Consider the following 115343-nt stretch of genomic DNA (forward strand, 5'->3'; position numbering starts at 1 on the left):
AGGTGTCCCATAAGGGCGAAATTCTACTTAGAGAAGCGATCGGAAACAAGGTCGTCCACCCAATACCTGCCCCGATGCAGCTGGATACCGTATTTGATCTTGCATCACTCACGAAAGTAATCGCCACTTTGCCTGCTGTACTGAAACTGATTGACTCTGGCGACCTTCGACTTGACGACCCTGTGGGATATTTTCTGCCTGCATTTTCCCGAAATGATAAGGATGAAATCACAGTTCGGCATCTGCTGACACATACGTCTGGACTAACCGGCCATCGCCAATTTTATCAACAAGGCGCTACGACAGATCAGGTGCTCGAGAACATTTACACAGAGTCGTCTGTCTATGAATTGGGCACACATGTGATGTACAGCGACCTCGGCTTTATTACGTTATATAAGATAGTGGAAGTCCTCACAGGAACATCCTTTGACGACTTCATCACCCGGGAAATTCTTACCCCGCTTGACATGCATGAAACGGTCTTTAATCCTACGTTTGATACAGAGCGGTATGCAGCGACTGAATACAGTGAGGCATTGGGTGATTATAAAAGCGGGATTGTCCATGATGAAAATACTGAAGCCATGGGCGGGATCAGCGGGCATGCAGGGCTGTTCTCGACTGTGGCTGATTTGAATAACTTTGTTTCGATGATTGAAAATGGCGGGACCTATAAGGGGAAACGCATTTTGTCAGAGAGCGTGCTGAACGTGGCACGACAGAACTACACGCCATTTGCCACTGAGTACCGCGGACTTGGCTGGATATTGAAAAGTCCCGCCCATGCTTCGTGTGGTGATTTGTTTTCAGAAAGTTCTTATGGCCATACAGGGTTTACCGGCACAAGCATCTGGTTTGATCCTGAGATCGACCTGAATGTGATTTTGCTGACCAATCGCGTTCATTTTGGCAGACAGCCGCATATGATCCGGCTGCGTCCAAGGTTGCATAATTTAATCAGATCGTATTTTAACTGAACATATAATCTGGACCGGCTTCCTTGGAAAGGAACCGGTCCTTTCAAGTTGTCGGCTGTATGGACTTTTTTCGACAATCCCATTAAAATGGAGTTAGACTTCTGCATAGTAAATCCTCATTCCCCGCTACTGTTAGACATTTCTTCAATACTACCCCACCATCAAAGGAAGTGGATACCAATGGAGCCGAATCAATTCAGACGGGTGAAAGAAGCGAGTTACCTGACAGCTGACAAAGTATGGAGTTATCGGACAATCTTGCGCTATTTTTACCTACAGCATGAGCGTATGCGGGAATTTCTTTTGCCTGAAGAAATTTATGCGCATTTAAAAGAACAGCCAGGATTCGATTTGTATACAGAAGAAGATTTGCATCAGGACTTGGCCCAGCTGGTCAATTGGAACAACTTAAATGCCAGACAGGAAACAGGTCGCTCACGGTCCATTGAGGAATTTAAGAAAAAGCGATTCAGATATCAATCAACCCCCTATACGATTGAGTTTGAACGGATGCTCGAACATATGGAAAAAGGTGGCGAGGCGTTCGGTGGTTCACTTGAGAAAAAGGAATTTGAGCGGCTCTATTCGGCGCTTGCGACGATTGAGACAATGCTTGAGCGCTCCGAATTTCCGCCGGCAGATGAGTGTTATCAATTGTGGAATGACGTGTTTACATATTTTCGATCAATAGGGAAGAACACCTCCGATTATATGGCCCACCTCAACAGCGAAGAAGCCGAAGAAAGAATGCAGACAGAAGCGTTTCTCGTGTTTAAAAATCAATTTACAACTTATTTGCGCGACTTCATCGTCGGTTTGCAGCAAACAGCTTCTAAAATTCAGGACTTGCTTGCAACGATTGATACGGCTGATTTAAACCCCTTGATCCAGCAAGTGATGATCCATCAAAAACAAGTCCCGCGGTTCGAAGACGTTGGACTGGATGAAGAGGCGCTGATTCATGAGCAAATCGAAAAATGGCATGGCATGTGCACATGGTTTCTCGGCAATGTTCACGGAGAAAGTGAGCTTGAGATGTTGCAGGAGCGGACCAATGAACAAATCCGTCGTATTACACGGGTGGTACAGCGACTCGGGGAGCGACACCATTATTTTCGCAGCCGCAAAAAAGACTACCTGCACTTGGCGCGCTGGTTTGAAGCGGTGCCTGACGTTCACAGTGCGCACGAATTATCCTCGGTTGTTTTTGGCGTCTTCCACACCCGGCATTTGCTTAGTGATCATATTCCGACAGACGACATTTATACAGATGTATGGGATGAAGCCCCAATCGATCATGAAACGAAACCACACGTGCGAACGTATCGGGAGAAAACGCGCCCTGGTGCGATCGTGGATAAAACGAAGGAGAAGGAAGATGTATTGGCAGCTCATTTAAAACAGAAAAAACTGGAACAAGAGACATTGGAAGCTTATATGTCAGGCGACGAGATCAAATTAAAAGACCTGCCGCAAATCGAAGCGCACGTTCGGAAAATGCTGCTCGCTTGGATCGGCAAGGCCATGACGGCGAAAGACCACACATTCAAGACCGAACACGGGCGGGAAGTTCAGGTCGTTGTTGACGAAACAGAACAGATTAAGCTCAAAGCAGAGGACGGAGATATGCTGATGCCAGCTGTCACATTTCGTTTCCTCGATCAAAAAGTTTCGGAAAAGAGTTGATGCATGGTGGAAACAACCCAATTTGACGAAAAAGCCCAAACAGCGTTACGTATGCTGTTTGAAAAGTTCTGGATCCTGCGAAAGAAAGAACCGGATTTATATCAGCTTGTCCGCGAACGGGAGAAAGTGCTGAAACGGTATATCGACGACAAATTTGGCTTTGATCTGATCGTCCACCAACATTTCATCAAGTTGGAAAAAATACCGGTCGAAACAAAAAGCTGGATGGGCATTCAATCGTTTCAGACCCAGCAGGATTACGCCATATTTTGCTGTGCTTTGGCTTTTACAGAAAGCCGCAGTGTGGATGAACAATTTCTGCTGTCAGATATTTGCGAGGAGATCAAGGAATTGTATCCGGGTGAGGTTCCATTGGACTGGACGAATTACAATCACAGACGCGCTCTTGTTCGGGTCATCAAACAACTTGAGAAGTTAACCCTTCTTGCTGTGGTGGAAGGGGAGGTTGACCAGTTTGCCATGAACGAAGACCAGGAAGTGCTGTATGAAACAACCTTGTATGCACGCTACTTTATGCGCTCATACCCGAAAGACCTGACAGACTATGAATCTGCTCAAGATATTTTAATAAGTGAATGGGATAGAAACGCTGAAGACATAAGAAGGAAACGGGTATATCGAAAGCTGCTGACTTCCCCTGTCGTCCACAGGGAAAGTGAAGATGATCCTGATTTTGCGTATATCCGCAATTACCGAAACCGACTTCGGGATGATTTGGAAGCACACACAATGTTTCGGCTTGAAATGTTTAAAAACGCAGCCATGCTCGTTGCAGATGAAAACAAACAAGAGCTCACGCTATTCCCGGATCAAAAAGCATTGATGGATGTGGCGCTCCATGTGGCAGCTTACGTGCGTGATCATCGGGAGGTATATGCCCCGGATGAATTTGGGAGAATTCATGTGAGTCAGCTGACCTTGGAGCAGATCGTTGCCAACACCCAGAACGAATACGGGAAAGGCTGGAGTAAGCTGTACCGAGAAGGCACCCCTGTCAGCGTGACACAAGATTTGATTGAGCTTCTGAGAGATTGGGAGATGCTGGAGGAAACGAAGGAAATGGATATCTATATCATTAAACCGCTTTTTGGCCGGGTTGCCGGACATTATCCTGCTGACTTTTTGCGGAAGGAGGAGATGCATCATGAATAAGACGGCAAAATGGAAAATGAATCGTGCCGGATTGCTTAATTTCTGGTACTATGACAATGAGATTTTTGACTTTGCGGACGGTAAACTGCTGCTCAGAGGCAGCAATGGTTCCGGAAAATCGGTCACAATGCAAAGTCTGTTGCCCGTGCTTCTTGACGGACGCAAATCACCGGACAGACTGGACCCATTTGGATCAAAAGCACGTCGGATGGAAGATTATCTGCTCGGTGAAAAAGACATTGTTGACAGGGACGAGCGTACTGGATATTTGTTTTTGGAATACAAACTCGCTGAAACAGGGCAATACATCACAACCGGTATTGGCATGCAGGCGCGCCGGCATAAGCCGATGAACGCCTGGTATTTCGTTATAACAGATAACCGTCGCGTCGGGTATAGCATTGACCTGCATGAAACGGAACGGCACGCTGGAGAGAGTCAGGATGTGCCATTGTCCCGCACCCAGTTGGAAAACCGGATCGGGGACGGCGGCAAAGTTGTCCGGACAGCTGGTGAATATAAGAAGCTCGTAAACAAATATATCTTTGGATTTGAAAACATTGAAGCGTACGATGATTTGATCAAGCTGCTGATTCAGCTGCGGAGCCCTAAGCTTTCCAAGGAATTCAGACCGACAGCCATTTATGACATATTGGAAGCAGCGCTCCCGCCGATTACCGACGATGACCTCAGACATTTATCAGATACAATTGAACATATGGATCAGACGAAACAGCAGATCGAACAGCTCGAGCGGGAACAAACCGCAGTGGAAAAATTGATTCATCGCTACCATGCTTATAATGAATACCGGTTGGCAGAAAGTGCCCAACACTTAAAGCGTGCTGAAAGTCAATATCATAAAGAAGGGCAGACCTTGAAGGAGAAACGCCAAGGAATCACTGAACTTCAAACTGACGTTCAGACGATGACCGATCGTGCGACTCAACTTGATCAGCAAAAAGATGTGCTTGAACAAAAGCGGGAGCGCCTGCAGCATCATAAAGTATGGCGTATGGAAAAGGAATTGTATGATGAACGGGCTGTGCTTGAAACGGTTCAGAAAGACCTGGAAAAACGGGATCAGGCTCTTACAAGTAAGAAACGTCAGGAACTTGATGTCAAGGAGATGAAAGAGGATCTCGAGATGTCAGTGGAAGCGGGCAGCGCCAATTTGTCCGATAGGCTTGTAGACATGCAGGCTGATGCCGAAGATGCTTCTTTTGATGGGCATGATGTCAATGAAGCTGATTTTAATCGTCATAAAGAGACGGCGCATGATTTTTCTGTTTGGCTAAAAGAAACGGATGCCCATTTTCAAAAGCTTGATGCCATCAGTGAAGAACTTCAAGTGTATGAACAGCTTAAAAGCGAGTTGACCAAATTGGACAAACAGGTCGCTGAAACACGGCAAGAGCTGGATCAAACCAAGCAGGAAGAACAGGACTGGCTTGCCATTTTTGAGAAAGACAAGCAAGCTCAGCTGCACAGCATTTATCAATGGACAGAAGATCATGCATTTTTGAGTATCCCTGAAGATGTGCTGCAGCAAACTTCCCGAAATATGTACAGCCTGTATGAACCGGTGAGCTATGAACAGGTCCGGACGCCGTTTGTAAAAGTCAGCAACGCCTATCAAATGAAAATCAATGAATCTATTGCAACCAAAAACAGCCGCATAAAATTACTCGAGGAGACGATTGAGGAAAAAGAAGCTGAACACGCCGAATGGGTGGCGAAAAAGGACCCGGAACCACCATTTCAACAAGCGACGACCAAGCATGCACGGGCTGAGTTGAAGGCAAACGGTCAACGGTTTGTGCCATTGTATGAAGCTGTTGAGTTTCAGGATCACGTCACAGCTGATGTACGGCGACATATAGAATCAGCGCTGATCGACACAGGCTTACTTGATGCGCTTATTGCTGATGAAAAGCTTACGATTACGCATGACCGTATCATCCAGCCTGCACCGCACATCATGGCACACACCCTTGCAGACTATCTTGTTCCTGATGAGGGCATTGATACAATCATACCTGCAGAGAAAGTGGATGATATTCTCCGCAGCATTCTCGTCGATCCAGATGGAACCGAAACGACAGCCATTAATGTTGATGGCACGTATCAGATTGGTTTAACAACTGGCCATGCCGTCTCGGTGGAAGAGGTTCGGTTTATCGGCAAAAAAGCACGTGAACGGTATCGTCAAACGCAAATCGAAGCCATTCGCACGGAAATCGCTGCACTCAAACAAGAACAGGAAACGATCAATCATGCGATTAAGACATTAGAAACGGATATTGCCAATGCTGAGAAAGCGCTGGAAAGCTTTCCAGATGACGAGGATTTGCATGTCGCATTTTCACATGTGCAAGAGAAACGGTTTCATATCAACCAGCTCGATAAGCGTTTGCAAGGGCTGAATAACGACCTTCATCAGGCACACCAGACATTTCAGGAAACCAAGAGCAAGCTTGGTCGTTCGACAAGAGACCTGAACATCGAATTTTCCCGTCATGCCTACCTGCAGGCTAAAGAAATCATGCGTCGTTATGAAAAAGACCTGCAGCAGCTGATCACCGTTTATACAACCTATCAGCATCATCAGGCGAATCTGGCGAAAACGAACGGCCGACTTGAGGAACTTGCCAGCGAAGTGATCGAGCTCCAAGGTGATCTAAATGATTTGCACGACAGAAAAGCACGCACTGAGCAGAACATTCGTGAGATTGAACACCAGCTTGACATGGCCGATGCGGACACAATCAGAGAAGAAATCAGAACCGTTCAACAGCAGCTGAGTGCTACAGTTGCCGAACAGGATGAGATTAAGACAAAACTGCCGCAGAAAAAAGTTGATCAAACCAGGCTGGAAGAAGAAGCTGCAGATAAAGAACAGGCACAGACCTTTTGGGGTCACATGATTGAAGCGTGGTCCAATACGTTTCACCGTGAAGTCGACTTCGGTTTTATCCCTGTACCTGATGAACTGGAAACACGTGGTGAGCAGCTGAACTGGATTTTGACCACGTACGAATCGGTTCTAAACGATAAGGACATGGCCAAAATTGAAGAACAGCTGACAAAGGTTTTCTATGAACAGCAATCAAATCTCATGGAATACCGCATGATTGATACAACCGACGCTGTTCGTTTTTCTGAATTTGAGTGGTTGACAGATGAATGGACAGAAGCCCAAACGATTCAGCTTGAGCATTGGAAGCAAAAAGCAACCCGTCGTTTGATTCAGCTTGACTTCCAAGGGAGACGTGTCAATCCATATTATATGGGAGACAAATTGGAAAGGGACCGCCTTCAACAGCAAACCATGCTGGATGATCAGGACCGTCAGTTATACGAGGATATTTTATTTGATTCGGTTGGCCGCAAACTGCGCAGTCGGATCAATCGAGCGGAAAAGTGGACCAAGGACATGGACAAATTGATGCAGAACACAGATTCATCCTCAGGTCTCACATTCAGCATTAAATGGAAGCCAAGAACCGCTGAAACGGAAACAGAACTTGATACAAAAGAATTGGTCGATTTGCTCAGACGCAATCCCCGTCTGTTAAAAGAAGCAGATATTGAGCGGGTAAGCGACCATTTCCGTTCCAAAATTGACCGAGCAAAAGAACTTGTCGACCTGGAAGGGGAAGGGAATACGCTTCTTCAAGTGCTGAAAGAAGTTCTTGACTATCGCAATTGGTTCTCGTTTGTGCTGTCCTATGAACGTATCGGTGAAAACAAGCGCGAGCTGACCAACCATGCTTTTTATCAATTCAGTGGCGGGGAAAAAGCAATGGCGATGTATATCCCACTGTTTACCGCTTGTTATTCCAGATACAGGGAAGCTGACGAGACGGCACCATATATTATTTCCCTTGATGAGGCCTTTGCGGGTGTCGATGAAAACAATATCCGGGAAATGTTTGAGATCGTGGAGCAGCTCGGTTTTGATTACATTATGAATTCCCAGGTATTGTGGGGGATTATGATACGATTTCTCACTTGGCCATTTGTGAGCTTGTGCGACCGAGAAATGCCGCATTCGTCACAGTCGTCCGTTATTATTGGGACGGTCAAAACCAACATTTGGTCCTCCCTGAAAGCAACCAAGAAAAGGGAACTGAAACCGTAACAACCGATATATAAAGGAGCCCAATATCGTGAATGAAATCAATGAAGCCGCTGCTTTTTTTAAGAGTGAACCGGCTTACAGCACCTTGTTTAAACAGTTCCGCAAAAAGTACGAATCACTCGGACGGATTGGCGGCACCGTTCCAACCAGCGTGCTCACAGCAGAGGAACTTGAAGAGATCGCCAGTTTTTTCGGTGTGCCTGCAGAACGACTGAAACGTAAAAAGGGGATTTCCATGCTGGCGTTTGCGGAACAGCTTGAACAGACGAGATTTGCGGGAACGGATTTCAAAGCATTGCTTGATGCCTATTTCGATGAGACGATTATCTCGAAAAGAGCAGAACGTGAGCAGAAAGCCCAAGCGACACAACAATTTTTCGTGGAATTAAAAGCTGCCTATCCGGCTCTTGGTTTTTGGTTGGATCAGCTTTTAAATGGTAAGGGCCCAGGTCGGTGGATCGTGCAATTGGGACAGAAGCAACCTGAATATGCGGCTTCACTTATTGACCAGCTTCACGCAGCTTGGACAAACATGCCCGCGACAGCAGAACGTTTGCCGATTTTTAGTGAACGGATTACCGGAGATCCTCATGCGTTTGACTTGCATACCGACCTTGGAAAAATGTTTTTGCATTTATTAACTGCAGCTGAGTCAATCGCCTTTAAAAAAATAGAGGCAGAAGAATTCGCCGCCACACCAACCAGCACGGAACGAATCAACGAATTATTGCAGACTTATCATATTTACCGTGATGATTTATTAAATTTTGTGACTTCTTCAGGATTGCTTGCAGAGACCGACGCTGGTATTCATCCTGTCTGGCAGGCAGCCGTACAGCAGAACACAGTGCAAATTGTACCGCTCAGAGAACTAACCGGACTGAAACGCATTTATCCTGCCAAGGGTGAGAAGCATGTTTGGGTTGTTGAAAATTCGGGGGTATGCGCAACCTTACTCGATCATGTTTCACATTCTCCAATCGTCTGTACAAATGGTCAATTTACATTGGCAGCCCTAATTTTAATGGATCGCCTTGTCGATGAAGGATGCACATTGTTCTACGCTGGTGATCTTGATCCCGAAGGCTTAGGTATGGCAGAGCGTTTGCTGGAACGCTATCCTGAAGGAGCAATCAGTCTGTGGTATATGGATCAGGAAGCATACAGATTCAGTAATCCGGTTAAACCGTTATCCGCAGAACGGTTGGAAAAGCTAAATAGTATCACACATCAAACGTTGAAGCCTATCGCTAAAGACATGAGCGATCTTGGCAAAGCAGGTTATCAGGAATCCCTTGTGCATCTCATGACAGCGGATATGAAACAAAGGGGGAAAAAGACATGACATCATCAACACATAAGCCAGAACCGCCTCGAGTCCCTGAGACCCTGCCGGAACTGGAATTAACATCTTTACTTAAAGATGAGGAACATATCACCACCGGGATGGTTGAAGACGCTGAAATTGCTTACGAAACGGTTGATAAATTGTCGTTGGACACCATCATTTTCAAGAACACATCATTCATTGACGTCTCCTTTTCAAATGTTGAACTCACTGATGTGGTATTTGAAAAGTGTGACCTCTCGAATGCCGATTTCAGTGATGGCATTTTTCACCGGGTTGAATTCCGCCAGTCCAAACTGATGGGCGCGAATTTGTCGGGATCATTCATGCGAAATGTTTTGTTTAAAGGATGTATGGCAGATATGGCTATGTTCGGTTTTACAGACAATAAGTATGTGCGGTTTCAAGACACAACTTTGAATCAAGCGGACTTCTATGAATGTGTTCTTAAAAAAACAGTTTACGAAAAGTGCCGTATGGATGGTGCTAACTTTGGAGGTACCAGTTTAGAGGGCGTTGATTTAAGTCGTTCTACTTTTGAAGAATTGACCATATCGCCGGAAAAAATCCCAGGGTGTATTGTGACACCAGAACAGGCTGTGGGGCTTTCCAAAGCACTGGGCCTAATCATTTCAGAAGAGTAATAAGCTCTGATACCTCACCGACCCATGTACACATATAAAGGAAAAGAGATCTCCCTTCCCGGGGATCTCTTTTCGTATTACATTATATTTTAAATTGCTTAACCATCTCATGTAATTCTTCAGCGAGTTTAGCGAGTTCGCTGGAGCTTGCGGTGACTTCTTCCATGGATGCGCTTGTTTGTTCTGATGAGGCAGACGTTTCTTCGATGCCGGCAGCGGATTCTTCAGAAATGGCAGCAATGTCTTCAATTGAGCTGTTCATTTGCTGACTGCCGCCTGCTATGGAAGAAAGATTGTCTGTGACAGCGTTAATGCGTTCGGCCATATTGGTAATGGCCTCGTTAATTCCATGGAATTTCTCATCCGTTGCATTGATTTGTTTGGTGCCTTCCTCAACTTCTTTATACCCGTCTTCCAAGCGTGCAGTCACACTTCCAGATTCAGATTGTATATGATCCACGATTCGAGTGATATCGGTAACAGATTCTGAGACTTGTTCAGCCAGCTTCCGGACTTCATCAGCCACTACAGCAAAACCTTTGCCATGTTCACCAGCTCTGGCCGCTTCAATGGCTGCATTCAGCGCAAGCAAATTAGTCTGTTCTGCGACGTCCTGAATAACCGCAACCAGTTTGGAAATATCTTTAGTTTGGTTATCAAGCCCTTTTACCTTATCCACGGCGTCTTTAACAATGATGTCAATTTGATTCATTTGTGTTTTTGAGGCATCCATCAGTTCTGTCCCATCTTTTGTTAAAATGAGGACGTTCTCAGATTCGCTTTGGATCTGTTCACCATTTTCATTTGCTTCTTCGACGTATTTGGTAAATCGTTGTATACCCGATGCCAAGTCACTTGCACTTGTCGCTTGTGTTTCAGCTCCTGTTGCCAATTCACTCATTGTGGCAGCGACCTGGTCAGAACCAGCTTTTACCTCACTGGCTGATTGAGTAAGTTCTTCACTTTGACTCGAAAGCTGTTCAGATGCCTGTGACACCCCTGAAATCATATTCTTTAATTGATCCTGCATATGATTGAGAGCTTCCGCAAGCTGACCGGTTTCATCCTTTGCCTTTAGTAAAATGGGTTCATTGGTCAAGTCCCCGTCAGCCAGTTCATTCATTCTGACAGTGACTTTTTTAATCGGCTTAGTGATGCGATTTGCATAGAGCCAGATCAGGATCGATCCGAGTAAAAGAGCGACACCTGTTACAATGAAGATCACATTGAATATTTGTTCGGCTGGTTTGTTAAAATCCATCATATATGTACCGGCGACGACCGTCCATCCCCAGTTTGGATCTTCTTTAGAAAAAGCTACTTTTGGTTCTATTTGATCCTCGTTATTCGGCATCGGCCAAGAAAAATAAGTGAAGCCACCACCAGATTGCGCTTTTTTAATAAGCTGTTGTGTAGACTTAATCCCATCCGGATCGACTGTGTCCCAGCTGTTTTCACCTTCCAGGAAGGGATGCGCCATTTGTATGCCGTTTTCGTCTAAGATGAACATATACCCGTGGTCACCCAAGTCAATTTGCGGGTTGATTGGACGTGTACCATCATTATCCATTTCACCGAGAATCGTTTTCTTCACTTCTTCTTGCGCATTTTCCAGTGATAAAGAGCCGTTTTCAACTTCTCGGTTCAGAGAGTCAATCATCTCAACTGTCATTTCCACACTGTTCTTTAAATTGGTTTTCCCAAGTTCATTTAAACTCTGTTCACTTTTTTGATAGCTGAAAACCCCTAAAATAATTAAAGGAATCGTAAGTATTACAATAGAAACGAGAATAAGTTTTGATTTGATAGAATTGAATTTCATATAAAACATCCTTTATATCTTGGTGTGTAAAACTTTTTAATCTAGCATTAAATAAACGGACAGATCACCGGCTTGCTCAAATGCGGTTGTAACTTTGATCGCCAGTTTGTATCCTGAAATGACAGTATTGCCCTGCAGCAATGTTGGAGCGGTGATATTAATATGGACCTCGTTTGCTGATATAAACGTCGAAAGACCACCTGCAATCATATTGCCAAGCTCTCCGCTGAACGAAGGCAGCATATCGTCTTCAAGTGGCATTCCAAACATGGCTTTTCCAATTGCACGAAATGTATTGGAATGGCCGGAAAGGACAAGCTTACCTCCAACATCACCAGTAATCCCAATTAATACGCCGTATTCCATTGAAAAAGTATTTCCTTGCATTTCTGCCTTTCCGGTATTGTGCTGCAAAGGAATGATGTTTTTCATTGAAGCATTCGTGCCGTTTAGTAATAAAGTTATCGCTTTGCTGTGCTGTTTCTCAGCGGTACTGCTCGCCATGTAGTAACCTCCTGCTGTTATTTTGAGCCTATCTACATTATCGGCGAAATTCGACAAGTCTTTATGCCTTTTTACAGCCACATTACTTTTTTAACGAAATTGTAACATCTGAAAAAAATTCTCTTCAGAAACCATCATCCGTTACGATTGAAAAAACCAACAAAATCAAACATAATTAAACACATGATGCGAACCTAGACATAGAAAAGACTGGAAATGACTGCTTCTGGCAACCGCTCGGGGAAAACACTCCGCGTCCAGTGGGCGCTGATGAGCCTCCTCGCGCTGCGCGCTGCGGGGTCTCATCTAGGCTTTTGCTCCCACGGGAGTCTCCGTGTTTTCCCCGAGCTCGATTATAGCGTATAAATGTCCCAGATGAATATGTGTGCAGAGCTGTCCAACCCACTGATTAACATAGAGTGATTGAAGCGAAGGGAAGTCGCTCCCTGAGGGGGATAGCACGAGTCCGAAGTCCCCACAGTGTTATATTAAGGAGGGTCGACTAAAAACCGCCATTTGCGGGCAACGTCGACATACCCCTTGGCGGGGCAAGGAGGCCGTGCCCGCGGCAAAGAAGACACTGTGAAAATGGTTTTCTTGAATGGTGTCAGTGTGCGTAATAGTCATCTATATGAAGTCAGATATAAAAAGGAGTTTTAACGTATGAAAAAGCTATTATTAACAGGTTTTGAACCGTTTTTGGATAACCCGATTAACCCAACGATGGCCATTGTGAAGGCGTTGGACCAGACTGAATTGAACGGATACCAGATTATTGGCGGGATTTTGCCGGTGGATTTTTCCAAAACTGGAGAAGAGATGCTTAAACTTATTGAAGCTCATGACCCTGATGCTGTGATCTCACTAGGACTGGCAGCGGGAAGGACACAGCTGACACCTGAACGCATTGCCATCAACTGTAACGACGGTCCGGTAGATAATACAGGCCATAAACCAGATGGTGAAAAAATAATCGCAGACGGCCCAGATGGCTATTTTTCTACACTACCCATTAAAGACATCGTTTCAGCGTGCAGGGAAAATGGGCTTCCCGCGAAGATTTCGAATACGGCAGGTGCCTACTTATGCAATCATGTCATGTATCAGGCACTGCATTTCTTCGCTCAGAACAACCTGGATCGTCCGAGCGGGTTTATTCATCTCCCGGCATCACATGAACTTGCCCTGGAAAAGTCGCAAGCAAGCTGGGCTTCCAGTGACCTTAAAGAAGGTGTCATAACGGCGATTACATGCCTGCCCTGATTCTGCCCATTGCCAATCCTGCAAAAAAGGATTACAATAATCTAATGTTAAATTAGAAAAGTGAGATGATGAGCATGCCGCGCTACATATGGCTGCTGGTGATTGGCACAACGATTAACGTTACGGGTGCATCGCTTCTTTGGCCGTTAAACACCATTTATATGCATAATGAACTGGGGAAGACACTTGCTTTTGCAGGGTTTATCTTAATGTTGAACCAAGGGGCTTCGATTATGGGCAACTTGCTTGGTGGCGTTCTGTTTGATAAAGTCAGTGCCTTCAAAACCATTATTTTGGGCACAGGCACCGCTTTTCTGGCAGCGGTGATGCTGTCCTTTTACCATACGATTGTGCCATATTCCATATTGCTCGTCATTATTGGCTTTGGTTCCGGCATTACCATTCCTGTCATGTTTGCTATGGCTGGGTCTGTCTGGCCTGAGGGCGGGCGAAAAACTTTTAATGCTATTTACGTCGCACAGAATCTCGGTGTGGCGATCGGAGCCTCTGTGGGCGGATTTGTAGCAAGCGTGTCTTTTAATTATATTTTCATGGCTAACGCTTTTATGTTCGGTTTATTTCTTCTACTTGTACTGACAACTTATAAGGGGATGGACCAGGAGAAAGACCGTCTCATGAGTACTACCATTATTGATCAGAGTGCATCTATTAAAGATAAGACGGCTTTTAAAAGGCTGCTCATTCTTTCAATCGGATTTTTGGTAGCCTGGATTGCCTATAGTCAGTGGCAATCAACCATCGCCTCTCATACCCAGGATCTCGGTATTCCTTTGGAGCAGTATAGTGCCTTATGGGCGATCAACGGTTTTTTGATCGTCATTGGTCAGCCACTGGTGAGTTGGGTGACCAAACGCATTACGTCTGTCAAACAGCATATTTACATAGGGACAGTTATTATGATGATCTCGTTCTTTGTAGCAAGCTTTGCGGAGATCTTTACAATGTTTGCAGCGGCAATGGTCATTTTAACACTTGGTGAAATGCTTGTCTGGCCTGCAATTCCGTCACTAGCCAACGATTTAGCTCCAAGAGGGCGGGCAGGATTTTATCAAGGCTTTATCAACAGTGTTTCAGCAGCGGGCCGGATGACTGGACCGTTTCTGGGTGGTTTGTTTGTCGATGTGTATAACATTAACTTATTGTTTATCATTCTGTTTGGTCTTTTAATCATCCCGTTTGTCACGACGCATTATTACGACCGTGGTTTAAAAGCGAGTCAATGACCAAATGGAAATCAAATCATGTATAATGGACATACACGCACATAATAAAACAGGTGATTTCATATACTATTAATATGCTAGGAGAGAAAATATGTCTGATATTAAATTGATTGCGCTTGATATGGATGGGACCCTATTGAACACAGCTGAAGAGATTTCCGCTTACACCAAAGAGGTGATCGGCGAAGCACTAGACTTGGGTGTTCACGTTGTATTGTCAACAGGGCGAGCGTTACCGACATGTTATCCATACGCGGAAACACTCGGTCTCAAGTCTTACCTTGTAACGGTGAATGGCGGCGAGATATGGACCATGGAGAAGCAACTTGTCGAACGGCATTTGCTTGAACCGGATCTTGTTGAAAACATCTATAGACTGGCCTTGCGAAAAGAGCTTAAAACCTGGATGATTACGACTGAAAAGGTATATTTTAATGAGCGTCCAGAAGATTTCCACGCACATGAGTGGCTGAAGCTGGGTGGTCACACGCTTGACGAAGCATCTCTTGAATCTTTTATTAAAGAAGTTTCCCATTATGAAGGACTTGAATTGACGAACTCTTTGCCCATAAACGTTGAAATTAATCCAAAGGGTGTCAGTAAAGCAAGTGCTTTAAAACGTGTTTGCCGGGAGCTCGGATTTACAATGGATGAGGTCATGGCAGTTGGAGACAGTCTCAATGATATGAAAATGATTCAGGAAGCGGGTCTCGGTGTTGCGATGAAGAACGGGCAGGAAGCGATCAAGAAAGCTGCCGATTATATGACAGACACCAATAATCAAGATGGGGTTGCCAAAGCCATTGAAACGTTTGTCCTAAAAAGATAAACGGGTAAATTTTCTTGTCAGCTTTCTTTCCGCGCGTAAAAGGAGTATAATGAAGAGAGTAACAGGAAAGGGGTTGCACGCATGTCTTTTTCCAGAAGGCCAAAAGAGCCGGTTCCTGAAGTGGAGACAAACGTTTGGGCATGTATCAGTGACGATTGCCAAGGGTGGATGAGGGAGTCCTTCAGTTTTGAAGAAACACCAAAATGTCCTCTTTGTAAATCAGAAATGAAACAGGAAGTCCGTACACTGCCTGAATTGCAATAAAGAAAGAAAAGATAATCTTAAAGCAAGAATTGGATACAAGGCGCCCTTATATGGGGCGTCTTTCTTGTTTCATTAATCAAGATACCGGCAAGCTCCAGCGGATATCTTAGCAAAGAGCACCACTACGCGTTCTTGCTTATGATTTTCAAGGAGGACCAAGGCGGCTTCCGCTTATGGGTATAATTCACCTTCTGCATGACTATACATATAATTAAATGACTAACATCAATGTAAAAGGGTGTGTCACTTTGAATAATCATTTGTATTATTACGTCACAGGTCATACAGCACATGGATATGTGAATTATATAGAAGAAAATGTCAGTGAACTTGAACAGGTTATTATTCTAAATCACAGCTCTCACAAGTTGAAAACGGCCGTATTGGAGCAGTTTGTTAAGGTGATGGAACAAGATGAAGCGCTGGAAATCCTGCAAAGCCCTCTCGGACATGGGGATTTAGATGGTGTCATTGCTCGCGGCCGATCAATGGCGGTTGTCGCTGATACAGTGATCGACCAGCAACTGGCGAATCGTCTAAAGGGTGTGATTGAGATCAACCTGGCTTTCTTTATGGGTGAAACGAACGATATTAAGGATCACCACATTTGGACCCAATATGAGGCATTAACCACTGAGGCCCATGACTGGTTCAAAAAAGGACTTGATATCCATGATGATCTTGAAGCAGTTTATATCAACGAAATGGACTTTTCCAAGGCGGATGATTGTGCAGAAGCATTTAATAAACGGGTATTGCAAGGTAACCAGCCTATAGACCGTGATCCGGTGATATATCCCAGGATGTTTGGAACGAATACATCAGAAGGCGCGGTCAATGTCATACCAGAACTCATTGCCCCTTTAAAGCGATGCTACTATTTAAAAGGGCGTGCCGGCACAGGGAAGTCCTCTTTTATGAAAGAGGTGATAGAAGCTTGTGCTTCCCACGGATTGGATATGGAGATTTATTATTGCAGCTTTGATTCTCATAGTGTGGATATGGTGCTTGTAAGAGAACTTGAGTTTTGTATATTTGACAGTACTGATCCGCATGAATTTTTCCCGGAAGACAGTGGAGATGAAGTCATTGATTTATATGAAATAGCTGTAGCTCAGGGGACAGATGAAAAATATGCAGATACAATTCATGATTTAACAACCCGATATAAAACCTGCATGAAACGCGGGATCACCAAACTGAAAGATGCAAGAGAGTGGCTGGATGAACAAATGCAGCCTCAGTACAATCAAAGCAGGGCTGCTGAGGACGTTATGACTTTTATTCGCTCAAATGTTCTTTAATGTGATTGAAAAAAACAAGGATAAGGTGTATGATTAATTAACAGAAAAGTCATACACCTTATTCGTTCTTGGAGGTGCAAATAATGGTAAAGGTGAAAATGCTGAAGCCGTATTATATAAAGATCCACACCAAGACACTAAGAATTGTGCTGGCATATCAATACTTCTCAGTTTTTATTAACGAGCATACCTATCAATTTATTCCAATTGAATCCAGTGAAATTCGAGTCAACTTGCAGACAAAGAAAATCGAAAATACGGATGCACGTTTTGCTTTTCAAAAAGGGAAAAGCATTATGTATATGACCATGACAGAACTAAGCCGTCTGCCGGACTTTCTTGAGCAGCTACACGGCATTTGTGAACCTTATTATGAAAGCGATAACAATAAATGTGACGCTTCTCAAAAAGAGGAAGTTTTGGATTTGATTACAGAGCTGGAGAATCTAAATAGACACCGTCTGATTGATAAGGCGCTTGACGAAGGGGACTACGAAGCGTTTCAAAAACTGACACAACATTTTTAGTTTTTTCATCCATCAGCATGTTTTACTACCTTAAGCTTCGGGTATATCCCTTATAACAACCCAAAAGGGCTCGTTATTGGAGGTTATCGTATGGTCAGTGTCAGAGTGTTGAAGCCTTATTATTTAAAGGTAGACCGTGATTATATACGAGTAATTTTGGCTTATCAGTATTTTACGATAGCCATAAATGGTGAAATCTATCAATTTGTTCCTAAAAAAGATAGAGAGATTATTATTGATCGTAAAACACAAAAAATCGTCAATACGGATGCTGTCCTCACGTTTCAAAAGGGTGTAGAAGTTAAGTATGTTCCGATGGTTGATTTAATTTCCGTCCCGGATTTCCTTATACAGCTCTATGCAATCACGAAAACGTATTATAAGGAATCGGACCGTCTGCAGGAAAAGTCCGTAGATGAGGCATATACTGAACTTATTATTTCTGAATTGGAAAACATGAACGTGAAGCGCGAGATCGATAAAGCGCTCGATAATCGAGATGAACAAGCGTTCCGCGATCTCGTGGAACAGTTATAGAGAAACAGTGCTTAAGCATTTGTTGCAAAACCAGGCTTTCATATAGTGAAAGCCTGGTTTTTAGTGTGGTATAATATTCTGAAGAAAACAAGGGGAGGAATGACAATGCATCTGGACAGCCTATATCATCCGTATCCATCACAAAGAATGACCACGTACAGTCGTAAAGGCATGGTGGCAACATCCCAGCCGATCGCAGCTCAAATTGGTGTGGATATCCTGAAGCAAGGCGGAAATGCGGTTGACGCAGCTATTGCAACAGCTGCTGCTCTAACTGTGGTGGAACCGACAACAACAGGGGTTGGCGGTGATGCTTTTGCAATCGTGTGGATGAATGAAAAAATGTATGGTATTAACGGAAGTGGACCTGCACCTGAGTCCATCTCCATTGATGCAGTAAAAGAACTGGGATATGAAGCAATGCCTAAATACGGATTTATCCCGGTTACAGTACCTGGAGCCCCAGCAACATGGGCAGCGTTATCAGAACGTTTTGGGAACTTATCACTAAGAGAAACCCTTCAGCCTGCCATTAATTACGCAAGAGAGGGTTTCGCATTAACACCTGTGCTGGGAAAGTATTGGGAGCGGGCGTATCATATATTTAAGGAACACACCAGCGGAGAAGCCTTCACACACTGGTTTGAGACATTTGCCAAAAATGGGCCTCCGAAAATTGGGGATATGTGGGCTTCCGAAGACCTCGCCCGTACATTGGAACGCATTGGCGACACAGGTGCTGAAGCATTCTATCGTGGGGAATTGGCTGACCAAATCGATGCTTTCTCGAAAAAACATGGCGGCTTTTTATCACGTGATGACTTAGCCAAATACCGAGCAGAGTGGGTCGATCCGATCTCTGTCAATTATCGGGGGTATGATGTATGGGAGCTGCCTCCGAACAGTCAGGGTCTTGTCGCACTGATGGCCTTGAACATCCTGGAAGGGTTTGAATTTGGAGAGAAAGAGACGGTTGCTACATATCATAAACAGATGGAAGCGATGAAACTTGCTTTTGCGGATGGGTTTAAGCATATTACAGAAGAACATCGAATGATGTACACGCCAGAGGAATTGATGAATCTGGATTATATTGCGCGTCGGCGTGCTTTGATCGGCGAGAGAGCATTGATGCCTGAAGCAGGAGAGCCGCGTCAGGGTGGTACCGTCTACTTGGCGGCAGCGGATGGTGACGGAAATATGGTCTCTTTTATTCAAAGCAATTATATGGGTTTTGGTTCAGGTTTGGTTGTTCCGGGTACAGGTATTTCGCTGCAAAACAGAGGCTATGACTTTTCTCTTGATCCTTCACATATCAATGCGCTTAAAGGTGGTAAAAAAACGTTCCATACCATCATACCCGGATTTATGACAGAAGGAGACCAAGCAGTCGGTCCATTTGGGGTGATGGGTGGATTTATGATGCCACATGGCCATGTTCAACTTGTAATGAACACAATCGATTTTCATTTAAACCCTCAGGCAGCACTTGATGCGCCACGTTGGCAATGGATGAAGAACAAGTTGATTAAGGTCGAGCCTGGTTTTCCATTGCATATTGCACAGGCACTCGGCCGTAAAGGTCACCAGATTGAATATGCCGGAGACCATGGCGGGTTTGGGCGCGGTCAAATTATCTGGCGCAATTCTGAAACAGGCGTTTTGATGGGAGGCACGGAAAGCCGTACAGACGGGAGTATTGCAGTGTGGTAAGGTGATTTGATTTAACCAAATTTGAAAAAATAACCATCCGGAGCAAGTTGAAGAACTTGTCTCGGACGGTTGTTTTTATTTTGGAAGCTGACCAGTGGCGAATATGCGGTCAGCCTGATTCTTATTTAACTTCGCCAATGAGTTCACCGACTTTTTCAGCAGTATAGGCACTTCCGCCTTTGTCTTCGGTGTGTTCAATCATCATTGCGATCAATAGATCTTTTTGGTCTGCTGTATACCCGACAAACCAGCCATTCTCTTGACCATCTTTATCTTCTGAGCTCAGTTTCAACTCAGCAGTACCGGTTTTTCCGGCAATGGCCACATTGTCTCGTTGTGCTGCATTTGCGGTTCCTTCTGCTACAACTTTGCGCAAATCTTCCTGCATTTGTTTGGCAACATCCTTAGACACGACATCTTCTTTCCAAATCTGTTCTTTATCTTCATCTGACAGTAAAACAGGTTTCAACATATCGCCTTCATTTAAGAATGGAGTGTATGAGAGAGCAAGATGCAAGGCGCTTATTTGCAATTGCCCTTGACCATATCCAGTGTTTGCGAGCATCACTTCATCTTTGATTTTCCCGTCACTTGAGATGGTAGATGTTTGGATGGGATAGCTGAAAGGCACATCTTCACCAAATCCAAATGATTCAAATCCCGAAACGAGTGCTTCACTTCCCATATCCACCGCTTGCATAGCAAAGTAAATATTATCTGAGCGGACAAGGGCATTTGTCAGGTCAACAGGTTCATTGGATTCAGACACACGTTTAACTTTGTAGTCGCCCCACCCTTCACCGTTGCTCCAGGTTAATCCATTTATTTTGATGCCTTCATTCCGATCGAGGGTGCCATTCTTTATGCCAATCGCTGCGGTGAGCGGCTTAATCGTTGACCCGGGAGAGTATGTTGCATTAAATTTGTTTATGAGCGGTAACTTTGGATCGTTCTCCATCTCCTGAACCATGCTGTAAGGCAGTCCAGCTGCCATATCATTCGGATTAAAAGCTGGGCTGCTGACCAGTGCTAAAGCTTCCCCTGTTTTTGGGTGAATCGCTGCAGCTGTTCCGGATTCATTGTCGAAGGATTCATATATTTTCTTTTGCAAACTGCCATCGATCGTCAGAACGACATTTTCTCCGTCTTTGACTGGCTTTTCTGCCAGCATAACGTCTTCATCAGATTCCTTTATAATCTGTAGCTGGATCCCTGCTTCTCCACGGAGTTTTTCTTCAAAAAGCTGTTCAATACCACGTTTTCCAATAATGTCATTTGGGTTGTATTGTCTGTCTTTATGATTCTCTATTTCTTCTGCGGTGACTTGCCCCACATACCCAATTAAATGAGCAGCCGCTTCATCCAGCGGATAGACTCGTCCGAGTGCGTTATCAAATTGGATGCCGCCGATGGATAGAAGCGCGTCTTTATTGCTGTCTGTTTTCATAATATTTTTTAATGGAACAAAGTAATCTGGCTGCACCCAGTCTTGGTTGAGTTTATTCTTGATTTTATCTGCATCCATTGTTAGTAAATCGGCGACTTTTTTAATGGTTGCGTCATTATTGTCAAATTTGCCGGGCACAATTCCGACCTCATATACTTCATCATTGAGAGCCAGTGGAATTTGGTTGCGGTCAACGATATCACCACGCTCCGGGTTGGTTGTATTGATGGCGATTTCTCCGCCGTCTTTCAAATCTGGGAAAATAAAACCTGGATTCCATTGCACAAACCAATTCTTCTCATCTTCTTCACCCTCTTGAACGAGCGTTGCGGTGTACTCAAAATCGATCCCACCTGCAACAGTGTTCATCTTTACAGAAAAGGGGTAAACAGCTTCTCCGTCGTCTATCGCTTTCTCGAGTTTCTCTTCTTTTAGCGATGAGTAGGAAATCTCAAGATCTTCTACATTGATATCTTTGTATATTTTTTTATATCGATCTATAAATGCTTCCTTGTCTGTCGGTTCATAGGCATCAGTTGGTTGTGTTGCCTGTAATTGATACATCTTGTCAAAGTCCTGATTTTGCCATGAATCAACAAAGGTCTCAAACCTCTCATTCGGTGACGGTTCATCATTTGAACAGGCACCTAAAATCAACAGTCCCAAAAGAACTGCCCAAACAATCTTCCTAGTCATAACCAACCCCCCTGAAATATAAAAAATCTGATTTAAGAATAACATCCTCTATATTACTCAACAATGATATACACTCACACTTATCTGAAAAAGCACAAAAAACCATTTCACAACAAACACAGACTGCGATATGAAAAAATCAGCTATGTGTCACTGTTTATGAATTTGCCGAATTAAGGCATCTAGCTTTAGATGTTTGGAAAAAAGCCACTCTGAGAGCAGAATGGCTTTGGTTATTTGGCGTTCATATGTGTCGTAATCTCCTGATTGATACGATTGATTTCGGCGTCAGGAACAATGTAGTACCAAACAGAATTAATGGTTTGACCCTGTCCTTTGATTTCCATTGTGTGGATATCTTTACGTGTATCTCGATAATTGCTAAATAACTTTTGCATTTGATTTTTATCAAGATTGGTTTCAACGTTCGTACCCAGTATGTTGAGGATCTCTCCGATTTTTGTTATGCCATTGAAGCTGGCGGTTTCATCCATCGCAGCTTTTATGACATTTCGCTGACGTTCGTTGCGGCCAAGGTCACCTCTTGGATCACCCTTGCGCATACGGATATATTTTAGTGCTTCGTCACCGTTCAAATGGATATTACCTTTTGGAAAATCTGCACCGCCTTGGGAAAAGGCCATTGAGTTTGTGACGGTGACACCACCCAGAGCATCTATACCCTGCTTGAAACCCTCCATGTTAACTTTGGCGTAGAAATGTACAGGCAGATCGAATGTATTTTCTACTGTCTCCACCGCCAAAGGCACTTTACCGAAAGCATAAGCATGGTTGATTTTATCCTTGCCGCGTCCGGGAATATTCACATAAGTGTCGCGGGGATACTCAGCATGGCCATTGAATCAGTCTTGGGATTCAGAGACATCAGAATCATTGTGTCTGACCGTCCTCTGTCACCAGGCCGCTCATCTACCCCAAGCAGTAGGATATTGATGGCATCAGTTTCCTTGAATCGCTTATCAAGTTCTTTCTGTCGTTCGGGATGCTCATCTCGTGCAAGTGGGTTGTGCATTGTTTCAAGTGTGTCACCTACCTGGTCCCACATATATAAAGCATACCCACCGACTAGGAGGATGACGGCAAGAAAGAACCCGCCTACCCACCAGGGCCACTTTCGTTTTTTCTGTTTACGTTTTTCCATTCTGGTTTGCACGTATCATTCTCCTCATCTGTCAGTTGGGGTGAAATTGAATGTCCACTGCTTAAATTATATCCAAAATAGTTCTTTTCGTCTAATATCACCTGAATAGGACGATAATATGAATGGTGTTTATTAAGACGCATAAGGGAATGTATATCTCTAAATCATTTACCTTAAGTGATATGGGACTAATGAAGGAAAGTTAGTATGGCTTAACAAACAAGAGGTAATTACGGTCATTTTTGTGATATACTATATATGAAAGAGGGTGTGAGAACTTGATCGGTGAAAACATCAAAAAATTGCGGCAAAACCGTGGTATGTCAATTTCAGAGTTGGCAGAGAAAGCAGGTGTCGCAAAATCATATCTGAGTTCAATTGAGCGAAATTTACAAAAGAACCCATCGATCCAGTTCATCGAAAAAATAAGCGATGTACTGAACGTATCGATTAATGTACTACTGAAAGAAGATCAGTCTGATGAAGAAATCGATCTTGACGCAGATTGGCTTGCTCTCGTTGACGAGGCTATGCATTCCGGGGTGTCAAAAGAAGAATTTAAACAATACCTCGAATTTATGAAATGGCGCAATCAGCAAGAAAGTTAATGTGTATGAGGAGATGGATCTACTGGGTATTTCCTGCTGTCTGGATGGGGGTTATTTTCTATGCTTCTTCACAACCATATGAGCAGCAGGACATTAAACCTTTCATGTCAGATACGTTTGATCTTTCTTTTTTGGAGCCGATGCTTACTCATTTTCAGCTTACCTATCATCAATCAGAGGTAAGTGTACAGGCATTGGGTGTGGACGGATTTATCGAGTTCTTTATCAGAAAAGGCGCACACTTTGGTGTGTTTTTTGTGTTGGCTTTGCTTGTTTACATTGCTTTGAAGAAAACGACCGCACTTTATTTCAGCGGACAGCTCGCTGTGTCATTTGTCTGGGCCGTTGCATACGCTGGAATAGATGAATGGCATCAAAGCTTCACGAGTAACAGAACACCTATTTCGGAGATGTTCTAATTGACGCTGCTGGTGCTCTGTCTGCCATAGTTCTGATTATGGTTTTCAGATTCGTCAGGAAGAGAAAGTTGAGAAAAATGTCATGAAACACTGTGACAATTTGACGAAATTGAAGTTAATTTGTTGTTCGTGACGTTTTCTATCATCTTGTTGTGGTATAGTACCATTATACTAAACTCTTTTTTAAAAGGCGGTTTAAAGCATGCGTGAACAAGAACACTATAAAGTAATGCTGAAAAAGTTAATAGATAAAACAGAAACAAACCGAATTCAAACTTCTGAAGAACTGATTCAGATGCTTGTTGAAGAATTGACTAGAGGCAAAGAGTTTGAACAAGGTTATGCTGAATAATAGACACGATCCGTATAAAGGTCTCGAAATGATGCACCATATGAGGCAGTAATTACTGGAGGGAACAATTTTGGAACTTGGAGAACCGATTTTAATTAAAAATGCGGACATCTATGTGGAAAACAGCCAGTGGCAGCACGGTTCAATCCTTGTTGAAAACGGCAAAATTGCAGCAATTAAGACCGATACTGAACTGGAAACACCTTCATCTGTGATAACCATTGATGGGAGCGGGTTACGCATTATACCAGGGTTTATTGACGGTCACATCCATGGTGCTGCAGGCAGCGATGTTATGGATGCGACAGAAGAAGCGCTCGATGCAATGGCGAAAGCGCTGCCTGAAGAAGGCACCACCAGCTTTTTGGCAACGACGATCACACAATCACCCGAAAATATTGAACGGGCACTGGAAAACATTGCATCGTATCAAAACAAACCTGGTCAAGCCCAGATGATTGGCGCACACTTGGAAGGCCCTTTTATAGAAGTGAGCAAAAAAGGTGCTCAGCCTGAAAAGTATATTATGAAACCTGATCTGGATGTGTTTAACAAGTGGCAAACACTCTCCGGAAACAACATCAAAACCATTACAATGGCACCAGAACATGATGAAGATGGTTCGTTTATCAAGGCTTTATTTGAAAAAGGCATTAATATTTCAGCAGGGCATACCGGGGCAGACTACGCTGATCTGAAAACAGCTGTCTCTTACGGTGTGCGTCAGTTGACACATATCTGCAACGCCATGAACGGGATTCACCACAGAGAAATTGGCGCAGTCGGGGCCGCCTTTCTTCTTGAAGAGCTGCGTGCTGAACTCATTGCGGACGGTGTTCATGTGGTTCCGGAAATGATGCAGTTGATTTATGACAACGTCGGCAGTGAACGACTCATTCTGATCACAGATGCCATGCGAGCCAAGTGTTTACAGCCGGGAGACTATGAGCTGGGCGGCCAGCCTGTCAAGGTCACTTCTGACAGAGCGATGCTTGAAAACGGCTCACTTGCCGGAAGTATTCTGAAGCTGCGTGACGGGGCTAAAAATATGCTGAAACTGGCTGGCGCAACGATTGAGGATGTCGTTGAAATGGCCTCAGCCAACCCTGCCAAACAAATTAATATGTATGATCGAAAAGGGCGCATTTTTGTCGGAGGAGACGCAGATCTCCTGCTGGTTGGTGAGGATTTGAACATACATTATACAATTAGCGGCGGAGCGATCGCTTTCAAGGAGGAATAGATAGTTATGGAATTAATCCGGGTGAAGGATTATGAAGAAATGAGCGCTAAAGCTTGTGAGTTGGTTAAAGAATTGATGAACACAGTTCAATCGCCTGTGCTGGGACTCGCCACAGGGTCCACACCTGAGGGACTTTATGAGAAACTTATCCATACATATGAAAATGGAGCTATATCGTTCTCGAATACAAAGACTTTTAATCTTGATGAATATGTCGGTCTTACAAAAGAAGATCCGAATAGTTATCATTATTATATGACTGAAAAACTGTTCAAACATGTTGATTTGAAAGAAGGTAATGCCCACCTGCCAGATGGTGCTGCAGAAGACAAGTCCCAGGCATGTGAAGATTATGAAAGACTGATCAAATCAGCCGGAGCGATTGATCTGCAACTTCTGGGTCTAGGGATGAATGGTCATATCGGATTTAACGAGCCCGGCACCGACTTTAAGAGCAGAACGCATATTGTGACGCTCGATGAGTCGACACGCCAAGCAAACGCACGTTTTTTTAATTCAATGGATGAAGTGCCAACTGAAGCGATAACGATGGGGATCCAATCGATTATGGAAGCCCGCCGTGTTGTATTGCTGGTTTCTGGAGAGAAAAAAGCAGAAGCACTGGCAAGTTTGGTGAACGGGGAAGTGACCGAAACCTTCCCGGCATCTATTTTGCAACAGCATTCAGATGCTGTGATTATTGCTGATGAAGGTGCCTGTTCACAATTGCGGTGAATAACAAAGGGACTAAAGTCTTGATGCTTTAGTCCCTTTCGTTTTATGAGGTTAAAGTATAAAATTTGGAAAAGGCGTTCATTTATCGGTTACAGGGAACTCCATATACATTTGATCTATGGTTTTAAGTACAGCCTGATCACTCGTCAGGTCTGTTATCCAATCGATAAAAGCTTGCTCCTCACCAATTGCTACATAAACGATGAACTCAACTTGTTCGAGATAATGAATATCTTTAAGGAAATGATCTGATTGGCGCAGAACGTTTTCAAGTTTTCCGAGCAGCGGATAATCGACTGTGACAGATACACCTTGCGTGAGCTCCCGCTTGACGATGCCTGTTTCTCTAATGGCTTGGGATGTCGTGCTGCCGTATGCACGAATTAATCCCCCTCCCCCTAGTTTGATACCGCCGAAGTAACGCGTAACGACGACCGCCGTATCTTTCAGGCCCATCTTTTTCAGGACTTCAAGCATAGGGACTCCCGCTGTTCCGCTGGGTTCGCCATCATCGTTTGCTTTTTGAATTTGATCATTTTCTCCGATCATATAAGCTGAACAATTATGTGTGGCATCGTGGTGCTTTTTTTTGATTGATTGAATGAATTCAGCAGCTTCTTCTTCGGTTTCCACACGCCGAACATATCCGATGAAGCGTGACTTTTGAATGACTTGTTCTGAGCTGCCGTTTTTGTTTACTGTAAAATAACTCGATAACATCTTGCATTTCACCTCCAAAACGCACATTATAGAATGATAGATGGTTTATATTGAAACAGATTGTACTATTATAACATAGGTTGGTGAGATAAATGGTCGAGCTGACAAAAGAAGGTATCTTAGACAAGGTTATAGAAGAAATGGTCGAAGTCGTGGAGTCGAGTAAAGATGAGATCTTCACAATTGGAGATAATGCACGTGCCGAATACGAACGACTGGTCAATGAACTTGAAGATACAAAAGACAAAGTTGTCGGATTGATTGATGATGGAGATGATCTCGAAAAGAAAGTGCGTCTGTCTCGCCAGAATCTATCACGGGTAAGTAAGCATTTTGATCAGTATTCAGAGAATGAAATTAGAGATGTATATGAACGCACACATGAACTACAAACCCGCTTGGCGATGATGCGCCAAGCTGAGGCTTCTCTCAGACAAAAACGTGACGAATTGGAACGTCGGTTGCAGACGCTCTACGGGACAATAGAACGTGCGGAGACATTGACCCGAAAAATATCGGTTATTTTAAAATACTTAACAGATGATTTCCAGCAAATGAATATGATGCTTGAAGAAGCGAAAGAAAAACAGGAATTCGGACTTAAAATTATTGAGGCACAAGAGGATGAACGACGAAAGATCTCCAGAGAAATTCATGATGGCCCAGCCCAGATGCTTGCCAATGTCCTCCTCCGATCAGAAATTGTTGACCGTACATTCCGAAGCGGAAATCTTGAGGAGTCTCTAAATGAAATCAAAAGCATGCGTAAAATGATTCGCTCTTCGTTATATGAAGTCCGACGTGTCATTTACGATTTGCGTCCAATGGCGCTGGATGATCTTGGACTCTTACCGACCATGCGGAAGTACGTTGACACCATGGCTGAGTATAATGATATTGAGATTGAGCTCACGACAATGGGCAAACAGGAACGTTTACCGCAGAAATATGAAGTTGCATTTTTTCGTCTTGCACAAGAAGCCTTGCAAAATGCGATCAAACATTCTGCAGCTTCGTTAATTCAAATCAAGCTTGAAATCAATAACCGCTTTATGTTTCTCGTGGTGAAGGATAATGGAAAAGGTTTTGACCCAAATCAGAAGAAGGAAGAATCTTTTGGACTGATTGGCATGCGGGAGCGCATCGATATGCTGGAAGGTTCCTTCACAATTGAATCTGCAAAGGGTAAAGGCACAAGCCTCATCATAAAAGTACCACTCTAACTAAAGGATATAAAAAAATCGAAAGGTCAAATAAAAAGAAGGTGTCAGTATACTTATTTTCATTTACAAGTATACTAGATTCAATAGATGACCTGGTTATGCACATTAAAAGGCAGGAGGAACGAGAAAATGGGAAATAAAATTAAAGTAATCCTCATTGATGACCATAAGTTGTTCCGGGAAGGCGTCAAACGCATTCTTGAATTTGAACCCGGACTCGAAGTTGTTGCAGAAGGGGAAGACGGGTCATGCGCCCCCACACTTGTTAAAAAACACCGGCCTGATGTTGTTTTAATGGACATCAATATGCAGAATGTCAATGGAGTGGAGGCTACAGGCACGCTTGTAAGAAGCTTTCCAAACACACGTGTCATCATCTTGTCCATTCATGACGATGAAAGCTATGTCACACATGCTTTGCAGACAGGCGCCCAAGGTTACCTTCTGAAGGAAATGGATGCCCATGCGCTGGTTGAAGCCATCAAAGTAGTCAGCGAAGGCGGTTCATACCTGCATCCGCGCGTAACCCACAACCTCGTTAAAGAATATCGCAGGCTGATTCGGGAGAGCGAATCCGTCTTAACAGCTACCGGCATTGAGTATGAAAAGCCTGTTCATCTATTGACAAAGCGAGAATGTGAAGTCCTGCAGCTGCTTGCTGAGGGCAAGAGTAATAAATCTGCAGCAAAAGCTCTATACATCAGTGAGAAAACCATTAAAAACCATGTCAGCAACATATTACAAAAAATGAACGCAACGGACCGCACACAAGCTGTTGTTGAAGCCATCAAGAAAGGCTGGGTCGATGTTATTTAACACTGACTCAACAGTAGTGGTCGAAATTTAAAGGAGAGAAACCTTAAATGAAAGTAGCTGTTGTGACAGATAGTACAGCATATTTGCCTGAAGAGATCTTAGACCGACATGGCATCCACATCGTTCCACTCAGTGTCGTATTTGGCAGTGATGCCTATCGTGAAGGAATTGATATTACAACAGAAGACTTTTATAAGAAAGTCAAAGAGGCAGAAAATCTGCCTAAAACTTCTCAGCCCTCAATAGGCGAGATTGAAAACAAATATCGTGAGCTGGCTGAGACTTATGATGCAGTTATTTCCATACATTTATCAAGCGGTATCAGCGGCACATACCAGGCGGCGGTCACAGCTGGACATGCAGTCGAAGGAATTGAGGTTTATCCGTTTGATTCAGAAATCAGCTGCATGGCCCAAGGCTTTTATTGTATTGAAGCAGCTCGGCTTGCTTCAGATGGTGCGGAACCCGAAACGATTACGGCGCGCCTTGATGAAATGAAACAGCACATGCGCGCGTATTTTATGGTAGACGATTTAACCCACCTCCAGCGCGGCGGGCGGTTGAGCAACGCTCAGGCATTTGTGGGCAGTCTCCTTCAGGTGAAGCCTGTGCTGCACTTTGAGAATAAGGTCATTGTGCCGTTTGAAAAAATTCGCACCCGCAAAAAGGCAATCAGACGTATTGTGAACATGTTAAAAGAGGATTTGTCGTCTGGGGAAACCTATCACATTGTATTTATTCATGCTAATAACGAGTCAGCAGCTATACAGCTGAAAGAAGAAATCGCTGAGGAATATCCCAAGACAGAAAATATGATCAGTTATTTTGGTCCTGTGATCGGCACGCATTTAGGTGAAGGTGCACTCGGGATCTGCTGGTATAAGCAATAATTCTATTCTTTTGATTCTGGAACTGCCCTATAAGGTCAGTTCCTTTTAAGCATTTTAACCCATTTACAAGAAGAAAAGAGTGATAACTCTATGTCCTTCCAATCCAAGCCTCATTTACCTTCGACTCTGCATCTTCGTGAGCTTTCTATTAAGTTTGCCGGTAAGTTGCTGCTGCGTGATGAGTTGAATCTGATTACGTCCGATATTGAATTATTGATCAGCCAAGGTTGCCTTCAGCCCCTCCCTTCTTTTGAACATCGGTTAACAGGGCCAGAGTGCGCCCGCTGCGGCAACCGGAAAAACTCGCTTATTGGCCATTTGTCTTGTGCTAGTTGTGGAGAAGAGCATATCTATTGCCGGAAATGCATTGAGATGGGCCGAGTGCTTGCCTGTCAGCCCCTCTATGCATGGGCAGGCGCCGAAGCAGATTGGCCGACACATCCGGCTCCATGTACATGGACAGGAGAACTCACACAAGCTCAGCAGCAAGCGGCTGATTCCGTTGCCTCGGCCATACAAACCAGGATGCCGGAGCTTTTGATTTGGGCGGTATGTGGTGCCGGCAAAACTGAAATGCTCTTTCCGGGAATTACGCAAGCTTTGCAGCTGGGTTTGCGGATTTGTATCGCGACTCCCCGAGCTGATGTGGTCAGAGAACTGAAGCCTCGTATACAAAAAGCTTTTGCTGAAATTCCCGTTCAAGCTTTATATGGCGGCAGTCCTGAAAGGGAGGCGTCTGCTCAGCTTATACTGGCTACCACCCATCAATTGCTTCGATTTAAGTCGGCTTTTGACGTTATGATTATTGATGAAATTGATGCCTTTCCCTTCCATGCTGATCCATCGCTCCCATTTGCAGCAAACCGAGCAAAGAAATCTGTCTGTACAACGATCTATTTAACAGCCACTCCCCGAACACAGCAACAGCGTTTGCTCACCAATAACAAACTGCCCCATGTGTTTGTCCCAACCCGTTACCATGGTCATCCCTTACCCGTTCCTAGTATGCACATGACTTTTCAGCTTCAAAAAAACCTTCGCGAAAATCGTTTGTCTCAAACTTGTGTCCAGTGGATGCGGAATCGTGACAACATGGACAGACAGTTGCTCATATTTGTTCCCGCCATTGCCTTGGCAGACAATCTCGTTGAGTCCGTTAGAGAATTGTTTTTGAAAGAAGGCTGGATTGAGGAGAACGCTCAAGTGTGCGCCGTTCATTCCGAAGATCCGAATCGAACAGAAAAAGTAGAACGCTTTCGCCAAAAAAAGCTCAAAGTCATCATTACCACCACCATACTGGAAAGAGGGGTAACTTTCCCTTCTGTAGATGTGATGGTTCTTAATGCAGGCCACGAGGTTTTTGATGAAGCTGCTCTTGTTCAAATTGCCGGACGAGCCGGGCGAAGTTCAGATGATCCGTATGGTGAGGTCGTGTTTTTTCACGATGGGAAGACCGATGCAATGGTCCAGGCCATTCGCCATATCCGCCTGATGAATGAGCGGGAAGGGTGGCGATCATGATCTGCTTATATTGTGACATGGATATCATCAGTCAAACAACATGGCGTACTGTATTGTACCCCCCTAAACTGAAGCCGATATGTTCAGATTGCTTTGAGCAGCTTCACTTTCTATCGGGCCAGCGATGCCGGGTTTGTTCACGGGAAACAAAAGAGCGTGTATGTCATGACTGTCTTTGGTGGCGTCAGCAATTTCCCGATGGTGATGTGCTCAAAGCTCATTGTTCCGTTTTGGGATACAACGATTTTATGAAAGACGTGATCACAAAGTGGAAATACCGAGGTGATTATGAATTGGGAAATATGTTTGCTGACGTCTTCCGGGATGCCTTTGAAAAGCAGTATTCCAATTTGAAAAAAGATTGTCTAATCGTGCCTGTGCCTTTAAGTTCACAGCGGCTTAAGGAACGGGCTTTCAATCAAGCAGAAATGCTTGCCCGCTTATTACCAGTTGAACCTGTCTTGGCGGTAGAACGTCTGAGCGGGGAGAAACAATCCAAGAAATCGCGGCGCGAGCGAATTTTATCAAAAAACCCGTTTATTGTGACTGAACCTATTAACAAACCGGTGATTCTGGTCGATGATATTTATACAACGGGTACGACTTTGCGTCATATTGCCCGGCAATTAAAAACAAACGGCTGCCCAAGTGTATATGGCTTGACACTTGCGCGCGGGTGACTGTAATTAATCAGTTCCTATGTTATAATTTATTTAATCAGGAGGCTGTTGACATGGGGGAATTAGCAAATTGCCAGCGCTGTGATACAGTGTTTGTCAAAACCATAAGAGATATATGTCATGACTGCTATAAACAGGAAGAAGAGGCCTTTGATACGGTTTATGCTTTTTTACAGAAGAAAAAGAATCGGGAAGCTACTATCGTGGAAATTGTAGCTGCAACCGAGGTGTCGGAAGAATTGATCATTAAATTCATTAAAGAAAAAAGACTGAGGGCCTCCGATTTTCCAAAGCTGGCCTATCCTTGTGAAAAATGTGGAACCGGTATTGTAACTGGCCGTCTATGTGAATCATGCGCAAATGATATTAAAACCGATTTGTCAAGGCATGAAAGCATCGAACAACTTGAACATACCCGAATGAAAAAATCAAAAGAACGGCAATATGCCTATTATAACCTTGAACGTTCTAAAGAATGATTTAAATATTGCAGAAAGCTGCCGATATAAATAACAAGAGAAGAAAGACTAGGACGGATGACACAATCTACAATGATGCGAGGTGATGCAAATGAAAATTTATGGCCCAAATCATACGAATTTGAATCCTTATCAGAAACAAATGAACAAACAAGCACACGAAAAGAAAGAGATGCCGCAAAAAGACCAACTGCAAATATCCGACAAAGCTAAACAAATGCAACAAGCAGAGGGAGCGAAAGAGGCTCAACGTGCGGCTCACGTCCAGAAGATTAAACAAGCAGTGGAATCAGGGATTATCAGGTGAACCCTGCCAAGACAGCAGACAAAATGCTGTCATTCTGGTCCACCCGAACTTAAAGGAGGACACACCATGTCCATTGAAATGGTTGTCGCATCGATAGAAGGATTAACGCAGCTGCACGACAAGCTGCTTGAAACGTCACAAGAAAAAACAGATGCACTGAAACAGGATGACACAGAACGCCTGCAGTCACTTTTAGGCACAGAGCGAAAATTGACCCGTAAATTAGAAAAAAAAGAAGAAGAACGCCAAAATGCGGTTGAAGCGTGGTTTGCTGATCATCGGTATGAAGAGGATTCGACCCTGACCAATATGCTGAATCACCTGGAAGGATCTGAAGACCAACAAACAGTTGAACAGGCTGCTGCAAACTTAATTGACAAGCTAACAGCTCTCAAGGAGCAGGAACAATTAAACATGGCACTAGTAGAGCAATCCATGCAGTTTGTTCAAATGTCCTTGGATATGATGCAGCCTTCGATTAAGAATATGAACTATGGCCAGCAATTTAAAACCCCGATAAACGATCGGTCTGTCTTCGATTCCAAAGCTTAATCAGGAGGAACATACATGAGCAGCTTTCACGGCCTGGAAATGGCCAAACAATCATTATTTACTCAGCAATCAGCTTTATATACAACGGGACACAACCTTTCGAATGCGAATACAAAAGGCTATTCTCGCCAGCGTGTTAATTTTGAAACCATGTCTCCATACCCTTCTGCGTCACGGAACCGTCCGGAAATCCCCGGACAAATGGGAACAGGGGTTAAAGCGGGAAGCATTGAACGTGTCCGCGATAAATTCCTGGATATGCAGTACCGCTCAGAAAACAGCCAATCAAGTTACTGGGAAGCCAAATCAGCTTCACTTGATCGTCTAGAGAGACTGATGAATGAACCGACTGAAAGTGGCATATCCCATACGATGAAACAATTATGGGAATCGCTTCAGGATTTGGCCGCCAACCCGGAAAACAGCGGTGCTAAATCCGTTGTCGCCGAACGCGCCCAAGCTTTGGCAGACACCTTTAATTATACATCCAACTCGCTTGAATCCATCCGCGATGATTTGAATGAGGAAATTAAAAATAACGTAAAAACAGCAAATTCACTTCTCGACAGCATTCATAAACTAAATGAACAAATTAAGCAGATTGAACCTCATGGCTACTTGCCCAACGATCTATATGATAAACGGGATCAATTGGTAGACGAGCTTTCAGGAATCGTTAACATTACGGTTGTAAAAGAAAAGAGTTATGAGACCGCTCCAGATATAGCTGACGGGATCGTCACGATATCCTTGGTCGGTGACTCGAAAGACTCTGCTGTTCCTCTGTTAGATGAAAATGGAGTCCACGAAATGGAAGTCGGCTTTGGTGGTGAACAAAATGCAGTCAATCAACTGTCCGTCGGAGGAAAAGACGTTCTACAAGAACGCAACATCAATGGCAGCTTAAAAGGACTCATCGAATCCTACGGTTATATGAAGGACGATCAGGTGGAAGGCTCATTCCCCAAGCTCCATCAGGAATTAAACACATTGGTTAAAGCGATCGGAGAGGAATTTAATAAGGTTCATAGTGACCCTCCGTTTTTCACCGGATTTGATGAAGAGCCGGCAGCCGGGAACATAACTGTCTCAGATGCCATTATCGAAAACCCTTCAGAAGCAATTAAAGCTTCTGATTCAGGATACGGTGATATCGCATCTGAATTAGCTGATATATTCGCGAAAAAAGGAACCATTGAGGAAACCTCTATTAATAAATTTTTCGAAGGTATGATCGGCCGCTTTGGAGTTGAAGCCCAAAAGGCTAATACGATGAAAGATAATACTGCTGTTTTGACGGATCAGGTGGAAAAACAGCGGATGTCTGTCAGCGCAGTGTCGCTGGATGAAGAAATGACCAACATGATTAAGTTCCAGCATGCTTACAATGCAGCAGCTCGTAATATGACAGCCGTTGATGAAATGCTAGATCGCATCATTAATAACATGGGTCTGGTAGGAAGGTAGGGTGTAAAAATGCGTGTCACACAAGGTATGATTTCCAATAACATGCTCAGAAACTTGTCCAACAGCTACACAAACTTAAATACATATCTTGAGCAAGTGTCAACTGGTAAAAAAATAACTCGGCCTTCCGATGATCCTGTGATTGCAATGAAAGGCATTAACTTCCGCAGACAGGTAACAGAAGTCGGTCAATTCAAGCGTAATGTCGGAGAAGTTCATAATTGGATGGACAACTCTGATTCGGCACTGGATAAAACAACCAAGGCTCTGCAAAAACTGCGTGAATTGGCTGTCCAGGCCAGTAATGATACCTATGATGAATCCGAGCGGAAAAACATTAAAGAGGAAGCAGAACAGATAAAAAAACATTTGGTGGATATTGCCAATACAAAAGTGAACGATAAGTATATCTTCAATGGAAATAAAACTGAGGAGAAGCCTTTTGCAAAAGACGGCACATCTTCAGCTGAGAATAAGGCTGTTGAAATCGAAGTCTCTAATGGCATTAAAATCCGGGCGAATGTCCTGCCGGAAGATGTATTCGGAGACGATTTCTTCAAGAAAATTGACTCTTTTATCACAAACTTAGATACAAACAATCAAGAAGGCATCAACCAATCGATTGAGGCGCTGGATGCGAATATTGATAACACGATTAACGCCAGAGCTGATCTCGGGGCGCGAATGAACAGACTCGAATTGATCGAAAACCGCCTAGATGAACAAGAAGTTATTGCTAAGAAAACAATGAGTGACAACGAGGATATTGATTACGAAAAAGCCATCACCGACCTTATTACTCAGGAAACGTTGCATCGCGCTGCCCTGGCTGCGGGATCGCGTATTATTCAACCGACACTTCTTGATTTCTTACGCTGATGTTGTTCGAACAACCCTGGTGCCTTATTGGCTTAATCCAGGGTTTTTGATTGATTTTTGATTGGAGGGGTGCTCATGAATATGCAGCAAATTCGTATGCAATCACAAATGGGCAGGATTGCGATCCATCATACAGAGGCCAAACAGACAATTGAGCAGCCCCGTGCTGAGCTGTCTATCAAACAGCCGCAAGCCATTATAAAAATGAACACAGAAAAAGGCCGGTTAACGATTGATCAATCTCAAGCATGGGCAGACATGAATCTGATGAGCATCACTAAATTAAACAAACAGCATGCTGCGGAAGGTCTTAAAGCCGCTAAGCAAGGAGCAGGGCGAAGAGCAAGTGAGGGCACGGCTCTTATGAAAATCGAAGACGGCGGCAATCCCCTCACTCAACAAGCCCAAACGAATAGCTCCCGTCAAATGAAGCCGCTTGGGATCGACTTCATCCCGTCACGGTTCGCGGTTGCGATCAACTATGAGCCAGCCAAAATTCATACGGATATTACGGCTCAGCGTCCTATAATTGACGTCCAAACACATCAGCCTGTGCACCATTATGAACCTGGCCAGGTCACAACAGAAATGGCCCAATACCCTGAACTGGAAATAGATTTTGTTTAAGAGGTTTTAGATAAGAGGATTCTTCCCTTCTGATGCATTTAGAGTTGGGAAAGGGAGTGGTATTTTTGGATACTCAAAAGATACAAACGAAATATTTTGGTGAAACAACGATTGATAAGCATGAACTTTTTACATTCGCTTCTGGCCTTCCAGGTTTTGCAGAGGAAACATCATTTGTTATTTTAGATCTGCCTGGGAATCAGCTTTTTCACGTTTTACAGTCAGTCAACACACCGGACTTGGCATTTGTGATCACAAACCCGCATCAGTTCTATCCGAATTATTCGTTTGAATTGGAGGATCATGTTGCGCAACAAATTGATATTGAGCAGGAAGCAGATACTGCGGTGGCTGTGATTGTAACGCTTAAGGAACCTTTCGAGAAAAGCACCTTAAACCTCAAAGCACCTCTCATACTTAATACACGCTCCCGACTTGGGAAGCAGCACATACTTCAGGATGACACTTGGTTCGTGAAAGCGCCGGTGACCACCCCGGAAATGTCTGAGACGGAGGGGGACTGAGTCATGCTTGTTTTAACGAGAAAATCAGGTGAATCGCTCCAGATCGGCGAAGATATTGAAATAAAAGTGCTGGAAATCACTGGTGATCAAGTGAAAATTGGAATTGAAGCTCCTAAGTCTGTCGATATACACAGGCGCGAAGTCTATTTGCAAATTCAACATGAGAACAGCGAAGCCGCCAACCTCCCTCAAAACTTTTTGGAGAAATTATCAGATCAACACCGAAAATAGGGCTTTATAATTTCCAGAAACATCCGATATAAAAAGTAAAGATACGGATGAGGAGCTGTAAGGAATGAAAGTTGACAATGCACAAAGCTTTGCAACACCATTGAAACAGCAGACAGAACAGGGACCGCGTCCAGTCCCAGAACAAAAAGACAATGGCGATAAAATTGTTTTGCATGATGAGGAGATCATTTCAACGGCCAAGGTAGAAACAGCCGTTACAAAAATGAACGAACTCGCCAAACCTTTGAAAACAGATTTGAAATTTCAACTTCATGAAGATCTGAATGAGTACTACGTAACAGTAGTCAACCCGGTCACACATGAAGTCATTAAGGAAATTCCCCCAAAGAAAATGCTGGATATGTACGCAGCAATGGCCGAATTCATGGGCTTGCTCGTCGATGAAAAGGTTTAAAGATAAAGGAGGGCCCTGCACATGCGAATCGGTGGCTTGGCAACAGGAATGGATATTGATCAGCTTGTCAATAAATTGATGACAGCAGAGCGGATGCCGCTCGACAGAATGGAACAAGATAAAACAACTTTAACCTGGAAGCGTGACAGTTTTCGGGATATGAACAAGTCCTTGCACGATCTGAATCAGCTTATGCTCGATATGAAACTGAGCAAGACTTATGAATCGAAAGCAGTTAGCTCGTCCAATGAATCCGCCGTGACTGCAACTGCAAATGCAAACGCGTCAGAAGGAGCTTATAACATTAATGTAGAAAATCTGGCCACAGCTACAGTTTATATGAGCGGGAATGTTGAGGATCCTGATATAGAATTAGGTGAAAATTGGAAAGGAACTTACACCCTGGAATTCAATGAAAAAGCAGACGAAGAGCCATTTTCTTTTGAAATCAAGTCTGGAGATAGCCTTAGAGATGTCTTAAAAAAGATTACAAATGGCGACAATGATGTTAGAGCATTTTATGATGACCAGCAAAAGAAAATCATTATGGAATCAACGCTGACAGGTACCCTTGAGAAAGAGATCTCTATCAAGGGGCAGGGGAAAAACGGTCAAAGTTTTTTTGAACAACGAATGGGGATGTCTGGAACAGAGTTCACCACTAAAAATGGAAAAGAGGCCACATTTTACTACAATGGGGTTGAACTCACTTCCAAAAACAATTCCTATGAGCTAAACGGCATTAATTTCGAGTTCAAAGGAAAAGGCGATGCCAGCCTAACGGTTAAAAACGATGTCGACCATACCTTTGATTCGATTATGAAGTTTGTAGATACGTATAATAAAACGATTGATACATTAAATGAATCACAGCAAGAGGACAAATATCGCGATTTCCCGCCGCTGACTTCAAAGCAAAAGGAAGAAATGTCGGAAAAGGAAATTGAGCTTTGGGAGGAAAAAGCCAAAAGCGGCATGCTGCGTGGTGAGACGCTTATCACAAATGGCATGTTTGATCTGAGGCGCAGCTGGTATTCTGAGGTAAAAAATGACTCTCAGTACACATCTGTTACCGAGATCGGTATTTCGACAGGCCGCAATTATTTGAACGGCGGGAAGCTTGAAGTGGATGAAGATAAGCTGAAGGAAGCACTGAGAGAAAACCCGCAAGATGTGAAGAAATTATTCTCCAATAACGTTGAGGGGGCAGAGCGCGGAATTATCAATCGCGTGGAGGATGCTGTCAAAGCAACAATGGGCAAGATTGAGATAAGAGCTGGCAAGGGTACATCCACACTTGAGAATTATACCTTGGGAAAACGCATGAAAGACCTCAACAGCCGAATGTCAGATTTTGAATCTAAATTGACACGTGTAGAAACAAGGTACTGGAATGAATTCACCGCTATGGAAAAAGCCATCCAGCGTATGAATATGCAATCCCAGCAGTTGATGAGCCAATTCGGCGGCGGGATGTAGGGATAGCCTAATGTCTTTAATAAGGAGTGCATGATTTATGGCTTATCAGAAAAAGTATGAAGCCTATAAAACAAATTCAGTCAATACGGCATCTGGTGGGGAATTAACACTTATGCTCTACAACGGATGTATCAAATTCATTAAAAAAGCCGTAACAGATCTTCATAACAAAGATTATGAAGCGAAAAATACAAATATCAAAAAAGCCCAGGATATCATTCATGAATTGATGCTGACACTGGATCAGACAATTGACATTTCCAAAGAGATGCTGCCCTTGTATGATTATATTCTCCACTGTCTGCGTGAAGGAAATGTTAAAAACAGTGAAGAACATTTGCAAGAAGCTCTATCCTTTACAACAGAATTTCGAGATACCTGGAAACAAGTTCTTCTGCAAACAAGACAGAAGCAATACGCTCAAGGTGCCCGGGTCTAATGCATAAGCTTGAGGATTTGCTGGATGTCACCGAAAGACTGGCAGGTTTGTTTGGATCATCTGATACAAAACAGAGTCGGGAACAGCTGATTGATGAGATGAACCAATTGGTGGAAGAACGCGGTCGCATAATGTCGCATATTCAACCGCCATTTACAGAAGAAGAAAAGCAAATCGGCAAACAAGTTGTCGAGCTGAATCAATCTATTAAAGTAGAAATGGATCAGCTGTTTGCTGAATTGAAAACAGAAATGAAACAGATTAAGCAGCTTAAGAAAAACAATCAATCTTATACCAACCCCTATCAAAATGTGCAAACAATGGATGGGATGTTCATGGATAGCAAAAAATAAATTTTTCTAAATCCCATGTCAACAAGGTTCAGCCCTTATTAAACTATCAATATTTAATAATTAATGGTTTTTGGAGGTAATTACAGGGGAAACATAGTATAATATAGGTATAAGGATGAAAGGAGGACACTTATATGCGTTATAACATTCGTGGTGAAAATATCGAGGTGACAGGTGCCATTAAGAGCTACATCGAGAAAAAGGTTGGTAAGCTTGAGCGGTATTTTGATACACCACCTACATCCGAGGTACATGTTAATTTAAGTGTCTATAATGAAGAGCAGCGAATCGAAGTAACCATCCCCATGACTGATCTATTGCTGAGAGCAGAAGAAGAACATGTGGACATGTACGCTGCAATTGACTTAGTCGTGGACAAACTGGAAAGACAGATTCGTAAATACAAAACAAAAGTGAACCGCAAGTTTAAAAAAGAGGGCGCGCCCAAACATATATTTGCGGAGATGGAAAATGAAGCCAAGCAACCCGAGAGTGAATCTGATGAAGTTGAAATTGTTCGTACAAAACGTTTCAATTTAAAGCCAATGGATTCTGAGGAAGCTGTATTGCAGATGGATATGCTTGGACACGCATTCTTCGTTTTCACAAATGCGGTAACAAATCAAACAAACGTTGTTTATCGCCGTAAAGACGGTAAATACGGTTTGATTGAACCAAACAGCTAAATAAAAGGGTATTCAATGCTCATAAAGGTGATCCCATCCTCGAGATGGGATCACCTTTTTTAAGAGCCATAAGCTTGCGCAGGAACGTGTGTAGTTGTCATGATGTGTGTGAAAGTGTTATTATAAGTGTTATGATCAAAAGATTTTTCATTTAATCGAGGTGCTATGAACATGGCAGGTTTGCTAAAAAGAATATTCGGTGATGGGAATCAGAAACAGCTTAACCGTCTGCAAAAGAAAGCAGATCAGATCGAAGCGCTGGAACCTGATTTTGAACGCCTGTCAGATGCCGAATTGGTTAATAAAACAGAGGAATTTAAAGAAAGATATAACAACGGGGAAACGCTTGATGATTTGCTCGTTGAAGCCTATGCTGTTGTCAGGGAATCAGCTAAACGCGTTCTAAACATGCGTCCGTTTCCCGTACAGCTTATGGGTGCCATTGCATTACATGAAGGCAATATTTCGGAAATGAAAACAGGTGAAGGTAAAACACTCGCATCAACTATGCCCGCATACTTAAACGCTTTGTCCGGAAATGGTGTCCATATTATTACGGTCAACGAGTACTTGGCTGAGCGTGACGCGCAGGAAATGGGTGAATTGTTTCAATTCCTGGGCTTAACAGTTGGTTTGAATGGAAATGGATTGTCAAAAGAAGAAAAGCGTGAAGCTTATTACAGTGATATCACATATGGAACAAATAATGAGTATGGATTTGACTATCTTCGGGATAACATGGTGCTGTATAAAGAACAAATGGTACAGCGCCCACTTAACTTTGCCATTATTGACGAAGTTGACTCCATCTTGATTGATGAGGCGAGAACACCGCTCATCATCTCAGGATCGGCTCAGAAATCTGCCTCCATGTACCAGCAGGCAGACTCATTTGTGAGCACACTGACCAAGGAAACCGACTATACGTATGACGAAAAAACAAAAGGTGTGCAACTGACTGAAGAAGGGATTAATAAGGCTGAACGGTTTTTCTCAATTGAAAATCTGTTCGATTTAAACAACGTATCCTTGACACACCATATTAATCAGGCTTTGAAGGCTCATGTGTCCATGCATCGTGATATGGATTATGTGGTACAGGAAGATGAAGTTGTCATTGTAGACCAGTTTACCGGTCGTCTCATGAAAGGACGTCGCTATAGTGATGGGCTGCACCAGGCGATTGAAGCAAAAGAAGGTCTGCATATTCAAAATGAAAGTATGACGTTGGCCTCCATTACGTTCCAGAACTTTTTCCGGATGTATAACAAACTGTCTGGAATGACAGGTACAGCAAAAACGGAGGAAGAAGAATTTCGTAACATTTACAACATGGATGTTATTGCAATTCCGACAAATAAACCGATCATTCGTGATGATAAAGCAGATATGATCTACAAAACCGTTGAGGGCAAGTTTAATGCCGTCACACAAGATATAAAAGAGCGTCACGAAAAAGGCCAGCCGGTCTTGGTTGGTACGGTCGCTGTTGAAACATCCGAGGTCATTTCCAAGCTGCTCAAAAAAGCAGGTGTCAGACATGATGTCCTAAACGCTAAAAATCACTATCGTGAAGCAGATATCATTGAAAATGCAGGTCAGCCGGGTGCTGTAACAATTGCCACAAACATGGCTGGCCGCGGTACAGATATCAAGCTTGGAGACGGGGTAAAAGAACGGGGCGGCCTTGCTGTTATCGGTACAGAACGACACGAATCACGCCGGATTGACAACCAGCTCCGCGGACGTTCCGGACGTCAGGGGACCCAGGTGTTACGCAGTTTTATCTATCCATGGAAGATGAATTGATGCGCAGATTTGGGTCCGATAATTTGAGATCCATGATGGACCGTTTAGGCATGGACGATTCTCAGCCGCTTGAAAGCAAAATGGTCTCAAGAGCTGTAGAGTCAGCCCAAAAACGGGTCGAAGGTAATAACTTTGATGCACGTAAAACAGTGCTCTCATACGACGACGTTCTGCGTGAACAGCGTGAGATTATCTATAAACAGCGTTTTGATGTGATTGATGCTGAAGGAGACCTCCGTGAGATTATTGAAAACATGATTCTTTCGTCACTTCAGCGTGTTGTCAGCACCCATACTCAAGATGACGACGATGCGAACTGGCAGCTGAGCTCCATCATTGAATATGTGGAGGGCAGCCTTCTGGATCCAGGTGATGTTGAAGTAACAGACATTAAAGGGAAAGACCCAGAAGAAATGATTGATCTGATCATGGATAAAGTCCGCACCCGGTACGATGAAAAAGTCGAGGAACTCACACCAGAACAGATGAATGAATTCGAAAAAGTGATCTTACTGAGAACAGTTGACACCAAGTGGATGGACCATATCGACCAGATGGATCAGTTGAGACAAGGTATTCACCTGCGCGCATATGGACAAAACGATCCATTGCGTGAGTATCAGATGGAAGGCTTTGCGATGTTTGAGGAAATGGTCGCAAGCATTGAAGATGAAGTGGCTAAATATATTATGAAAGCCCAAATCAGGGATAATCTGCAGCGCGAGAGCGTTGTGAAAAACACTCAGGCTGTTTCAGGCGGACAAGAGGAAGGCGAAAAACGCAGAAAACCTTATATCAAGAAAAACACAGTGGGGCGTAATGACCCATGTCCTTGCGGCAGCGGCAAAAAATATAAAAACTGCCACGGCAAATAAAAACTGCAACTTGATTTAATACACTAACTAGAGGTGAATGATATGGACATGACTGAAATCAGACAGAAATTGGATCAGATGGAAAAACGCATTGCGGACTTTAGGGGGTCTCTTTGACCTCGATACAAAGAAGCAACGCATAGAAGAGCTGGAACTGGATATGACGGCACCTTCTTTCTGGGATGACCAGGCCAGCGCGCAAAAAGTCATTGATGAAGTGAATGGGCTCAAGTCTTATGTCGGAGATTTTGAATCAATTGAACAGCAACTTGAAGATCTTGAAGTTTCCTATGAACTCGTTAAAGAAGAGAATGACACAGAACTTTTTGAAGATCTGGATGAACAAACGCAGGCGCTTAGTCAAGACATCAGTGATTTCGAACTGCAAATGCTTCTGAGTGATCCATATGATGCCAATAACGCCATTCTTGAACTCCATCCTGGTGCAGGCGGAACTGAATCACAGGACTGGGCCAGCATGTTGTTAAGAATGTACCAGCGCTGGGCAGAACAGAAAGGATTCCAGGTCGATACGCTTGATTATCTTGCTGGCGATGAAGCCGGGGTGAAAAGTGTTACATTGCTTATTAAAGGCCATAACGCTTATGGCTATCTGAAAGCCGAGAAAGGTGTTCATCGTCTCGTTCGGATATCTCCATTTGATTCATCAGGCAGACGGCATACATCGTTTGTGTCATGTGATGTTTTGCCTGAGATCACCGATGATGTGGATATAGATATTAAAAATGAAGATATTAAAATGGATACGTACAGAGCAAGTGGCGCAGGGGGTCAGCACGTAAACAAAACAGACTCTGCCGTTCGACTGACGCATGTTCCTACTAACATCATTGTGACATGCCAATCTGAGCGGTCACAAATTAAAAACCGCGAAACTGCGATGAAAATGCTTAAGGCAAAATTATATCAGGTGGAACTTGAAAAGCAGCAGCAGGAATTAGATGACATTCGCGGAGAACAAAAGGAAATTGGCTGGGGCAGTCAGATCCGCTCGTATGTTTTTCATCCGTATACAATGGTTAAAGATCACCGGACCAATATTGATGCTGGCAATGCCCAAGGTGTAATCGATGGTGATATTGATCCATTTATCGATGCGTATCTTAGGTCACAGATGAATTAAATGCCGTTCAAAAAATGTCAATAAGCTGCCACATTTAAGCAAACGCTCGCGAATGCTGGAAACTTGGAAGGTTCTACCTGTTTAGGCGGTATGATTCATTAAAGAAATTTGTTTAAAATATGGTGCTATCGGTTATAATGAAAGAGACAAGTTTTATATACTATTTTTGGATTGGGGGATTTCATTCATGAAGAAATGGCTTATGGCAATTTTATTTGGAACCGTGCTAACGCTTGGTGCATGTGGCGGCGGTGGTGACAATGGCGGAGACAACGCCGGCGGAAATAACGGCGGGGACGCCAACAACGGCGGTGAATCAGTCGACGCAGGGGCCGCAGAAGACATCTACAAGAGCAACTGTGCTTCTTGCCACGGCGGTGACCTTGGCGGTGGAATGGGACCTGACCTGACATCAGTTGGTGCAGATCATTCCAAAGAAGACATTATTGACATCATCCATAACGGTATGGGCCAAATGCCAGCTCAAAAGCAAGTTTCTGATGAAGATGCAGAAACCATTGCAAGCTGGTTAGCCAACAAAAAGTAATTTACGCATAAAGAAACTGTCCGGCAATCGCCGGGCAGTTTTTGTGTTTTGAGACAAATTGTAATGCGGTGAAATGTAAATGTAATAATTTTACCGATAAAATTAATGACGAAAAATGTTATAATGAGTAAAGGTTATGGGTGTGATCATCATGCCTGCCCAATTACTTAGCGTAAAGGTGAGTTAAAATGATACTAATGGAAGATATATATAAGAAATACCCCAATGGTGTCACTGCCTTAAATGGCATTGATGTTGACATCAAACAGGGTGAGTTTGTTTATATTGTGGGGCCGAGTGGAGCCGGGAAATCCACATTTATTAAATTGATGTACCGGGAAGAAAAACCGAGCGAAGGTAAAATTATTATCAACGAGAAAGACGTGCAAAAGATTAAAGAACGGCATATCCCTTACTTGAGACGTGACATCGGTGTTGTGTTCCAGGACTTTAAACTGCTGCCGAAATTATCGGCATATGAGAATGTCGCTTTTGCTCTTGAAGTTATTGAAGAAACGCCTAAAAATATCCGGCGCCGTGTGATGGATGTGCTGGAACTGGTTGGGTTAAAGAACAAGGCGCGGTTTTTGCCTGATGAATTATCCGGTGGTGAGCAGCAGCGTGTTTCAATTGCCAGAGCGATCGTAAACCGGCCAAAATTAGTGATTGCCGATGAACCAACAGGTAACCTGGATCCGGAAACTTCCTGGGAGATTATGCGCTCACTTGAAGAAGTCAATGACACAGGGACAACCATTATTATGGCAACCCACAGCAAAGAAATCGTCAATACATTTAAAAAGCGTGTCATAGCAATAGAAAACGGAATTATTGTGCGTGATGAACAACGGGGTGACTACGGTTATGAAATTTAGAACACTAAAGCGCCATTTCCGTGAAGGTGTTAAAAATATATTCCGGAATGGCTGGATGTCAGTTGCATCAATCGGTGCTGTTACAGTAACACTCGTACTTGTCAGTGCTTTTTTAACGATTATGCTGAACTTAAATGAGATGGCCAAAAAGGTTGAAGAAGATGTAGAGATTAATGCCCTAATAGATTTGACTGCCAGTAAAGAGGACATTAAAGCACTTGGTAAAGAAATTGAAAAACTTGATGATATAGATTCTGTTGTGTTTTCTTCCAATGATGAAGAACTGAGAAAGTTTATGGATAGCATGGGTGATGAAGGAGATTCCTGGGGCTTATTGATCAGGACAACCCTTTGCGTCACACATATATTGTTAAAACTGTTCATCCTGAAGATACCGAGCGGGTTGCCGGCAAAATAAAAGACATGGCAAATGTCTATAAAGTCAATTATGGACAGGATGTCGTCAGTACACTGTTTCAGTTTAATAAATACGCCCGCACCATCGGCATTGTCCTTATTGGCGGGTTGCTTCTGACGGCGATCTTCTTGATTTCGAATACCATTAAACTAACCATTATGGCCCGCAGCAGGGAAATCGGTATTATGAAGCTTGTTGGAGCAACGAACAGCTTTATCCGCTGGCCATTTTTCGTGGAGGGCCTGTTCCTTGGCGTGCTTGGTTCGCTTATACCAATAGCGGTCGTGCTGGGAGGCTATTATTATATTGACGCCAACTTGGTGGAGAGAATTAATTACAGCTTCTTTGCCATTTTGCCTTTCAATCCATTTGCATGGCAATTATCACTCCTCGTTTTGGGTATTGGAGCCATTATCGGCATTTGGGGAAGTGTTATGAGTGTCCGCAAGTTCCTAAAGGTTTAAAACAATGATGATTAAGAATTGCAGAATGAACAAATAGCATGTACGATTAAAGACATCACATAAAAATGTGATGTCTTTAATTTCTAAAAGCCTTGTTTTAACGTATAATGAAGCAATAACCCTTTGTTCAAATAAGGTGTAAAAGATAGAGGTGACGTAATGAAGATGAGAAAAACGCAAATTGTTATTGTACTGCTGCTAGCACTTGTGTTGGGTTTTGGCGGCGCTTTTGCAGGGTTCAAACTGGCTCAGTCAGGAGAACAACCAAGTGAGCAAACGGTCCCTGACCAAGCACTGGACAGCACGCCTAAAGATGTTCCTCACTCAGCTAATATGGGGAAAATTATGCAGACATATGCATTGATTAAAGAGAATTACATTGAAGATGTTGATGATCAAGTACTTATAGAAGGGGCTATTCAAGGAATGCTTGAAGTTTTGGATGACCCTTTTACATCTTATATGGACGCTGAAACAGTGAAATCCTTCACTGAGCAGATTGAGTCTTCTTTTGAAGGCATTGGTGCTGAGGTAAGTAAAACGAATGGCGCAATCACAATCGTTTCACCTATTAAAGATTCTCCTGCTGAAGAAGCAGGTTTGCGTCCAAATGACAAGGTGCTCAGCGTGGACGGCGAAAGCATTAAAGGCCTGGATCTTCATGAGGCAGTTGAGAAAATCCGTGGTGAGAAAGGCTCTGAAGTAGTGCTTGAAATACAGCGGCAAGGTGTCTCTGAACCCTTTAATGTAACACTTGTCAGAGATGAAATACCTGTCGAGACTGTTTATTCTGAAATGAAAACTGTCGAGGGCAAGAAAACGGGTGTCATTGAAATTGCTTCTTTCTCAGAGAAAACAGCACAGGAATTCTCTGAACACCTTAATAAACTTGAAGAAAAGGGAATAGAAGGTCTTGTCATAGATGTACGCGGTAATCCAGGGGGATTTTGGATGTTGTAGAAGACATATTAGGTCTGTTCATTCCACAAGATATGCCTTATCTGCAAATCGAAAAACCTGATGGAACGAAAACACCGCATTATTCTGATTTAGAAGCAAAAAAAGATTACCCTGTTGATGTTCTGATTAATGAAGGAAGTGCGTCGGCTTCAGAGATACTCGCCGTCGCCATGAAAGAAGCAGGTTATGAGGTCCTTGGCGAAACGAGCTATGGCAAAGGAACCGTTCAGAATGCAGTTCCGATTGCAGAGGATGGCAGTGCAGTAAAATTGACCATTATGAAGTGGCTTTCTCCTGAGGGGAACTGGATCAATGAGGTCGGTGTTGAACCTACAATTGAAGTTAAGCAGCCTGATTACTATTATACGAGTCCTGTAGATATCGAAAACACACTCGCATATGATCAAACAGGAGAAAAGATCAAAAACATTCAAGTCATGCTTGAAGGGCTGGGCTATGATACAGACCGTAAAGACGGATACTTTAGTAAGGCTACAGAAAAAGCTGTAAAGGCCTTTCAAAAAGATAATTCTCTTCAGGTGACTGGGGAAATTGATAGTGAAACGGCCGGACAGCTTCAGCAAATGGTTGTGGAGAAAGTCCGTAATGGTGAGGACGATCAACAAATGGAAAAAGCATTAAATGCATTGTATGAATCATAAGCCGCTCCGTACAAGCATGAATACTTCCTGCATCAGTGGGGGTATTCATGCTGAAGGGGCACTAAAAAAGGGATGCAGGAGCAGGTGATGACTATGCTTGTAGATTGGGGCATTGAACTGTTAAAAGGCGTTGGACGACTGTTTCTTAACCCTTTATTGTATTGGGCTGTTTTACTGGTACTTATTGTAGGGTTAAAACGTCATCAGCGTGACCGGCGCAACTTCGGAATGAAAATATTTGGTCAAGGAACTGAAGTATCTTATACCATTCTCCCGTCTCTGATCATTGGTGCTGTTATATCATTGCTCATGGTCGGCGTCGGTGTTGTTTTTTCTTATCAAACCCTTATGGTTCTTGCTGTTGTCGTTATTCTGTTGAGTGTGTCATTCAGACTGACCCTTCTGTCGGCAAGTTATACAATTGGTGTGGCATATATCGTGCTTCTGTTTCTGCCATTAATATTCACCCGTCAATCATATTTTGAAAAAAACCTGTTTTCGAATACGAATTTTGTTGGACTTGCCATTCTTCTGGGAGTGTTTTTAATTGTTGAGGGAATCATCCTGAAACGGGTGAAAAAATCTCATACATATCCTGATTTAATGCTGAGCGAGCGGGGTGGCTGGATCGGGCAACATCATTTGGGTAAAATGGCTGTCATTCCATTTTTTACTTTAATTCCAGCTGGAGCTATCGAACCATTCGCTGAATACTGGCCGTATGTTTCTTTTGGTGGTGACTCATACGGGTTGCTGGTATTTCCGTTTATAATCGGGTTTGATTATGCAGCCAGAGGATCACAGCCTGAAAAAGCGGCTGAGAAATTAGCTGGATCTATTATATTGCTCGGTTTCTTTGTTCTCTTATTATCCATTGGTAGCGTTTTTGCCGGATGGCTGTCTGCAGTTGCCATTGTATTCGGTATTGTAGGCAAGGAATGGATCAACTATCGGCATCGTGTTTCAGAATCAAGCAAACGTCCCTATTTTCCTGCAGGGGATGGCGGGCTAACCATTCTTGACATCATTCCGGATTCACCGGCAGAACGCCTCGATATCATAGCAGGGGACCATGTCAAAAAAGTAAACGGTCAACAAGTGGCATCGATTCAATCATTTTATGAAGCCTTGCAGGGCAGTGGCGCCTTTTTCAAATTAGAATTGATTGATACGCGTGGCGAAGTGCGCTTTGTGCAAGGTGCCTTATATGAGGGGAACACCATGAACTGGGCATCCTATTTGTAAAGCCCCCATTTCGGCTGCCCTCCTAGTCTATCAGCTCTCCACTGGAAAGATGTTTCCAGTGGCCTTTTTTTTGCGGTTATGTTCAAATGTTCACATAGTAATAAAATTGTATAAGAGTTAAATACAGTTAACACTATTGGTATAGTAACAATTGAGGCGTTCACACATTAGCCATAAAGCTACATTTTAATGTGATTTATATCACATGTGATCATCTCACCATATCATACAATAGAATCAAAGATAAGATACAGCAACCGATAATAGGCAACATCTTATCTAACTAAAATGAGGTGAGGAATATGTTTGGTAAAATGAAAGTTCGTCTGTTGGTCGTTTTAAGTATTCTGGTTTTAGTGCTTACAGCTTGTGCAGGAGGTACTGCGGAAAACACTTTAAAAGACAATAAAGATGATGCTGATATGGATGTTCAAGGTGTCAGTGCAAGCGAAGATACCAATATCATTGAACCTCATAAAGATTTGAACGACCCCGCTGTACCGCTAGAAATGGAACGGGATGGCACAGACGTATATGTAACAATGACAGCACAAATTACGGATATTGAAATCGAACCTGGCTATGATTATAAAGCATGGACATTCAACGGTGAAGCACCTGGACCGCTGATTGTTGTGGAAGAAGGAGATACGATTCATTTCACATTGGAAAACAAAGATCCTTCAATACCCCACAGCATGGACTTCCACGCTGTACACACAGCACCTGACAAGAACTTTATAGATGTTATGCCAAATGAAGAAGGAACATTTTCTTACGATGCATCAAACCCTGGGTCTTCATGTATCACTGTGGTACAGATCCAGTTTTGGCGCATATCGCTAACGGCATGCATGGTGTCATCATTGTCGAACCTAAAGACGGTTTTCCGACAGATGAGGAAGTTGACCAAGAGTATGTGGTTATTCAAAACGAATGGTACAAATATAACGATATGCAGGACATGATGGATGGAGAGCCTTCTCAGGTTGTATTCTCTACAAAAGCACTCCATGAAGGTCAGCCAAACACAAATGGCACTACAACAGCTGTTAAAGACAATCCGCTCACTGCAAAAGTTGGTGACAAAGTCAGACTTTACATTAACAATGTGGGGCCAAATGAGGTAAGCAGCTTCCATGTCGTGGGTACAATGTTTGACGATGTATACATTGACGGCAACCCGGCGAACCACTACGAAGGCATGCAAACTGTTCTGCTCCCTGCAAGTGGCGGTGCAGTCGTAGAATTCACTGTGAAAGAAGCTGGCAAGTACCCATTTGTTACCCACCAGTTTAATCACGCAACAAAGGGTGCTGTTGGATTTATTGAAGTCACTGAATAATATTCCGGTTACGAACAAATCGCTCTCCAATCTGGAGGGCGATTTTTTAAGGCGTTTAAATGGGATGTTTAAAAGGGAATGCTGTAAATAGATATCAGGGCGTGGATACCGAGCAAAACAATCGAATGTTTGTTCTGATTATGATATAATGAAATTTGTTTCTAACAAGCCGGCAATAAGGCCGACTCTTTGTTTGAGAAAGTATCATATATGCTAGACTAAGGATAACGTGATGGGAGGCTTGCGTTGTGGAGAATACGTTCGATCTTGTATCGCCTTATGACCCACAAGGTGATCAGCCAAGTGCAATTGAAGAGATTGTCGAGAGGGTTCTTACTGGCCAGCGTCATCAGACTTTGCTGGGGGCGACAGGGACAGGGAAGACGTTTACGATGTCCAATGTTGTTAAAGAAATTAACCGGCCAACTCTGGTCATTGCGCATAATAAAACACTGGCAGGTCAGCTTTACAGTGAATTTAAAGAATACTTTCCAAATAATGCTGTTGAGTATTTCGTTAGTTATTACGACTATTATCAGCCGGAAGCTTATGTGCCTTCCACTGATACTTTTATAGAGAAAGACGCGAGCATCAATGATGAAATTGATAAACTCCGACACTCTGCAACATCGTCTTTATTTGAACGCCAGGATGTACTCATCGTGGCGAGTGTGTCGTGTATATATGGCCTTGGTTCCCCAGAAGAATATCGGAGTCAGGTGCTCTCGCTTCGTGTGGGAATGGAAAAGGACCGTGACAGTTTGCTGCGTGATCTGGTAGACATTCAGTATGCCAGAAACGATATTGATTTTCACCGCGGCACATTTCGTGTGCGTGGCGATTCAGTAGAAATTATCCCAGCTTCACACGAAGAACATTGTATGCGGATCGAGTTTTTCGGAGATGAAATAGACAGGATCAGGGAGGTCGACGCCCTGACTGGAGAAATCATCGGTGACAGGGAACATGTAGCCATTTTCCCGGCATCCCACTTCGTCACCCGTGAAGAAAAAATGCAAAAAGCCATTAAGCTGATTGAATCCGAATTGCAAGTGCGGCTGAAAGAGCTCAGAGAACAAAATAAATTGCTGGAAGCCCAGAGGTTGGAACAGAGAACGAACTATGATCTGGAAATGATGAATGAGATGGGTTTTTGTTCTGGCATTGAGAACTACTCGAGGCATTTGACGTTTCGCAATGAAGGGGATACACCTTATACATTGATCGATTATTTTCCTGAGGACTTCCTTGTGATTGTGGATGAATCCCACGTGACACTGCCACAGATCAGAGGCATGTACAATGGAGACAGGGCCAGGAAGCAGGTGCTTGTGGACCATGGATTCCGATTGCCGTCGGCGCTTGATAACAGGCCTTTGCAATTTGAAGAATTTGAGAAGAAAACCAATCAGCTTGTTTACGTATCGGCAACGCCAGGTCCTTATGAACTGGAACATTCACCGGAAATGACTGAACAGATTATCCGGCCGACTGGGCTGCTCGATCCTGAGATTGATGTCCGGCCCATTGATGGACAAATTGACGATCTCATCGGTGAAATCAACCAGCGCATTGATAAGGGTGAGCGTGTGTTGGTTACCACTCTGACAAAGAAAATGTCTGAAGATCTGACAGATTATCTGAAAGAGATTGGTATGAAAGTTGCTTATTTGCACTCAGAGATTAAAACACTTGAGCGTATTGAAGTCATTCGTGATCTTCGTGTTGGGAAATATGATGTGCTCGTCGGTATTAACTTGTTGAGAGAGGGCCTCGATATACCGGAAGTGTCACTCGTAGCGATTCTCGATGCTGATAAAGAAGGGTTTCTCAGATCCCAGCGTTCTCTCATACAAACGATGGGACGTGCTGCTCGAAATGAAAACGGTAGAGTTATTATGTATGCCGATAAGATAACAGATTCTATGCAAGTCGCGATTGATGAAACAAGCCGTCGCCGGGAGATTCAGCAAGCTTACAACGAAGAACACGGCATCACGCCAAAAACGATTAAGAAAGACGTGCGTGATGTGATCCGGGCAACTATAGCGGCCAAAGATGAAGATACAGGCACTGAGAAAACCGCCAGCTTATCGAAACTGGCTAAGAAAGATAAACAAAAAGTGATCGAACAAATGGAAACAGAAATGAAAGAAGCAGCAAAATCGCTTGACTTTGAAAAAGCGGCTGAACTGCGTGATGTTATTTTTGAACTTAAAGCGGAAGGGTGACTTGTTAAATGGCAAGTAAATATATACAAATACAAGGTGCCCGGGCACATAATTTAAAAGATATTAATGTAAAAGTACCCAAGCAAAAACTCGTTGTGATGACCGGGTTATCAGGGTCGGGGAAATCATCACTTGCATTTGATACGATTTATGCTGAGGGGCAGCGGCGTTATGTCGAGAGTCTGTCTGCCTACGCAAGGCAGTTTTTAGGTCAAATGGACAAGCCTGATGTGGATGCAATTGAAGGCCTGTCTCCTGCGATTTCGATTGACCAGAAAACAACGAGCAAGAACCCGCGTTCAACTGTGGGAACCGTAACAGAAATCTATGATTACTTGCGTCTTTTGTTTGCACGGGTCGGACACCCGACATGCCCAATACATGGCATAGAAATTACATCGCAAACCGTTCAGCAGATGGTCGATCGGATTATGACTTATCCCGAGCGGACAAAGATGCAGATTCTAGCGCCGGTTGTTTCCGGCCGTAAAGGCGAACACGTCAAAGTATTTGAAGATCTGAAAAAGCAAGGATATGTCCGGATTCGCGTTGATGGTGAGATGCGTGAGGTCACAGAAGACATTCAACTTGAAAAGAATAAAAAACATTCGATTGAAGTGGTTGTTGACCGTATTGTCGTCAAAAAAGGTGCCGAGGGCCGACTCAGTGATTCGATTGAGACGGCGCTACCTCTGGGCGACGGCAAAATCATCGTTGATGTGATTGGCGATGAAGAATTGCTGTTTAATGAAAACCACGCCTGTCCCATTTGTGGTTTTTCAATAGACGATTTGGAACCACGTCTCTTTTCGTTTAACAGTCCTTATGGTGCTTGCCCGACATGTGATGGATTGGGCACCAACCTTGAAGTGGATCTGGAACTTGTCATACCTGATTGGAATTTATCTTTGAAAGAACATGCTCTGGCTCCTTGGGAACCAATTAGCTCGCAATATTATCCGCAGCTTTTAAAGAGTGTATGCGATCACTATGACATTGATATGACGATACCGATAAAAGACATTCCCAAGAAGAAAATGGATAAGATTTTATACGGTAGCGGTAAAGATAAGATCCGCTTTGTTTTTACCAATGACTTTGGTCAGACACGAGACAGCAAGGTACAATTTGAAGGTGTGCTGAACAACGTCGCACGGCGCTATCGTGAGACTTCTTCTGATTTTATCAGAGAAAATCTCAGTAAATATATGGCTCAAAAAAACTGTCCAACCTGTGAAGGAAACCGATTGAAACCAGAAGCACTGGCTGTGCTGATTAATGGCAAACATATCAGTGCTGTAACCGATTTTTCCATTCTTGAGGCTAAATCATTTTTTGAAAGCCTTGATTTGACCGAAAAAGAAATCCAGATTGCCCGGTTGATTCTAAAAGAAATTCTTGCGCGTCTTGAGTTTTTAAATAATGTCGGTCTGGATTATTTAACCCTATCCCGTTCAGCCGGCACACTTTCAGGAGGAGAAGCTCAGCGGATCAGGCTCGCCACTCAGATCGGTTCTGCTTTAACAGGGGTTTTGTATGTGTTGGACGAACCTTCCATTGGTCTCCACCAACGCGACAATGACCGCTTAATTGGCACACTAAAAAGCATGCGTGACTTGGATAATACACTCATTGTTGTAGAACACGATGAAGACACAATGTTGGCAGCGGACTGGCTGATTGATATTGGCCCTGGAGCAGGTGAACATGGCGGTGAAATTGTTGCTGAGGGGTCTCCTAATAAAGTCATGAAAAACAAGAAATCTTTAACCGGACAATATTTATCCGGAAAGAAATTCATCCCGTTGCCAGCTTCCCGCCGTAAACCGGATGATCGGCATATTGATATCATTGGTGCAACGGAAAACAATCTTAAGAACGTTGACGCACAGATTCCCATCGGTCTATTGAATGTTATAACAGGTGTCTCAGGATCAGGGAAAAGCACATTGATCAATGAAATACTCTATAAATCATTGGCCAAACAATTATACAAAGGCAAGGTCAAGCCAGGGGCCCACGAAACCATTAAGGGTATTGACCATATTGAAAAGGTGATTGATATTGATCAGTCCCCAATTGGCAGGACCCCACGCTCTAACCCTGCGACATATACAAGTGTGTTTGACGATGTTCGCGAGGTGTTTGCTCAAACAAACGAAGCTAAAATACGAGGATATAAAAAAGGGCGCTTTAGTTTTAATGTTAAAGGCGGACGCTGTGAAGCTTGTCGGGGAGATGGCATTATTAAAATTGAAATGCATTTCCTGCCGGATGTTTATGTGCCATGTGAAGTCTGTAACGGCAAACGTTATAATAGAGAAACGTTAGAGGTTAAATATAAAGGCAAAAGTATCGCTGATGTTCTCGATTTAAGGATAGAAGAAGCGTTGGACTTTTTCGCCAATATACCCAAAATCAAACGCAAATTGCAGACAATTGAAGACGTCGGTCTTGGCTACATTAAACTTGGGCAACCGGCTACAACACTTTCCGGTGGTGAAGCGCAACGTGTTAAACTGGCAAGTGAACTGCATAAGCGTTCAAACGGCAAGTCATTTTATATTCTGGATGAACCGACCACAGGGCTCCACACTGAGGATATTAAACGATTAATGGGTGTGCTGCAGCGCATCGTCGATAACGGAGATACGGTCCTGATCATTGAACACAATCTGGATGTCATCAAACTGGCGGATCACATTATAGATCTGGGGCCAGAAGGTGGGGATCGCGGCGGACAGATTATCGCTTCCGGGACGCCGGAAGCCATAGCTGCCACAGATGGATCCTACACAGGTAAGTACCTGGCTCCGATTCTCGAACGCGATCGCAAGCGAACAGAAGACATGTGGGCGGCTAAAGAAAAAACCGGAGCAGGTGCAAAGTAACACTTCAAACGAAAACGGGAGGGCTGCATATCACCAGCCTCCCGTTTTTCAATATGAATTACAACACCTATTTTTTAGTACGTAATTTTTGACGCACATAAGTCATTTCGGTAAGGTAAAAGAGAGTTAATCAGGAGGGAATGGGAACATGGAACCAATTAAAATTGACACCGTCCAGGAAAAACTGGATTCATTTCTTAATAAAGATGTGTATATTCATATAGAAACAACAAACGGCGCTTATGCCAGTCACTTTGATCAGCAGTCTTATAATGTTGGAGCTTATGTACGGAATGCATCAGTCACATTTAACCAGGCGAAAATTGTAGGAGAAGGCCCAGCATACCGGGTTGGTCTTAAAATGGAAAAAGGCTGGATCTATGCTGAAGGATTGACAGACTGGACGATGCACGAAGAAGAGAAAATGCTAATGGCTGGGCATGACCGTGAAGGCCGGCTCATGGTGGCTCTGCAGATCAGTGAAACACCATTTGATTATTAAATAAGTCATATAAGGAAAGAGAAAGGTGAAATATATGGAATCACACGTTGTTGTTATATTCCCGCATCCGGATGATGAGTCGTTTGGAACTGCTGGCACAATTGCTAAATTCAGAGAGGAAGGTGTGCCTGTCACTTATTTATGTGGCACGCTCGGTGAAATGGGCCGTAATATGGGCAAACCTGCTTTCGCAAATCGAGAAACATTGCCGAAAATCCGTAAGCAAGAATTACAAGATGCCTGTGCCGCGCTTGATATTGACTTGCACATGCTTGGTTACCGAGATAAAACAATGGAATACGAAGATCGTCAGGAGGTTGCGCGTCATCTTAAAACGTATTTGGATGAGATCCAACCGAGCCTAGTGATTACACACTATCCAGGGTATGCTGTCCACCCCGATCATAATGCCATGGCCGCAGCAGCTATTGAGGCGATCCGCATGATGGAGCCTAACAATCGTCCAAAGGTATGGGCCCATGCCATTTCTAATAACAGAGAAGAAGTGTTGGGCAAACCGGACGTGTCCCTTGATGTTCGCCCATGGTTTGATCAAAAGATGAAAGCCATCTTCGCCCATGACTCCCAGGCAAGTGGCATGATGTCAAAATTTAAAGAGGCGCAAAGCTCATCTGTAGATATGCAGGAAGCAGCAGAACGGCACCTTGGCCATGAACAATACCACCTTTGGCAATTTGATGACGCATGAACACATTCAAATAAGGAGTGATTTCAATGACAAAACGGTTATATCGTTCTGAAAAGGACCGGATGCTGGCTGGCATTTGCGGAGGTCTCGGAATCTATTTCAACATTGATGCAACGTTGATTCGATTGATTTTTGTTGCTGGCATGTTGTTCAGTGCTTTTACGCTCCTCTTGGTTTATCTCGTTGCCATCTTCATCATCCCAAATGAGTCGGAGGTGAGGTAATGTTTGTCAGGTGGATTATCTCCGTTTTGCTCAGTGCCGTTGCGCTAATCGCAACGGCACAACTTCTGGATGGGTTTATCCTTGAGAGTTTTGGCTGGGCAATAATAGCCAGTATTGTGCTCGGAGTGCTGAATGCAATTGTCCGGCCAATACTCGTCATATTAACCCTGCCGATTACCGTGGTCAGTCTTGGTTTATTTTTATTTGTGATCAACGCCATTACACTTTGGATCACGCAGCTGCTGATTGACGATGCCTTTGTAATCGAAGACTTCGGCACAGCCCTCATCGCCGCCATTATCCTATCAATCCTGAACCTGATCCTGAACAAACTAACCAAAGACGTCAAATAAACCAACCAGCTTTAGACCAAATCGTTACTTAACACACAGTTTCCGTAAACAACGAACTAACTTAAGACTGCCTCATGCAGCCGCTCGGGGGAAACACTGCGCTTTCCGCGGGCGCTGCTGAGCCTCCTCGGTCTACCGACCTCCGGGGTCTCACCGAGGCTTGTCCTCCCGCTGGAGTCTCCGTGTTTCCCCCGAGCTAGTTGAGTGGCGCTCACCTTCCTGCTGGCCTTCTTAAGTAGAAGGATCGTCCAAGCCACTGAAAAACATAAAGTGATTGGAGCGGAGGGAAGTCGACTCCTGCGGGAACAGCACGAGTCCGAAGACCCCACAGCGGAAATCACTTTATGTTAATTGAGCTTGGACGGTGCTATTCAAAAACAAGTAAGAATGTATACACTTCTTCAGCAGTTAGTATTAGGTCCACTTATGCATATTAATTCCGATTTATGTGCAACCACGGCTTATTTATAAACATTTATTTCTATTTATGAATGATTTCAGTTCCTATTTGCGCTTCAAACGTTCAGTCCAATAAAGCAAGAAGATGAACACCACTCACATAGCTCGGGGAAAACGCGGAGACTCCTGTGGGACCAAAAGCCTAGATGAGACCCCACAGCGCGCTAGAGGGGAAGGAAGGCTAAGACCGCGACGTCCTGTCGAAACGCCTTCATGACCCACATCCTGTGGGCCCGAGGCTCATCAGCGCCCACTGGACGCGGAGTGTTTTCCCCGAGCTGCCAGAAGCGGTCATTTCAAGTTTTCATTGTTTTGCAGGTTAAGTGCTTGCGGATTCTTGTTTTTTAGACACTTCTAAAGGTGATTTATGCTACAATAAAATGTGGTTGCCGAAATTTTAGACCTTAACCGCACACAACGAAGAAACCGGGAGGATCTTATGGATAAAGTACGGACAAAAGATTTATTGGACAACTTTAATTTGGAATTGGTTGCTGGAAAAGATGGTGTACATAGAGAAATCATAACGAGTGACATTCACCGGCCTGGCATTGAAATGACAGGCTACTTTAAGTTTTTTCCGGCTGAACGTGTTCAGCTGATCGGTAAGACAGAGATGGCTTATTTTCTTGACTTGACTGACGAAGAGAAAAAGGATCGCGTTGAGCGGCTCTGTACAGATATAACACCTGGTATTGTTGTGTCGCGCGGGATGGATATTCCAGATATTTTAATTGAGGCTGCTGATGAGGCGGGTGTTCCGATTCTTCACTCTCCCCGCAAAACCACACGTGTGATCAGCAGGTTGACCAATTATCTCGAGGCGAAATTTGCTCCGTTTACAGCTATTCATGGCGTACTCGTTGATATATATGGTGTTGGTGTATTGATTACAGGTCAAAGTGGTGTCGGGAAAAGCGAGACAGCGCTTGAACTTGTTAAACGCGGACACAGGTTGGTCGCTGATGATAGTGTTGAAATACGACAGGAAGAGTATGATACCTTAATTGGAAATTCACCAGAACTGATCGAACATTTATTGGAAATTCGCGGTCTGGGTATCATTAATGTGATGACCCTGTTTGGGGCAGGTTCTGTCCGCAATTATAAAAAAATCTCTCTGATCATTAATCTCGAATTGTGGGATGAGAAAAAGCAATATGACCGTCTTGGTATCGACGATGATACGATGAAAATCATGGATGTTCGTTTGCCGCGTGCCACAATTCCAGTAAGACCAGGGCGAAATCTCGCCGTTATTATTGAAGTGGCTGCCATGAATTTCCGCCTGAAGCGTATGGGCGTCAACGCTGCAGAGGAATTTTCTGATCGATTGACGGCCATGATTGAGCAACAGCAAAACGACAATATTGAGGAGTGATGGCATGACATGTGATGCGCCAACACTGGATAGGGTGTTTCTTCAAATTGGCTCCTTTCCAATCTATTGGTACGGAGTCATCATTGCAACAGGGGCGTTTCTTGGCCTGTTTTTGGCCACGCGTGAATCTGACCGTCTTGGCTTGCAAAAAGATATTATGGTGGATTTGGTTGTGTTTGCTATCCCGTTCGCGATTCTGTTTGCAAGAATATATTATGTAATTTTTGAATGGGACCAATACGCCGGCCGGCCGTGGTGGAGTGTCTTTGCTGTGTGGGAAGGTGGCCTTGCTATACACGGTGCATTGATCGGTTCTGTTTTGGTTGCGGTTATTTTTACACGTGTAAAACAGTTATCTTTCTGGCAATTGGCCGATATCGCAGCACCAAGTTTAATTCTGGGACAGGCCATTGGGCGCTGGGGAAACTTTATGAATCAGGAAGCACATGGTGGGCCGTTATCAGAAGCGGCTTACAACAACTTTCATCAGTATCTGCCTGATTTCATTATGAACCAGATGTGCATTGAGGGCACGATGTATCATCCGACATTTTTATATGAATCTGTGTGGAATCTTTTAGTTCTGGCACTGCTCCTGTGGCTGCGCCGGAAGAATCCGCTTCGTGGGGAAGTATTCCTGACATACATTCTATCGTATTCTGTTGGTCGTTTCTTTATTGAAGGAATGCGCACAGACAGTTTGTATGTTATCGGACAAATCCGCCAGGCTCAGCTTCTGTCAATTGCTTTGGTGATTGGTGTGATTATTATTATGATTTATCGACGTAAAACAGGCATGGCAGAACGTCATTATGACGGCAGTAAACGAAAAATGTAAGTAGGTGATGAATTGAAAGGGACCGTTCTAAGAGGGCTTAAACAAGGCCTGAATGTTACATGGACGTTGGGAAAAGTGATCTTTCCGATTACGCTCATTGTAACCATACTACAATACACGCCTGTGCTCCCTTGGGTAATTGACAAACTTGCTCCAGTCATGGGATTGCTCGGTCTGTCAGGTGAAGCAGCTGTTCCGCTTGTTCTCGGTAATGCGCTTAATTTATATGCCGGCATTGCGGCGATTGTATCGTTTGATTTTACGGTTAAAGAAGTATTCATCATGGCGTTGATGCTATCCTTTTCCCATAACTTATTTATCGAGTCAACAGTCGCTTCAAAAGTCGGTGTCAGCTGGTGGCTCATTTCTGGTATTAGAATTGGGCTGGCTTTAATTGCTGCGGTCATTGTTAATTTATTGTGGCAGGGCGGAGCAGATCAGGCTCAATATGGGATGATCTCTTCTTCTGATATGGCTTTGAATGGCTGGGGAGAGATTGTTTTTCATGGATTGCAAACCGCAGTGATTGCAGTTGTTCAGTTGGCTGTGATTGTTATTATATTAATGGTTGCCATGCAATTTTTAAGAGAAATGGGTCTTCTGGATAAGTTCTCTGAAACCCTGGCCCCTTTCACCAAAATGTTAGGAATGGAAAGAAATGCATCCATGACCCTTGTTGCCGGGCTTACGCTGGGGCTTGCCTATGGTGCAGGATTGATGATTCAGGCAGTTAAAGAAGATCATGTCTCAAAGCGGGATATGTATCTAGCCCTGATCTTCCTTGTATCCTGTCACGCTGTCGTCGAGGACACAGTGATATTCATTCCACTGGGGATACCGGTCTGGCCGCTTCTCTTGATTCGATTAACAACAGCCATTATTTTAACGATCATTATTGCCTTTATTTGGCAGCCGAAACCACAGTCTAAAGACAGAAAGGAATCTGAACATGTCCATACGTACGATACTTTTTGATTTGGATGGCACATTGATTGATACAAACGAACTGATTATCGAATCGTTCATCCATACGTTTAACCAATATGGCTACCATTTTACCAGAGAAGAAATGATCGATTTTAACGGCCCGCCGTTAAAAGATACGTTTGAAAAAATAGCCCCGGGAAAATCTGAGGCTATGATCCATACATACCGTGAACATAATTTCTTGCATCATGAGGAATTCGTCAAACCCTTTCCTTATGTCATCGAAGTTCTGGAACGATTGCAAGCAGCAGGCTTTGATTTGGGTATCGTAACGACTAAGATGCGAAAAGGAGTTGATTTAGGCCTTGAAGTCACAGACCTAAGCCGATTTTTTGAAACCATTGTGACGCTAGATGATGTCACATGTCCAAAACCTGATCCTGAGCCAGTGTTGAAAGCAATGTATGACCTGGAAGGGGAGCATGCTTCCACACTCATGATAGGGGATAACTCCCATGATATTGAAGCTGGCCAGCGTGCACATGTCCAAACAGCTGGAGTGGCCTGGACAGGTAAAGGTGAAGCATTCCTGCGCACATATCAACCGACTTATATGCTGCAAGATATGAGAGATTTGCTTACTGTTGCAGGAATAAAGGCATAAAATAGTTAACTGGAGCTGAAGCCTATGCGGCGCACTGAACGTTATAGAGTCGACCAGTCCAATTCGTTATGGCGTATATACAAAACGGTGTCATTCTGGAAAGTCGCTAAAAATTTCATCATTATTCAGCTGGCACGCTATACACCATTTTTAAATTTAAAAAACATCATGTATCGACTGTTTTTACGTATGAAGGTCGGAAAAGAGACGGCATTTGCTTTAATGGTCGTGCCTGATGTCATGTTCCCTGAGAAGATCACCGTGGGAAACAATAGCATTATTGGCTATAACACAACCATTCTCGCGCATGAGTATTTAATTGACGAATACCGGCTTGGAGATGTCGTCATTGGGGATAACGTTATGATTGGCGCAAATACGACCATCTTACCCGGGGTGACCATCGGTGACGGCGCCATTATTTCTGCCGCAACGCTCGTCCACAAAGATGTTCCTTCAGGTGCATTTGCAGGCGGAAACCCGATGCGGATTATTTATACGAAAGCTGAGATGGAGCAACGGAACGAACAAAACCGGATAAACCCTTCTCAATAAAACGTTTTGGTGATGCTGAAGTTGTTACACACAACGATACTGTGATAAACTGAGTTTAAAGACAAAAGATTACGGACAGAGAAGGAGAGAAACCGCAAACTGCTGGTACAATACGTATTGGTATGATTTGTGGTTTTTCTGTTTACTTCAAGGGAGTGAGTAACATGGCGGAATTTTCCAGTAAAAAAAGAAACAATGTATTAAAACAGTTAGCAGAACCCGATACACTTGATGTGCTTGTGATTGGGGCGGAATTACCGGTGCAGGCATTGCGCTTGATGCAGTGTCTCGCGGCATGAAAACAGGGTTAGTGGAAATGCAGGACTTTGCGGCAGGCACATCAAGTCGGTCTACAAAGCTTGTTCACGGCGGTTTGCGTTATCTAAAGCAATTCGAAGTCAAGATGGTTGCTGAAGTTGGGAAAGAACGTGCCATTGTTTACGAAAACGGCCCCCATGTGACGACACCGGAATGGATGATGCTGCCATTTTATAAAGGCGGTAACTTCGGCCCGTTCACTTCTAACGCGGGACTCCGTGTGTATGATCTATTGGCCGGAGTTAAAAAAGGCGAACGTCGCGTAATGCTCAGCAGAACAGAAGCTTTGCAAAAAGAACCGCTTATCAAAGAGGAAGAGCTCAAAGGCGCTGGATATTACGTTGAATATAAAACCGACGATGCACGCCTGACCATTGAAGTCTTGAAAAAAGCAGTTGACCTAGGGGCCGCGGCACTTAATTATGCAAAAGCAACTGAATTTGTATATGATGAGGATGAAAAGCTCATTGGAGTTGTGATTGAAGATCAAATCACAGGTCATACGGAAACTGTTTATGCCAAAAAGATCGTCAATGCTGCAGGCCCATGGGTAGATGATTTGAGGGATATGGACGGGTCACGAACAGACAAATCCCTCCATCTTACAAAAGGTGTTCACCTTGTTTTTTCACAGAAGCATTTCCCTCTCGGACAAGCGATCTATTTTGATGCACCGGATGGTCGCATGATTTTTGCCATTCCGCGAGGAGATAAGACCTATGTGGGAACCACAGATACAGAATATGATGGTGATATAGCTCATCCGATCGTAACAAAGGAGGACCGGGACTATTTACTGGCTGCGATCAATTATGAGTTTCCGACCTTAAATGCCATTCCGGAACATGTTGAATCAAGCTGGGCGGGTCTGCGGCCTCTCATTGCTGAATCCGGAAAAAATCCAGATGAAATCTCTCGTAAAGATGAAATATTCTATTCAGATTCAGGTCTTATATCCATTGCTGGCGGAAAGCTGACCGGGTACCGTAAAATGGCTGAGCATGTCGTTGATGAAGTGGCACATCAATTAAAGAAAGAAGCGCAGATCCTTTATTCCGGTTCTCACACGGAACATCTGCCAATCTCGGGTGGTGTCGTTGGCGGTTCTAAACAATTCCATCAGTTTAAATTGAAAAAGATAGAAGAAGGAATGGCACTTGGACTTACCGCAGACGAAACTGATTTGCTCGTTCAAAAGTATGGTGGAAACACAGAACTTCTGTTTGATATCATTCGAACACATGAATCTGAAGCCAAAGCTGCTGACCTTCCCATTACTATATTTGCCGAGCTCGTATATGCAATCAAATATGAAATGGCATTTAAGCCGGTTGATTTCTTCATTCGCCGGACAGGTGCACTTTTCTTTGATATCACATATGTGAAGGAATATAAAAAGGCGGTCATTGATCATATGGCTAAAACCTTGAACTGGACGCAGGGCCAAAAGTCTGCCTTCAGAAACGAACTGGAAACATTAGTCGATGAAGCAGCCAATCCAAAGTGAAGCTCACATGCTCATGCTGGTTTAAGAAAAACTTAAGCTGGCATGGGCCCTCCACTTTTGTATCATCCAGTTCCAACGCCTACCCCCTCGAGACATAAGCAATAATGCTCCGCGGCAAAGGTCGCCACTGCGCATTCTTGCTTATGTTTTTCGGGGGTAAACAAGGCGTTTCCACTTTTGTATCATCCAGTTCCAACGCCTACCCCTCGAGACATAAGCAATAATGCTCCGTGGCAAAGGCCGCCACTGCACATTCTTGCTTATGTTTTTCGGGGGTAAACAAGGCGTTTCCACTTTTGTACTATAGTTATTATTTCTCGGATATGGTATACTTGACCGGGAAATTGACTGATTAGGGGGAGCCCCATGCACGTTACGAAAGAATCCGAATCAACGAATAACAATAATTTAATTCCATTTGTTCCCGAGGGGGACTTTTATTTTGTGAAAGGTGTGGAAGCCTTTCAAAGACGCAAATTTCATATGGCGTTAAAGTGGATGTCCAAAGCCATTGAAATGAAACCACATGATCCGGCTTACCGATGCCAAAAGTCTGTAATTTATACTGAGATTGGTGCATATGAAAAAGCCAACGCTTTGCTTGTTTCTGTTCTGCATGATTATAAGGAGCGGTATCCGGATGTTTATTATCTGATGGCCAACAATTACGCCCATCTGGGATTGTTGAATGATGCTCGCAAATATGCTGAGACATATTTGGAATTGGAACCCAATGGTGATTTTAAAAGAGAAACAAACGATCTTCTCGAAATGCTTGATATAGAAGAAGCAGACGACGAGTGGGATATCGACGAAGATGAATTAATCATCCTGCAAGAGACGATCTTTTATCATATGGAAAATAATGAATGGGATGAAGCGATGCCGTTATTGAATGAAATGATGGCCCTTTATCCGGACTATCCTTTGGCACGTCATGATTATGCGTTTGCCCTATTTTGTTCTGGTCTTGAGGAGCAGGCGATTGAACAAGAAGAGGAAATGCTGAGAGAAGAACCGGGTAATCTGAACAGCTTAATGAACCTGGCTGTATTTTACAAAAAACGCCATGTTGATGCATATGAAGCTTATATACAGACATTACTAACGGTATATCCGATTCATGAACAGCAAAAATTACGTTTAGCAGTGACCTTGGGCAGGGTTGACTGTCATGAGGCTGCCTATGTACGATTTAAAAGCCTTGTCAAATCACATATCAACAGTCCATCATATTATAGATGGTATACAAGGAGTGCCGCTGCACTCGGAAAAATAGAGCAAGCCGTGGAACTTTGGGCTGAAGGATGCCGGGTTCACCCGCAATTGAAGAAGGAAAAAGTGCCATTCGCAACACTGTGAGCAAATAAGTGGACGCAGGTATTTCAGGGCGGTAGTATGATGATAGTCTGATGAAATAAAGAGAAAGAGGGGCGATTTTTTATGTCCGAGGAACGGATTTATGACGTTATTATTGCTGGAGCTGGTCCTGCTGGTATGACAGCAGCTGTATATGCTTCAAGAGCGAATCTCGACACATTGATGATCGAGCGCGGTATTCCAGGCGGGCAAGTGGCCAACACGGAAGACGTGGAAAACTACCCTGGATTTGATTATATTTCAGGACCTGACTTGTCTAATAAAATGTTTGAACATGCTAAGAAATTCGGCGCAGAATATGCTTATGGTGATATTGTTGATGTGGAGGACCATGGCAGCTACAAGACTGTTAAAGCCGGAAAAAAAGAATATCACACCAAAGTGCTGATCATTACCACAGGCGCTCAGCATAAGAAAATTGGTATTCCCGGTGAAGAAGAACTAAGCGGCCGCGGTGTCTCTTATTGTGCAGTCTGTGATGGTGCCTTTTTCAGAGACAAGAACCTGGTTGTGATTGGCGGGGGCGACTCTGCAGTTGAAGAGGGCATTTATCTGACTAAGTTTGCTAAGAAAGTTACAATTGTTCACCGCAGAGATGAATTGCGTGCTCAGAAAATCATTCAGGATCGCGCATTTAATAACGAAAAAATTGATTTCATTTGGAATACAGTTGCCGAAAGAATCAACGGCCCTGACGGCAAAGTTTCCAGCGTTACTTTGAGAAACCGTAAAACAGATGAAACGTATGACCACGACATTGACGGTGTATTTATTTATATCGGAATGGTTCCGCTCAGTGCCCCATACAAAAATCTCGGCATTCTTGATGAGGAAGGTTATATCCCTACGAATGAAAAAATGGAAACGAGTGTGCCGGGTGTATATGCTGCTGGGGACATTCGCGACAAAGAACTCCGTCAAATTGTAACAGCTACTGGAGACGGAAGCATTGCAGCAGAAGCCGCTCAAGCTTATATCGAAGAATTGAAAGAACAAGAAAAATCAGCCGCGATGTAAGCAGTTCTGTAAAAGTAATTTCATCTTAACGCTGCTGTAATACGCACGAAATATAAATGGGGTACAATATAAGTAATTAATTGACCCCCTTTTAATTAATATATCGTTTGGCGCAGGTAGCTCATACCTGCGTCTTTTTTTGCCTGCAATGGCCGGCGGGGTCTTCCTCCAATGGCGATTTATTTCGGTTCATTGTATAATAAGTATAGGATCTTATGTTAGATCCACAACGAATAGGTCTTAAAATCGAAAAGGTGATAAGCATGCAGCGGGTAACAAATTGCATACTATTGAATGAGGGCCATATTTTACTGCTGAAAAAACCGAGCCGGGGCTGGTACGCTATCCCAGGCGGGAAAATGGAACAAGGTGAAACCATTAAAGAATCGGTAACACGGGAGTTTAGAGAAGAAACAGCTCTTGAACTCGAAGATCCGAAACTGATGGGCGCATTTACGTTTAACGTTTATTCCAATAAAGAATTACTGCAGGAATGGATGATGTTCACATTTATTTGTGATACGTTTAAAGGAGAACTTGCTGAAGTGTGCAGAGAGGGAGAATTGGTGTGGGTGCCACAAGATCAAGTGCACACATTGCCGATGGCTGAAGGAGACAGAAGCATCTATAAACATGCCCTGCATTCCAAAGGCATGCTCTACGGTTCATTTGATTATACAGATCAATATTCATTAATAGAGATGCGTCTTGATCCATCTGGATATTAAGGAGCGGATTTGTGTTGACACAAAAAGAAAATGAAACAAAATTGGTGATTATTACCGGTATGTCAGGCGCCGGAAAAACAGTGGCTGTGCAGAGTTTTGAAGACCTGGGTTTTTATTGTGTCGACAATCTGCCACCGGCCTTGTTGCCTAAATTTCTTGATTTAATGCGGGATGCTTCGAATAACATCCAAAAAGTAGCCCTCGTAATGGATCTCAGAGGACGGGAGTTTTTTGACACACTCTTTGATTCTTTGGATATTTTAAGCCATGAAAGCTGGATAGATGAACAGATCCTCTTTCTTGATGCCAAGGATGAGGCACTCGTCAGCCGCTATAAAGAGACGCGCAGATCCCATCCATTGGCGAAAGGTGGCCTACCTTTACAAGGCATCGAACTGGAAAGACAGCTTCTTGACGAATTAAAGGGCAGAGCCCAGCGTATTATTGATACCACCGAACTTAAGCCTAAAGAATTGCGTGAGGAAATCCTGAAAGATTATAAAGAAAAAGAACAAAATATTTTTTCAGTCCATATGGTGTCATTTGGATTTAAATACGGGATTCCAATTGATGCGGACCTTGTGTTTGATGTCCGCTTTTTACCGAACCCGCATTATGTCAGTCACTTGCAGCCATTAACAGGAATGAATAAAGATGTTGCGTCCTATGTATTTAAATGGTCCGATACCCAGAAGTTTAATGAAAAGGTGCTGGATCTCTTGCAATTTATGATGCCGCAATATAAACGAGAAGGAAAATCCCAACTTGTGGTCGCCATCGGCTGCACGGGTGGACAACACCGCTCTGTTGCACTGGCGGAGTATTTTGCCAAACAACTATCCAATACCTATATTACGCACATTACACATCGGGACATTGATAAAAGAAAGGGGCACTAGATATGAGGAACCCCAACGAACCACGGGTGGTGGTCATTGGCGGGGGAACCGGAATGCCAGTTTTGCTCAGAGGCCTAAAAGATTTGCCGATTCAATTAAGCGCACTTGTGACCGTGGCCGATGATGGGGGCAGTACAGGCAGGTTGCGCTCGGAAATGTCTATTCCGGCCCCCGGTGATATCCGAAACGTGATTGCTGCTCTGTCAGATGCTGAACCAATGCTGCTTGAATTATTTCAGCACCGTTTTGCAGTTGGAAACGGCTTGTCAGGTCATTCCATGGGGAACTTGTTACTTGCCGCCATGACGTCTGTAACAGGCGACTTTTACACAGGAATCAAAGAAATATCGCGTGTTTTGAACGTCAAAGGCAAAATTTACCCCATCTCCAATGAAAGCATATCTTTGCATGCGAAAATGGTTGACGGCACCCTTGTATCAGGCGAGTCAAATATTCCTGCTGCCAATAAACATATTGAGCGTGTTTTTTTACAGCCGGAACCGATTCAGCCGTTTCCTAATGCGATCAGAGCCATTGAAAAAGCTGATTTAATTGTGATTTCTCCCGGTAGCTTATATACAAGTATTATGCCTAACTTGATCATTCCGGGGGTTGACGAGGCCATTAGGCAGGCAAATGGACAAGTCGTTTATGTGTGCAATGTGATGACACAGGCAGGAGAAACGACCGAATATACTGCAGCAGATCATGTTCAGGCGATCTATGATCATGTCGGAACAGACTGTTTGGATGCGATTGTGGTACATAACGAGCCCATCAGCAAACAAATCAGGGATGTATATGCTGAAGAAAATGCAGCCCCTGTTGAATACGATATCGATCGTTTATTGTCATTGGGTCTCCGGGTCATTGAAGGGGACATTATCCGCCCAGACAGACCAACATTACGCCACGATACGGATAAAATAGCTGCTTTATTATATTCATTGATTAAACGGACCTAGATGTCTATAAAGAACGGAGGTGGTCCATATGTCATTCGCTTCTGAAATTAAGAAAGAATTAACAGGCGTTGACGTTAAAAACTGTTGCGCTCAGGCTGAACTCGCAGCAATTATCCGCATGAACGGGGCCATTTCTCTATCCAAACAACGTTATGTTTTGGATGTGCAAACAGAGAATGCTGCAATTGCCAGACGCATTTATACGTTGATTAAAACGCTGTACGATCTACCGGTTGAATTGCTCGTCCGGAAGAAAATGAAGCTCAAGAAAAATAACGTATATATTGTCCGAATGGTAAAAGACGTAGAGCGGGTGCTCGGTGACCTGGGCATAATGCGGGAGTCATTGCAATTCAATAAATCCATTTCAGATACGTATTTACAAAATCAATGCTGCAGTAAATCGTATCTGCGGGGCGCCTTTTTAGCAGGTGGTTCGGTGAACAACCCCGAGACTTCTTCGTATCACCTCGAAATCTTCAACTTTCACGAATCGCATAATGAGGCGCTTTGTGACTGTTTAAATCAATTCGACCTGCGTGCCCGCAAACTCGAACGAAGAAATGGCTATATTTGCTATATAAAAGAAGCTGAGAAAATCACTGAATTCCTGAACATCATCGGAGCCCATAACGCCTTGTTTAAATTTGAAGATGTCCGCATCGTAAGAGACATGCGCAATTCTGTTAACCGGTTGGTGAACTGTGAAACCGCCAATTTAAACAAGACCATCGGAGCGGCTTTCCGGCAAATCGAAAATATTAAATTGATTGATGAAACAGTTGGACTGGACGCTTTGCCCGAGAAACTTCATGAAATGGCAGAGCTGCGTGTCAAACATCAGGATGTCTCACTTAAAGAGCTTGGTGAGCTCGTATCAGGCGGCAAAATATCGAAGTCTGGTGTCAATCACCGGTTGAAAAAGATTGATGCATTTGCCGAAAAAGTACGGCAGGGCGAAAGAGTTTAAAATTTAATGAAATTGTAATTCCATCTTTCTCCTAACCATGATATAATGAGCGCTAATTCAGAATTAACTGTCATGCATAAAGATGTACCATGAAGGTTGTCAAAGACCTTCATCAGTCAATATGATAGCGGTTTCTTTTGGGAGGGGTTAATGAAGTGATTGAAAAAACAGTAACCATACAACTGGAAACAGGTTTACAGGCAAGACCAGCAGCACAATTCGTCCGGGAAGCCAACCGATTTTCAGCACATTTGTATCTTAAAAAAGATGAACGTCAGGTTAATGCAAAAAGCATCATGGGAATAATGAGCCTGGCCATTGGAAAAGGGGAAGAAATGACCATTGTTGCAGATGGTCCGGACGAAACAGAAGCAATGGAACATCTTATTGCGTTTGTGGGATAAGCTGCAGCTATCTTCTGAACCAGATCATAAAATTCCAGCTATAGCGGGAAAGTGAAACTCAAATTGAGAGTAGACTAAAAAAGTCTGCTCTTGTTTGCTATTTGGTGTGTGGTTTAGATACTGAAGTATTTGAAGTGTGGGATTAAAGGGGGAATGAAAATAAATATAGCAGATTTTAGAAAAAAACTCCTCGCTATAAATGAGATTATTTATTTTGACGAATATAAGTACCTTCGCGAAAAAGCATCTGATCCTTTAAAGCTACGTAGCTTAATTAGTGAGGCAGAAGATTTCTTAAAGAGAAGCAGTGAAGATCATCACTATTTTTTACATGGAGCTTTAGGCAACTTATACAGGATCGACGCTCAAACAAAGAAAGCTATTGATTGTTTGTCATATTCTCTTAACCTTGCAGTCGAGGAAAGAAATTTTACAAGAGAAATCGTGTCATTAATTCGGTTGGGTGAGGCTTTTAAATACGATCAACAACATCACAAGGCATTAGACCTATTCAACGCCGCTTTAGATAAGTGTGAAGCCAACAATGTTAATGCATACTTAGATTTTGCATTGCAGCATAAAGGGAAATGTCTTTTGGAATTGGCAAGGCTGGATGATGCCGAAGAATGCTTTGTGAAGGCTTTAGAGTTAAGAAAAGAAAAAAGGGAAGTCTCTCTAATTGATTCTACGGAACAAGCATTAAGGCTGGTAAAAGATATGCAACCTAGACGGACCTAATAAGAGAGTTTAGGTTATAAAGAGTAACTTGGAAGGATTAAGTTATAACAGGTGGGTGAAGAAAGAATAATGAATACAACAATAGAAAAAGCTAAAGATCTTAAGACGTTATCTCTGTTTTTAGCCCAAATGAATAAGGAGAAGACATCCCACATAGGCTTTTGCGGTGAAAAGCCGGAGGAAATACATCAGACATTGAAAGATGACTTTATCGGTGATGGAGGCGATGTGAATTTTTTTGTCTGCAGGAATGATAGTGGAGTGATCTTGGCAGCTATTGGCTTGGATATAGACGGGATGACTGCAGAGGTGTGGGGGCCGTTTAATCAAACATCTTCTGTAGAAAAACAAAATGAATTATGGGCCCACTTGTTACATGCGAATCCGGCAGTGGAGACCTTTCAATTTTTCATTAATAAAGAAAATACTCAACAACAATTGTTCATGGATGAGATAAAAGCGGAAGAGAAAGGCGAGCATTTAACTCTGCAAATTACAAAGAAGGATTTTGAGGATGTTGGTGTGATGAAAAGCACGCCATTTGTCCGGAGTGATTTTCAAGCATTTGAAAAAATACATAATGGAATTTTCCCAGATACATACTATGACGCAGCAACAATTAAAGATGGACTCAGCAATGACCATGTGTTACGGCTACTTAAGACAGAATCTAATGAGATACAAGGCTATGCCTATTTTGAAATTGATACCGAAATGGGTGAGGCTTCCTTGGAGTACATTGCCATTGCTAGTGAATTTCAAAATAAAGGATTGGGCACGATGTTATTAAAAGAAACATTATCGGAAATGTTCTCATATCCACAGATCAATGAAGTCACATTAACCGTGGAGAATTCGAATAGCCTGGCTAACCATGTGTATCTTAAGGCTGGTTTTAAACCTAAATATGTATTAAAAAATTACCTTCTTAAGCGGTAGAACTGGAGCTGATTTACATAGAGAAAAGAATTTATATTGTGAGACATTTTAAAGCACGAGGGCAGCCATCAGAGTCTCCTTTAATGAAAAGTTGACCCAAACTGTGAACCAGTGAAAACTTTATAAACCTACATAAAAGTTCTCGGGGAAGTTTTATGTTACGGCTTATATAGCAATTTCATGTGATTTTCTGAAATATGAGTTGAAAACGGCGATATACACTTCAAAAATTCCGATATACCTCTCAGAATTTCCGATATCGCATGCAAAATTTCCGATATATCTAAATTGAACCATATATGTTTGTGAGAGCGTCGTGATTTCCGCTACGGGAAGTCGCTTTCCGCGGGCACGGCCTCAGCCTCCTCGCTCGCAAAAACCGCTCGCTGTGGGGTCTTCGGACTCGTGCTGTTCCCGCAGGAGTCGACTTCCCTCCGCTCCAATCACTCTATGTTAGTCAATGGCTTGGACGGTCCTGCACATATATTCATCTGGGACATTTATACCCTCTAACCTAGCTCGGGGAAAACACGGAGACTCCCGTGGGAGCAAAAGCCTAGATGAGACCCCGGAGCGCGCAGCGCGAGGAGGCTCATCAGCGCCCACTGGACGCGGAGTGTTTTCCCCGAGCGGTTGCAAGTGGCAGTCATAAGTTAGTTCGCAGTTTACTTATATTGTGCTTATATTGTGCCTTACACAAAAAACGTTTTATAGACCTATTTAAATAAAAAACAAGAGCCACATAGGTTGCAGCTCTTGCTTTGATTATTGAATATAAGCGCGCCCGGGAGGATTCGAACCCCCGGCACATGGTCCCGGAAACCATCGCTCTATCCTGCTGAGCTACGGGCGCATGAATGGATGTCTTTTCGGACACATAGGATATTATATCGTTTATGAATCCATAAGACAAGTCTTTTTTAAAAAAGATTAGATTTGGCAAAGAATGGGTATGATGAATGTGTCGTTCAGATTAGGTACATAAAAATCTGAAACGTATCGTTTGACCATTATTGACCTATTGGTTATGATGAAAATAGATCCTATGGATTAACAGTTTAGATACAAGGAGGAAATACCTTATGAATCTGATACCTACAGTTATTGAACAAACGAATCGCGGTGAGCGTGCCTATGATATTTATTCACGTCTGTTAAAAGACCGCATCATCATGCTTGGCAGTGGAATAGATGACAATGTGGCAAACTCAATCGTAGCACAGCTTTTGTTCTTGGAAGCAGAAGATCCTGAAAAAGATATTTCAATTTACATTAACTCACCAGGTGGCTCCATTACTGCCGGGATGGCGATTTATGACACGATGCAGTTTATTAAACCAGATGTATCAACCATTTGCACTGGCATGGCTGCATCAATGGGTGCGTTTCTTTTGGCAGCTGGTGAGAAAGGCAAGCGTTACTCCCTGCCTAACAGTGAAGTTATGATCCACCAGCCACTCGGCGGCACACAAGGTCAGGCAACCGATATTGAAATTCATGCACGCCGCATCATTGAGATGAAAGAAAAGATGAACAAGATTCTTTCAGAGCGTACGGGTCAGCCGCTTGAAGTCATTGAGCGTGACACAGACCGTGATAACTTCATGGACGCAGATAAAGCTGTTGATTATGGCTTGATCGACAAAGTTCTAACAAAAAAACCTGAATAAGCATAACTTAAACAAAAAACCGTGATGTCATTAAGACATCGCGGTTTTTTTCGTTTATTGAGATGCACCCTCTGCATAAAGAGATGCTCTTGCTGCCTGAGCGTCTCAAATAAGAGTGTGAGCGCCACAAAAACAGGGCTAAGCGCCCCAAATAAGAGTGCGAGCGCCACAAAAACAGGACCAAGCGCCCCAAATAAGAGTGTGAGCGCCACAAAAACAGGGCTAAGCGCCCCAAATAAGAGTGCGAGCGCCACAAAAACAGGACCAAGCGCCCCAAATAAGAGTGTGAGCGCCACAAAAACAGGGCTAAGCGCCCCAAATAAGAGTGCGAGCGCCACAAAAACAGGACCAAGCGCCCCAAATAAGAGTGCGAGCGCCACAAAAACAGGGCTAAGCGCCCCAAATAAGAGGACGAGCGCCATAAAAAACGGGCCTCAGCATCCCGAATAATGAGGTGCGTGCTAACCATCCCTCTCTAAAGCTTCAACAATTATTACAGTTATTGCCCCTCTAAGAATATTCCTCTTCAAGTTGTTCAAAATCATAGACATAACTCAACCCCTTGTTTAATAGACTTGAATAAACGCGTCACAGGTCAGGATTAGGGGGAGGCAACCATTTTGACAAAACATGTACTGGAAATAAAGGATCTGCATACCCATTTTTTTACCGACAAAGGCGTTATTCCGGCAGTTGATGGGGTGAGCTTGAATGTCGCCGAGGGGGAAATTGTTGGTGTGGTCGGTGAATCTGGCAGTGGGAAAAGTGTCACGTCTCTTTCTGTAATGCAGCTCATTCCGAATCCGCCTGGCCGAATCGTCGGGGCGATATTTACTTTAAGCAAAAAAATCTTGTACAAACATCTGCAAAAGAGATGAGGAAAATTCGCGGGAATGAGATTGCTATGATCTTTCAGGAACCGATGACATCTCTTAACCCGCTGTTCACCATTGGAAATCAATTAATCGAAGCGATCACACTCCATCAAAAGTTGAAAAAGAAAGATGCAAAGGCCCGTGCGATTGAGCTGCTTAATCAGGTCGGCATTCCCCGGGCCAAGGAGATTGTGGATGAATATCCTCACCAATTATCCGGTGGCATGCGCCAACGGGTGATGATCGCGATGGCGATGTCCTGTCGTCCTGAATTGCTTATAGCCGATGAACCGACGACGGCACTTGATGTCACAATACAGGCGCAAATTCTTGATTTGATGCGTCAGCTGAATGAGGATTTGAATACTGCGATATTGCTCATCACCCACGACTTAGGTGTGGTGGCTGAAATATGTGACCGGGTTGTGGTCATGTATGCGGGGCAAGTCGTTGAGGAGGGAACGACCCGCGAGATTTTAAAGGATCCGCAGCAACCCTATACAAAGGGACTGATCCGTTCATTACCCAATATGAAAAAGAAAGAGCAAAAATTGTATTCCATACCAGGAACTGTACCCAAACCGAAACCAGATATGATCGGTTGCAGGTTTGCGCCACGTTGTGAATATGCATTTGATCGCTGTTTTATAGAAAGTCCGCCTTTATATGATATTGGTAATGGGCGTACAAGCCGGTGCTTTTTAAATGAAGGAGATAAAGAGGTGGGGACACATGACACAGCCATTACTGAAAGTTGAACATCTAAAAAAATATTTTCCGATTAAAGGCGGGGTTTTTGGGCGAAATGTGGGGCAAGTAAAGGCAGTAGATGATGTTTCCTTTGAGGTGATGGAAGGCGAGATTCTTGGGATCGTAGGAGAATCCGGCTGTGGTAAGTCTACAACAGGCAAGTCTTTACTCAGGTTGATTGAACCAACAGAAGGAAAAGTCACGTATGACGGGCATGAGGTTACGACGCTTAATGATGAAACGATGCGTCTGCTGAGGCGCGATATGCAAATCATATTTCAAGATCCATATGCCTCGTTAAATCCAAGGCATACTGTGGAAAAAATTATCGGTGAGCCGTTACTCGTTCACGGCATGAAGTCTGCTGAACAACGAAAAACTCGTGTCCAGGAACTTCTCGAGGTCGTGGGACTTGATGCTTACCATGCCTCACGGTATCCCCATCAGTTCAGCGGTGGGCAGCGGCAGCGGATCGGGATTGCGCGGGCACTCGCCAATAATCCCAAGTTGATCATTTGTGATGAGCCCGTATCAGCACTTGATGTCTCAGTGCAGTCACAAATTTTGAACCTTATGGAAGAACTGCGTGATCAGTTTAACCTGACATATGTCTTTATTGCACACGATTTAAGCGTTGTGAAGCACATTAGCGATCGGGTGGGGGTGATGTATCTTGGACGAATGGTCGAGCTTGCGAATAAAGATCACTTGTATGACGATCCGAAACACCCTTATACGCAAGCTCTGTTATCGGCAGTCCCAACGCCCGATCCAGATGAAAAAAAGGACCGGATGATTCTAAAGGGAGATGTGCCAAGTCCGGCAAACCCGCCATCAGGGTGCGCTTTTCATACCAGGTGTCCTTATGTCATGGATGTTTGTAAATTGGAAAGACCGGCATGGAAAGAAGTTTCCGAGAACCATTTTGCAGCATGTCATTTATATGAATGAAATTGATGTTAACCATTACAATCAATGGTTGATATAGATCACATACAAACAGGGGGTAAAAAAATGAGGCGATCAAGTTGGTTCATTACTCTGGTACTCCTGGCAAGTCTGGTGGTCATTCTCGCAGCGTGTGGCGGTAATGACGAGAACACATCAGATCCAGGCGATTCGGGGGACACGAATGACGGCGAAGAGAGCAACGAAGGAAATACAGGCGGAGATGGGGACAGTGATGAAGAGCAGGTTCTTGTTTTTGCAAGGGGCGGAGATTCTGAAAGTCTCGATCCAGGGAGCACGACAGATGGTGAATCCTCACGCGTAACAAGACAGGTCATGGAAGGGCTGCTTCAGTTTAAAAAGGACTCATTTGAGGTGGAGGGCGCACTTGCCCACGACTGGACTGTCTCGGATGATGGTCTGACCTATACATTTCAGTTGGAAGAAGGCGTTACTTTCCATGATGGCGCACCATTTAACGCAGAAGCCGTTAAAGTGAATTTTGACCGCTGGGCAGATCCAAGTCATGAATTTGCCTTCAGTGATGACGGCTACGTATATTCCATGTACGGGACGATGTTTGGTGGGTTCAAAGGTGATGATGACCATGTTATTGAAGAAATCAATATTCTGGGTGACCACGAAATAGAATTTGTTTTAAAACGGCCGCTCGGATTTTTCCTGCAAAACCTCGGAATGACATACTTTGTCATGACGTCTCCAAAGGCGCTTGAAGAACACGGAGCTGCCATTAATGAGAACCCTGTCGGAACAGGACCGTTTCAATTTGTCAGCTGGAGCAAGGATGACACAATTGTTCTTGAAAAATTTGCTGACTACCGTGTAGATGGTCAACCGAAACTAGATAAAGTCATTTTCGAAGTGATTCCGGAGAATGCTTCCCGTTTGATTGCTCTCCGATCCGGCGACATTGACATTATGGATGGGCTTAATCCGGATGATGCAGCAAGTGTTGAAAGTGAAGCAGAACTTGACTTGTATACACGTGCTGAGAATAACTTTGGTTATGTCGGGATGAATACTGAGAAAGAATTCTTGAATGATGTGAAAGTGCGCCAAGCCATCAACCATGCTATAGATCGTCAGGCCATTGCCGATGCCTTGTATGCAGGCTATGCAAATCCGGCGAAAAACCCATTGCCACCGGGTTATCTCGGTTATAACGACGATGCACCTGAATATGAATATGATCTGGACCAGGCAAAAGCGTTGCTCACTGAAGCAGGATACGAAGACGGGTTTGACATTGACCTGTGGACCATGCCGGTAGCCAGGCCGTATATGCCCGATCCTGAGACGGTGGCAGAAATTGTTCAGAACAATTTGGGAGAAATTGGAATTAACGTTAATATTGTCCGTGAAGAGTGGGCACCGTATCTTGAAAAAACTGCTAACGGAGAACAGGAAATGTTCATGTTGGGCTGGTCGGGAACAAATGGTGACCCTGACTACTTCCTGAGCAGTTTGCTGCACGGTGATAATGTTGGAAGCAGTAACAGAACTTTCTATAAGAACAGTGAAGTCGATGACCTGTTGGATGAAGCAAAAGTAACTGTTGATCAAGATGAACGCGCCAACTTATACAAAGAGGCACAAGCGATCATTGCGGAAGAATCGCCGATGGTGACACTCGTACACTCCACGCCGGTTCTAGCTGCGAACACTGCCGTTAAAAATTATGTGCCACATCCTTCGACAAGCGAATCATTGGCAGAGGTGGAACTGGAATAAAGCAAATGGCAGAACGGGGCAGCATTCTAAAGCTGCCCTGATTCTTTAAACTGGGGTGATATGGTGTTTGCCTATACAATACGACGACTCTTAATGCTCATTCCAGTTCTATTCGGGATGACGCTGATCACATTTTCAATCGTGCATTTAATCCCCGGTAACCCAGCACAAGTTATTCTTGGTGAAACGGCAACCCAAGATGCCATTCAGAATCTTGAAGAGAGTATGGGGCTGAACAAGCCTTATTTTGTCCAGTATGGCATCTATATTCAAGATTTGCTTCAAGGGGATTTGGGGACATCGCTACGATCAAAAGCGGAGATCTCTAAGGAAATTTGGCCTTATATAGCAGCAACGTTGGAACTGACATTTTTTGCGATGATTTTTGCCGTGTTTATCGGTATAAATGCCGGAATCATCAGTGCATGGAAGCAAAATTCCTGGTTTGATTATGCTGCCATGCTCGTTGCATTAATCGGTGTATCTATGCCGATCTTTTGGTTGGGTCTGATGGAACAGTGGGTCTTTTCGCAGGAGATGGGATGGCTGCCTGCAACAGGTCGGGAAAACAGTCGCGATCCCATCGAACCGATTACCTATTTTTATGTGCTGGATTCTTTGTTGCACATGGACTTCTCCAGAACGGTTACCGTACTGAAACATTTGATTTTGCCAAGTATTGCACTTGGAACAATTCCAATGGCGATTATCGCACGTATGACACGTTCCAGCATGCTAGAAGTGATGAAATCAGATTATATTCGTACGGTAGAAGCAAAGGGAGCAGGACAATGGTTAATCATCTATAAACATGCCTTGAAAAATGCAGTGATACCAGTGTTGACTGTTATTGGCTTGCAAACCGGCGTGCTGCTGGGCGGCGCCATATTGACTGAAACGATTTTCAGTTGGCCGGGCATCGGGCGGTATGTGTTTGAGGCGATCAGTTATAGAGATTATCCGGTCATTCAATCTGGCATTCTGGTTGTTGCTTTCTTCTTTGTCATTATCAACCTGATTGTGGATCTTCTGTACACATACATCGATCCGCGAATTAAGTATTAAGGGGGGAAGGAAATGGAAAAAGAAAAAGCCGGCAAGCAGATGCTGATCAATGGCCAAGAAGAAGAGATGATAGAAGCAGCCTCCCCTTTTAAAGATACCATTCGTCAGTTGTTGAAGAATCGGATGGCAGCGGCTGGGTTTATTGTTATTGTGTTTTTTATACTGCTCGGGTTGCTGGCCCCTCTGTTTACGCCCTTTGCGTTCGATGAACAAAATCTCGTTAATCGCCTGCAGGCACCGTCATCTGAGCATTGGTTTGGGACCGACGATGTAGGACGTGATATATTCACACGTATCGCTTATGGGGCGCGGATATCGTTGATGGTTGGGTTTATAGCTGTTACCGGTGCTTTGGTATTCGGGACAGTACTTGGTGTGATTGCGGGCTATTACGGTCGATGGGTGGACATGTTGATTTCGAGGATATTTGATATATTGCTGGCTTTCCCCAGTATTTTACTAGCAATCGCGATCGTAGCTATACTTGGGGCTTCACTTGAAAATGCGCTGATCGCCATTGCCATCATCAATATTCCCATATTTGGCCGGCTCGTTCGCTCCAAGGTCATCAGTTTACGGGAAGAAGAATTTGTCATGGCTGCCAGGGCACAAGGGATGAAAAATGGGCGGATTGTATGGCATCATATCCTTCCCAACAGCCTGGCACCAATTATCGTTCAGGCCACGCTTGGGTTTGGAACAGCCATTCTGGAAGCGGCGGCGCTCGGTTTTTTGGGGCTTGGAGCTCAGGCGCCGAATCCGGAATGGGGTAAGATGCTTGCAGATTCACGTGATTTCATTCAGTTGGCACCGTGGACATTAATCGTTCCGGGCTTGTCGATTATGCTCGTGGTGCTTGGGTTTAACTTGATCGGAGACGGCCTCCGAGATGCCCTTGACCCGAAAATGAAGAATTGAAAGAAGAAACTGCCCATTCGAAGGTGTCCGAATGGGCAGTGTGTTTATTGATTGAATGGTATTAATTGTGATCGTTGTGATGGTCATGGTCATGGTCATTATTGTCATTGTGATCGTTATGATGATCATGGTCATTGTTATCGTTATGATCTTGGTGGTGTGCATTTGCTTCTCCGCCCTCACCAACGACAATCGTGCGTTTAGGCATGGTATGCTGATCAGCGGCATCGGTATGGGCATAGATTTCGTAGTCTGCATCTTCTTCAAAAGTGACATCTGCTGTGTAAGTGCCATCGTCATTGTTTTCAGCCTCAACGGTAACGCTGTTGTCTTGGTCTCCCGTGATCCAGTATTCGAACTTCACTTCGGCGTCAGTCACTTTTTCACCGCCAAGTGTCACTGTGTTTTTTAGGGTGACAGTCTCTCCGACTTCTGCTGTTTCTTGCGGATTAAATTCCGCTTCAACGATTTTAACCTCGTTGTTCTCTGCATTTGTATCCTCATTACCGCATGCTGTCATAAGTCCCAAAATAATCATTGGGATGAAAAGAACAATTAAACGTTTCATCTGTTTGTCTCCCCCTATATCATTAACTGTCGGTTACTGTTTTCAAATCTTTTACAAGCTGTTCCAATTCGTTGGTGTCCGTACCTAAATAGCTTTTGACCACTTCGCCTTCAGGGTTTACGAGGAAGAAACGTACTCCGTGTGTCACTTGGTCGTCCCCAGGCTGCGGCTCTTGCAAAGGTGATTTAAAGGACTTGATTGAAAGTTCCTTAATGGTGTGGAAATCATAACCGGTTAAAAATGTCCAATTACTCAGATCTGCGTCATATCCCTCGGCATATGATTTAAGAACCTCGGGTGTATCTTGTTCTGGATCAACACTGAACGAAACAAACTCCACATTTTCCACCCCATCTTCTGCCAGCTGGTCCTGCATTTTGGACATGTTGGATGTCATTGGCAGACAGACGGTCGTGCAATTGGTGAAAATAAAGTCAGCCACCCACCACTTTCCTTCCAGGTCTGTGTTGGAGAGTGTCCCTTCATCCTGTGTGGTAAAATTAAAATCTCTGACGTCTTCTGACATATTTGTTTCAATTTCTGAGCTGCTGCAAGCCGTTATAAAAAGAGCGGCGGATATAAACGTAGCTATGATAATGGCGGTCTTTTTCATTTTATCGATCCTTCCTTTACAATGATGGAGTGTTGCCAGAGTGATTCAACAAATAGTCTTTCGTTTGCATGTATGTACAAATCTTTCCGTCAAAGCCTCTGACGAATTTCTCGGCATGTGACTGAAATTCAAAACAAAGGACTTGAGGTTTACAGCATTGCATATCCAAGGTTGAATCAATTACATATGTGGCGTGAGCGGCGCTTGTAATCGTTCCTGTCAGAAAATCACGACATAATGCTTCTAGGAGGTCGCCCTCTTGAGTCTGATGGCATCTTAAAATACCGCAATGTGGACAGCAGAATGTTTCTGTGTGCTGATCGTGGAAGATGAGCTTATATGAAAGTCTGCTATCAAGCGGACGATGACACATCTCACACGCGCTCGTGTCCAAACTGAGAGACTTTTCCTGACTGGGAATGGCTATGCCGCCAAATGTTTTTATAACCAGCCCTTCTTCAACAAAAGGTTTTACATCTCTGTGAATGGTCATTTCAGAAACACCCAGAAGTTTGCTTAGTTCGGAAATTTTAATACTGTTATGCTTCTGAACCAAAGCTTTGATTCTCTGTTGTCGTTCGAAAGGCAGCATGTATACACCCCTTCTTAAAATGAATGTGTGAGTTTAACACATTTGCACACAGTATAACATAATAATTGCCATTAATTGTGAATAAAGAATGAACATTGCCGTCTATAGCTGGATAAACGGCAAAATTTCTCTGTCTGTGCTAAACTGCTATATAGATGGATATTTACCTGTATACGATGAAGGAGGTCTATACATTGGCTTGGATCTATGTATTGTTAGCCGCCATTGTGGAGGTATTTTGGGTGATAGGCCTGAAGTATTCCAGCAAAGCTTTGGAATGGGCAGGGACTGTACTTGTGATTGTGCTTAGTTTTTATTTTATTATAAAAGCATGTGAAACGTTGCCCTCTGGCACAGTATATGCTGTTTTTACAGGTTCTGGTGCTGCTGCGATTGTACTGATTGATTTCATCGTTTTTGATGCACCTTTCTCGTGGACCAAGGTCGGATTTATTGGATTGATCGTTCTTGGGGTGATTGGAATTAAATTGACGACTTCAGAAAAAGCAGAACACGAACACGTCGAAACAGGAGGATAAACGCTTATGGCATGGATGTATCTTGTAATTGCAAGTTTCGGGGAAATTTTTGGTGTGATGAGCATTAATCTTTATGTTCGAGATAAAACCCTTAAGCGACTCGGCCTTGTCGTTTTAACTTTTACAATGGGATTTATCTTTTTGTCGATGGCCATGCGTGACATCGCGTTGGGCACAGCTTACGCGATATGGACAGGACTTGGTGCAGCAGGCGCTGTCATCATGGGCATTATTTTTTTCGGTGAGTCGGCCGGCTGGAAGCGCATCTTTTTCCTTGGCTGTATTATTGCAGGAGCAGTCGGTTTGAAAGCAGTGGAATAAAAAAGCGCCCTAAATGAAGGGCTGATCACATATGGAACAAAACTTGTGCAAAAGTAGAAAATGGTGTAAAACGTTTGATCGCACGCAGAACAGTCATGAAACATCGCAGCCAATTACATATACCCACTTGGGCAAAGTGGAGGAAAAAAAGGGGGCAACGCTTTATGAAAGTGCTTTTTTATACAAAAGATCATTGTTCATTATGTGATGATGCAATGGCATTCTTATATATGTTGGAGCGGGATTTTCATTTTGATATAGAGGAAAGAGATATTTATACGAACGACACGTGGCTGGCTGAGTATCAGCTGCGTATTCCTGTTGTTGAAGTGAACGGGGAACAACTGGACTGTGAAGGTATGAGCTATGAGGCTCTTGCTGACCTATTAAAACGTGCTGCTCATGAATAATTCAGCGTCAATGAGGCAACCTATAATCATGCCACACAAAGTACATATATTCAGCAATCAAAAGACTTGAATGCCTTGGTGAATAATGGTATATTTTAAGTGTGGAACGGTCCATATATTTTTTACCCCAAGAGGGACAAAAAATAACCAGCAGGGACAAAACGGGTCCAGAAGATAGGGGCTTTTCATTGTGGAGTCTTTAATAGAACTGCAAAAAACATTATGCCCGGAACTTCTTCAAACCATGCAGGAGCGTTACATGATCCTGCGCAGTATTGACTTGTTTCAGCCGATTGGCCGTCGGGCGTTAGCTGAGAATGTGAATTCTACCGAGCGTACAATTCGCGGTGAGGTTCAATTTCTGCAAAATCAGGGTTTGATTTATGTTACCTCAAAAGGCATGCATACCACACAAGAGGGTAAGGCAGTGCTCGAGAAGCTCACCCCACATATTGGGGAAATGACCCGATTACGTGTTATGGAAAAGCGTCTAAAGGACATACTGAATTTGGAAGAATGTATGATCGTTCCGGGGAATAGTGATGAGGAAAACTGGGTAAAGCAATATATGGGACAAGCATGTGTGTCGTATTTAAGAGCACATCTTGACAACGTCTCAACGATTGGCGTGACAGGTGGCGGAACGATGGCTGCTGTTGCTGGTATGATGCCAACGCTTAAGACACCGAACCGGATATTATTTGTTCCGGCAAGAGGAGGACTAGGCGAACATGTTGAGAATCAGGCAAATTCAATTGCCGCCCAGATGGCTAAACAGGCAAATGGTGATTATCGACTGCTTTACGTCCCCGATCCGTTAAGTGATTCGACGTATAAATCGATGATGACTGAACCAGGTATTCTGGAAGTTATGCAGCTTATCAAGTCAGCAGATATGATTATACACGGAATCGGTGATGCCCTTACAATGGCCCGCAGACGCAAGACTTCAGAGGACGTTATAAACGTACTTCGGAAGAAAGAAGCAGTCAGTGAAGCGTTTGGCTATTATTTCAATGATGATGGTGAAATTGTGCATAAAGTAACTACTGCCGGGATCCAACTTGAAGATTTGCAAGACATTTCTTCAGTGGTTGCAGTAGCAGGCGGAAGTTCCAAAGCACGTGCCATTCATTCTTATTTTAAAACGGGCAGCACGAAAGTCTTGATCACGGATGAAGCAGCAGCACAGCATATTTTAAGGGTATAGTGCCCTATAAAATAAAATTTTATTAACCAGGAGGAATTAATCATGGCAGTTAAAGTTGGAATCAATGGTTTTGGACGAATTGGTCGTGTTGTATACAGACTTGCATTGGAAAATGACGATGTCGAAGTCGTTGCCATTAACGATTTGACAGATGCAAACATGCTTGCACATTTATTGAAATATGACTCTGTACACGGGGTACTTGATAAAGAAGTAAAAGCAGACGGCGACGATCTCGTTGTTGACGGGAAAAAAGTCAAAGTTATGTCAGAACGCGATCCGGAAAATCTTGGCTGGGGCGATTTGGGCGTTGATATTGTCATCGAATCAACTGGTCGCTTCACACATCGTGACGATGCACAGAAACACATTAATGCCGGTGCTAAAAAAGTCGTTATCTCAGCACCTGCTAAAGAAGAAGACCTGACTGTTGTTCTTGGTGTCAATGACGATGAATACGATCCAGAAAAGCATCATATTGTTTCAAACGCATCTTGTACAACAAACTGCATTGCGCCTTTGGCTAAAGTGCTTAACGATGCATTTGGCATTAAACGCGGCATGATGACAACCATTCACTCCTATACAAATGATCAGCAAATTCTGGACTTGCCGCATAAGGATTACAGACGTGCACGTGCAGCGGCACAAAACATTATCCCAACAACAACCGGTGCAGCTAAAGCAGTTGGCAAGGTATTGCCTGAACTGGATGGCAAACTGAACGGCATGGCTGTCAGAGTTCCTACACCAGATGGCTCTCTCGTTGACATGGTTGCAGAACTTGAGAAAACAGTCACAGAAGAAGACGTTAATGCAGCACTGAAGAAAGCAGCAGAAGGTGACATGAAAGGTTTTGCACAATACAGCGAAGATCCACTTGTATCCAGTGACATCGTTGGCAACCCACACTCTTCTATTTTCGATGCATTATCAACAATGGTTATGGAAGATAACATGGTTAAGGTCGTATCTTGGTACGACAACGAACTTGGCTATTCAGCCCGTTGTGTCGACTTAGCTGTTCTGATCGGTAAAAAAGGTCTATAAAAACAAATTTGAACGGAGGGGGATCGAAAACCTCCTCCGTTTTATTTTTTAAATGCGTAATCTGGTTTATTTCAGGGAACAGATACAATGGACTACATACTATTGACAGGAGGTTTTTTTATGAATAAGAAAACACTTCATGATCTCAACGTCTCAGGAAAGCGCGTATTTTGCCGAGTTGACTTCAACGTCCCTTTGAAAGATGGTGAAGTAACAGATGATACGAGAATCCAAGCAGCACTCCCAACGATTCAATATCTAACCGAAAATGGCGCGAAGGTTATTTTAGCCAGTCACCTTGGCCGTCCAAAAGGAAAGGTTTCTGAAGAATTGCGTCTTGATCCTGTAGCAAAGCGCTTAAGTGAGCTGATGGGCAAAGAAATTCTTAAAACAGATGCCGTTTACGGGCAAGAAGTTAATGAAGCGATTTCCAGAATGGGTGAAGGCGACATTTTATTGATTGAAAATGTCCGCTTTGAGGCTGGAGAAGAAAAGAATGGATCAGAGCTGTCCAAAGCATTTGCTGAGATGGCCGATCTTTACGTGAATGATGCCTTTGGGGCTGCGCACCGGGCTCATGCCTCGACAACAGGGGTTGCTGAACTGTTGCCTGCAGCGGCCGGTTTTTTAATGGAGAAGGAAATTGATGTGCTGGGGAAAGCTCTTGAAGATCCTGAACGTCCATTTACGGCCATTATTGGCGGTGCTAAAGTAAAAGATAAAATTGATGTGATTGATCACCTTCTTGACAAGGTGGATCACCTGATCATCGGCGGGGTCTTGCTTACACCTTCATTAAGGCATTGGGCCACGAAATCGGTAAGTCCCTGCTGGAAGAAGACAAGCTGGACTTGGCCAAAGGATTCATGAACAAGGCCAAAGAAAACAATGTTGATCTCCTGCTGCCAGTAGACGCAGTCGTAGCAGACTCATTTTCAGAATCAGCTGAAACGAAAGTGGTTCCGATTGATCAAATTCCGGCAGATTGGGAAGCGCTCGATATTGGCCCTGAAACCCAAGCAAAATATGCAGAGGTGATCGCCAAGTCACGTCTTGTCGTGTGGAATGGTCCAATGGGTGTGTTCGAATTTGACTTGTTCGCAAACGGCACAAAAGCTGTCGCTCAAGCACTAGCTGGAACAGAAGGCTATACAGTAATCGGCGGTGGAGATTCAGCAGCCGCAGTTGCCAAATTCGGATATGCAGATAAAATGAACCATGTTTCAACCGGTGGAGGCGCCTCACTTGAATTTATGGAAGGCAAAACACTCCCAGGTGTACATGCATTAGATGATAAATAATTCAAAAATAATGAAAGAGGTGTTTGGATGCGACAGAAAGTGATCGCAGGAAATTGGAAAATGAATAAGGTCATGACCGAAGCTGAAGATTTTGTAATCGAAGCAGGCAAACACATCCCTGCTGATGAAAACGTTGAAGCGATTGTGTGCGCACCATTTCCTTTCTTGCCGGCACTCGTTGAAAAAACGAAAAACACCCGGCTGAAAATTGCAGCTCAAACAATGCATTATGAAGAAAATGGTGCCTACACAGGCGAAGTCAGTCCGCTTATGCTGAAGAATATTGGGGTTACGCATGTTGTGCTTGGCCACTCTGAGCGGCGTCAGTATTATAATGAAACGGATGAAACAGTTAACCAAAAAGCCATAGCAGCTTTTAAGCATGGTTTAACACCGATTGTTTGTGTTGGCGAAACCCTGGAAGAACGCGAAGCAAATAAAACAAAAGATGTCGTCACAGAACAGGTTCAAAAAGCACTGACTGATCTCACGCCTGACCAAGTTGCCCAAACGATTGTGGCGTATGAGCCGATATGGGCAATCGGTACAGGTAAGACTGCCTCCAGTGCGGATGCTAATGAGGTTTGCAGCCATATCCGCAATGTCATTAAAGATGTGACTGACAAATCGGTTTCTGAACAAGTCGTCATACAATATGGAGGCAGTGTGAAGCCTGCTAATATTGACGAACTGTTGTCACAGTCTGATATCGACGGGGCACTTGTAGGCGGTGCAAGCCTTGAAGTGGATTCTTTCTTGAAACTCGTGGAGGCTGGTACGAAATGACCCAACAACAAGAAAACCCTTTGGCCGCGCTGATTATTCTTGACGGTTTTGGAATTCGTGAAGAAACAAAAGGCAATGCTGTCCAACATGCACACAAACCAAATTTCGATCGGTTATGGAATACGTATCCCCACAGCCAGCTACGGGCAAGCGGATCCGCAGTTGGTCTTCCTGAAGGTCAAATGGGCAACTCAGAGGTCGGGCATTTGAACATTGGTGCAGGGCGCATCGTCTATCAGAGCTTGACCCGCGTGAATTTGTCGATTGAAAAAGGTGAGTTCTATGAAAAGGAAGCATTTATCCAAGCTATGAAACGGGCTAAAGATAACGATAAGGCGCTCCATTTATTCGGATTGTTATCTGATGGTGGTGTGCATAGTCATATTCAGCATATGTTTGCACTTTTGAAGCTTGCCAAAGACCAAGGCTTGAAAAAAGTATATGTACACGCATTTCTTGACGGTCGTGATGTTGGGCCGAAAACAGCTAAAACATATATCAAGCAAACTGAGGAAAAAATGGCTGCCTATGGCGTCGGGCAGTTTGCGACGATCTCTGGCCGCTATTATTCCATGGACCGCGATAAGCGCTGGGAACGTGTGAAGAAAGCATATGACGCTATGGTATATGGCGAAGGTCCCCATTATAAAAGACCGGAAGATGTGATTGACGATTCCTATGCCCATGAAATTCATGATGAATTCGTGATCCCGTCTGTGCTGACAGATGACGCAGATAACCCTGTTGCCACTGTGGATGACGGTGACTCTATTATTTTCTATAACTTCCGTCCGGACCGCGCCATTCAAATATCTCGCACATTTGCCAATAAAGATTTTCATGAATTTGATCGCGGAGAGGGTGCACCAAAAGACCTTGACTTCGTAATGCTTACTGAGTTCAGTGAAACGGTTGATGGGTATGTCGCTTATACCCCTGTAAATTTGGATAACACCGTTGGAGAAGTACTCGCTCAAAATGACATGAAACAACTGCGCATAGCGGAAACTGAGAAATATCCGCACGTGACTTATTTTATGAGCGGTGGAAGGCACGAGGAATTTCCGGGGGAAAAACGTGTGCTGATTAATTCTCCAAAAGTCGCCACGTATGACTTGCAACCGGAAATGAGTGCTTATGAAGTGACTGATGCTTTGCTGAAAGAACTGGATACCGGTGAACTGAATGCCGTTATACTCAATTTTGCCAACCCTGACATGGTCGGGCACTCCGGCAAACTTGAACCGACTGTTAAAGCGATTGAAGCTGTTGATGAATGTCTCGGTAAAATTTTGGATAAAATTGAATCACTCGGTGGCCATGCAATTGTGACAGCCGACCACGGAAACTCTGATGAAGTGGTCACACTTGATGACAAGCCAATGACGGCGCACACTACGAATCCGGTTCCGGTGGTTGTTACGAAAAAAGGCGTGACATTGCGCGAAGACGGTATTTTGGCAGATTTATCGCCTACACTACTTGATCTTCTTCATGTGGAAAAACCTGAGGAAATGACTGGCGAATCCCTTATCAAAAAATAATGATCACTTTTAAAGGAGAGATGGTTTATATGCCATACATTACTGATATTTATGCACGTGAAGTTCTTGATTCACGCGGGAACCCAACCGTAGAAGTGGAAGTTACGACAGAATCAGGGGGATTTGGCACAGCGCTTGTACCAAGTGGTGCTTCAACAGGCGAATATGAAGCTGTTGAACTGCGTGACGGTGACAAAAGCCGCTATCTTGGCAAAGGCGTGGAGAAAGCCGTCGCCAATGTGAATGATGTAATTGCCCCTGAATTGATTGGTATGGATGTTACCCGTCAAAATATCATTGACGCTGTCATGATTGATCTTGACGGAACAGATAACAAAGGCAAACTTGGTGCCAATGCGATTCTTGGTGTATCAATGGCTGCAGCGCATGCTGCCTCAAGCTATCTCGAACAACCGTTGTATAATTATTTAGGCGGCTTTAACGCCAAAACTCTTCCAACCCCAATGATGAACATTTTAAATGGCGGGGAGCATGCTGACAATAACGTCGATATTCAGGAATTCATGGTGATGCCTGTTGCAGCACCAACTTTTAAAGAAGCTCTGCGTACAGGTGCTGAAATTTTCCATTCCTTGAAAAAAGTTCTTAAAGATAAAGGCTATAACACAGGAGTTGGTGATGAAGGCGGCTTTGCACCAAACCTGAAGTCAAATGAAGAAGCGTTGCAAACAATTGTAGAAGCCATTGAAGCTGCCGGGTACAAGCCTGGAGAGGAAGTTAAATTGGCGATGGATGTCGCTGCTTCTGAGATCTATGAAGACGGCGGTTACAACTTGAAAGGTGAAGGCGTCGTCCGTTCAGCCGCTGAAATGGTTGACTGGTATGAAGAAATGGTTAATAAGTATCCCATTATTTCCATTGAAGATGGTCTAGATGAAAACGACTGGGAAGGCTTCAAGCTGTTGACCGAACGTCTTGGCGATCGCGTTCAGCTTGTCGGGGATGACCTGTTTGTAACGAATACAGAAAAACTTGCTGAGGGCATTGAACAAGGTGTTGGCAACTCCATTCTTGTTAAAGTCAATCAGATCGGCACACTGACCGAAACATTTGAAGCAATTGAAATGGCAAAACGTGCAGGCTATACCGCTGTTATCTCTCACCGTTCAGGGGAAACAGAAGATGCAACGATTGCGGATATTGCTGTTGCGACCAACGCTGGTCAGATTAAGACAGGCGCACCATCTCGTACAGATCGTGTTGCTAAGTATAATCAATTGCTCCGGATTGAAGATGAACTCGCCGGTGTTGGCGTATATGCCGGATTAAGCGCTTTTTACAACTTGAATAAGTAATGTGTAAAAAAAAGTGGCTGCCTTGTAAGGCAGCCCTTTTTTGTTTGCGCAAGAACCGCCGCTCAAGCGCAAGAACCGCCGCTCAAGCGCAAGAACCGCCGCTCAAGCGCAAGAACCGCCGCTCAAGCGCAAGAACCGCCGCTCAAGCGCAAGAACCGCCGCTCAAGCGCAAGAACCGCCGCTCAAGCGCAAGAACCGCCGCTCAAGCGCAAGAACCGCCGCTCAAGCGCAAGAACCGCCGCTCAAGCGCAAGAACCGCCGCTCAAGCGCAAGAACCGCCGCTCAAGCGCAAGAACCGCCGCTCGTGCAAAAGACTTTCATCCATATACATGTTATGATCGATCGAGAAGGTGGTGCGGTATTTAAACGAGGTGAAACCATGAATATATTTGAGGCACTCAAAAGTCGCAGGTCTACTCATACGTTCAAACCAGATCCTGTCCCGGAAGATGTACTAACCGATATTTTCAGGTATGGCTCGTGGGCGCCGACCCATTATATGAAAGAACCGTGGCAGATTAACATGTATCAACATGAGGGAAAGACATCGCTGGTAGATGCCATTCTTAAGAGTTATGAGCGCATTGGCATGATCAATCCCAAAGGTGGGGAAAAAGTTGAGAAAATGAAAGCTTCGATGGCCCAGTTTCTCTTGGATATCCCACATCACGCTCTTATTTATTTTCCTATTTCGGATGATCCTGTGCGTTATGAAGAGGACTATGCCTCTGTCAGCGCGTTCATTCAAAACGCTCAGCTTGCTGCGTGGGCCTATGGGATCGGCATGCTTTGGACCATTACCCCATACATGCATGACCCTGATTTTGCAAAGGACCTGGAAATTTCCTCTTCAATGAAGATTGCTGCGGTTATGCAAATAGGTTATCCAGCTAAAATTCCCCGTTCAAAAGAACGAACAGACATCCAGAAAAAACTTATTTTCATTAATGAATAGCATCACCTTATTGCAGAACAGTCCAAAAACGGGCTGTTTTTGTTATGAAAAGTTGGAACCACAAACGAATTACCAGCATATAAAAAATAATGATCGAGAATAATAAATAAGTGTTTACAACTCAAACTTAATGTATTATACTAAACTAAAGTTGCACACGGTAAACATTTTATGTGCAAGCAAAATAAGGTGTAGTAAGCATACTGTTTTCGGGAGGGTAAAGTTATGCAACAAGCAATAGATGTTCATGATTTACATGTATCGTATTATGGCAAGGAGGTCCTTAAGAATGTCAGTTTCTCTTTTGAAACCGGCAATCTTATCGGTATTCTTGGACCAAATGGTGCGGGAAAATCCACACTAATGAAGGCTATTCTCGGATTAATTCCCCATGACGGGGGCGAAATCACTATTGATAACGGTCCGTTGAAAGAAGTCCAAAAGCGAGTTGCTTATGTTCCTCAGCGGTCAAATATTGACTGGGATTTTCCAATTATCGTTAAAGACACAGTTCTGCTTGGAACGTATCCGAAACTCGGGTTATTCAGAAGACCTAGAAAAGCAGATCGTGAAAAGGCCATGGAGTGTCTGGCGAAGGTTGGCATGGAACAATTTGCAGACTCACAGATTGGTGAACTTTCCGGTGGCCAACAGCAAAGGGTATTTCTAGCGCGTGCATTGGCACAGGACGCAGATTACTTCTTCCTAGATGAACCATTTGTAGGTATTGATGTGGCGAGTGAAGAGGTTATTATCAATATTTTAAGAGATTTGAGGGAAGCAGGTAAAACCATATTTGTCGTACACCATGATTTATCTAAAGTTGAAGATTATTTCGATGAACTCATTTTGATCAACAAAGAGTTATATGGAGCAGGCCCCGTAAAATCTGTTTTCCAAATGGATATCATGAAAAAGGCCTATAATATGCCGTTTGCGATGGCGGGAACTCTAGGGGGAAGTGTGTAAAAATGGAATTTATTAACGACATCATGAATTACGCCTTTATGCAACGGGCGTTTGTGACATCTGTCATTGTCGGCATCATATGTGGCGTGATTGGAAGCTTTATTGTGCTAAGAGGTATGGCTTTGATGGGGGATGCTATTTCACACGCAGTTCTGCCTGGCGTCGCCATTTCGTATATGCTCGGGATTAATTACTTCTATGGTGCGGTTCTTACAGGCATTTTAACCGCACTTGGAATTGGTGCCATCAGTCAGAACAGCCGCGTGAAAAGTGATGCTTCAATTGGGTTGGTTTTTTCAGCAGCATTCGCACTTGGGATTGTCTTAATCACACTTGCTAGGAGCGCCGCAGATTTGACTCAGATATTATTTGGCAACGTACTTGCAGTTCGTTCGTCCGATATGTGGCTGACGATTATTGTAGGGGCAATCGTTCTTATTGCTGTATTTGTTTTTTACAAAGAACTCCTTGTATCCAGTTTCGACGAGACAATGGCAGCAGCTTATGGACTTAAAACACGAATGATTCATTATGGCATCATGGTGCTCTTGACGTTGGTCACCGTGGCTTCATTGCAGACAGTTGGTGTAATTCTAGTGGTTTCTATGCTCATCACTCCTGCATCTACTGCGTATCTACTGACTAATAGACTGTCCACGATGATAGGGCTAGCAGCATTTTTTGGCGCTCTTTCATCTATAATTGGATTGTATATCAGCAACATTAACAACTTGCCATCAGGACCAATTATTGCCTTGGCAACAACAGGGATCTTTGTACTTGTATTTTTGTTTTCGCCTAAACAAGGGGTAGTATGGCGGGCAATGAAAGTAAACCGTCACAGAGCCAATTTAGGAAATTAAATTATATTTAAGATAGAAAAGGAGAGAAAAATAGAAATGAAGAAATTGTTGTTGGTGGCAGCGATGGCTGTAATGCTTCTACTCGCTGCCTGTGGGGGAGAAAAAGATGCATCTGGGGACGATGGTAAAGATAAATTAAAAGTCGTTACCTCATTTACGATTATTGCGGACTTGGCCAGACAGATTGGCGGAGATCATGTTGACATTCATAACTTGGTTCCAACTGGAACAGATCCTCACGAATACGAGCCATTACCTGAAGACAATAAGAAAGCGACAGATGCAGATGTCTTGTTTTACAACGGTTTGAATCTTGAAGGTGGGGAACACGGCTGGTTCTTTAAAATGATTGATTCAATTGGTCAGAATGAAGATAAAGTTTATAGCCTCACTGAAGAAGTCGATCCAATGTACATTGGTGGCGGAGAACATGAAGAGGAAATTAACCCGCATGCATTTATTGATCCGGAAGTAGGCATTAAAATGTCTGAAGCGATGATCCAAGCACTTGGTGAAGTGGACCCTGACCGTAAAGACTTTTATGAAAAACAGGGTGAGGAATATATTAACAGGTTAAAAGAAATAGATCAGAAATATGAAGAGAGAATTAATGATATCCCCGAAGATAAACGTATTCTAGTAACCAGTGAACGAGCGTTCCAGTATATGGCTGATCATTATGGATTAGAAGAAGCGTTTATCTGGGAAATCGATACAGAAGAAAACGGCTCACCAGAACAAATTAAAAACCTCGTTTCTTATATCAAAGACAGTGAAGTTCCAGTTTTATTTGTTGAGTCAAACGTTGATACTCGGCCAATGGAAACAGTATCGCAAGAATCAGGCGTACCAATATTCGAAGAACCGATTTACTCTGATGAAATTGGCGAGCCAGGAGAAAAGGTAGACACGTATGTTAAATACTTGAACTATAATATAAAAATTATTCACGATGGGTTAAGTCAATAACATTAAAAGCCTCCACATAGAGTGGGGGCTTTTTTCTGAGTGGATTTTAAGGTTATAAAAAACCCCCTCACGGCTACAATGCCACGAGGGGTTTTTCAATTAAGATTTTTGAGTTTTACTGTTGATGAAAGTAACGACTTCTTCAGCAGAGCTCATGGCCAGGATTTTGTCCGTGTAAGATGCGACTTCTTTTTTCGATAGCCCGAGCAGCTGGGTGCGCGCTGGGAGAATGGAGGTGGCGCTCATGCTGAATTCGTCGAGTCCCAGGCCAAGGAGCATTGGAATGGCTTGAGGGTCACCGCCCATTTCGCCGCACATGCCTACCCATTTGCCTTCTGCGTGAGCTGCTTCGATTACATTGTGAACCAGTGTCAATATTGCCGGATTGTATGGCTGATATAAATAAGAGACGCGTTGGTTCATCCGATCTGCAGCCATCGTGTATTGAATGAGATCGTTGGTTCCGATACTAAAGAAATCAACTTCTTTCGCAAACTGCTTCGCCATGACAGCAGTTGATGGTATTTCAACCATGATACCGACTTCAATATCGTCTGAAACGCTGTGGCCTGCTTCAGTCAGATTTTTCTTTTCTTCTGCAAGCAACGCTTTGGCTTTTTTCAGTTCATCTAAGGTGGCAATCATCGGGAACATGATTTGCAAACGGCCATGCGCACTCGCGCGAAGCAGGGCGCGCAACTGAGGACGGAAGATGTCTTCGTTTTCCAAGCAAAAGCGAATCGCACGAAAACCTAAGAATGGATTCATTTCTTCAGGCAGTTCAAGATAATCGAGATTTTTGTCGCCACCTATGTCGAGTGTCCGTACAACGACAGGTTTGCCTTCCATTTTTTCCAATACAGTTTTATAAGCTTCATACTGTTCCTCTTCAGTTGGCATTTCTGATCTGCCCATATAAAGGAATTCTGTACGGTAAAGACCTATTGCTTCAGCACCGTTCTCAAGCGCAGAATCAACATCACCTGGGTTACCGATGTTGGCGCCAAGGAGCACTTGTTCACCATCTGCTGTAAATGTAGGCTCGTCCTTCAGTTTAGCCCATTCGGTACGCTGTGCTTCATATTCGGTTTGTTTATTGCGGTATGTTTCAAGTGTGCTGTCATCGGGATTAACGAGCACTTTTCCTTCAAGCCCATCTACAATGACCATATCATTTTGGTGCGCTTCTTCAGAGATGTTTTGTGTACCGACTACAGCGGGAATATCAAGTGATCTGGCCATAATGGCTGAGTGGGACGTACGCCCTCCGATATCCGTAGCAAAGCCTTTAACAAATTTCCGATCTAATTGAGCTGTGTCAGATGGGGTCAAGTCATGAGCAATCACAACGACTTCCTCGTCAATTAAAGCAGGATCTGGGAAATCTACTCCAATCAAATGCGCCTTCACACGGCTGGACACGTCTTTTATGTCTGCTGCACGTTCACGCATATAAGCATTATCCATATTTTCAAAAATGGTCACGAACTCTGTCACTACTTCATCAAGTGCCGCTTCTGCAGACATATTATTATTCGTGATTTTCTCTTTCATCGGGGCAATCAGTTCAGGGTCCTGTAAAATAAGGAGATGTGCAGAAAAAATCTCCGCCTGGGCCTCACCCATGGTGACTTTTGCATGTTCTTTTATTTTTTCAAGTTCAGATATGGACGTTTCAAGAGAAGCGTCCAGACGACTGATTTCTTGGTCAGTATCTGTTGCGGTTTTATTTGTGTAAGATAAATCCGGCATTACCAAATGATAGGCTTTGGCAATTGCTATACCGTTAGCGGCTGCAATTCCTGTTAATGTATTCATTTGAATCACCATTCCTCTTCTATAGTTATGAATCAAGTACAAGGTTGAACCATCTCAGCATCGCCTCATAAACGTCCTGATGATTGGTTTCCTGCAGTAATTCATGTCTGGCATCTTCGAAAAGCATTGTCATCACGTCATTCAAACCGGCTTCTGTATATAATTCTGCGGTTTTCCAGACGCCTGTTTCATAGTGACCAACAGGGTCTGCATCACCACTCACGATGAGCATTGGAAGGTCTTTTCTAATCATTTGATTGCGAGACCTGTTATGAATCATCTCAAGCCCTGTCATTAAATCGTGAAAAAATTTAGCAGTTGGTATTGCACCTGTGAGCGGATCGTCTATGAATGCCTGAACCGCCGTTTTGTCCCGGGAAAGCCAATCAAAAGTTGTTTTATTACCGGGGATTTTGCGGTTGTACGATCCAAATACAAGCTTGTTCAACAGTTTCGATTCGTTTTTTGCAGGAAGCACTTCAGCCAGGTTTTTGGCAAAACGAGCGGCTGTTTCCGTATGAAAGCCTGTCCCGGATAGAACCACCCCTTTATATGCATCACTGTTGGTCTGAATAAGATGTCTTGCTAAAAAAGACCCCATGCTATGCCCGAATAAAAATATCGGCACATTAGGGTGTTCTTCCTGAATATACTCGGTTATGACAGATAAATCATCACTCGTTTTAACAAAGCCATCTTCATCGGCAAAATGTCCCAGTAAGCCTTGCTTTTCACCAGTCAAGCCATGCCCCCGATGGTCATTTCCATATACAATAAAACCATTAGAAGTGAGGAAGCGGGCAAAAGCGTCATAACGACCGATATGTTCTACCATACCATGTGACAGTTGAACAATCGCTCTTGGTATCTCCGAATGATCCGGTGCCCATTTCCTAATAAAGATATCTGTCTCATCTTCCATTGTAAGCCAAAACGTCTGCTCCATAGCATCAGTCCTCAATTTTTCTTTTATGATCATATCTCTATGATAAAAGGAACAGTGCTGACTGTCCAAGAGAAAGGTCAAAACCGGTTATAAATTGAGTCATAATGTGAACAGGATTTGAAATTTAGCTTGCCAGCAAAACGCCTTTTATGCTAAAGTAAGATTAGGTATTGTGTAATGGGGAGGCAGTGAGCAAGCATGGAAACTTTCGTTAATATATTATTGGTCATAAACTCAATTGTTATGATTGTTTTAGTATTATTGCAAACTGGAAAGAGTGCGGGCTTGTCCGGAGCTATTTCCGGGGGCGCTGAGCAATTGTTCGGAAAGCAAAAAGCAAGAGGTCTGGATCTCTTTCTGCACCGTGGAACTATTGTGACAGGCGCATTGTTTTTTGTTCTGGCTTTTCTGAGTGGGTATGTTTTACAGTAAAACGATTGACGCATTAAACCCTTATCATTTTATGATAAGGGTTTTTCAATATGCTTTTCATGGGATGAGTATGTATGAATAAAAAGGGTATAGTAAAAGATGAAGGAGAGATACATAGTCATGAAAGTTGTACAACCACAACCATTTACATTTGAAGCGGGGCCGAGGGCAGTCTTGCTGCTTCATGGATTTACAGGCAATTCGGCCGATGTCCGGATGCTTGGCCGTTACTTGGAAAAGAAAGGCTATACAAGCCATGCTCCAATCTACCGAGGCCATGGCAAACCGCCAGAAGAGCTTCTTAAAGCGAGCCCAGACCAGTGGTGGGCAGATGTTAAGGCAGGCTATGACCACTTGAAGGAATTCGGTTATAAAGAAATCGCTGTGGCGGGTTTGTCTCTGGGCGGCGTTTTGAGTCTTAAACTTGCTTATTCGGCTCAGGTTAAAGGCGTCATCCCCATGTGCACGCCGATGTTTTTTGACAACGAGACACAGCTGACGAGCGGTTTTAAAAAATTTGCAACAGAATACAAACAAATGGAAGGTAAATCTGCGACTGACATAACAGAAGAAGTGAATAAACTAATGGACGGGTCACATGATTTATTTAAGCAGCTCAGCCATCTGATCGATGAAGTCAGACAAGGTGTCGATGCGATCTACACCCCAACTTTAGTTGTTCAGGCCAGCCAGGATGAGATGATTAATACGGAGAGTGCTTCTTTTATCTATGATCAAGTGGAGACAGATCAAAAAGATATCAAGTGGTATGAGGCATCAGGTCATGTGATCACACTTGATAAAGAAAAAGAGCAGCTCCATGAAGATATTTACCGGTTTCTGGAAGGGCTGGACTGGGAATTGTAAACCATCAAGAACAATGAATTGAAAGAAGGTGAACGGAAGATGATTGAACGTTTAAGACAATTTTTTAATGAACAAGATACGAAGCCATTATCTGTCCATGAACTGGAAGAAAAGCTGGAGGTAAATGAAGCAGCAGACTTCAAGGAACTTGTCAAAGCCTTGAATACACTTGAAGAAAGTGGCGAACTGGTCAGAACACGTAAGAACCGTTTTGGTGTGCCGGAAAAAATGAACCTGATCCGCGGCCATATCCAGATGCATGCCAAGGGATTTGCTTTTCTGATTCCTGACGAGGAGGGACGGTCTGACATATATATCCATCATACAGATCTCGCTTCAGCTATGAATAAAGATAAAGTTCTCGTTCGGATAGAGAAGACGGATGATACACGAGGACGTCCAGAGGGACAGTCATCCGTGTGCTTGAACGCGCCGTCCATCAGGTAGTTGGCACATTTGAAGATGCTGGTTCGTTCGGATTTGTCATAGCGGATGACAAAAGAATTCCCAATGATATCTTTATACCGGAACATATGAAGCACGGGGCTGTGACAGGTCATAAGGTCATTGCTCAAATCACGAAATACCCTGAAGGGCGTATGAGTGCAGAAGGAGAGATTTCTAATATTCTCGGGCATAAAAATGACCCTGGTATCGACATCATTTCTATTATCCACAAACACGGAATTGCCATTGATTTTCCGGAAGAGGTGATGGAAGCGGCCGCAGAAGTGCCAGATGAGATTTCAGAAAGTGATCTTGAGGGCCGTAAAGATCTGCGCAATGAAACAATTGTAACGATCGATGGGGCCGATGCAAAGGATCTCGATGATGCCGTCTCCGTTCAAAAGTTGGACAACGGGAATTATAAGCTCGGTGTTTATATTGCTGATGTGACCCATTATGTTCCTGAAGGCTCTCCAATTGATAAAGAAGCCTTTGAACGCGGGACAAGTGTGTATTTAGTAGACAGAGTTATTCCAATGATTCCCCACAGACTGTCAAATGGCATATGCTCACTGAACCCACAAGTCGATCGGCTGACACTAAGTTGCGAAATGGAAATTGATTCTACAGGAAAAGTTATCAACCATGATATCTTTCCAGCTGTGATCAAAACAACCGAACGTATGACATACACGGATGTGAATAAAATTCTCGTGGACAAGGACGAGGAAGTGCGTAATCGGTACAAGCCACTTGTTCCGATGTTTGAGCAAATGGAGAAACTCGCTGCCATTTTGAGGTCCAAGCGGATGGGCAGAGGCGCCATCGATTTCGATTTTAAAGAGGCTCAAGTTCTTGTAAACGAAAATGGCAAAGCAGAAGATGTGGTACTAAGAGAACGGCTTGTAGGTGAACGACTGATTGAAGAATTTATGCTTGCTGCCAACGAGACCATTGCTGAGCATTTTCACTGGATGGATGTCCCATTTATCCATAGAATTCACGAGGATCCGGATGAGTCCAAGTTGCAGCATTTCTTTGAATTTCTTGCAGGACTTGGTTATACCGTTAAAGGAACAGCCAACGAGATTCATCCGCAGGCATTACAGAAGGTGATAGATGCAGCAGAAGGTAAGCCAGAAGAAATGATTATTTCAAAACTGATGCTCAGATCTATGCAACAGGCGAAGTATGATCCAAAAAGTGTCGGCCATTTTGGTCTGGCAACAGACTTTTACACACATTTCACGTCCCCAATTCGCCGTTATCCGGATTTGATGGTACACCGCTTGATTCGTACGTACTTGATTAACAAGGACTTAACGGGTAAAACGATAGGCAAATGGAAGGACAATCTTCCGGAGATTGCAAGACACTCATCTGAAAAAGAGCGAGCTGCAGTCGATGCGGAACGTGAGACAGATGACTTGAAGAAAGCTGAGTACATGGAATCACGTATTGGTGAAGAATTTACTGGTGTGATCAGTTCAGTAACAAGTTTTGGTTTATTTGTGGAACTGGAAAACACGGTAGAAGGCCTTGTTCATGTCAGCTATTTAACGGATGATTACTACCATTTTGATGACCGAAGTTATGCACTCATTGGAGAAGCAACGGGCAATGTCCTCAGAATCGGTGAAGAAGTTAGTGTTAAGGTCATCGGGGTGAATATTGACGAACATGTCGTTGATTTTGATCTTGTAGAAGCTCCCAATAGCAAAAAACAAAAGCGACCAGCGAAAAGCCGGAAAAAAGGTAAGCGGAAACCGAAAAAGAATCAATCTTAATGAATTCAAAAACCTGCCTCTCAAACGACGGGCAGGTTTTTGACTGCGGTCTTCAGATTTTCATTGGCATTTACCAGCCCATTTGTTAAAATGTTCATACATACAGTAGGAGGAACCGAAATGTCTAAAGGATTTGGAAAGACGCTCGCGCAAAATCGAAAAGCGTCGCACGATTATTTTATAGAAGAAACATTTGAGGCAGGTATTGTTCTGCAAGGGACAGAAATTAAATCGGTGCGGGCCGGGCGCATTAATCTAAAAGACTCGCATGCCATCATTGATCGCGGTGAAATTAAGCTGATCAACATGCACATCGCCCCCTATGATCAAGGCAATCGCTTTAATCATGATCCAACTAGAACCCGTAAACTGCTATTACACCGAAAAGAAATAGATAAATTGACGGGCTTGACTCAACAACAAGGATATACGGTTGTTCCGTTAAAAGTTTATATTAAGAATGGATTTGCCAAAGTATTGGTCGGTCTGGGTAAAGGTAAAAAGAAATATGACAAACGCGAAGATCTTAAGCGCAAGCAAATGAAACGCGATGTGGATCGAGCCATAAAAGAACACATGAAATAAATAAAGACCGTCATAAAACCATCAGTCAGGCCTAGCTTAGACTGATGGTTTTATTAAAATCTTTCGGGGTACATATCGTTAACAAGGAGGAATGCGGAATGGCTGAAGAAACTTGATTTGATTGCAGAGAAGATCTGCTTGCAATGACGAAACGGCTTGTCACGATTGAAAGCATTGTAAACACTGAGGGTGAAAAGGTGATTGCGCATACGTTGCATACGATCATTTCTTCACTTCCTTATTTTAAAGAGAATCCCGACCACGTTCTATTGGAGCAGACCACCAATGATGATTATGAACGCTATAATGTGCTTGCTTTTGTGAAAGGAACCAAAACACGATCCAATCGGACGGTGGTCCTGATGGGGCATATGGATACTGTCGGCACCGATGATTTTAACAGACAGCAGGAATTGGCAACCGACCCGGATGCATGGATGAATGCATTGAAGGGAGATGACTATTTGTCCGATTCGGTTCAAGAACAGCTGGCTTCAGGTGATTGGTTGTTTGGCAGGGGTGTACTTGATATGAAGAGCGGACTTGCAAGCAATCTTCATTTATTGAGTTACTATGCTGAGCACCCTGAAGAACTTGAAGGCAATTTAGTGTTGCTGTCTGAATGTGATGAGGAAGACAGCTCACACGGGGTGCTATCTGCAGCAGATACACTCCTCAGATGGCAGCAGGAGCACGGATTCCATTATGCCGCAGCGATAAACAGTGATTTTGTAGCCCCGCAATATGATGGCGATGATCACCGCTATGTCTATAAGGGCACCATTGGCAAATTGCTTCCTTCTTTTTTGATAACAGGTGAGGAAACACATGTCGGCTCTTGTTTCGGAGGGCTTGATCCAAATTTTATAGCAGCTGAATTGACGCGGCAAATCAGCTATAATCCAAATTTGTGTGATAGAGCACAAGGAGAAATGACGGTACCGCCTGTGTCACTGAAACAAATGGACCTAAAACCATCTTATTCTGTTCAAACGGCATTATCAGCATTGGTATATTATAACTTCTTCACGCATTCGTGGTCACCACAAAAAGTGCTTGAAATCTTAAAGAAAGAAGCAGAAACAGCTTTTCAAAATGCACTCCAGACTTTTGAAGAGCGCTACCGGGCTTATTGCGATGCTAGTGGTCAACCTTACCAAGATATCCCATGGGAGCCGCGGGTGTTTTTATATGAAGAAATGGAGCATATGTTAATTGAAGCACATGGGCAAGCTTTTATTGATCACATGAATGCATTTAAACAAGATCTGATGTATGATGATACACTCGACATCAGGATGTTTGCTGCCCGAGTTGCAGAGGAAGCCTGGACGTGGATGGAGGACAAAAGCCCCGCTATATTCTTGTTTTATTCAACCTTGTATTCACCTAGAGTTGAATTGAAAGGAGAAAGTGAGGATGAACGTCGACTCCTGAAAGCACTCGATGAGAGTGTTGAAGCCGTACAGCCGCACTATGAACATCCTATTACAGTCCGTAATTTTTTCCCGCATATTTCAGATATGAGTTTTTTGGCGATAAGTGATACGGAAGATGAGATTAAGGCGGTTTCAGCGAATAATCCAGCCTGGGGAACCAAACATAAAGTTGATTATGAAAAAATACGGCAGCTGAATATACCGGTTCTCAATATCGGTCCGTATGGTATGGACGGTCACAAAAAGATGGAACGCATGGAAATGACCTACTCATTTGAAATCCTGCCCAACTTGACCAATAAAGTGATTCAAAAAGTACTTGGAAAGGTATGACAGCCGTCCAAGGGTTGATTTTTACGCTGTATATGCTATAATAGATCATGTCAGATGATCGATATTGAAGTTCGACTTGATCCTCAGACGTTACTCATTTTATGGGGACGTTACGGATTCGACAGGGATAGGTCGAGCTCAGGTTGCGCGTCGAGGTTACGACTCGTAAAACGTTATCGCCAATAATAACTGGCAAACAAGAAGATTACTCTTTAGCAGCTGCGTAAGCACTGCTAAAGGATCCTTTCTGCTATTGCCCGTGTAGCAGCTGAAGGGTCTCAAATGAAACGGGCTATACCACCATCCGCTGTTCGAGGATGATGGTTGAAACCAATCGAACTAGCTGCACGGAAGCCTGTCGGTAGGCTGAAGTGACAGCGAATGATAATATATCGACTATGCGTGTAGAAGCCTGAGTGCCGATATCTCTGGACGCGGGTTCGACTCCCGCCGTCTCCACCAATACATAATTGGTGGTTTTTTTATGGGCAAAAATCGTCCTATTAGGGTACTATGAACAGTCAATGGAGCCAAGTGGTAAACTCTCTTGGAAACAGCACGGAGCGAGTGTGCATATCTGAGATTGAATGTGCAAATCCGTGATTGGGTGTGCATATCTGAGATTGAGTGTGCAAATCCGAGATTGAATGTGCAAATCCGAGATTGAATGTGCAAATCCGTGATTGGGTGTGCATATCTGAGATTGAATGTGCAAATCCGGGATCGAGCATGATATCCGGGGCTGTGCACGCATATAAGTTTGACTTCCCGATCAGTTTTCAGTACGTCGTATTTTGTTCTGGCTAATCATTAAGGTTATAATGATAAGAGCAATATGCTGGAGGCATATACATACAAGGAGGTCTTTTTTTGTCTACTTATCCAAACACAGAAGAAACCATTGGCTTAATTAAGCAGCTTGTTTCGATTCCGAGTCCATCTGGTTATACCACTCGAGTTATTGACTTTGTCGAGGATTATTTTAAAGAGTTGAACGTTGAGACGTATCGGAACCGTAAAGGCGGGCTTATTGCAACTTTACCCGGGCAAGATACAGGCAAGCATCGGATGTTGACGGCACATGTTGATACGCTTGGGGCGATGGTGAAAGAAGTGAAAGCGAGCGGGCGGCTTAAGATCGATCTTATTGGAGGGTTTAAGTACAACTCGATTGAAGGGGAATACTGTACCATACATACGGCTGACGGTAATTCGTTGACAGGTACCATTCTCATGCATCAGACATCTGTTCATGTTTATAAAGATGCCGGGAAAGCAGAACGAAACCAGGAAAATATGGAAGTGCGCATTGATGCAAAAGTGGAAAATGCCGAAGACGTGCGTGCACTTGGGGTTGAAGTAGGTGATTTTGTGTCGTTCGATCCACGGGTAGAAACAACAGGTAATGGCTTTATTAAATCGCGTCACCTTGATGACAAAGCAAGTGTTGCGATTCTAATGCAACTTGCAAAGCACCTGAAAACAGAAAATAAAACCCTGCCATATACAACCCATTTCCTCATTTCAAATAACGAAGAAATCGGCTATGGAGGAAATTCCAATATTACACCTGAAACGGTCGAATATCTTGCTGTTGACATGGGTGCGATGGGTGATGGGCAATCCACAGATGAATACACCGTTTCGATTTGTGTGAAAGATGCGAGCGGCCCTTATCATTTGGGACTGCGCAACCATCTTGTTAATCTTGCTAAATCAAATGGCATTGGCTATCAGTTGGACATCTATCCATATTACGGATCAGATGCCTCTGCTGCCATCAAGGCAGGTCACGATATCGTTCACGGTCTTATCGGGCCAGGTATCGACTCGTCTCATGCATTTGAACGCACGCATGAAACATCGCTGCAATGCACCGAAAGCTTACTTTATCACTACATCCAGTCCGATATGGCCATATAAGTAAAAAGCGTTTGGCTGCAAGCCAAACGCTTTTATCCGTTTATAGGACATATCCATATATACATATAAAGTGGAAAAGGGTACCAAACATGATGAAAATATGAAAAACTTCATGGAAGCCCATATGCTTGAATTCCAAGAACTTCGGTTTAAGCCAGTAAATAATGCCGCCAATGGTATAAAAGACACCACCCAAAACTAGAAAAACCATTCCCGCTGTTCCGATCGCCGGAGCAAGAGACGGACTGAAGAATACAACGATCCAGCCCATAATGATGTACAAGGCCGTTGATAACCATCTTGGTGCATGGAACCATATAAGTTTGAAAATCACGCCCATAATGGCTAATCCGTTGATAACACTAAATAATACCCAACCGGTTGTGGTGCCGTTTAAGCTGATCAGACAGAAGGGTGTATAAGTCCCTGCGATCAAAACAAAGATCATAGAGTGGTCCATCCGTCTTAAAAAGGCTATCACATGATCTCGTGCGATAACCATATGATACGTTGCTGAAGCTGAATATAACAAGATCATACTCACCCCGAAAATAATTACAGCAGTTAAGGCAAGAATAGAATCTGTCGTTGTGCTTGCTTTGATTGTCAAGGCCACCAGGCCAAAAATAGATAAAACAGCTCCAAGTAAATGGGTTAAACCGTTAATGGGTTCACGAATGTACATGCCCAAGTTATCAACTCCTTTTTGTATGTAGTTATTGAAACTATGTATTATAATACTATCATATCATGACGTGGTCAAGGTTTACGCAGATCTTTTTTTTACGTATAATATATGCTAAATAATATGATGGGGGCTTAGCATGAGAAAATGGGAAACATTAATAGATGAGTTGCAGCTTGAGAACAGGCTTGCTTTAGAAGATATTCCCGATGTCGATTTATATATGGATCAAGTCATTCAGCTTTTTGAGAAAAAATTTGCGAGTTCAAAGCGTAATGAAGATGAAAAAGTACTGACGAAAACGATGATCAATAACTATGCTAAAGGGCAATTGTTTATCCCGATCAAAAACAAACGCTATACCAAAAATCATATCATGTTGATTAGCATGATCTATCAATTAAAAGGTGCTTTGTCGATTAAAGATATTAAGCAGCTTTTGTATCAACTCAATGATAAAATTACAGATGATGATTTTCAATTGGAGGATTTATATGAAGGGTATCTCGAATTAGCGAAAGAAAACGCTGATCATTTTAAAGAAGATGTTATGACACGCGCGGAAGATGTCGTTGACGAACTGGACGCATTAAAAGAAGATGATGACGTTGAGTATCTTGAACGTCTGCTTATGGCTGCCTCATTCGTCAATATGAGCAATTTATACCGCAGAGCAGCTGAAAAACTTGTTGATGATATGGATATGCCTCAGGAAAAACAAAAATAAGGGAGAGACGTATACAGATGATGACTGGAAAAAGGTGGATCGCTTTAGGCCTTGCTGCATTCTTGCTTGTAGTGTCTGTTGTATTTCAAATGGTGGCAAGTGTGTTTACCACAGATTTGGAAGCGTTGCTGAATACGAATAAAAAACCATTTGAAGAGGTAACGATCGAATCAGGCGCTTCAGGAAATAAAATAGCCGTTCTCGAATTAAACGGCGTTATTCAGGATACAGGTGGTGGATCTGTTCTTAATGCTGCTTCTTATCAGCATGACCGATTTTTAAAAATGATTGAAGCTGCCGGAGAGGATCGTCAAACAGACGGGTTGATTATCAGAGTCAATTCTCCGGGGGGCGGCGTCGTTGAGAGTGCTGAAATTCATGATAAAATTGTGGACCTCAAGAAAAAATATGACAAGCCTGTTTATATTTCGATGGGGAATACTGCTGCTTCCGGCGGGTATTACATATCGGCTCCAGCTGATAAAATCGTAGCCCATCCGGCCACATTAACCGGATCGATCGGTGTGATTATGGAGAGTATAAATGTCGCTGAGCTTGCGGATGAATTTGGCATTGATGTGAATACGATTAAAAGCGGGGAATTTAAAGATATCATGTCTCCGACTAAGAAAATGACCGATAAAGAGCGTCAAATTTTGCAAACAATGGTGGATGAACTGTATGGGGAATTTGTGAATGTAATCGTTGAAGGACGAGATATGGATGAACAAAAAGTGAGAGAGCTTGGAGACGGCCGCGTATATACGGGAACACAAGCAAAAAATAACGGCCTCGTCGATTCACTCGGAAATCTGGAAGATACGATTGAGATGATGAAAGACGACCATAATCTAGATGATGCAACTATCGTGGAGTACAAAACAGGGCAAAACTTTTCACAGTTGATCGGCATGACGACCAGCAAATTAATTGGCAGAGATGACGAAATATCAGGCGTGCTGGATTTGATCAGAGATTCTTCAGGTCCAAGAGCGATGTATTTATATGCAGAATAAGGAGGTCTTATGATGAGTATTCATGATGGTACTTATGATGCTTCTATAATGTCGGAAGAACATCAGGCCACGAGAGATGTGATGCGATATGCTGGATTCTGGATGCGTTTTTGGGCTTATCTGGCAGATCTTCTGGTTATTGCAGGTTTAAGCACTTTACTTATTGGCCCAATAAATTTACTGATTGATTTAAGGGAAATCACCATAGGGTTCTGGACAACGGCCGGTGTGCTCGGGTCGGTGATTTTTTACGCCTATTTTTTACTAATGACACGCTATTTCGGGCAGACATTAGGCAAGATGATCTTCGGCTTACGCGTGATCAGCACAAACGGTGGGCGGCCTGCATGGGGAGATTTGATTTTTAGGGAAGTTATCGGGAGATTTATCTATCGCGTGTTTTTAGTGATGCATGTTTTGTATATTGTTGTGGCTTTCACTAAAAATAAAGATGGTTTGCATGATATGGTTGCCAACACACATGTTATTTATGAAAGGCATCGATGAGAAAAATGATAAAAATGAGGCGTTTCCTCGGTGGGGGAAGGCCTCATTTTTTCGTGTAATAACGGATTACCAATTTATAAATAGAGAGTAATTCATATAAAATAATCAGTTCGGGTGGAAACCGAGTTGGATGTTTGTCATTTTTTTTAGTAATCTCCTCATTGTCCTCCCAAAACAGCTCCATTAGTTTGTTAAACCGTCTGATATGGTCGCCTCGATTGTAAGAGGATTGGTTGCTCATCGTTTGCTCCAAAGCAGCCACAGCTTCTAAAATAATTTCATTTTCGTTATGAGACCACGCTGGACATTTTAATTGGGTATGAACAAGGTTATCCAGATGGTAATGAATCAGTCTAAGGTCCTGTAAATGCCTTCGTGCTTCTTGAAACCGTTCTTTTTCATTACCAACCATCGGATGAAATTTACTTTCCTCTTGTTGAAAACGGATGAGAGTTTCAATGTTAAACAGTTTCTTATCCAGCTTTTGTATCATTTCAATATCAACAGCATCCTCTTCATGCTTGTTATTTAAAATGTCTTTGAATACTTTTGATATGATTTCGCCTGTTTGCCGTCGGGCTTTGCTCATAACTTCAACAATTTCTTTGGTATAATCTGGCGGTAACACAAACATGTTAACGATTGTGGACACCACTAGACCTGTGGTTGTCGTTCCCAGTCGAATGAAGAAAGAAACGACGAAATTGCTGTGAATGACTTCCACCATGGCTACTGCTGTCAAGGTGGCAACAAGCAATCCCGCGTGGAGCTTAAGTCTGAAACAGGTTGCAATGGTAAAAACGGCAGCAAACGTATATGTAATTGGTGAATTTCCAAAAAGAGAGATAAACAGTACCGCATAAAATGAACCAATGGCTGAAGCTGGGAAGCGGACAATGCCCTTTTTTATCGAATCCGCGACAGTCGGTTCAAGTGTCACAATTGCTGTGATCACTGCAAAAACTGGAGGCCAATTCAATAAATTACAGATCCAGGCTGTTAAAAATACTGCCACACCGGTTTTCACCACGCGGCTGCCAACAAATGGCAAAGCTCGTTTCATAATGACGTATCCTTTCGCTTACAAATATTGACATAAAAAAACATACTCTGAAACACAATTGTAATATTAATATCATATGCATGAAATCTCACCATGTTATACTTCTCGTTGAGTCGATAGAGATTTACTAGATTACATATAAAATATACCATAAATGCATACTTGATAGATAGAGATGGACAAGCCGTTGCATTTAGATGAAAGCGGGGAATTGAATTGAGAAAGTCTATATTGACAGTTTCGGCTGTAGCCGCAATCGGTTTTAGCAGTGTATTTACAGGCAATGTTGTCCACGCAGACAGTTTACAATCTCTCAAACAGCAAAAAGCAGGCGTTCAAGATGAGCGGGCATCGATCAAAAGCGAATTATCCGATGCTGAAGCCAAGATCGCTGATGTGCTGACTGATATTGAAAAAATTAATCAGGAAATTGAACGCACTGAAGAAGCTTTAAAAGCGAATCAGGATAAATTAAAAGAAACTAAAACAAATATTGATGAAACAAATAAAAAGATCACCCAGCTCGAAGATGAGATTAAAGAGCTAGAGGCCAGCATTGAAAAGCGTATGGAAATCCTGCAGAAACGGGCACGTTCTTATCAGGAAAACGGCGGAGACATCAGCTACATGGATGTCGTGTTTGGAGCTAAAAGCTTTGGTGACTTTATTAGCCGTCTGGCAATCGTAAATAAAATTACTGAATCAGATGCAGCACTTGTTGAAGAACAAGAATCTGATAAGAAAGCAGTTGTCGAAAAGCAGGGAAAAGTTGAAGACAGACTTCAAGAGCTTGAAGATATGAAGTTTGATCTTGAAGAGATGGAAAGCGTTATTGTGGCTCAGCAAGAAACAAACGCTGAGAAAAAACAAGATTTAAATAAAAAGAAAACCAACTTGCGCAAAATGGCAGCTAAATTAGAGGTAAAAGACTCACGTCTGGCTTCATTGGAAACGAGCATTGGACAAAGTATTGCCGCAGCAAACAGACCAAGCCCCGGCAGTTTGACAACGCTTGGCAGCTCAGACTCAAGCAATTCAAGTTCAAATAACACAAGTTCAAATAATTCAATTTCAAAACCAGCAGCCAACACAGCTGTTAACACAACACCTGCACCTTCAGGATCAGGCGGTGTCAGCTCTGCGATCAGCCTTGGTAAGCAATATATTGGCCGTTCAACATATGTATATGGTGCTAAGAACCCAAGCCGCGGTCAGTTCGATTGTTCCGGATTTGTTTCCTGGGCACTTGAATCAAGTGGTTATGGAACTGTGCCAAGAAGCACACGTGGATTGAGAAACTTTGGTACAAGAGTTCCTGCAAGTCAGATGCAAGCTGGTGACCTTGTATTCTTCAATACCACTTCCAACGCAGACAGCCATGTAGGTATCTACCTTGGCGGCGGCAAATTCCTAGGTTCCCAGTCTTCAACTGGTGTAGGAATTGCTAACATGAACAGTGGTTACTGGAAGAGCAAATTTAAAGGTCATGTAAGAAGAATTCAATAGTATGAATGTACAGAGGCATCATCCATTTCAGCGGATGGTGCCTTTTTTATCGGCTATTTTCGTATAAATTATAACCAATTATTAGTACACACTTTAAGTAAACTGCGAACTAAAAAGCATAGGAGGGCAAAACCCATCAACGTATATAAGAGCACCGTGATTTGCGCTCCGGGAAGTCGCTTTCCGCGGGCACGGCCTCAGCCTCCTCGCTCGCAAAAACCGCTCGCTGCGGGGTCTTCGGACTCGTGCTGTTCCCGCAGGAGTCGACTTCCCTCCGCTCCAATCACTCTATGTTAATTGAATGCTTGGACGGTCCTGTTCAAGAAAACAAGTAAGAACGTGAACACTCTTAAGCAATTAGTAATAAGTCCATTTATACGTATTATTCCCTATTCAAACGTAATCTCGGTTTACTTATGAGCATTTATTCCGTCTATGAGTGATTTTCAGCCCCTATATGCGCTTCAACCGTTCCGCCCAATAAAGCAAGAAAATGAACACTACTCACCTAGCTCGGGGAAAACACGGAGACTCCTGGTGCGGCCGAGCATAGGTCGTAATATATAACGGGTGGAATCCCCGTCGAGAAAGAACTAGCCATTCGCTCGTAGCGAGTCTTGGACGGCAAATGGTAACATTTGCCCTTAAGCGTAGACAGCGAGGTGATGGGCCGTAAGCCAAGCGGTTGAAGGGATTGAGCTCCGAAATTCGTGCTTTCAGGAAGGTCGATATGCTCAGGAGCATAGAAGGCAACATTGCTATGATCGACAAGGCAAGATCATAACAGCTTCCTCGGAGTCGGTGACCTCGGCACGTCACACATTGATATATTACGGCAACTCGGGAGGTCCTTTAGATCTCTTCTGACGAAGAGTAATGACGAACAAGCGATAATAAAGTAAGGGCTGTCAGATGTCTAAAGGAAGTCGGATAGCGGCATAGTACCAAAGAAATCGGGTAACTCCGATGGAGGGAAGGCCGCTACCTGTCATCGACCTTGAAAGGGAAACATTATCTACACCCAGAGGTGGAATTAATGATGGAAACGAAACTAACAAGGATAGCAGAATTAGCTAAGAAAGATAAGAATATGGCGTTTACGTCATTGGCACATCTCTTAAACGTGAACAATCTTAAACAATGTCATTATGAATTGCCTAGTGAAAAAGCCAGAGGTACAAAAGGAATTTCTAAGGAAGGCTACGGCGATAACCTCAATGAAAATGTCGATGATCTGGTCAAACGGCTTAAGAACAATGCTTACCGCCCTGTACCAGTCAGACGCACTTACATTGATAAGCCGGGCTCGAGAAAGAAAAGACCTTTAGGTATCCCTGACCATGAGGATAAGATTGTTCAACGGGCTATAGGGAAGATTCTTAATGCCATATATGAGAATGATTTTCTTGAAAGCTCTTTTGGCTTCCGCCCTAACAGAAACTGTCATGATGCGTTGAAAATCCTGAATGTATATATTGAAAAGCGCCCCACCAACTTTGTGGTGGATGCTGATATTAAAGGATTCTTTGACAATGTTGATCATGACTGGATGATGAAGTTTCGGAACCATCGTATCAAAGACCCGAACCTCTTAAGAATCATCCGACGCTTCCTTAAGGGAGGTTACATGGAGGAAGGAAAGTATTTTGATACGGATAAAGGGACTCCGCAAGGAGGGATCATTTCCCCCATTTTAGCGAATGTGTATTTGCACTATGTACTAGACCTATGGTTTGAGAAACGGGTCAAGAAGCAATGCAAAGGACATGCATACATCGTGCGCTATGCCGATGACTTTGTATGTTGTTTTCAGTATGAGGACGAAGCAAAAGCTTTCTACTCAGCATTAATTAAAAGACTAGCCAAATTTGGCTTGGAAATAGCTGAAGACAAAACAAGTATCATTTCATTTGGTCGAAACGCTGGAAATGGAGGATCTGGAAAGCCATCTACATTTGATTTTCTTGGCTTCACGCACTATTGCAGTAAAAGCCGAACCGGTAACTTTCGTGTTAAACGCAAGACCAGCCGCAAGAAAATGAAAGCCAAGCTAGCGAATCAAAAGGAGTGGCTGAAAGCCAATCGAAACAGAGATATTCAAGAGATTATGGCAAGACTCGATCGGTCACTTAAAGGATATTACAACTATTATTGTATTACAGATAATACGTTGGCGGTGGAGGAATTCCTCTACCGGGTCAAGCAATTGTTATTTAAGTGGATGAATCGACGGAGTCAAAGGAAATCTTTTAGTTGGGATAAATTCAACTTATTCTTAAGAAAATACCCCTTGCCCAAGCCGAAAATGAAAGTGAACATTTATGAACTAAGAAACGAGATTAGCTATATTTTGTAAATGATGATAGGAAGAGCCGTGTGCGGTAATACTGCACGCACGGTTCTGTGAGGAGTGAGGAATACTCTCGAAAACTAGAGAGTATTCCCGCTTACTCGACTGGGAGCAAAAAGCCTAGATGAGACCCCACAGCGCGCAGCGCGAGGAGGCTCATCAGCGCCCACTGGACGCGGAGTGTTTTCCCCGAGCGATTGCCAGAAGCAGTCATTCAAGTTTTCGTTAGTTCGCAGTTTGTGTCTACTATTCGCTAAGGATTTTAAGTGTGAAAAAGCATCAACTTCCTTAGGTCAGCGTCTTTAATACTATATTTACCACTGTAGCTGTTGTCTAAACTTCTTTTTTTATAAAAAACCCGGAAAAGGTTTATTGTTTTGACTAAGGGGATAAATATAATATATCCTTCAGTGTGTGCCAATTGCTGAAGCGCACCAAAATACATCAATAGGAAAGGAAGGCCTATGACTTTTCGTAACCCGGTATTTTACATATCAGCACTCTTAGTAACCACTCTCGTTGTGATTGGTGCCATTGTTCCTGAGAAATTCGGAAATGTAGCTGAAAAATTGTTTAATTTTACAACCATTAATTTTGGCTGGTTCTATTTATTAGCTGTATTTATTTTTGTTTTATTTCTCATCGGGCTTTCGATCAGTAAATATGGGAAGATGCGACTGGGACCAGCCGATTCCAGACCCGAATACCCTTTTTTTACTTGGATTGGAATGCTATTTTCAGCCGGTTTTGGGGCAGGACTGGTATTCTGGGGTGTAGCAGAGCCCATGAGTCATTTTTTCGAGACACCATTTCCAGGCGTTGAAGCTCAGACAGAAGAAGCCGCCCGTATTGCGATGGGGTATGCATTCTTTCATTGGGGTGTCAGTCAATGGTCTGTTTTTGCCATTGTTGGTTTGGTTATTGCCTTCTTACAATTCAGACAAGAAAAGAAGGGTTTAATATCAACAGCCATTGAACCGGTTGTGGGTAAAAATCGTGTGCTTGGCCAAACGATTGATACACTTGCTGTCATTGCGACTGTAATGGGCGTCGCAACATCACTTGGACTCGGCATATTACAAATGAATGGTGGTTTAAAGACCGTATTTAACTGGCCGACATCTATTTGGATTCAAATGATCGTTGCAGCCGTTATGCTTGTTATGTATTTGCTGTCATCAAGTACAGGACTTAACAAAGGGATCAAATGGCTCAGTAATTTAAATCTAGGCTTATGCCTGGTGTTGCTGCTCTTTGTTTTCCTGGCTGGACCAACTGTCTTTATATTGAACACCTTTGTTCTTGGGCTTGGAGATTATCTGACCAATTTCGTACAATACTCCCTCCGTCTAACCCCGTATCAAGGCGGGGACTGGGTTCGTGACTGGACTATTTTCTACTGGGCTTGGTCAATTGCATGGTCCCCTTTTGTTGGTGCTTTCGTTGCTCGTGTATCCAGAGGAAGGACGATCCGGCAATTCGTATTTGGTGTTCTGGTCGTTCCGCCTGTCATTGCTTGTTTATGGATTGCGGTGTTTGGCGGCACGACTATTTTCAGTGATTTGAATAAAGGAACAAAAATTGCCGAAGCTGTTAATAATGACATTGCTGTTGCGCTCTTTAAAACTTTTGGAGATCTGCCATTTTCAATTGTATTGTCTGTTTTGTCGATTCTGCTAATCTTTACGTTTCTGGTCACTTCTGCTGACTCAGCAACTTATATATTGGGCAGCATGACGTCCAAAGGGAGTCTAAATCCACCGCTCACGGTAAAGATTATATGGGGCGTACTGATCACCGCAATAGCAGTCGTGCTGCTGCTGGCTGGGGCCGGTGGCTTGGATGCGCTGCAGACTGCTTCACTTATATCAGCGTTGCCTTTTACGGTTATCCTGCTGATCATGGTCGGTGCTTTTTTGAAAATAGTCAAATCCTCAAACAAACAAAAATAACATCAGCATAAGGGGTGGTTCTTCTGGATGAAACAACAGAGATTGTCATCAAAATCCTCACAGTTATTTTACTGATCATATTAACGGCATTTTTTGTAGCG

107 protein-coding genes, 1 tRNA gene, 1 other RNA gene and 7 pseudogenes (2 of these 116 running past the window's edge) are annotated in these 115343 nt (G+C 43.4%); 101 read left to right on the forward strand and 15 right to left on the reverse strand.

Features of this window, described 5'->3' with window-relative positions:
• From JNUCC1_RS13365 to JNUCC1_RS13390, 6 genes are all read left to right on the forward strand, one after another.
• Positions 1-980 carry the 3' portion of a serine hydrolase domain-containing protein gene (locus tag JNUCC1_RS13365; RefSeq protein ID WP_156645941.1) on the forward strand. Its footprint begins 70 nt before the window's first position, so 980 of the gene's 1050 nt are visible here — the last part of the coding sequence; its start codon lies beyond the left edge, outside the window; its stop codon occupies positions 978-980.
• Between the two features lie 180 nt (positions 981-1160).
• Entirely contained in the window at positions 1161-2666 is a 1506-nt protein-coding gene (locus tag JNUCC1_RS13370) for a TIGR02677 family protein (RefSeq protein ID WP_156645942.1), read from the forward strand.
• 3 nt (positions 2667-2669) lie between these two features.
• Positions 2670-3839: a TIGR02678 family protein gene (locus JNUCC1_RS13375; protein WP_156645943.1), complete on the forward strand. Its 1170-nt coding sequence runs from the start codon at positions 2670-2672 to the stop codon at positions 3837-3839.
• Entirely contained in the window at positions 3832-7983 is a 4152-nt protein-coding gene (locus JNUCC1_RS13380; RefSeq protein WP_156645944.1) for a TIGR02680 family protein, read from the forward strand. Before JNUCC1_RS13375 ends, JNUCC1_RS13380 begins: the two co-directional genes overlap by 8 nt.
• A 28-nt stretch (positions 7984-8011) precedes the next feature.
• Positions 8012-9328 carry a TIGR02679 family protein gene (locus JNUCC1_RS13385; RefSeq protein ID WP_156645945.1) on the forward strand — a complete coding sequence of 439 codons (1317 nt, stop codon included), beginning with the start codon at positions 8012-8014 and terminating at the stop codon, positions 9326-9328.
• On the forward strand, positions 9325-9975 hold the full coding sequence (locus JNUCC1_RS13390) for a pentapeptide repeat-containing protein (RefSeq protein WP_156645946.1): 651 nt from the start codon (positions 9325-9327) through the stop codon (positions 9973-9975). Before JNUCC1_RS13385 ends, JNUCC1_RS13390 begins: the two co-directional genes overlap by 4 nt.
• Before the next feature lie 82 nt (positions 9976-10057).
• On the opposite strand, the gene JNUCC1_RS13395 is transcribed toward JNUCC1_RS13390, so the two are convergent.
• Together JNUCC1_RS13395 and JNUCC1_RS13400 are read right to left on the reverse strand one after the other, a co-directional pair.
• Positions 10058-11797, reverse strand: coding sequence for a methyl-accepting chemotaxis protein (locus tag JNUCC1_RS13395; RefSeq protein ID WP_231784219.1), 1740 nt, complete (start codon positions 11795-11797; stop codon positions 10058-10060).
• Positions 11798-11833: 36 nt separating this feature from the next.
• Positions 11834-12301 carry a chemotaxis protein CheX gene (locus JNUCC1_RS13400; protein WP_156645948.1) on the reverse strand — a complete coding sequence of 156 codons (468 nt, stop codon included), beginning with the start codon at positions 12299-12301 and terminating at the stop codon, positions 11834-11836.
• A gap of 663 nt (positions 12302-12964) precedes the next feature.
• Between JNUCC1_RS13400 and JNUCC1_RS13405 the strand changes: the two genes are divergently transcribed.
• The 8 genes from JNUCC1_RS13405 (at position 12965) to JNUCC1_RS13440 (ending at position 19982) form a co-directional block, all read left to right on the forward strand.
• Positions 12965-13564, forward strand: coding sequence for a pyroglutamyl-peptidase I (locus JNUCC1_RS13405; RefSeq protein ID WP_156645949.1), 600 nt, complete (start codon positions 12965-12967; stop codon positions 13562-13564).
• A gap of 74 nt (positions 13565-13638) precedes the next feature.
• The gene (locus JNUCC1_RS13410; RefSeq protein ID WP_156645950.1) at positions 13639-14808 is read left to right on the forward strand and encodes an MDR family MFS transporter; all 1170 of its coding nucleotides are present in this window, start codon (positions 13639-13641) and stop codon (positions 14806-14808) included.
• Between the two features lie 91 nt (positions 14809-14899).
• Positions 14900-15637: a Cof-type HAD-IIB family hydrolase gene (locus JNUCC1_RS13415; RefSeq protein ID WP_156645951.1), complete on the forward strand. Its 738-nt coding sequence runs from the start codon at positions 14900-14902 to the stop codon at positions 15635-15637.
• 81 nt (positions 15638-15718) lie between these two features.
• Positions 15719-15901 carry a cold-shock protein gene (locus tag JNUCC1_RS13420; RefSeq protein WP_156645952.1) on the forward strand — a complete coding sequence of 61 codons (183 nt, stop codon included), beginning with the start codon at positions 15719-15721 and terminating at the stop codon, positions 15899-15901.
• 248 nt (positions 15902-16149) lie between these two features.
• A complete protein-coding gene (locus JNUCC1_RS13425) occupies positions 16150-17205 on the forward strand; it encodes a hypothetical protein (protein ID WP_197431746.1) in 1056 nt (351 codons plus the stop codon).
• An 83-nt stretch (positions 17206-17288) separates the two neighbouring features.
• The gene (locus JNUCC1_RS13430) at positions 17289-17732 is read left to right on the forward strand and encodes an IDEAL domain-containing protein (RefSeq protein ID WP_156645953.1); all 444 of its coding nucleotides are present in this window, start codon (positions 17289-17291) and stop codon (positions 17730-17732) included.
• Between the two features lie 90 nt (positions 17733-17822).
• A complete protein-coding gene (locus JNUCC1_RS13435; RefSeq protein WP_156645954.1) occupies positions 17823-18269 on the forward strand; it encodes an IDEAL domain-containing protein in 447 nt (148 codons plus the stop codon).
• Between the two features lie 105 nt (positions 18270-18374).
• The gene (locus JNUCC1_RS13440; RefSeq protein WP_156645955.1) at positions 18375-19982 is read left to right on the forward strand and encodes a gamma-glutamyltransferase family protein; all 1608 of its coding nucleotides are present in this window, start codon (positions 18375-18377) and stop codon (positions 19980-19982) included.
• A 121-nt stretch (positions 19983-20103) separates the two neighbouring features.
• Here JNUCC1_RS13440 and JNUCC1_RS13445 read toward each other — a convergent pair whose 3' ends face one another.
• The 3 genes from JNUCC1_RS13445 to JNUCC1_RS19305 form a co-directional block, all read right to left on the reverse strand.
• Complete coding sequence (locus tag JNUCC1_RS13445; RefSeq protein ID WP_156645956.1) at positions 20104-22125, reverse strand: penicillin-binding transpeptidase domain-containing protein; 2022 nt, start codon at positions 22123-22125, stop codon at positions 20104-20106.
• A 233-nt stretch (positions 22126-22358) separates the two neighbouring features.
• On the reverse strand, positions 22359-22952 hold the full coding sequence (locus JNUCC1_RS19300; protein WP_331713783.1) for an LCP family glycopolymer transferase: 594 nt from the start codon (positions 22950-22952) through the stop codon (positions 22359-22361).
• On the reverse strand, positions 22949-23299 hold the full coding sequence (locus tag JNUCC1_RS19305; protein ID WP_331713784.1) for a hypothetical protein: 351 nt from the start codon (positions 23297-23299) through the stop codon (positions 22949-22951). The genes JNUCC1_RS19300 and JNUCC1_RS19305 overlap by 4 nt, the downstream gene beginning before the upstream one ends.
• Positions 23300-23565: 266 nt before the next feature.
• Here JNUCC1_RS19305 and JNUCC1_RS13455 point away from each other — a divergent pair, with 266 nt between their 5' ends.
• From JNUCC1_RS13455 to nagB, 5 genes are all read left to right on the forward strand, one after another.
• Positions 23566-23895, forward strand: coding sequence for a helix-turn-helix domain-containing protein (locus JNUCC1_RS13455; RefSeq protein WP_156645957.1), 330 nt, complete (start codon positions 23566-23568; stop codon positions 23893-23895).
• A 5-nt stretch (positions 23896-23900) separates the two neighbouring features.
• Complete coding sequence (locus JNUCC1_RS13460; protein WP_231784220.1) at positions 23901-24314, forward strand: VanZ family protein; 414 nt, start codon at positions 23901-23903, stop codon at positions 24312-24314.
• Positions 24315-24516: 202 nt separating this feature from the next.
• Entirely contained in the window at positions 24517-24666 is a 150-nt protein-coding gene (locus JNUCC1_RS18315; RefSeq protein WP_197431747.1) for a hypothetical protein, read from the forward strand.
• Positions 24667-24733: 67 nt separating this feature from the next.
• Positions 24734-25909: an N-acetylglucosamine-6-phosphate deacetylase gene (gene nagA, locus JNUCC1_RS13465; protein ID WP_442915502.1), complete on the forward strand. Its 1176-nt coding sequence runs from the start codon at positions 24734-24736 to the stop codon at positions 25907-25909.
• Between the two features lie 6 nt (positions 25910-25915).
• The gene (gene nagB / locus JNUCC1_RS13470; RefSeq protein WP_156645959.1) at positions 25916-26644 is read left to right on the forward strand and encodes a glucosamine-6-phosphate deaminase; all 729 of its coding nucleotides are present in this window, start codon (positions 25916-25918) and stop codon (positions 26642-26644) included.
• 78 nt (positions 26645-26722) lie between these two features.
• On the opposite strand, the gene JNUCC1_RS13475 is transcribed toward nagB, so the two are convergent.
• Entirely contained in the window at positions 26723-27364 is a 642-nt protein-coding gene (locus JNUCC1_RS13475; RefSeq protein WP_156645960.1) for a YigZ family protein, read from the reverse strand.
• Positions 27365-27456: 92 nt separating this feature from the next.
• Between JNUCC1_RS13475 and JNUCC1_RS13480 the strand changes: the two genes are divergently transcribed.
• From JNUCC1_RS13480 to JNUCC1_RS13710, 49 genes and pseudogenes are all read left to right on the forward strand, one after another.
• Positions 27457-28587, forward strand: coding sequence for a sensor histidine kinase (locus JNUCC1_RS13480; RefSeq protein WP_156645961.1), 1131 nt, complete (start codon positions 27457-27459; stop codon positions 28585-28587).
• 129 nt (positions 28588-28716) lie between these two features.
• On the forward strand, positions 28717-29403 hold the full coding sequence (locus tag JNUCC1_RS13485) for a response regulator (protein WP_156645962.1): 687 nt from the start codon (positions 28717-28719) through the stop codon (positions 29401-29403).
• A gap of 47 nt (positions 29404-29450) precedes the next feature.
• Positions 29451-30293: a DegV family protein gene (locus JNUCC1_RS13490; RefSeq protein WP_156645963.1), complete on the forward strand. Its 843-nt coding sequence runs from the start codon at positions 29451-29453 to the stop codon at positions 30291-30293.
• Between the two features lie 90 nt (positions 30294-30383).
• Positions 30384-31814: a DEAD/DEAH box helicase gene (locus tag JNUCC1_RS13495; RefSeq protein WP_156645964.1), complete on the forward strand. Its 1431-nt coding sequence runs from the start codon at positions 30384-30386 to the stop codon at positions 31812-31814.
• A 230-nt stretch (positions 31815-32044) separates the two neighbouring features.
• Positions 32045-32494 (forward strand): ComF family protein, encoded by a 450-nt coding sequence (locus JNUCC1_RS13500; protein WP_231784221.1) that lies wholly within the window; start codon positions 32045-32047, stop codon positions 32492-32494.
• 53 nt (positions 32495-32547) lie between these two features.
• A complete protein-coding gene (locus tag JNUCC1_RS13505) occupies positions 32548-32973 on the forward strand; it encodes a TIGR03826 family flagellar region protein (protein ID WP_156645966.1) in 426 nt (141 codons plus the stop codon).
• Positions 32974-33064: 91 nt separating this feature from the next.
• Positions 33065-33280 carry a flagellar biosynthesis anti-sigma factor FlgM gene (locus tag JNUCC1_RS13510; RefSeq protein WP_231784222.1) on the forward strand — a complete coding sequence of 72 codons (216 nt, stop codon included), beginning with the start codon at positions 33065-33067 and terminating at the stop codon, positions 33278-33280.
• 66 nt (positions 33281-33346) lie between these two features.
• Positions 33347-33832, forward strand: a complete 486-nt coding sequence (locus tag JNUCC1_RS13515; protein ID WP_156645967.1) for a flagellar protein FlgN — start codon at positions 33347-33349, stop codon at positions 33830-33832.
• Positions 33833-33847: 15 nt separating this feature from the next.
• Entirely contained in the window at positions 33848-35299 is a 1452-nt protein-coding gene (flgK, locus tag JNUCC1_RS13520; protein ID WP_156645968.1) for a flagellar hook-associated protein FlgK, read from the forward strand.
• A gap of 9 nt (positions 35300-35308) precedes the next feature.
• Positions 35309-36178, forward strand: coding sequence for a flagellar hook-associated protein FlgL (flgL, locus tag JNUCC1_RS13525; protein WP_156645969.1), 870 nt, complete (start codon positions 35309-35311; stop codon positions 36176-36178).
• Between the two features lie 75 nt (positions 36179-36253).
• Positions 36254-36805, forward strand: coding sequence for a DUF6470 family protein (locus JNUCC1_RS13530; protein ID WP_156645970.1), 552 nt, complete (start codon positions 36254-36256; stop codon positions 36803-36805).
• A 65-nt stretch (positions 36806-36870) separates the two neighbouring features.
• On the forward strand, positions 36871-37329 hold the full coding sequence (gene fliW / locus JNUCC1_RS13535; protein WP_197431748.1) for a flagellar assembly protein FliW: 459 nt from the start codon (positions 36871-36873) through the stop codon (positions 37327-37329).
• A 3-nt stretch (positions 37330-37332) separates the two neighbouring features.
• A complete protein-coding gene (gene csrA, locus JNUCC1_RS13540) occupies positions 37333-37560 on the forward strand; it encodes a carbon storage regulator CsrA (RefSeq protein ID WP_156645972.1) in 228 nt (75 codons plus the stop codon).
• A gap of 64 nt (positions 37561-37624) precedes the next feature.
• Entirely contained in the window at positions 37625-37975 is a 351-nt protein-coding gene (flaG, locus tag JNUCC1_RS13545) for a flagellar protein FlaG (RefSeq protein ID WP_156645973.1), read from the forward strand.
• 21 nt (positions 37976-37996) lie between these two features.
• Entirely contained in the window at positions 37997-39454 is a 1458-nt protein-coding gene (locus tag JNUCC1_RS13550) for a flagellar hook-associated protein 2 (RefSeq protein WP_156645974.1), read from the forward strand.
• A 37-nt stretch (positions 39455-39491) separates the two neighbouring features.
• On the forward strand, positions 39492-39893 hold the full coding sequence (fliS, locus tag JNUCC1_RS13555) for a flagellar export chaperone FliS (RefSeq protein WP_156645975.1): 402 nt from the start codon (positions 39492-39494) through the stop codon (positions 39891-39893).
• On the forward strand, positions 39893-40246 hold the full coding sequence (locus JNUCC1_RS13560) for a flagellar protein FliT (protein ID WP_156645976.1): 354 nt from the start codon (positions 39893-39895) through the stop codon (positions 40244-40246). Before fliS ends, JNUCC1_RS13560 begins: the two co-directional genes overlap by 1 nt.
• Positions 40247-40380: 134 nt before the next feature.
• Positions 40381-40932: a ribosome hibernation-promoting factor, HPF/YfiA family gene (hpf, locus tag JNUCC1_RS13565; protein WP_156645977.1), complete on the forward strand. Its 552-nt coding sequence runs from the start codon at positions 40381-40383 to the stop codon at positions 40930-40932.
• A gap of 171 nt (positions 40933-41103) precedes the next feature.
• A pseudogene (gene secA, locus JNUCC1_RS13570) lies at positions 41104-43616 on the forward strand (preprotein translocase subunit SecA).
• 42 nt (positions 43617-43658) lie between these two features.
• Positions 43659-44760 (forward strand): peptide chain release factor 2 gene (gene prfB, locus JNUCC1_RS13575; RefSeq protein ID WP_156645978.1). Its coding sequence is split into 2 segments (ribosomal slippage): positions 43659-43730 and positions 43732-44760, totalling 1101 coding nucleotides; the frame shifts between segments, so codons are not numbered across the junction.
• A gap of 187 nt (positions 44761-44947) precedes the next feature.
• A complete protein-coding gene (gene cccB / locus JNUCC1_RS13580) occupies positions 44948-45307 on the forward strand; it encodes a cytochrome c551 (RefSeq protein ID WP_156645979.1) in 360 nt (119 codons plus the stop codon).
• A 188-nt stretch (positions 45308-45495) separates the two neighbouring features.
• Complete coding sequence (gene ftsE, locus JNUCC1_RS13585) at positions 45496-46182, forward strand: cell division ATP-binding protein FtsE (RefSeq protein ID WP_156645980.1); 687 nt, start codon at positions 45496-45498, stop codon at positions 46180-46182.
• Positions 46172-47064 (forward strand): annotated as a pseudogene (gene ftsX, locus JNUCC1_RS13590) (permease-like cell division protein FtsX). Before ftsE ends, ftsX begins: the two are co-directional and overlap by 11 nt.
• Before the next feature lie 165 nt (positions 47065-47229).
• Positions 47230-48308 (forward strand): annotated as a pseudogene (locus JNUCC1_RS19310) (S41 family peptidase); the annotation flags it as partial.
• Between the two features lie 153 nt (positions 48309-48461).
• Positions 48462-48686: a peptidoglycan-binding domain-containing protein gene (locus tag JNUCC1_RS19315; RefSeq protein ID WP_331713890.1), complete on the forward strand. Its 225-nt coding sequence runs from the start codon at positions 48462-48464 to the stop codon at positions 48684-48686.
• 93 nt (positions 48687-48779) lie between these two features.
• Positions 48780-49931, forward strand: a complete 1152-nt coding sequence (locus JNUCC1_RS13600) for a PDZ domain-containing protein (protein WP_156645981.1) — start codon at positions 48780-48782, stop codon at positions 49929-49931.
• A gap of 302 nt (positions 49932-50233) precedes the next feature.
• Positions 50234-51276, forward strand: a pseudogene (locus JNUCC1_RS13605) (multicopper oxidase domain-containing protein).
• Between the two features lie 248 nt (positions 51277-51524).
• Entirely contained in the window at positions 51525-53507 is a 1983-nt protein-coding gene (gene uvrB, locus JNUCC1_RS13610) for an excinuclease ABC subunit UvrB (RefSeq protein WP_331713785.1), read from the forward strand.
• A gap of 8 nt (positions 53508-53515) precedes the next feature.
• Complete coding sequence (gene uvrA / locus JNUCC1_RS13615) at positions 53516-56398, forward strand: excinuclease ABC subunit UvrA (RefSeq protein ID WP_156645982.1); 2883 nt, start codon at positions 53516-53518, stop codon at positions 56396-56398.
• A gap of 148 nt (positions 56399-56546) precedes the next feature.
• Positions 56547-56900, forward strand: coding sequence for a YojF family protein (locus JNUCC1_RS13620; protein ID WP_156645983.1), 354 nt, complete (start codon positions 56547-56549; stop codon positions 56898-56900).
• A gap of 34 nt (positions 56901-56934) precedes the next feature.
• Complete coding sequence (gene bshB2, locus JNUCC1_RS13625) at positions 56935-57609, forward strand: bacillithiol biosynthesis deacetylase BshB2 (protein ID WP_156645984.1); 675 nt, start codon at positions 56935-56937, stop codon at positions 57607-57609.
• Between the two features lie 26 nt (positions 57610-57635).
• On the forward strand, positions 57636-57833 hold the full coding sequence (locus JNUCC1_RS13630) for a PspC domain-containing protein (RefSeq protein ID WP_156645985.1): 198 nt from the start codon (positions 57636-57638) through the stop codon (positions 57831-57833).
• Complete coding sequence (locus tag JNUCC1_RS13635; RefSeq protein ID WP_156645986.1) at positions 57833-58186, forward strand: phage holin family protein; 354 nt, start codon at positions 57833-57835, stop codon at positions 58184-58186. The genes JNUCC1_RS13630 and JNUCC1_RS13635 overlap by 1 nt, the downstream gene beginning before the upstream one ends.
• Positions 58187-59084: 898 nt before the next feature.
• Positions 59085-60026: an HPr(Ser) kinase/phosphatase gene (gene hprK, locus JNUCC1_RS13640; protein ID WP_156645987.1), complete on the forward strand. Its 942-nt coding sequence runs from the start codon at positions 59085-59087 to the stop codon at positions 60024-60026.
• Positions 60027-60030: 4 nt separating this feature from the next.
• A complete protein-coding gene (lgt, locus tag JNUCC1_RS13645) occupies positions 60031-60864 on the forward strand; it encodes a prolipoprotein diacylglyceryl transferase (RefSeq protein ID WP_156645988.1) in 834 nt (277 codons plus the stop codon).
• Positions 60865-60876: 12 nt separating this feature from the next.
• Positions 60877-61839, forward strand: a complete 963-nt coding sequence (locus JNUCC1_RS13650; protein ID WP_156645989.1) for a nucleoside recognition domain-containing protein — start codon at positions 60877-60879, stop codon at positions 61837-61839.
• Positions 61814-62455: a pyrophosphatase PpaX gene (gene ppaX / locus JNUCC1_RS13655; protein ID WP_156645990.1), complete on the forward strand. Its 642-nt coding sequence runs from the start codon at positions 61814-61816 to the stop codon at positions 62453-62455. Before JNUCC1_RS13650 ends, ppaX begins: the two co-directional genes overlap by 26 nt.
• A gap of 24 nt (positions 62456-62479) precedes the next feature.
• Complete coding sequence (locus JNUCC1_RS13660; RefSeq protein ID WP_156645991.1) at positions 62480-63010, forward strand: acyltransferase; 531 nt, start codon at positions 62480-62482, stop codon at positions 63008-63010.
• A 164-nt stretch (positions 63011-63174) separates the two neighbouring features.
• Positions 63175-63309, forward strand: coding sequence for a hypothetical protein (locus JNUCC1_RS19320; protein WP_331713786.1), 135 nt, complete (start codon positions 63175-63177; stop codon positions 63307-63309).
• A complete protein-coding gene (locus JNUCC1_RS13665; RefSeq protein ID WP_331713787.1) occupies positions 63306-64835 on the forward strand; it encodes a glycerol-3-phosphate dehydrogenase/oxidase in 1530 nt (509 codons plus the stop codon). The genes JNUCC1_RS19320 and JNUCC1_RS13665 overlap by 4 nt, the downstream gene beginning before the upstream one ends.
• A gap of 366 nt (positions 64836-65201) precedes the next feature.
• On the forward strand, positions 65202-66197 hold the full coding sequence (locus JNUCC1_RS13670; RefSeq protein ID WP_156645992.1) for a tetratricopeptide repeat protein: 996 nt from the start codon (positions 65202-65204) through the stop codon (positions 66195-66197).
• A gap of 81 nt (positions 66198-66278) precedes the next feature.
• On the forward strand, positions 66279-67232 hold the full coding sequence (gene trxB / locus JNUCC1_RS13675; protein ID WP_156645993.1) for a thioredoxin-disulfide reductase: 954 nt from the start codon (positions 66279-66281) through the stop codon (positions 67230-67232).
• Between the two features lie 263 nt (positions 67233-67495).
• The gene (locus JNUCC1_RS13680; protein WP_156647122.1) at positions 67496-67960 is read left to right on the forward strand and encodes an NUDIX hydrolase; all 465 of its coding nucleotides are present in this window, start codon (positions 67496-67498) and stop codon (positions 67958-67960) included.
• 14 nt (positions 67961-67974) lie between these two features.
• Complete coding sequence (gene rapZ / locus JNUCC1_RS13685; protein ID WP_156645994.1) at positions 67975-68859, forward strand: RNase adapter RapZ; 885 nt, start codon at positions 67975-67977, stop codon at positions 68857-68859.
• Positions 68860-68861: 2 nt separating this feature from the next.
• Positions 68862-69824, forward strand: a complete 963-nt coding sequence (locus JNUCC1_RS13690; RefSeq protein WP_156645995.1) for a gluconeogenesis factor YvcK family protein — start codon at positions 68862-68864, stop codon at positions 69822-69824.
• A gap of 28 nt (positions 69825-69852) precedes the next feature.
• Positions 69853-70794, forward strand: a complete 942-nt coding sequence (gene whiA, locus JNUCC1_RS13695; RefSeq protein WP_156645996.1) for a DNA-binding protein WhiA — start codon at positions 69853-69855, stop codon at positions 70792-70794.
• A gap of 155 nt (positions 70795-70949) precedes the next feature.
• A complete protein-coding gene (locus JNUCC1_RS13700; RefSeq protein WP_331713788.1) occupies positions 70950-71198 on the forward strand; it encodes an HPr family phosphocarrier protein in 249 nt (82 codons plus the stop codon).
• Between the two features lie 153 nt (positions 71199-71351).
• On the forward strand, positions 71352-71936 hold the full coding sequence (locus tag JNUCC1_RS13705) for a tetratricopeptide repeat protein (protein ID WP_156645998.1): 585 nt from the start codon (positions 71352-71354) through the stop codon (positions 71934-71936).
• A gap of 69 nt (positions 71937-72005) precedes the next feature.
• Positions 72006-72875 carry a GNAT family N-acetyltransferase gene (locus JNUCC1_RS13710; RefSeq protein WP_156645999.1) on the forward strand — a complete coding sequence of 290 codons (870 nt, stop codon included), beginning with the start codon at positions 72006-72008 and terminating at the stop codon, positions 72873-72875.
• Positions 72876-73654: 779 nt separating this feature from the next.
• Here JNUCC1_RS13710 and JNUCC1_RS13715 read toward each other — a convergent pair.
• A tRNA-Arg gene (locus JNUCC1_RS13715) sits at positions 73655-73728 on the reverse strand.
• A 229-nt stretch (positions 73729-73957) separates the two neighbouring features.
• On the opposite strand from JNUCC1_RS13715, the gene clpP reads away from it, so the two are divergent.
• On the forward strand, positions 73958-74545 hold the full coding sequence (clpP, locus tag JNUCC1_RS13720) for an ATP-dependent Clp endopeptidase proteolytic subunit ClpP (protein ID WP_156646000.1): 588 nt from the start codon (positions 73958-73960) through the stop codon (positions 74543-74545).
• Here clpP and JNUCC1_RS13725 read toward each other — a convergent pair.
• Complete coding sequence (locus JNUCC1_RS13725) at positions 74503-74967, reverse strand: hypothetical protein (protein WP_156646001.1); 465 nt, start codon at positions 74965-74967, stop codon at positions 74503-74505. The two genes, clpP and JNUCC1_RS13725, sit on opposite strands and share 43 nt — an antisense overlap.
• Positions 74968-75165: 198 nt before the next feature.
• Between JNUCC1_RS13725 and JNUCC1_RS19075 the strand changes: the two are divergent.
• The 5 genes and pseudogenes from JNUCC1_RS19075 to JNUCC1_RS13750 all read left to right on the forward strand — a co-directional run bounded on the left by JNUCC1_RS19075 (position 75166) and on the right by JNUCC1_RS13750 (position 80853).
• A pseudogene (locus tag JNUCC1_RS19075) lies at positions 75166-76178 on the forward strand (ABC transporter ATP-binding protein).
• Positions 76153-77121 (forward strand): ABC transporter ATP-binding protein, encoded by a 969-nt coding sequence (locus tag JNUCC1_RS13735; RefSeq protein WP_156646002.1) that lies wholly within the window; start codon positions 76153-76155, stop codon positions 77119-77121. Before JNUCC1_RS19075 ends, JNUCC1_RS13735 begins: the two are co-directional and overlap by 26 nt.
• A 63-nt stretch (positions 77122-77184) precedes the next feature.
• Positions 77185-78870, forward strand: coding sequence for an ABC transporter substrate-binding protein (locus JNUCC1_RS13740; RefSeq protein ID WP_156646003.1), 1686 nt, complete (start codon positions 77185-77187; stop codon positions 78868-78870).
• Between the two features lie 63 nt (positions 78871-78933).
• On the forward strand, positions 78934-79935 hold the full coding sequence (locus tag JNUCC1_RS13745; RefSeq protein ID WP_331713891.1) for an ABC transporter permease: 1002 nt from the start codon (positions 78934-78936) through the stop codon (positions 79933-79935).
• 66 nt (positions 79936-80001) lie between these two features.
• The gene (locus JNUCC1_RS13750) at positions 80002-80853 is read left to right on the forward strand and encodes an ABC transporter permease (RefSeq protein WP_442915503.1); all 852 of its coding nucleotides are present in this window, start codon (positions 80002-80004) and stop codon (positions 80851-80853) included.
• 61 nt (positions 80854-80914) lie between these two features.
• Here JNUCC1_RS13750 and JNUCC1_RS13755 read toward each other — a convergent pair whose 3' ends face one another.
• Genes JNUCC1_RS13755 through JNUCC1_RS13765 form a run of 3 tightly spaced genes read right to left on the reverse strand, consistent with a single transcriptional unit; the run spans position 80915 to position 82626 of the window.
• A complete protein-coding gene (locus tag JNUCC1_RS13755) occupies positions 80915-81421 on the reverse strand; it encodes a FixH family protein (RefSeq protein ID WP_156646006.1) in 507 nt (168 codons plus the stop codon).
• A gap of 22 nt (positions 81422-81443) precedes the next feature.
• A complete protein-coding gene (locus JNUCC1_RS13760; RefSeq protein WP_156646007.1) occupies positions 81444-82034 on the reverse strand; it encodes an SCO family protein in 591 nt (196 codons plus the stop codon).
• Between the two features lie 16 nt (positions 82035-82050).
• Positions 82051-82626 carry a DeoR family transcriptional regulator gene (locus tag JNUCC1_RS13765; protein WP_156646008.1) on the reverse strand — a complete coding sequence of 192 codons (576 nt, stop codon included), beginning with the start codon at positions 82624-82626 and terminating at the stop codon, positions 82051-82053.
• A 194-nt stretch (positions 82627-82820) separates the two neighbouring features.
• On the opposite strand from JNUCC1_RS13765, the gene JNUCC1_RS13770 reads away from it, so the two are divergent.
• From JNUCC1_RS13770 to JNUCC1_RS13830, 13 genes and pseudogenes are all read left to right on the forward strand, one after another.
• Complete coding sequence (locus JNUCC1_RS13770) at positions 82821-83165, forward strand: DMT family transporter (protein WP_156646009.1); 345 nt, start codon at positions 82821-82823, stop codon at positions 83163-83165.
• 6 nt (positions 83166-83171) lie between these two features.
• Positions 83172-83486: a DMT family transporter gene (locus tag JNUCC1_RS13775; RefSeq protein WP_156646010.1), complete on the forward strand. Its 315-nt coding sequence runs from the start codon at positions 83172-83174 to the stop codon at positions 83484-83486.
• Positions 83487-83650: 164 nt separating this feature from the next.
• Positions 83651-83896 (forward strand): glutaredoxin family protein, encoded by a 246-nt coding sequence (locus JNUCC1_RS13780; protein WP_156646011.1) that lies wholly within the window; start codon positions 83651-83653, stop codon positions 83894-83896.
• Between the two features lie 190 nt (positions 83897-84086).
• Positions 84087-85106 (forward strand): sugar-binding transcriptional regulator, encoded by a 1020-nt coding sequence (locus JNUCC1_RS13785; RefSeq protein WP_331713789.1) that lies wholly within the window; start codon positions 84087-84089, stop codon positions 85104-85106.
• Positions 85107-85148: 42 nt separating this feature from the next.
• Positions 85149-86156, forward strand: a complete 1008-nt coding sequence (gap, locus tag JNUCC1_RS13790) for a type I glyceraldehyde-3-phosphate dehydrogenase (RefSeq protein ID WP_156646012.1) — start codon at positions 85149-85151, stop codon at positions 86154-86156.
• A gap of 120 nt (positions 86157-86276) precedes the next feature.
• Positions 86277-87457: pseudogene (locus tag JNUCC1_RS13795) on the forward strand (phosphoglycerate kinase).
• 27 nt (positions 87458-87484) lie between these two features.
• Positions 87485-88243, forward strand: coding sequence for a triose-phosphate isomerase (tpiA, locus tag JNUCC1_RS13800; RefSeq protein WP_156646013.1), 759 nt, complete (start codon positions 87485-87487; stop codon positions 88241-88243).
• Positions 88240-89787, forward strand: a complete 1548-nt coding sequence (gpmI, locus tag JNUCC1_RS13805; RefSeq protein WP_156646014.1) for a 2,3-bisphosphoglycerate-independent phosphoglycerate mutase — start codon at positions 88240-88242, stop codon at positions 89785-89787. The genes tpiA and gpmI overlap by 4 nt, the downstream gene beginning before the upstream one ends.
• A gap of 29 nt (positions 89788-89816) precedes the next feature.
• On the forward strand, positions 89817-91103 hold the full coding sequence (gene eno / locus JNUCC1_RS13810; RefSeq protein ID WP_156646015.1) for a phosphopyruvate hydratase: 1287 nt from the start codon (positions 89817-89819) through the stop codon (positions 91101-91103).
• A 40-nt stretch (positions 91104-91143) separates the two neighbouring features.
• On the forward strand, positions 91144-92058 hold the full coding sequence (locus JNUCC1_RS18790; protein ID WP_231784224.1) for a nitroreductase family protein: 915 nt from the start codon (positions 91144-91146) through the stop codon (positions 92056-92058).
• Between the two features lie 225 nt (positions 92059-92283).
• Entirely contained in the window at positions 92284-93027 is a 744-nt protein-coding gene (locus JNUCC1_RS13820) for a metal ABC transporter ATP-binding protein (RefSeq protein WP_156646016.1), read from the forward strand.
• Between the two features lie 2 nt (positions 93028-93029).
• Positions 93030-93890, forward strand: a complete 861-nt coding sequence (locus tag JNUCC1_RS13825; protein WP_156646017.1) for a metal ABC transporter permease — start codon at positions 93030-93032, stop codon at positions 93888-93890.
• A gap of 36 nt (positions 93891-93926) precedes the next feature.
• Positions 93927-94859 (forward strand): metal ABC transporter solute-binding protein, Zn/Mn family, encoded by a 933-nt coding sequence (locus JNUCC1_RS13830; protein WP_156646018.1) that lies wholly within the window; start codon positions 93927-93929, stop codon positions 94857-94859.
• A gap of 99 nt (positions 94860-94958) precedes the next feature.
• Here JNUCC1_RS13830 and ptsP read toward each other — a convergent pair whose 3' ends face one another.
• The gene (ptsP, locus tag JNUCC1_RS13835; protein WP_156646019.1) at positions 94959-96677 is read right to left on the reverse strand and encodes a phosphoenolpyruvate--protein phosphotransferase; all 1719 of its coding nucleotides are present in this window, start codon (positions 96675-96677) and stop codon (positions 94959-94961) included.
• Between the two features lie 25 nt (positions 96678-96702).
• Positions 96703-97656 carry an alpha/beta hydrolase gene (locus tag JNUCC1_RS13840; protein WP_231784225.1) on the reverse strand — a complete coding sequence of 318 codons (954 nt, stop codon included), beginning with the start codon at positions 97654-97656 and terminating at the stop codon, positions 96703-96705.
• A 165-nt stretch (positions 97657-97821) separates the two neighbouring features.
• On the opposite strand from JNUCC1_RS13840, the gene secG reads away from it, so the two are divergent.
• The 7 genes and pseudogenes from secG (at position 97822) to JNUCC1_RS13875 (ending at position 105436) form a co-directional block, all read left to right on the forward strand.
• Positions 97822-98055, forward strand: coding sequence for a preprotein translocase subunit SecG (secG, locus tag JNUCC1_RS13845; protein ID WP_156646021.1), 234 nt, complete (start codon positions 97822-97824; stop codon positions 98053-98055).
• A 120-nt stretch (positions 98056-98175) separates the two neighbouring features.
• Positions 98176-98922 (forward strand): alpha/beta hydrolase, encoded by a 747-nt coding sequence (locus JNUCC1_RS13850; RefSeq protein WP_156646022.1) that lies wholly within the window; start codon positions 98176-98178, stop codon positions 98920-98922.
• 39 nt (positions 98923-98961) lie between these two features.
• A pseudogene (rnr, locus tag JNUCC1_RS13855) lies at positions 98962-101156 on the forward strand (ribonuclease R).
• A gap of 120 nt (positions 101157-101276) precedes the next feature.
• Entirely contained in the window at positions 101277-101741 is a 465-nt protein-coding gene (gene smpB, locus JNUCC1_RS13860; RefSeq protein ID WP_156646023.1) for an SsrA-binding protein SmpB, read from the forward strand.
• Between the two features lie 143 nt (positions 101742-101884).
• Positions 101885-103513 (forward strand): M20/M25/M40 family metallo-hydrolase, encoded by a 1629-nt coding sequence (locus JNUCC1_RS13865; RefSeq protein ID WP_156646024.1) that lies wholly within the window; start codon positions 101885-101887, stop codon positions 103511-103513.
• Positions 103514-103616: 103 nt separating this feature from the next.
• Positions 103617-103975, forward strand: a transfer-messenger RNA (tmRNA) gene (ssrA, locus tag JNUCC1_RS13870).
• A gap of 408 nt (positions 103976-104383) precedes the next feature.
• Positions 104384-105436, forward strand: a complete 1053-nt coding sequence (locus JNUCC1_RS13875; protein WP_156646025.1) for a M42 family metallopeptidase — start codon at positions 104384-104386, stop codon at positions 105434-105436.
• 40 nt (positions 105437-105476) lie between these two features.
• On the opposite strand, the gene trhA is transcribed toward JNUCC1_RS13875, so the two are convergent.
• Complete coding sequence (gene trhA, locus JNUCC1_RS13880; protein WP_156646026.1) at positions 105477-106127, reverse strand: PAQR family membrane homeostasis protein TrhA; 651 nt, start codon at positions 106125-106127, stop codon at positions 105477-105479.
• Between the two features lie 133 nt (positions 106128-106260).
• On the opposite strand from trhA, the gene JNUCC1_RS13885 reads away from it, so the two are divergent.
• Genes JNUCC1_RS13885 through JNUCC1_RS13895 form a run of 3 tightly spaced genes read left to right on the forward strand, consistent with a single transcriptional unit; the run spans position 106261 to position 108371 of the window.
• Entirely contained in the window at positions 106261-106848 is a 588-nt protein-coding gene (locus JNUCC1_RS13885) for a DUF1836 domain-containing protein (RefSeq protein ID WP_156646027.1), read from the forward strand.
• 17 nt (positions 106849-106865) lie between these two features.
• Positions 106866-107864, forward strand: coding sequence for a signal peptide peptidase SppA (gene sppA, locus JNUCC1_RS13890; protein WP_331713790.1), 999 nt, complete (start codon positions 106866-106868; stop codon positions 107862-107864).
• Positions 107865-107873: 9 nt separating this feature from the next.
• Complete coding sequence (locus tag JNUCC1_RS13895; protein ID WP_231784226.1) at positions 107874-108371, forward strand: RDD family protein; 498 nt, start codon at positions 107874-107876, stop codon at positions 108369-108371.
• A gap of 43 nt (positions 108372-108414) precedes the next feature.
• Here the strand turns inward: JNUCC1_RS13895 and JNUCC1_RS13900 are convergent, their stop codons facing one another.
• Positions 108415-109434 carry an FUSC family protein gene (locus JNUCC1_RS13900; protein WP_156646028.1) on the reverse strand — a complete coding sequence of 340 codons (1020 nt, stop codon included), beginning with the start codon at positions 109432-109434 and terminating at the stop codon, positions 108415-108417.
• A 216-nt stretch (positions 109435-109650) separates the two neighbouring features.
• Here JNUCC1_RS13900 and JNUCC1_RS13905 point away from each other — a divergent pair, with 216 nt between their 5' ends.
• The 4 genes from JNUCC1_RS13905 to JNUCC1_RS13920 all read left to right on the forward strand — a co-directional run.
• Entirely contained in the window at positions 109651-110940 is a 1290-nt protein-coding gene (locus JNUCC1_RS13905; protein ID WP_156646029.1) for a C40 family peptidase, read from the forward strand.
• Positions 110941-111976: 1036 nt separating this feature from the next.
• Positions 111977-113296 (forward strand): group II intron reverse transcriptase/maturase, encoded by a 1320-nt coding sequence (gene ltrA, locus JNUCC1_RS13910; RefSeq protein ID WP_442915481.1) that lies wholly within the window; start codon positions 111977-111979, stop codon positions 113294-113296.
• A 458-nt stretch (positions 113297-113754) separates the two neighbouring features.
• Positions 113755-115242 carry a BCCT family transporter gene (locus JNUCC1_RS13915; protein ID WP_156646030.1) on the forward strand — a complete coding sequence of 496 codons (1488 nt, stop codon included), beginning with the start codon at positions 113755-113757 and terminating at the stop codon, positions 115240-115242.
• A gap of 23 nt (positions 115243-115265) precedes the next feature.
• Positions 115266-115343: the beginning of a hemolysin family protein gene (locus tag JNUCC1_RS13920; protein WP_156647128.1), read on the forward strand. The gene runs 1221 nt beyond the window's last position; 78 of the gene's 1299 nt are visible here — the first part of the coding sequence; the start codon lies at positions 115266-115268; its stop codon lies beyond the right edge, outside the window.

This window comes from Lentibacillus sp. JNUCC-1 (genome assembly GCF_009741735.1).
In the GTDB taxonomy this organism is placed as follows: domain Bacteria; phylum Bacillota; class Bacilli; order Bacillales; family Amphibacillaceae; genus Lentibacillus_B.

What these genes read in the sequence shown, in the direction of transcription:
- JNUCC1_RS13550 (WP_156645974.1), top strand. Translation starts at nt 37,997, where the DNA reads ATGCGAATCGGTGGCTTGGCAACAGGAATGGATATTGATCAGCTTGTC.
- trxB (WP_156645993.1), top strand. Translation starts at nt 66,279, where the DNA reads ATGTCCGAGGAACGGATTTATGACGTTATTATTGCTGGAGCTGGTCCT.
- JNUCC1_RS13775 (WP_156646010.1), top strand. Translation starts at nt 83,172, where the DNA reads ATGGCATGGATGTATCTTGTAATTGCAAGTTTCGGGGAAATTTTTGGT.
- JNUCC1_RS13865 (WP_156646024.1), top strand. Translation starts at nt 101,885, where the DNA reads ATGACGAAACGGCTTGTCACGATTGAAAGCATTGTAAACACTGAGGGT.
- flgK (WP_156645968.1), top strand. Translation starts at nt 33,848, where the DNA reads ATGAGCAGCTTTCACGGCCTGGAAATGGCCAAACAATCATTATTTACT.
- JNUCC1_RS13375 (WP_156645943.1), top strand. Translation starts at nt 2,670, where the DNA reads ATGGTGGAAACAACCCAATTTGACGAAAAAGCCCAAACAGCGTTACGT.
- uvrA (WP_156645982.1), top strand. Translation starts at nt 53,516, where the DNA reads ATGGCAAGTAAATATATACAAATACAAGGTGCCCGGGCACATAATTTA.
- JNUCC1_RS13405 (WP_156645949.1), top strand. Translation starts at nt 12,965, where the DNA reads ATGAAAAAGCTATTATTAACAGGTTTTGAACCGTTTTTGGATAACCCG.
- JNUCC1_RS13475 (WP_156645960.1), bottom strand. Translation starts at nt 27,364, where the DNA reads ATGTTATCGAGTTATTTTACAGTAAACAAAAACGGCAGCTCAGAACAA.
- JNUCC1_RS13415 (WP_156645951.1), top strand. Translation starts at nt 14,900, where the DNA reads ATGTCTGATATTAAATTGATTGCGCTTGATATGGATGGGACCCTATTG.
- sppA (WP_331713790.1), top strand. Translation starts at nt 106,866, where the DNA reads ATGATGACTGGAAAAAGGTGGATCGCTTTAGGCCTTGCTGCATTCTTG.
- bshB2 (WP_156645984.1), top strand. Translation starts at nt 56,935, where the DNA reads ATGGAATCACACGTTGTTGTTATATTCCCGCATCCGGATGATGAGTCG.
- JNUCC1_RS13705 (WP_156645998.1), top strand. Translation starts at nt 71,352, where the DNA reads ATGAAAATAAATATAGCAGATTTTAGAAAAAAACTCCTCGCTATAAAT.
- gpmI (WP_156646014.1), top strand. Translation starts at nt 88,240, where the DNA reads ATGACCCAACAACAAGAAAACCCTTTGGCCGCGCTGATTATTCTTGAC.
- JNUCC1_RS13560 (WP_156645976.1), top strand. Translation starts at nt 39,893, where the DNA reads ATGCATAAGCTTGAGGATTTGCTGGATGTCACCGAAAGACTGGCAGGT.
- hprK (WP_156645987.1), top strand. Translation starts at nt 59,085, where the DNA reads ATGGATAAAGTACGGACAAAAGATTTATTGGACAACTTTAATTTGGAA.
- JNUCC1_RS13630 (WP_156645985.1), top strand. Translation starts at nt 57,636, where the DNA reads ATGACAAAACGGTTATATCGTTCTGAAAAGGACCGGATGCTGGCTGGC.
- ltrA (WP_442915481.1), top strand. Translation starts at nt 111,977, where the DNA reads ATGATGGAAACGAAACTAACAAGGATAGCAGAATTAGCTAAGAAAGAT.
- lgt (WP_156645988.1), top strand. Translation starts at nt 60,031, where the DNA reads ATGACATGTGATGCGCCAACACTGGATAGGGTGTTTCTTCAAATTGGC.
- fliS (WP_156645975.1), top strand. Translation starts at nt 39,492, where the DNA reads ATGGCTTATCAGAAAAAGTATGAAGCCTATAAAACAAATTCAGTCAAT.
- ptsP (WP_156646019.1), bottom strand. Translation starts at nt 96,677, where the DNA reads ATGAATACATTAACAGGAATTGCAGCCGCTAACGGTATAGCAATTGCC.
- JNUCC1_RS13530 (WP_156645970.1), top strand. Translation starts at nt 36,254, where the DNA reads ATGAATATGCAGCAAATTCGTATGCAATCACAAATGGGCAGGATTGCG.
- JNUCC1_RS13440 (WP_156645955.1), top strand. Translation starts at nt 18,375, where the DNA reads ATGCATCTGGACAGCCTATATCATCCGTATCCATCACAAAGAATGACC.
- JNUCC1_RS13750 (WP_442915503.1), top strand. Translation starts at nt 80,002, where the DNA reads ATGATAGAAGCAGCCTCCCCTTTTAAAGATACCATTCGTCAGTTGTTG.
- ftsE (WP_156645980.1), top strand. Translation starts at nt 45,496, where the DNA reads ATGATACTAATGGAAGATATATATAAGAAATACCCCAATGGTGTCACT.
- cccB (WP_156645979.1), top strand. Translation starts at nt 44,948, where the DNA reads ATGAAGAAATGGCTTATGGCAATTTTATTTGGAACCGTGCTAACGCTT.
- flgL (WP_156645969.1), top strand. Translation starts at nt 35,309, where the DNA reads ATGCGTGTCACACAAGGTATGATTTCCAATAACATGCTCAGAAACTTG.
- JNUCC1_RS13680 (WP_156647122.1), top strand. Translation starts at nt 67,496, where the DNA reads ATGCAGCGGGTAACAAATTGCATACTATTGAATGAGGGCCATATTTTA.
- JNUCC1_RS13495 (WP_156645964.1), top strand. Translation starts at nt 30,384, where the DNA reads ATGTCCTTCCAATCCAAGCCTCATTTACCTTCGACTCTGCATCTTCGT.
- tpiA (WP_156646013.1), top strand. Translation starts at nt 87,485, where the DNA reads ATGCGACAGAAAGTGATCGCAGGAAATTGGAAAATGAATAAGGTCATG.
- nagB (WP_156645959.1), top strand. Translation starts at nt 25,916, where the DNA reads ATGGAATTAATCCGGGTGAAGGATTATGAAGAAATGAGCGCTAAAGCT.
- JNUCC1_RS19320 (WP_331713786.1), top strand. Translation starts at nt 63,175, where the DNA reads ATGGCGGAATTTTCCAGTAAAAAAAGAAACAATGTATTAAAACAGTTA.
- csrA (WP_156645972.1), top strand. Translation starts at nt 37,333, where the DNA reads ATGCTTGTTTTAACGAGAAAATCAGGTGAATCGCTCCAGATCGGCGAA.
- JNUCC1_RS13485 (WP_156645962.1), top strand. Translation starts at nt 28,717, where the DNA reads ATGGGAAATAAAATTAAAGTAATCCTCATTGATGACCATAAGTTGTTC.
- JNUCC1_RS13735 (WP_156646002.1), top strand. Translation starts at nt 76,153, where the DNA reads ATGACACAGCCATTACTGAAAGTTGAACATCTAAAAAAATATTTTCCG.
- JNUCC1_RS13395 (WP_231784219.1), bottom strand. Translation starts at nt 11,797, where the DNA reads ATGAAATTCAATTCTATCAAATCAAAACTTATTCTCGTTTCTATTGTA.
- JNUCC1_RS13410 (WP_156645950.1), top strand. Translation starts at nt 13,639, where the DNA reads ATGCCGCGCTACATATGGCTGCTGGTGATTGGCACAACGATTAACGTT.
- JNUCC1_RS13820 (WP_156646016.1), top strand. Translation starts at nt 92,284, where the DNA reads ATGCAACAAGCAATAGATGTTCATGATTTACATGTATCGTATTATGGC.
- JNUCC1_RS13885 (WP_156646027.1), top strand. Translation starts at nt 106,261, where the DNA reads ATGAGAAAATGGGAAACATTAATAGATGAGTTGCAGCTTGAGAACAGG.
- JNUCC1_RS13895 (WP_231784226.1), top strand. Translation starts at nt 107,874, where the DNA reads ATGATGAGTATTCATGATGGTACTTATGATGCTTCTATAATGTCGGAA.
- smpB (WP_156646023.1), top strand. Translation starts at nt 101,277, where the DNA reads ATGTCTAAAGGATTTGGAAAGACGCTCGCGCAAAATCGAAAAGCGTCG.
- JNUCC1_RS13435 (WP_156645954.1), top strand. Translation starts at nt 17,823, where the DNA reads ATGGTCAGTGTCAGAGTGTTGAAGCCTTATTATTTAAAGGTAGACCGT.
- JNUCC1_RS13445 (WP_156645956.1), bottom strand. Translation starts at nt 22,125, where the DNA reads ATGACTAGGAAGATTGTTTGGGCAGTTCTTTTGGGACTGTTGATTTTA.
- JNUCC1_RS13430 (WP_156645953.1), top strand. Translation starts at nt 17,289, where the DNA reads ATGGTAAAGGTGAAAATGCTGAAGCCGTATTATATAAAGATCCACACC.
- JNUCC1_RS13460 (WP_231784220.1), top strand. Translation starts at nt 23,901, where the DNA reads ATGAGGAGATGGATCTACTGGGTATTTCCTGCTGTCTGGATGGGGGTT.
- JNUCC1_RS13690 (WP_156645995.1), top strand. Translation starts at nt 68,862, where the DNA reads ATGAGGAACCCCAACGAACCACGGGTGGTGGTCATTGGCGGGGGAACC.
- JNUCC1_RS13850 (WP_156646022.1), top strand. Translation starts at nt 98,176, where the DNA reads ATGAAAGTTGTACAACCACAACCATTTACATTTGAAGCGGGGCCGAGG.
- secG (WP_156646021.1), top strand. Translation starts at nt 97,822, where the DNA reads ATGGAAACTTTCGTTAATATATTATTGGTCATAAACTCAATTGTTATG.
- JNUCC1_RS13765 (WP_156646008.1), bottom strand. Translation starts at nt 82,626, where the DNA reads ATGCTGCCTTTCGAACGACAACAGAGAATCAAAGCTTTGGTTCAGAAG.
- JNUCC1_RS13710 (WP_156645999.1), top strand. Translation starts at nt 72,006, where the DNA reads ATGAATACAACAATAGAAAAAGCTAAAGATCTTAAGACGTTATCTCTG.
- JNUCC1_RS13510 (WP_231784222.1), top strand. Translation starts at nt 33,065, where the DNA reads ATGAAAATTTATGGCCCAAATCATACGAATTTGAATCCTTATCAGAAA.
- JNUCC1_RS13600 (WP_156645981.1), top strand. Translation starts at nt 48,780, where the DNA reads ATGCTTGTAGATTGGGGCATTGAACTGTTAAAAGGCGTTGGACGACTG.
- JNUCC1_RS13840 (WP_231784225.1), bottom strand. Translation starts at nt 97,656, where the DNA reads ATGATCATAAAAGAAAAATTGAGGACTGATGCTATGGAGCAGACGTTT.
- JNUCC1_RS13480 (WP_156645961.1), top strand. Translation starts at nt 27,457, where the DNA reads ATGGTCGAGCTGACAAAAGAAGGTATCTTAGACAAGGTTATAGAAGAA.
- JNUCC1_RS13400 (WP_156645948.1), bottom strand. Translation starts at nt 12,301, where the DNA reads ATGGCGAGCAGTACCGCTGAGAAACAGCACAGCAAAGCGATAACTTTA.
- JNUCC1_RS13370 (WP_156645942.1), top strand. Translation starts at nt 1,161, where the DNA reads ATGGAGCCGAATCAATTCAGACGGGTGAAAGAAGCGAGTTACCTGACA.
- JNUCC1_RS13780 (WP_156646011.1), top strand. Translation starts at nt 83,651, where the DNA reads ATGAAAGTGCTTTTTTATACAAAAGATCATTGTTCATTATGTGATGAT.
- JNUCC1_RS13825 (WP_156646017.1), top strand. Translation starts at nt 93,030, where the DNA reads ATGGAATTTATTAACGACATCATGAATTACGCCTTTATGCAACGGGCG.
- JNUCC1_RS13760 (WP_156646007.1), bottom strand. Translation starts at nt 82,034, where the DNA reads ATGAAAAAGACCGCCATTATCATAGCTACGTTTATATCCGCCGCTCTT.
- JNUCC1_RS13830 (WP_156646018.1), top strand. Translation starts at nt 93,927, where the DNA reads ATGAAGAAATTGTTGTTGGTGGCAGCGATGGCTGTAATGCTTCTACTC.
- JNUCC1_RS13915 (WP_156646030.1), top strand. Translation starts at nt 113,755, where the DNA reads ATGACTTTTCGTAACCCGGTATTTTACATATCAGCACTCTTAGTAACC.
- JNUCC1_RS13420 (WP_156645952.1), top strand. Translation starts at nt 15,719, where the DNA reads ATGTCTTTTTCCAGAAGGCCAAAAGAGCCGGTTCCTGAAGTGGAGACA.
- flaG (WP_156645973.1), top strand. Translation starts at nt 37,625, where the DNA reads ATGAAAGTTGACAATGCACAAAGCTTTGCAACACCATTGAAACAGCAG.
- ppaX (WP_156645990.1), top strand. Translation starts at nt 61,814, where the DNA reads ATGTCCATACGTACGATACTTTTTGATTTGGATGGCACATTGATTGAT.
- JNUCC1_RS18315 (WP_197431747.1), top strand. Translation starts at nt 24,517, where the DNA reads ATGCGTGAACAAGAACACTATAAAGTAATGCTGAAAAAGTTAATAGAT.
- JNUCC1_RS19315 (WP_331713890.1), top strand. Translation starts at nt 48,462, where the DNA reads ATGCTTGAAGGGCTGGGCTATGATACAGACCGTAAAGACGGATACTTT.
- JNUCC1_RS13380 (WP_156645944.1), top strand. Translation starts at nt 3,832, where the DNA reads ATGAATAAGACGGCAAAATGGAAAATGAATCGTGCCGGATTGCTTAAT.
- JNUCC1_RS13660 (WP_156645991.1), top strand. Translation starts at nt 62,480, where the DNA reads ATGCGGCGCACTGAACGTTATAGAGTCGACCAGTCCAATTCGTTATGG.
- JNUCC1_RS13635 (WP_156645986.1), top strand. Translation starts at nt 57,833, where the DNA reads ATGTTTGTCAGGTGGATTATCTCCGTTTTGCTCAGTGCCGTTGCGCTA.
- JNUCC1_RS13505 (WP_156645966.1), top strand. Translation starts at nt 32,548, where the DNA reads ATGGGGGAATTAGCAAATTGCCAGCGCTGTGATACAGTGTTTGTCAAA.
- JNUCC1_RS13725 (WP_156646001.1), bottom strand. Translation starts at nt 74,967, where the DNA reads ATGGCGCTCGTCCTCTTATTTGGGGCGCTTAGCCCTGTTTTTGTGGCG.
- JNUCC1_RS13670 (WP_156645992.1), top strand. Translation starts at nt 65,202, where the DNA reads ATGCACGTTACGAAAGAATCCGAATCAACGAATAACAATAATTTAATT.
- whiA (WP_156645996.1), top strand. Translation starts at nt 69,853, where the DNA reads ATGTCATTCGCTTCTGAAATTAAGAAAGAATTAACAGGCGTTGACGTT.
- JNUCC1_RS13620 (WP_156645983.1), top strand. Translation starts at nt 56,547, where the DNA reads ATGGAACCAATTAAAATTGACACCGTCCAGGAAAAACTGGATTCATTT.
- gap (WP_156646012.1), top strand. Translation starts at nt 85,149, where the DNA reads ATGGCAGTTAAAGTTGGAATCAATGGTTTTGGACGAATTGGTCGTGTT.
- JNUCC1_RS13740 (WP_156646003.1), top strand. Translation starts at nt 77,185, where the DNA reads ATGAGGCGATCAAGTTGGTTCATTACTCTGGTACTCCTGGCAAGTCTG.
- JNUCC1_RS13900 (WP_156646028.1), bottom strand. Translation starts at nt 109,434, where the DNA reads ATGAAACGAGCTTTGCCATTTGTTGGCAGCCGCGTGGTGAAAACCGGT.
- JNUCC1_RS13755 (WP_156646006.1), bottom strand. Translation starts at nt 81,421, where the DNA reads ATGAAACGTTTAATTGTTCTTTTCATCCCAATGATTATTTTGGGACTT.
- hpf (WP_156645977.1), top strand. Translation starts at nt 40,381, where the DNA reads ATGCGTTATAACATTCGTGGTGAAAATATCGAGGTGACAGGTGCCATT.
- JNUCC1_RS13515 (WP_156645967.1), top strand. Translation starts at nt 33,347, where the DNA reads ATGTCCATTGAAATGGTTGTCGCATCGATAGAAGGATTAACGCAGCTG.
- eno (WP_156646015.1), top strand. Translation starts at nt 89,817, where the DNA reads ATGCCATACATTACTGATATTTATGCACGTGAAGTTCTTGATTCACGC.
- clpP (WP_156646000.1), top strand. Translation starts at nt 73,958, where the DNA reads ATGAATCTGATACCTACAGTTATTGAACAAACGAATCGCGGTGAGCGT.
- JNUCC1_RS13490 (WP_156645963.1), top strand. Translation starts at nt 29,451, where the DNA reads ATGAAAGTAGCTGTTGTGACAGATAGTACAGCATATTTGCCTGAAGAG.
- JNUCC1_RS13390 (WP_156645946.1), top strand. Translation starts at nt 9,325, where the DNA reads ATGACATCATCAACACATAAGCCAGAACCGCCTCGAGTCCCTGAGACC.
- JNUCC1_RS13665 (WP_331713787.1), top strand. Translation starts at nt 63,306, where the DNA reads ATGAAAACAGGGTTAGTGGAAATGCAGGACTTTGCGGCAGGCACATCA.